We start from the raw sequence: 113,249 nt of genomic DNA on the forward strand, positions 1-113,249 counted from the left end.
CTTTGTCAAATATCAAGGGAAAATTTTAGTCGGTCAATTGCAGCAGCAGGGGGCATTACCTTCCTGCGTGGAGGTGAAGTAGATGTCTATTGATCTCTTAAAAACAATGATGGGTGCAGTTTTTCAGGACTTAGAAGTTTTGCAATCAAATTTAGCGAACGTAAACACACCGGATTATAAGAGACAAGAAATAGATTTTAGCCAAGTATTGCAAGAACTACAGATGAATGGCAATTTGACACAACCTCTGAGCAGTTTTGTAAAAACAGATGACACCTCCTCTTGGAAATTGGATGGAAACAATGTTGATCCTGATAAGGAAATAGTCAACATTACAGAAACAGCGCTTTGGTATCAGGGAATAACAGAGATGCTCAGTAGGCATTTTGCTACTGCCAGAGAAGTATTACAGATGTTGAGGTGATGAGTATGGCAGGATTTTCTTTACTACGTATACCAGGATCTGCTTTAACAGCGGAACGTTTTCGCATGGATGTTATTTCATCGAATCTAGCAAATATTGAGACAACACAAACGCCAGAAGGTGGCCCATACCACAGAAAAATTGTGAGCTTTGAAACCACATTGATGGGTGAAGGAGAAGGAGTCAGAGTTTCAGGTGTGACAGAAGATACAGGGGAACGGTTGGTGTATGACCCGTCTAACCCCAATGCAGATGCGCAGACAGGTATGGTGCGCTATCCAGATATAGATATGATTACAGAAATGACTGATCTTATTTCTGCTCAGCGCTCATTTGAGATGAATAGTAACGCAATAGCGATTGCTCGCCAAATATATACGAAGACTTTAGAAATAGGAAAGTAGGGTGATCTTGGTGAATCCGATAGGTGGTATAAGTCCAATAAATCCGATAGATGTCACGGGAGCGTCAAAAGTAGCAAAGCCAAGTGGTTTCTCAGAGTTGCTTGATCAATTGAGTGCCAAAGAGACCGAACAAGATGCATATAGACAATCGATAGCTGAAGGAAATATGGATAAGCTACAAGAAGCCATGGTCTCCGCTACAGAATTCCAAATAGGTGTCATGCTTGTAACGCAAGTAAGAAACCAATTAGTGAGCGCTTTCCAGGAATTTATGCGATTACCATTGTAATTATGGCGAGTCAGCATGAAGCTCGATAGTATTCCTGTTTTAAAAGATCTTGTAAATTTTTGGAACAAGCTCGAGAAGAACCAAAGACGAAACCTTATCATTATTCTTGTAGTAGCGTTGGTGGCAGTTGGAGCGATGGTCTACTTTTTGAATCGCCCCAGTTATGCGCTTCTTTTTAGCGACTTAGGGCCAGGACAAGCTGAATCCATCGTTTCTCAATTAGAAAGTGAGAATATTTCCTATAAGCTTTCTGGTGATGGCACGTCCATATACGTGCCGAAAGATAAAGTTACAACTTTAAGGTTGGAGTTCGCTTCTTCTGGTGTGGTTGGTGCAACTAAGCCAGGATATGAGTTATTTGATAATATTTCCAACATATTCATGACCCAAGAAGAACAGCAAATCATGTACCAAAGGGCACTGGAAGGGGAATTAGAGAAAACAATAATTGCTATGCCTGCCGTTAAAGATGTCAGTGTCCACTTGAGTTTGCCTCAACGCTCGTTGTGGACTGTTACATCAACGCAAACGGCGGAAGGCGCCGTTTATCTCACTCTAAAACCGGGTTATAGCATAAATGCAAACCAAGTTGAAGCGATACGTCAGCTTGTGGCTCATTCTGTGGAAGGGCTAAACCCTGAGAATGTAGTCATAGCAGAAGCCAGCACAGGCATTCTCACAAGTGAATCGGTAAATGGAAATACAGATAATGGCTATTTGGATGTGAAGAAACAGTTAGATGACCTTTACGCGTCAAAAATAAAATCGTTTCTCGGACAAACGTGGGGACAGGATAATGTGCTTATTAGTGCTAATGTAGATGTGGAAGTTAATAAACAAAACATACAATCTGAAACATGGGGTAATACAGCGACCAGGAGCATATCAGATACAGAAAGCTATAGTACTCAGTCAGCTGCGGGAGGTAATGTTGGAACGGCTACCAATGTCCCTGGTGCCATACCTTCTTACGTGTATACCAGCAGTGGAAATGGCCCATATAGCTATTCAAAACAGCAGCAAATAAACTATGAGATTTCTCGGACTGTTTCGCAAATCGTTCCTCAAGATGTCCAAATAAAGAATGTGAAAGTGGCTGCTATAGTAGATTCCAGTGTTTTCCAGGATTATGGTGTTACAGCCTCCACTGTTCAAGCTCTCATAGCCAGTGCTGCAGGGCTCGATCCTAACAGAGGCGATGAAGCTGTGGTCACGTCAATGCCTTTTGCTTCATTGGCACGGCAAAAAGAGAATCAGGCAGCTCAACAGCTGGCAGCTGCTGAGCAAAAAGCTCGTCTTTATACATATATAATGATTGGCATCATTCTTGTTTTACTTATAGGTATTATATTTGTCTTTTCTCGCAGGAGACGCCGCCAGAGGGTAATGGTACCAGCACCTATAAGTGTTGGCTCTGGTGGAGAGCTGGTCATGCCGCAAACGCGTACACCTGTTAGTTTGGAAAGGCCACTTACGCCAGAAGAAGAAAAAATAAAGGCGGCTATGGACGAGGTACAAAAAGCACTCGAAGAGCATCCCAATGACGTGGACGATGTCATCAGAATGTGGATGCAGGAGGAGTGGCACTAATATGGCGGAGAGAAAAAAAGTTTCAAAGGCCGCTATTCTCATGATTGCTCTGGGTAGGGATCTTGCTTCTCGTATAATGCGCCAGCTCAAAGAGGACGATGCGGAAAAGTTAGCACTGGAAATATCTACAGTCAATGAATTAGACGAACGGACAAAAGCGAACATACTTGAAGAGTTTGTCAATGTGTTAAAAGCCAAAGAATTTTTGGGTCAAGGCGGTATCGACTATGCAAAAGACCTACTTGAGAAAGCATTTGGCCAGCAAAAAGCAAAAGAGATTTTGGAACGGCTCATGGAAGCCGTTCAGGTTATGCCCTTCGAGTTCCTACGGAAACTGGATGGGCAGCAGATTGCAAACTTAATACAAAACGAACATCCTCAGACTATAGCGTTAGTTATGAACTACCTAAATGCAGATCAGGCAGCTATCGTTTTTACCTCACTTCCACCCAATTTGCAAGCAGAGGTTGCCTTCAGAATGGCAGTACTGGAACGTACATCTCCTGACATAATAGAAGCCATTGAAGAACAGTTCCGGCAACGTTTTGCAACTGTGGCGGTGCGCGGTGATGTTACGAAGGTGAACGGCATTGAAGCGCTTGTGAAAATACTCAATTCTCTGGATCAGCAGACACAGTCGAATGTCCTCAATTATTTAGATTCTCAGGATCCAGAGCTTGCCGAGGATGTACGTAAGAAAATGTTCACCTTTGATGATTTGGTACTCTTGGACGATAGAGCCATACAGCGTATTCTTAGAGAAGTTGATACAAAGGATTTGGCCCTGGCTCTCAAGGGTGCCTCGGAACAAGTTAAAGACAAGATATTTAAGAATATGTCTCAGCGGGCCAGAGAGATGCTTCAAGAAGAAATGGACTTCATGGGTCCTGTACGGTTGCGCCAGGTTGAAGAGGCTCAATCGAAAATTATCACCATAGTAAGACGTCTCGAGGAAGCGGGAGAAATTATAATCTTCAGAGGCGGTGAAGAAATTGTCTCGTAAGCTCTACAGTATAAAGCAGCCACAAGATGAAGAAAAGCTTGGTTTTAGAAAAGGCTACTTACGTGGGTACAAAGAGGGATTTGAACGTGGATACAGAGAAGGTTTAGAAAAAGGATTGGAAGCTCTCGACAATGTTAAAAAAGAGTGGCAAGAAGAACTAAACAAATATACTGCAGATGTTAGATTGCTGACTGAACAATTACAAGACGAACGTAAAGGGCTTGAAAAAGTTTATCAGGATGAGATAGAAGCCTATAAGCAGAGAGTAGAATCGGAACTTTCAGATGTGGTTTCCTTGGCTGCGCAGAATTATTTGAATAATGCACTTAGAGAAGATAAAACACTCATAAAAAACATTTTGGAAAAGTGTTTGGAGCGCTTTAGCGGAAATTATCCTATTACAGTTTACGTAAACCCTGAATTAGCAGAACAGGCAGAGAAATTCTTAAAGAATTCAGAACTTTTGTCCAAGCGCTTGCAGTCTGTACAAATCGTTAAAGACAGCCACTTGGATCTCGGCGCAGTACTGGATTCTGAAGAAGGAAGAGTTGATGCCAGAGTAGAAACGCTGGCGAAGAACTTAAAAGCATTAGTGGAGACATCTCTTCATGACAACCCCGAAGATGAATTATATAAAGGATAAAGTTGCTAACGCAAACTTTTTCGATATCTATGGTAAGGTTCTGAATGTTAGCGGGTTGAGTATAGAAGCGCTGACCCCAGCATCGTTTGTTGGTGAACTCTGCTCGGTGGAACGATTCGATGTAGACCCCATGCTTGCCGAGGTTGTTGGTTTTAGAGAAGGAAAAACGCTTTTAATGCCCATAGGCGATGTTCAGGGAATTGGGCCAAACAGTCTTATTAGAACCATGGGTAGACCTCTTTGGGTAAAAGTGAGCGATGCATTAATCGGTAGAGTAGTTAACGCCATAGGTGAGCCGTTAGACGATAAAGGGCCTATTTATGGAGAAAGGCGCAGCGTTTATCAAGATCCTCCTCATCCTCTTAAACGTAAGATTATCACAGAACCTTTGGAGACGCGAATAAAAGCTATAGATGGTCTTTTAACTGTGGGAAAAGGTCAAAGGGTTGGAATATTTGCGGGCTCTGGAGTGGGAAAGTCTACCCTGATGGGAATGCTTGCTCGAAACTCTTCTGCAGATGTCAATGTGGTTATATTAGTGGGAGAACGAGGCAGAGAGGTAAGAAAATTCATAGAACAGGATTTAACTGAAGAGGGTGCCAAAAAATCTGTAATTGTCGTTGCTACCAGTGATCAGCCTGCTTTGCTTCGGGTGAAGGCTGTGATGACAGGCATGACTATTGCAGAGTATTTCCGTGACGAAGGACTCGATGTCCTGGTAATGATGGATTCTGTTACACGCTTAGCCATGGCTCAAAGGGAAGTAGGTTTGTCCATAGGTGAGCCGCCTACTACCAGGGGTTATACGCCTTCAGTATTTGCGTTGCTTCCTAAAGTCTTGGAACGTGCTGGTACGTCTGAAAAAGGTAGCATAACTGCATTCATAACTGTCTTAGTTGAAGGCGACGACATGAACGAGCCTGTAGCAGACGCTGTGCGCTCTATTCTGGACGGTCACATCGTACTAACTAGAGCATTGGCTCATCAAACACACTATCCCGCTATTGACATTCTACAGTCCATAAGCAGGGTTATGGACGATGTGGTCAGTGAAAAGCACAAGAAATTAGCAAATAGGATGAGAGAACTACTTGCGGTTTATGGTGAAGCGGAAGACCTTATAAATATAGGAGCTTATCAGCATGGTAATAATCCAAAAATAGATGAAGCCTTGGATTTCATAGATCCTATAAATAAATTTCTCATTCAACAAGTGAGAGAAAGTTATTCATTAGAAGATACAGTTCGGATGATGGAGGAAATTCTTGGCCCTATCAGCTAAGAAAGCTGCTAGAATATTGCGTATTCGAGAGATAGAGGAAGACATTGCTAAGAACGACTTCTTCGTTGCTGTTTCTAATTACAAGAAGGCCACTGAATATGCCAAAGAAGTAGGGCACAGTTGGATGGATGCAAGGCAAGCCCAGGTCCCAAACCGTGTTTTGTCCTACGCTGCTTATTTCGAGGCACGAAAGAATGCTCAACAGCGAGTTCAGGGCAGTTATATGATGGTTTTAAAAAAACGTGAAATTCTCTTACAGAAGGCGATTTCGAGAAGAAGCGGTGAAAAACTGTTAGAATATGCAAAAGAAGAGGCTCAAACAAAGGAGTTCAAACAAGAACTTTCTTTGTTGGACGAAATAGGATCTCGTAAGAAAGGAGGTGAATCATGAACGTAGAACTCAGTGATTTTTTCTTTCTTTTCAACCAAGGTCCACCTTCAGTAAATTCTGTAAAGAATGGTAAATCTGCGGAGAAAAAGACTGACAAACGCCAAAATGGTCAAGAAGACGGGACTGTGGATTTTTCTATGCTGTTATCACTGATGGGTAATATGCTTATGCAAGGCGATAAAGCAAGTTCTCAAGTTAGCCAATTCGCTCATAACAACGATGACGTTTCCCAAAACGTGGGTGTTGAAAAAATCGCAGCTGATGTTCCGGTAGAAGATAATAGCAAAACTGGTGTTGTTGCTTTTGCGACAAATGTCATTCCGATGGCTACCTCGAACGCTTCAAATAACGTTGACATGACTGTACAGTCACAGGATACAAATGTGGTTCAAGATAAGAATGTTGTTAATGCACAGGAAGGTACTATAGAAGAGAACAGCGTTGCTAATGGGAATGCAAAATCATCTGTTGTACAAGAGGAATTGCCTTCGTTGAACTCACAAAGTAAAGAGAATAGTGTTTCCGTTGATATCCCCAAAAGTGCTCCGAATAATGTAGAAACAGACATAACAGATATTGGTGAAAAGCATTATCCCAACGGCATAATGGAAAACCAACCCCCGGTGTTACAAGATACATCAGATGCTAAGTCTTCTTCATCTTTCCCTGTTGATCTGAAAAATGATGCAGCAGCGGACGCTGATGTGAATACCATTAATTCTAATTCTGATCAAACTCGGGCAAAACCGGACATACAATACAATGTAGGTGCTATGCAGCAGCAAACAAGTAGCAAACTTAGTGAAATGCCTAATCAACAGAATGTGCAAGCAGAGGACTCTTTTGTGGCTAAGGATGTAAAATCAGCGGAAGCAAAAGACGCAAATAGTACTGAACAAGAAATGATAAAAGAATTTTTGCCACAGGAAAACGTTGCCGGCAAAGCAAGTGAGCCTGAGAAAGTGGAAGAGTATCCATCTGTAAGTAAAGAGCCATCTGGTGTTTTCAGTTCAACTAATGTTGTTCCCTCCAGCGATCACAAAGAAAACGATTTACAATCACAAAAAACTGTTGGAACTAACGAAGTAAGTAAGCGTAGTGCTGTAGAAGAAGTGCAAGATGAAAACGTTATAAAAAGCACTCAATCTCATGTTTCTACGACATACTTGCCATCTGAAAGGAAAACGCAAGACAGCAGCGAAGAGAAGACTAATGGTTCTGAAAAAGGTGTCCCCCAAAATGATCCTGATATCGCGATTGGTCATACAACAGAAAACCATACAGAGACGAAAACCATCGATAGTGTGTACCCAATTAATGTTGCTACAGAAGAACTGCGCCAAACTTCTGACGAACAGAATACAGGGAATCAGGAAGAAGCGATTTCTCAGAACATTTCAAGTATGGTGGATACCAAGCAGCAGTTTATAAAGAAAGATCATGAAAAAGCGGATACTAATCCTTATGCTAAGATAGCGGAAGAGCCTACTCAAGATGTCACTAAAACCATAAATACGGTGTTTGCAGATAGTAAACAACCGTTGGTAAATGCAAATGGAACCTTTACGGGAGATAAGAATGGTGTTTTTAGTGGGAGCGATGGTGGGCACAACGAAGCCATGAAGCAAAAGAATTCTTCTGACACAGTTTCAAATGCCAAAACGATCTCTGATAGTCCTCACATAACAAACGTACAGGCTCAAATATCTTCGGCTGTAAAAACAGATGAGCTATCTGTACCTACGGCTGCTAATCAAAAGCATGATGTTTCAAATCCTAACAGTTTTAACAACGATCGCAGTTCATTCTTGGAACAAAAGGCTTCAGTGGCACAAAATCTCTCGGAATTGCCAGTGAAATTTGGTATTGACGTGAGGCAGGGAGAATTGGCTTTAACGGTAATGGCTCAATCGCAGCAAGATATGAAGCATTTGAAGGAACATCAAGCTTTTATAAAGCAAAAACTTTCTTCTAAAGGCTATGACTTTGATTCAATAGAAGTGATTTCTCAAACAGATGCCGAGCGTGGGTATAAACTTTATGAGTACGATATAAAGGTATAGGAGGTGAGTTGTTTTGTATGTAACGCCTACGGGTGGAAGTTCAAATACATCAACAAATGGTACTAACGCTATTAATCAGGAAGATTTCATGAAGCTATTGCTTGCTGAATTGAAGGCGCAGGATCCATTGTCTCCTATGGACACTACAACTATGACTACACAGATTACATTGCTCAACGTGCTTCAGGAACTTATTGAGATTAAGTCATTGGTTCAGAGCTTGGTACCAGCTTCGTCAAATGGTGCAACTGGTCAATCTGGTGATACCTCTAACAATGGTGGGAACGGATCAAGCTCGGAGGGAGAAAACAGTGGATCTTAGGATAGGCCCTACAGGCAATGTCAATAAGGTTGGCATTGCTAACAATGCTGCGGCTAAAAGTTCAGCTGAATTTACCGAAGCTTTATTGGAAAGTTACGGTATCACTGTTTCCAAGCATGCTCAGGAACGCCTAAAAGCGCGTGAGGTTAGCTTGGACAGAGAGAAGGTCGACAAAATCGCCAATGGCATCGATGAACTGAGTAAGAAGGGTGTCAAGGAAGGCGTGGTTATTTTAAAAGACTTAGCCGTGGTAGTAGGGGTTGACTCGAAGACCATTGTTACGTTCAAGACGCCACCGTTTACAAAAGGTGGAGTATTTAGCCAAATAGATGGAGCAGTGATATTAGAGTGAATGGAGCCGGACCGCTTTGCGGGGGCTCCCAGAAGGCATCGATCGACAGAGATGCCGCTTAATTGGGAGGTGAATCATAAATGTTACGTAGTTTCTCAAACGGTATAGCTGGACTTAAGGTCCATCAGACAAGGATAGATGTGATATCCAACAACATCGCAAACGTAAACACAACTGCATACAAAGCTGCAAGAGCTACTTTTAGTGACGTTGTAGCCTTGACCTTAAAGGGTGCTCGCGCACCTTACGGTGGTCGTGGTGGTACAAACCCTTCTCAAGTAGGACTTGGCGTGGGGCTGTCTACTATAGACAACATAATGACTCAAGGTGCCACAAACAATACGAACCGAACTTCAGATTTAGCTATCCAGGGAGATGGATTTTTTGTGGTATCTGATGGCCAGAAAGATTGGTTCACTCGTGATGGCGCTTTCGATTTAGATTTGACAGGAAGGCTCATCCAGTTATCTACGGGATTAAAGGTTCAGGGATGGTCCATGATACCCACACAAAAGGTAAGGTTCGATGGCACACTTAGCAATGCAAGTACAGCCAGTGTACCTATTTCTCTTCGTGTATATGATAATGACGGAGTAGAGCATGTTTTTACAGCTATAGCTAATGCCTCGACGGCAAGCAACGCTGCTACAGTTAGGATATATGAAGGTACCGTTACCGCTTCTTCTAACGCCATTTATACGCAAAATTTAACGTTTGCTAACGGACGTGTCCAAGCGGGACAAACGGGCGTTCTCAACTGGAAAGATATGCCCATAAACTTGGATTTTACTTCTATGAAGTTGGAGAATGCTTCAGCAAGTGCTTTAAGCGCTGACGGTGTTGTGGAACCTGATACCAATAAAGTTGGTGATATTATTATCCCTCGGAGCCTTACCATTCCACCTTCTCCTACGGGTAATATTGAGTTTCAAGGTAACCTTAACGCCAATACGCCTACAAACAACAACATAACCTTTACCGTTAGTAACGTCATAGACAGTTTGGGCGTTACACATTCCATGCTTGTGAATGCTGTAAAGAATGCAAGTCCTAACGAATGGGCTATTACTGTCTCAACGGATGCTGGAAGTCCTAAGGTATTCACACTTAAATTCGACGAAAATGGAAGAATAAATGATGTAAGAGATGAAGCGAACAACAGTTTGGGTACCATGCCTGTTATAACGCTTGATGTTGGGGGTGGAGCTATGGCTCGTAACATCATGCTTAACTTCTCTTCCATTACGCAGTATGCGGCTGATTCAAAGGTTGTGGGCCTCGTAGATGGTAACACAAACGGTAAACTCTTGAACTGGTTTGTCACTGATGAAGGGAAGGTGATGGGCGAGTTTGATAATGGCCAAATAAAAGAGCTGGCTGAAATAGCATTGGGTAATTTCCAGAATCCTGCTGGATTAAGTCGTTCAGGTAATAACTTATGGGCAAGTACTGCCAACAGTGGTTTTAGAGGCTATGCTGAAGCTGGGACGATGGGTTCTCTCATCATGAGTGGTGCCTTGGAATCATCCAATGTTGATTTAGCCGAAGAGTTCACAAATCTGATTATCACTCAACGTGGGTTCCAAGCAAATACACGCGTCATTACAACATCAGATGAAGTTACACAGGATATAATAGGGTTAAAGAGGTAGAGATAAATGATTAAACTGACTTCGCCAAAGGATGAAGAGTTCTACCTTAACGAAGATCTGATAGAAAAGGCGGAAGAGCACGGTGAATTCACCGTGCTCTTCCTAATGAATGGTCATAAGTACCTATGTAAGGAAAGTATGAGCGAAATAATAAAATTGATTTCCCGATATAAAAACATGGAGAAAGATCAATGGACATAGGGGTAATCGGCGGCTTAGGCATCACAATGGGGTTGATTCTCCTTTCCATCATCGGCGATCTGCGGTCTTTCATAGACTTTAACAGTGTTTTGGTAACCATAGGTGGTTCCTTCGGTTCAACGCTAGTGGCTGTTGGTTTTGAACGCATGAAGAATTTACCTAAGTATCTAATGGCAGTGTTTAAGACAAAAAAATTCGATAAAGCAAACACGATAAAACTGTTGGTAGATTTATCCAATAAGGCACGACGTGAAGGATTGCTGGCATTGGAAGACTCCATAGAGGGGTTAGATGATCCTTTTGTAAAAAGAGGTTTGCAGCTGGTAGTGGATGGTGTTGAACCTGAATCGGTACAAAACATTTTGAATCTTGATATTGATGCCATGCAAAACCGACATGCCGATGGAAAAATGATCTTTGACGTATGGGCTGGTTTTGCTCCATCTTTTGGTATGCTGGGGACGATTATGGGTCTTGTACAAATGCTCAAGCGATTGGATGACCCTTCTACTATTGGACCAGCTATGGCACTTGCTCTTATTACTACGTTTTATGGCGCTGTTATGGCTTATGGAGTATTCCAGCCTATGGGTAACACGCTGCAGAGAAAGAGCGATATGGAAACAGACTATAGACAGATGATTGTTGAAGGCATTTTAGGTATCCAGAGCGGTGAAAATCCTCGGCTTTTGGAAGAACGTCTTGTGTCATTCTTGTCACCTGCGGAGCGTCAGCAATACGATAAGATGAAATCTCAGAGAGGCGAAGAGGTGGCTGAGGTTGCCTAAGAGAAAAGAGCGCGCAGGTCCTGGTGCTCCTTTGTGGTGTCTTTCCTATGGCGACTTGGTCACTAACATGCTTGTGTTTTTCGTCATGCTTTTTGCGTTTTCTACCATGAATGCGACAAAATTTCAACAGGCTTCATACTCTTTTGTCGTGGCTTTAGGCGGTGGTATGGGGGTTCTACCATCAAATCCGACTTTTAGTATTCCTATGCCTGTTCCAACAGATTTTATAATGCAAGGGCCCATGACTATTTCTCAACTTTATAGTAATTTGGGTGGTGTTAAAGAGCAAATTCAAAGTGAATATGGCAATACTTCAGTGGAAGTTGTACAGGGAAATTCGGAAATAAGAATTAGAATTTCAGGCGATTTATTGTTTATACCATGTTCTGCTGCTATTAGGCCGGAAACCAGTAATATTCTTTCATTATTGGCCCCACAACTTCAAAAAGCTCAAAAAAGTGGATATGAGATTTCAGTGGAAGGGCACGCTGCCTATACGTTGGCTACATGTCCGGGTTATGAAGATGATTTTGCTATTTCCAGTGATAGAGCATTGAATGTTCTGGAGCGATTAAAATCTCTCGGTTTAGACGATTCAAAAATGGTCTTGAGTGCTTTTGGTGATAATGCTCCAATAACAACGAAGAATACTCCTGAAGCGCAAGCCAAGAACAGGCGTGTGGAGATAGTGTTGAGGAGGTCTGAATGAGAAAAATCTTGGTTTATCTACTAATCGTTGTGCTCCTACTTGGTGGTGGTATGGCCCTTGGTGTTTATGTGCTTTCTCCTATTGTTAAGAATGTAGGAACAAATTCTGCTGCACAAAGTAAGCCTTCTCCGGTACTTCAAACATTAGGCAAATACACAACGAACCTTAGTGATCCCAAGTACATAATTCAAGTAAGTGTTAACTTAGAATTTTATGACAGTAAGACTTTGAGCGATGTTCAAAAGTCAGACCCCAGTTTCTTAGTCATTCAAGACGTTCTACTTAAATATTTCAAAACCCTTAAACCTGCAGATTTCTCCAGCGAGACTGGTATAGCTAACATTCAGAAGAATTTGGTGGATAGAATAAATAAACTTTACGGCAAAACGATTGTAACCAATGTTCTATTTGGTGCAGATACGGTAATAACGGTGATGCCCTAATGGCTGAAACGCTTTCCCAAGAAGAGATTGACACACTTCTTAGTGCTATTAAGGCTGGCGATACAGAGGTTGTCAAACCTAAGGATAAAAATGTAAGAAAATACGACTTTAGAAGACCTGATAAACTTTCTAAGGAACAGCTTAGAACTATTCAGATGTTGCACGAGAACTTTGCTAGAGGGGCAAGTACAGAGCTTGCAGGTTATCTTAGGGCTGCTATGACTATTTCCATCGTTTCTGTAGACCAAGTCACATACCAAGAATATATACGTTCGCTTTCTGATCCCACTTTCATTTACTTAGTTCCCATTATTGACATCACTAGTGTCATTTTTGAAATGTCTTTGGACTTTGTTTTCTCGCTCATCGATAAACTACTGGGTGGAACTGGAAAGCCTCTAAAAGAAGTTCGCGAGCTTACAACTGTAGAGTCAACACTAATGAACAGAGTAATGGACGTTTACGTAAGGCACTGGTTAGAAGCATGGAAACCTATCATAGAGTGGAATTTGGGTAAACCAAGTGTTGAATACTCACCGGGTTTTGTTCAAATAATGCCGGGAAGTGATGTCGTAGTGGTTGTCACCTATGAAGCAAAAATGGGTGATAGGACTACTATCGGTACCATCTGTGTGCCCTATATGGCTTTGGAAGGCTTTGTGCAAAATCTTACTGCTCACAGGTGGTTTGGGGTCAGCAAACCTACACCTGGAGATTGGAAAAACAATTTGATGGGTACACTGGAGGGTGTAAAAGTAGAGGTTTCCGTTGTCCTGGGTCAAACGTCAGCGCGCATAGGTGACATACTGAGTTGGAAAGCGGGAGACTTAATCCAACTTGATAGGCTAAGTGATGAACAGGTAGACCTAATGGTAGAGGGTGTTCCTTTTGCAAAGGGTATACCTGGTTTATACAAACGCAAGAAGGCGTTCCTTATTGTGGGTAGAACTGGTGAGGATACAGAAACAGAAGAGGAGGAACATTCAGAAAATGGCTGATTTTATAGGCAGTTTGAAACGTCTCTTATCCGAAGTAAGCAATAACGGTATCAAGCTTGGTAACTTTTATAGCATTAATGCGTTGAAAGCAGAAAGTGCTCAATTCATAAGTATAGATTTTTCTATAGATGACTATGGGGATAGCGTTTTGTTGATGGACGAAAACCTTGCCAAACAATTAGGGAACGAGATGCTGAAAATATTCCAGTTAACAGTTGAAAACCTAAACGATGAATTAGTCCTTAGTACCATTGGTGAAGCAGTAAACCAAAGCATGAACGGTGCCATTCAGGAAAGTGCCGATCAATTTGGAGGTCTACAGCCTATTACTGTAGGGCCGGCACAGGTATTGAATGCAGATAACTTATCTGAAAAAATCGCTGATAAATCCATGATTGAAATAGAAGGTGGAATGTGGCTCGCCGTTCCTCACGAATTAGCACAGACACTGCTTGAAGGCCACGTTCAGCAAAATGATAACGCCAGGCAGGTAGATGATGTTGTTCATTCGGCACGTGAACAATCAGATGATTCAGTTGACGCCAATGTTGAAGAAGTGACATTCCCAACGCTCAAGCCAGAAACACCTGCTCAAGCACTCCCAAGAAACTTAGATCTCTTGCTCGATGTTAAGGTTACTGTTTCTGTTGAACTCGGTAGAACGCATCTTAACATTAAGGAGATTTTAGGGCTGGGCTCTGGTTCTATCATAACGTTGGACAAACTGGCGGGAGAGCCAGTTGACATATTAGTTAATGGTAAGCCCATAGCAAAGGGTGAAGTCGTAGTTATTGATGAGGCGTTTGGTGTTAGAATTCTTGATATAATAGCACCCGGAGAGAGATTTAAAGCTGGAGAATAAAATGTCAGGAGGTTAAAATGGGCAAAAAGGTTTTGATTGTGGACGATGCAGCTTTTATGCGTATGATGATAAAGAATGTCTTGACACAGAATGGTTATGAAGTTGCAGGTGAAGCTGCAAACGGCCAGGAAGCGCTAGGCCTTTATGATAAGACAAAACCTGACTTGGTGACGCTGGACATAACGATGCCTGAAATGGATGGCATACAGACGTTAAAGGAATTGCTTAAGAGAGATTCATCAGCAAATGTCATTATGGTTACAGCCATGGGACAACAACAGCTTGTTATTGAGGCAATACAATTAGGCGCAAAGGACTTTGTGGTCAAGCCTTTTCAGCCCGACAGGCTTCTGGACGCGGTAAGAAAGGCTCTGGGTGATGAATAGCCTTTGGCAATGGGTACTTGTATTACTGTTTTTCGTCATAGTTGTTGGTGTTTTATGGTTTATCGGTAGATACAGCCGGAATTGGCTTGGTAATTTTCGCATTCCCAGTGAGGGAAAACGCTTAAAAGTTATCGATTCTGTGGCTTTAGATTTTAAAACCCATCTGTTCTTAGTTTCTGTTTCTGAGAGTGGTGAGTATTTAGTTGCTGATAATGGCAACTATGTACACATTTTGCCTGTACTTAAACCTACTGATGATAATCATCTTAAAAGTCAGGATAATGCTTCTGGTTTTGAACAAATATTGAACGATGTCGACAGCAAGTCCTCTAATTAGTATAAACCTGGGTTCTGGTGGTATTTCCATTGTTCAATTGATCGTTTTATTGACCGTTTTTACCCTTGCTCCGTCATTGCTTATGTTTTTTACGAGTTTTTTACGTATTCTGGTTGTATTTGGTTTTATGAGAAGTGCCATCGGTTTGCAGCAATTTCCACCTGCTCAGGTGTTCACTGCTCTGGCACTAATTCTAACGTTCATGATAATGGGTCCTGTATTCTCCCAAGTTTATCAAGAAGCGTGGGTACCTTACAGCCAAGGGCAACTTAACTTTCAGCAATTTGTAAATGCCGCTCAGAAGCCTGTTGCTGGTTGGATGCTCAAACAGGTGAAACCTGAAGAATTGCAGACAATGTCTGCAATATCAGGCACAGACCCCAAAAATCCGAATTTTACTACCTTGGCCAGCGCGTTTATGCTTAGCGAACTAAAAACTGCTTTTACTATGGGTCTGCTTCTGTATCTTCCATTTATAGCTTTGGATGTGGTAATAGCATCAGTTCTTATGTCGCTGGGTATGTTCATGATACCGCCAGCGATGATAAGTTTGCCTTTGAAAATACTCCTGTTTGTAGCGGCAAACGGTTGGGATACGGTGATTATGGGATTAGTGAGGAGTTTCCATTGATTGATTTTGTTTTCACATGGTTCCGTAATTCCATCATGCAAATTATTATCTTAGTCGGTCCGGTATTGTTAGTAGCGTTGGTTTTAGGTATTGTCATAAGCATTTTGCAAGTACTCACACAAATACATGATGCCTCCGTGGCATTCGTTCCTAAGTTTTTGGTGATCATGCTTATGGTTTTGTTTCTTGGTGGCACAGCTATCAATGTTATGACCAAGTTTTTTGTGAGTGTCGTTTCAGCATGGCAAACAATACCTTAGGTTACTGGCCCGTTTTTTTTCGGTTATTGGGTTTTATCGTAGCTACTCCTATTTTGCCCTCAAGGTTCTTTAATATGAGGACCAAAATAACATTTGTATCTGTAATGGCACTTGTGGCTATTCCAGACTTTATGTCTGTGTTTGCTATTCAGACATCGGTAGGTTGGGTCGAAATCTATGTTAGCGAACTCTGCTTGGGTTTAGTTCTTGGTGTCTTTAGTGGGATTGTTTATTGGGCATTGGTGTTCGCTGGTGATTTATGGGATATCATGTCAGGCTTTCAGATGATGACTGCCATAGATCCTTTTACTTCCGTACCTCAGCCTGTCATGACACAACTTTTCTCGTTAATGGCTGCTGCAACCTTTGTGATCACCGGTGTATTAGATAACTTTATCGTAGACATCATTATGAGTTACAAATTAGTTCCCGCTGGTAGCTTTCTACATTTGGCTCTGTCGGAACCTGTTTTATTCTTGACCAGGGCTTTTGCCTTGGGTTTAGCTGTATCAATTCCTATCATTGTTGTAATCTTGATATTGCAGTTTATAATGGGTGTAGTGTCAAAAGGTGCTTCTGGTTTTCCGATTTTTGTTGTTTGGGTTCCGTTGCAAACTGCTGTAGCACTTGTTTTGCTTTTTGTGATGCTTCCAGCTATACGCTTGTTCATGCACAATTGGACTAACTGGGCAGTGCAGTATTTTACGTCATTACTGACCGCGGGGTAGAGTAAGACTATGGCTGAAGGAGAAAGAACAGAACCACCGAGTCCAAGACGTTTGGAGAAGGCCATTCAGGAGGGCAATGTACCTCAGAGCCCTGAGCTAAGCGGTGCTGTAGGTACTTTAGTTTTCGTTGTTCTTTTGCGCATGTATTACCCTAATTTTATTGCAGCCTGGGACAGGATGTTTTTCTCTGTTTTGGATAGTGTTTCTCAAGATACATTGTTGCATGCTCTTGCATCGTCCTTGATGGGTGCCATTCCAGTAATGCTTGTACCACTCATTGGAGTTTTACTTACGACCATGGTAACCACAGGTTTGAGAACATACCCGAAACGTATGGCTCCGCGCTTGGATGGTCTTAACCCCATGCAGAATATTAAACGTATTTTTTCTTTGCAAGGTCTTGAGCAGTTGGGCATAGGACTTCTCAAAGTGATTTTGCTTTCTGTCGTAGCATACTTTCTTGTTAAGGATAAATTGGTGGGTGTCATGTCTGGCACAGAGGACCCTGTCCAGTTCTTGAACCTTTGTGCTGTTATTTCCACGGATATACTGCTTTACTTGGTAGCTGTTTACGTAGGAATAGGAGCACTGGATTACGTTTTTCAAAGAAGACGATGGTGGAACCAACTTAAGATGACAAAAGAAGAAGTAAAAGAAGAAATGAAAAGTATGGAAGGCGATCCTACTGTTAAATCAAGAATTCGTTCTAAAATGAGACAATATGCCATGAGAAGATCATTAAACGATGTAAAGAAGGCAACAGTGGTGGTTACAAACCCGACTGAGTATGCTGTTGCTCTACGTTATGAGAAGAACATGCCTGCTCCAGAAGTAGTTGCAAAGGGCGCTGGTTGGTTTGCACAACGTATAAAAGAAGAGGCTCGCAAGTATAATGTACCTATAGTGCCGAGACCAGAGCTTGCAAGAACGTTGTTTAGAAAAGTGGAGGTTGGCGATTACATTACGCCTGATCTTTACAAGGCTGTAGCGGCTGTTTTAGTTGAAGTCATGAAAAGGAAGAAAAAAGTATGAAAGGAATGTACACAATTGTTTTTGTTGTAGTAGGCATTTTCATGCTTATGATTCCGGTACCATCCGTGGTATTGGATGTTTTGTTTGCCATAAACTTAGTTTTCTCTTTACTTGTGTTGATGATCTCTCTATATACACGCTCAGCTACAGAATTTTCTTCTTTCCCCACACTTATGCTTTTTGCAGTGTTCTTCCATCTCATCTTGATCATAAGCAGTGCACGTGCCATATTGGTTAACGGTAATCCCGGTGCCTTAGCGACTGCCTTTGGAAAACTCATCATGGGTCAAGGGAACTGGGTTGTGGGTCTTGTTATTTTTGTTGTGTTACTTATCGTTCAGTACATGGTTATTACCAGTGGTCAACAGCGTATCTCAGAAGTTGCAGCACGTTTTACACTGGATGCTATGCCTGGTAGACAAATGGCCATTGACGCTGACCTTTCTGCAGGTTTCGTTACTCCAGAAGAAGCACGCAAGCAACGTGATAATTTAAGAAAGGAATCCGATTTCTTCGGAGCTATGGACGGTGCATCTCGTTTTGTTCGTGGCGAGACCATGGCATCTGCCTTAGCTGCTGTTGTGAATGCTTTAGGCGGAATGATAATGGGTATGCTCAGCGGACAGGCTGCTACAGATGCACTTTTGCATTATTTGGAAGTCGCTATAGGTGTTGCCTTACAAATAGCTATTTCGTCCTTGGCTTTGTCTTTGGCGGCAGCACTCTTGGTTGCTCGCGTTTCTTCTGAAGAACGGCTTGGCGATGAAATTACAGCTGAGCTGATGTCCTTTCCAAGCCTCATAAGGATTCTCGGTATCGTTCTCATCGTTGCTTCTCTTTTGCCTGGAGTCCCTAAATTGCTTCTCATTCCGTTAGGCATTTTGCTTATATGGGCGGGAAGAGCTCCTGCGGTTCCGGCACCGTCAGAATCTGCAGCCGTGGTAGAACCGAAGCGTTTATTTGAGCAGTTTTCAGAGCCCGATGCGATGATGAGTTTTATAGGAGTAGATGCAATTGAGTTGGAGTTCGGTTACGAATTGCTTCCACTTTTTGATACGACTAGCGGGCAAGACATTCTCGATAGTATTGCTCTTTTGAGAAAGAACCTTTCTGAAGAGTTCGGCTTTCCCATACCCGGGGTAAGAATTCATGATAATTTAAGCCTGAAACCGACACAGTATCGTATAAAACTAAGAGGGGTTACCATGGGAGAAGGCAATCTTGAAATGGGGTTACTGCTTGCCATGGGCGATCAAACGGATTTAGATAAAATCTCCGGTGTTGATACAAAAGAACCGGTTTTTGGTTTAGATGCTAAATGGGTCGCGCCTGGGGATAAGCTTAAAGCAGAAGCGGCCAATTTGACTGTTGTCGACTGTGGAACGATTCTTGTTACACATTTAGGTGAGGTACTCAGGAACAATTTATCCGATCTCATAACGCGGCAAAACGTGAAAGATATTTTGGACTACGTAAACCGTTCGCATCCTGCTGTTGTGGAGGAACTACAGCAGGTGGCTTCTCTTGGAGATCTGGAATTTGTCTTTAGGTACTTACTCCAGGAAAGATTGCCTGTGAGAGATGTGGTTAGAATTATGGAACTGATTACCGATTCGCTGCGTGTAAACAGAGATTTGAGAGAAGCAGCAGAGCAAGCACGTAAGGCGAGTGTACCTTATTTCTTAGAATCGGTGAGCGATAATGGAACAACCAAAATTGTGACTTTTAAACCCGATATTGAACGTTCTTTAATAGAAAGTTATCAGCCAGGAACAGAATTTGGTTTCGCTTTGTCGACAGAGAATTTACGCAGAATATTGGATGAAATAAAGAAAAACTGGGACCTGGCTCGTTCTTACACCGAGAATCCTATTCTGGTTACTCATCCCCGAATAAGACGCATTCTTTGGGAACTACTTAGTAGACAGGGTTTTAAAGACATAGTTGTTTTATCTTATAATGAAATAATGGATACCAAATACGTAGTGGTGGGAAGTGTTGGCGCTTAATGGAAGTAATCAAGGTAAATGATACGGATATACAAAGTGCCTTAGATATGATTAAGCGTCAGTACGGCACTGAAGCGATGATATTAGAAATACGAAAAAAACGCAGGTATGTGGTGGGTCCGTCGTACTATGAAATACTTGTGGGTATAGATCAAAATGAGGCGCCGTCAAAAGTTGACAGTATCGGTGCATTAGAAAAGGCGATAAAACGTTTAGACGAAGCTGTAACATCTTTGGGTGTAAAAGATAATGAATTGGAGCAATTATCGAGAGAATCTGGATTTTCAAAAGAATTTTTACTGAAGGCTCGAGCTATTCCTCATGATGATTGGAAATCAAGTATTCGCACATACTTAAGCGATAAACTACAATTTGTAAGACCAGAGAACGTGAAGTTCCGAAGTTTTCCAAGAGTGTTTGTTCTTCTTGGCCCCACGGGTGTTGGAAAAACGACAACGGCTGCCAAGCTTGCTGGTTATCTATTGATGGAAAAGAATGCGAATTCAGGCTTTATTACCATTGATACTGTTCGTCCTGGAGCTGTGGAGCAAATAAAACTTTATGGCAAGGCAATGAATATGCCTGTAGAAGTAATAAGACGCCCACATCAGATGGAAAAGGTGCTAACAAAATTTCCGGATGCTCATTACATCTTTGTAGACACCGTTGGCAGAAATCCACGTGAACTTGCTAAATTAACAGAGATGAAAATGTATTTAGACCAAATCGCTGATTGGGTACCAGTTCTCTGTTTGAATGCTGGCCTAAGGAAAGAGGAAATGCAAAAAGCTTTTGAGTACTTTGGGAAAATCTTTCATATGGAGTATTTCATTCTTACGAAAACCGATGAAGTAGAAAGTTTAAATAGCGCCGTTGAATTCTTGGCTGAAACCAATTTGAAGGTTCTCGCATTTACCGACGGCCAGAATGTTCCTGATGACCTTTTGTTCCCCTCGACTGAAGATGTCATGAACATGGTTGGATTAGCTTTATGAATAATGACAAGATGAACATATCTTCCAATGAAATGAAGAAAACGCGTGTAATTGCGGTTTCTTCTGGAAAGGGCGGAGTAGGCAAAACGTTAGTTGCGCTGGGATTGGGTATGGCGTTATCCAGTGCAAAAAAAGATGTGCTTTTGGTAGATGCTGATTTGGGTACTGCTAACCTTAACGTTGCCTTAGGTATACCTGTTGAATATAATCTTTGGGATGTGGTAAAAGGGCGCATCAACGTAGACGGAGCTATTGTTAATATAGAAGAACATTTAGACCTTTTGCCTGGTGTTAGCGGTATTTATGAAGCGACATTCTGGCGTATGCGTGATACGGAAAAGCTGTGGCGTGAGCTGGACCTCAGTTTGGCAAAATACAATTATGTAATCATTGATACTGGGTCTGGAATAGGAAACGGCGTAATACAGTTCGATATGGCGGCAGATGAAGTTGTGGTAGTCTTCACACCAGAAGCAACATCTATCACCGATGCCTATGCACTGGTGAAGACCCTTCATAAAGAAGGTTACGATGGAAACATATATGCTATTGAAAACATGGTTAAAAGACAACAATCGGATTTTGTGCTTGCATTGTCTTTGAAAACCATGGCCCAGCGTTTTCTTAGCAGGGATATAGAAATACTTGGAACTATTCCCTATGATGCAGAAATATCAAAAAAGGTTCGCTATCAGGAATTGGGAAAGTACTTGCATGAGGCTGATGATTTTATGTTCTATGTGCGATCTGTGGCAAAGAATTTGTTGAAAAATGGTGATGATATCGGTTCATATCGTCCTTCGTTCTGGACAAAGCTAAGAACACGTTTATCTAATATTTTAGGTGGTTAGGAGTTCCTTTATGGCTAGAGTGCTTATAGTAGAAGATTCAAGGTTTGTTAGGCAACTTGTTTGTGATATTCTGAAGAAAAATCTTAATGTCATATGTGACGAGGCATCAACAGTAAAAGAGGCAATTTCCAAAATCAAGTTTTATCCTTATGATGTAATTCTTCTCGATTATATCCTTCCAGATGGAACTGGAATGGACATACTTCATGAAGCAAAAAGTTCCATTCAAGGTAAGGTTATTCTGTTTTCGAGTTTGGCCGAAGAAGGAGCAGATATTACCGTCCAGGCACTGTCTGAGGGCGCTGCTGATTTCATTCTAAAGCCCGGCTGGGGTGGAATGTTAGCGGAACAGTTTTCTGCTGAACTTCTCAGTAAGGTTGGGACATTTTTAGAAGAACATGAATCGTCTAATGCTGTGAAAGAGCTCAAACAACCGCAGGTGAAAACGGATAGAACCGTCACCTCAACACCTCTAACAGCCAAACCCTTCGTTAAGTGCGGTGGTATCGCTAATGGCATTATTGTCGTGGGATCTTCTACCGGAGGTCCCCAAGCTTTGAGACGTTTTTTAGCGAAGTTCGAATGCATCAACGTACCCATGGTTATTGCACAGCATATGCCACCAGTTTTTACAAAAAGCTTAGCAGAACAGCTTAACCGCACCTGCCATATGACTGTTATAGAAGCTGTAGAAAGCACCCAATTGCAACCTAATAAGGTTTACATCGTTACTGGTGGTAAGCACGGTATTGTGAGCGATAACCAACTTGACATCATCGATGGCCCACCTGTGAACGGCGTTAAGCCTGCAGCGGATTTGTTGTTTGCTTCTGCGGGTGAGAGTTATAAAAGTCAGACCCTTGGGGTTGTACTGACGGGTATGGGCAAAGATGGTCTTGAAGGGAGCAAGATCATCAAGCAGATGGGTGGCAAAGTCATAGCGGAATCTGAAAACACTGCCGTGGTATGGGGTATGCCTGGAGAAATAGCAAAAAATGGATTGGCGGATGCAGTGGAAGATCTGGAGTTGCTTCCAGAGGTAGTGGAGCGTATCATTAGTACATGGAAATAGATGTCGAGCAGGTAATCGATAGGCTCAAAAAATCCAGAGATTTGGATTTGTCCGGGTATGCAAGAAGCACACTTACGAGAAGAATTACTTATTTTATGGGCTTAAAGAAAATCACAACAACTGCGGAGCTTGCTGATATTCTCGTAAAAAATGATGCCATGTTCCAAGATTTTCTCGATAAATTGACTATTAATGTTACAGAATTTTTCAGGGACCCTCCATTTTGGGATCGCCTCCTTGCACTTCTAAAAGCAGACCATAAAACACAGTTGAACATTTGGTCTGCGGGTTGCAGTATAGGGTGTGAGCCTTATACGTTAACCATGTTGCTAACCGAAAATAGATTGCCGTTTGCCCCCATACGAGCAACTGATATGGACAAAGGGGCTTTAGAAAAAGCTAAAAAGGGTGTTTATGGACCAAGCGAAATCAAGAATGTTCCAGCAGAGTACATGAAGTATTTTACCTTGCAAGATGGCCTTTATTTAATCGATCCTTCTATCAAGAAGAAAGTGCAGTTTGAACAGCATAATCTTTTACAGGATGAATTTCCTGCCTCTGAAATGGATTTAATATTGTGTAGAAATGTCGTTATTTATTTCGGGCACGATTATCTGTGGGCTAAGTTTTCGCAAGCACTTAAACCTGGTGGAATTTTATTTGTGGGCGCTTCCGAGATTATTTTTGATCCAAGTAAATATGGCCTATCTCTTGTTACCCATGGCTTTTATCGTAAACAATAAAAACATTTATAAAGTTCGAAGCCAATTCTGAAAATCCTATCTCTCTTTTTCCATCACTTATATGTAGAGCTCTTGACTGTATAAGGCTCTTGTCCATTAAAAATGCCAGCAGATCTGCAATGGTTTCCCTTTCATCAACTGGCACCTTTATAGGTTCTAACGAGTCCACCGTAACATTTACAAGAGTATAATCTATTTTCTTGTAGAGTATCCCTGGACCGATAATTTCGGGTCCCTTTAGTCGCACAAAACTTTGTTCCTTTATAGATAGCATGTTTTCCAATTCGCTCTTGGTAGCAGGTGAAAGTCTGTAATTACGGCCTTCCTCTGGATCGAGAACAGGCTGACCATTTTCATCGACCAATGACAAGTTTATTTTTTGCCGCATGGAACCTTCAACGATACAGTATAAGTCAATTTTTACCGTTCGTTCCGTGGTATGAAACGTTAACACATCTCCATCATGTAGAGGTGTTTCCCAATTACTTTTTGAGCCATTAACGTAAGGAACTACATCGTTTTGTTCATAAAGTATGATTTCTTGATTATCATTTCCTAAGAGGACGTTTATGGCCTTTGGTTTTCTACTTAAGAGTTGTTCTATGTTTAAGCCTGAACGTGCTAATGCCGATTGAACTGTCGGATGTTCCGTGTTGAGGAAAAAGATGGAACTACCATTCAAAGAAATACGGATTATATCTCTTTTTACGTCAAGGTATGCGAGTCCTAAAGCAACAGCCCACGTAGGTTTGCTAAGCTCTCCCTTGGCTTCCAATTTGGCCACATGAACCATTTCTGGGGAAATATCTAAGGCTTGTGCAAGAAACTCATCCAGTTTTGGTGTAAGAGAACCACCACCCACTAGTGCCACGGCAGAAGGCGATTTGTCATCGTTTGCTTTCAGTATTTGCTCTGCTAAGTTTACGGCTAAAGTGGACGCTGCTTCAGATATGGCATCGTTGACTTTAGCCACGTCTATGGAAATTTGTTTTCCGACAATATTTTTCACTTTTTTTGCGTTACTCGGCTTCACTTTTATCTTTTCTGCAACATCCAGCGGCACCATGAATTTTTGAGCTATATATTGTGTTATAAATTGTCCAGCCATATTTATGGATGCGAAATTATAAACACGCCCTTCTTTAAAAACTGTTATATCAGATGTGCCTGCTCCTATGTCCACCAAGGCTATATTGAAATATCTGAGTTCTTGTCTAACAGAAGCTTCTTTGCTCGCTACAGCTTCGCTGTATATGCTTATTATGTTCAGACCTGCCTCTTTTACTGTATTTATAAGCGAAAGAACAGTGTCTTTTCTAAAGAACTGTAAGACAACCTTGACTTTTAGCAGTTGCCCATGCCGGCCTATAGGGTTTTCTACGACCATGTCGTCCAATGTCCATTGAACTATGTCGTAGTCTGACAGTAAATATCCTTCCAGAGAAGCTTTTTCAGTTATTTCAGCAAGTAACGTTTCCACATCATGTTCCGTGACAAAGTCGGAGAAAACATGCTTTCGTCCTTCAACAGTTTTCACAACCATGCTTTTACCTGCTACCGCTATTAACGCTGGCAAATTCAAGTCGAAGTTGTATTTTTCCAGAAATGAGCGTAATTCCTTTGCTGCCATGGGTACGTTTTCCACTTGCCCATCTTTTAATATAGAAAACTGGTGTTGTTTTAACGCGTAATTTACAATATTGTTCTGCTCATCGACCTCTATAGCGGCAAACTTGTGTGTGCCAATGTCCAAGCATAAACGTTTCATCTGGAATTCGCTATCCTCGGAATCGGCGGCGGGTTTATATAAGGTACAAATTTTACTTCGCCGTCTTCAAATAAGAACGTAACGAAGGATAATTCACTTTTTACTAAATAAACGCTGGAACCGAATCTTATTTCCACATTGGGGTATACAGTGTCTCTTATGAATATCTTTGCTCTTTTGAGCGCTTCTTGCTTTTCTGTGAGCAGGGTTTTTACACGGTCATCGAGTATCTCTATTTCGGCTGCTAAACTTGCAAGTTTTTCCTCATACATCTTCAGCATCATAGGTGATTTTTTTGTCATATCGTCCAGCTCATTGTATTCTTTTCTCTTTTCCATGAGTGTTCTTGAAATGTACTCATATTCTTCAACAAGGGCCTGGGGCCCTGTTATTTGCAGTACAACACGTTCAGCTAAGTCATTGCCTACATTTGCAGAAACGATATTCCTTTCTGCGTTTATGGTAGAACCAGAGATACGTCCTTTTGAATGGGTAAGATACAAATCTGTACAGCTTACTTGGCTGAACAAAATACCACTTTCTACAACGACAATTGGCGCCTCCACTTTTGCTTTTATTATTTGCCTTGCCATGACAGAATTGCCTGCTTTTAACGTGGCCTTGTTATTACCTGCAACAATGCCATCGATTTTTATATTTTGTCCGGCTTCAAGGTAAGAACCTTCCACAACGCCGTGGACCTGTATGCTGCTTTTTGCAATGACTTTAAAACCCTCTCTAACGGTACCTGTGATTTGTACAGCATCTACCATTCCTTCTACGTTCCCCGTATGAAAGTCAATGTCTCCTGAGATTATCAGTTGAGACACAACATTTATACGGGTTCCTTCTTTCTGAGCTATGCCATCCGTCTTGGCAATAATTCTTAACCCATCCTCGCTAACTGAGGTGTTTTTTCCCGCCAGTTTTCTTAAATCTATGTCTCTACCATCTTTAGCGGGTAGAATGCGTCCTTTCACGGTAATGCCTGCTTTTCCTTTTTCTGCAGGGATTTTTTCTACGAGCACCGTTCCGGCAGATACGTAATCCCATTTTGAAACAAGTTCCTTAAAATCAACGTGTTGTTCTTGATCAGTTACCATGTTTATGGGTTTTTGATATGACCATTCTAATGAAGCATCCGTGCCGTCTATAGGAGGTTCTCCTTTAGCTATGAGCACTTTTTCAAAGGGTAACTTCAAAAGTGTTTCTATAACGCTTTCATCTTGTATGACTATACCCTTATCTTTTAGTATCTTCAAAATGTCTTGCTTTGTCATTTGGTAAGAACAAAAACCTGGTAGATAAGTGGCGTAAGCTTCCATTTCATCAGAGGATATTTCCAAAGCCAAATCAGGTGGAACCAATTCTTTGCTCACAGGTACCCAAGTACCTGCATTTTTTATGGCATCAATGATTAGATCCAGTTTTTCTACTGGTATTCGCATCTCTCTTAAGACGTTTAAAACCTTATTAGGGCTCGTCGCACTGTCTTCCACACATAACTCTATGCCGTTCTCTCCGCAACGAACAATTATGCCATCTTTCCTTATTTCGCTACTATCAATGTTTATGCTCAATGTTCTCGCCCCCCAGTCGTATTTCCGCTACTGAAAGCGGATGGCATCCTTCTTCGTTAAGAAGAGATAGGATTGATTCCTGCATGGAGAAACCGAAAGAAACAATATCAGAAGTTTTGACAGCGGCGCGCACGGTTACCTTTACACCACTTTGAGACAATTCTACAAAGACTGTTGGTTCTTCCACAACCCTTTTATCCTCCCTCAGCATCTGCAAAAGCTTCTCTTTAATAATAAGATATTTTTGCGGACAATCGATGTAGAAGGAAAAATTCCAAAGCCTATTTGCGCTTCTGGTGTTGTTAATGATGGGCCCTTCCACAAGCAACTTATTAGGTATGGTAATTTCGGTTCTTTCTAATGTTTCGATGTTTGTGGTAAGTACGTTTATGGCTTTCACAGAGCCTGAAAAGTTATTGATTGTGACCCAGTCACCGATATCAAATGGCTTCTGAGCTAATATCATCATTCCAGCGAATAGATTAGCCAATATGTTCTGTGTTGCTAATCCAACTACCAGACCTGTTATACTTACGCCTGCCAATATTGACGTGTAAGACATACCTGCAATTCTAAGTGCACCCAAAAAAGCTATGATTACCACAACATAATAAAAGAACGATAGCCAGAAACTAATGGTTATACCTGAAATGCTTGGATGTGCTTGTAATTTTACTTTCGAGCTTTTTATCAAAGCAACGGTGATGCGTTGAACCAATATAAAAAACAATATGGCTAAGAGTACGTAAAACCCTCTAGTCATAATGTTGTTTAAGAAGGATAATAGTTGACCATATAAATCGTCAAAACTACCCATGTTAACATTATATAAGTTATGGGAGGGAAGAGATTTGCTTTTATACGCTTGTTGGCTTTTTTTCTTACTTCTGTGCTATTGTGTTCTTGTGCGGCTCCACCTTCAAACAATCGAATAGCTATAGTAGGAGGTCCCGCTTATGCCATTGTCAGTGAAATTGCTTCCAAAGATGAAATTGTAAATGCCACGCCTTTAGCGGGAGATCCACATTTTTTGGAAGTAACAGCATCATTATCAAAGGCTCTTGAACAGTCTGTGGCTATTATTTCATTAGGAGCATCATCGGACAGGAAGATCGTTGAATCATTTCACAAGCCATTGTTGTTCCTATTGCCAGCAAATACTAAGGACCCTCATTTGTGGCTTTCTCCTAAGCGTGTCATAGAATGGGTTCCCTCTATTGAGTCATTCTTGGATGATTATTTTCCTGAAAACAAGAAAGAGCATAGCGCTAATGCAAAACGTTTCTTAACGCAATTGTATTCCTTCGATGCAGTGTTCCATACATTTTCAGGTTCATGTTTCATCACGCAGCACCCTGCTTTTGCCATTGTCCAAGAAGATTACTCGTGGAACATAGCAGGTACCTTAGAAATAGGAGAAGTTGAAATATCACCACGTAAATTAGCTGCTCTTTCCCGCGTTGTTGCGACACAACGTTCCTGCATCCTTCTTCTAAATCCTAATGAGGAGTCTAAGACGGCTGAGGTGTTAAAACAGCAGTTGAAGCTACCTTCTGTGTACTTTGATTTGATGGAATTGGCTACTGGCACATATACGTCTATAATGGAACAAAACATAAGTAAACTGATGGATGTTATTAAAAGATGAAAGTAAATGAACAGACACTGCTTTCCGTTGATAATCTGACTGTCGGTTATGACAAGCCTTTAATAAGTAGGATTTCCTTTCAAATAACCCGTGGGCAGTCTTTAGGCATTATAGGCCCAAACGGAGCCGGTAAAAGTACACTGGTTCGTACGATTCTTGGTATTCAAATGCCTTTGGAAGGTTCTGTAAGTTTTTTAGGTTCGGCTGTACGTGCACTTCGAGCAGATCAGAGGATTTTGCTTAGTTATGTTCCTCAACGTGCTGCAGTGGACTTGTCTTTTCCTGTAACACTTCGGGATGTGGTTTATATGTCGCTTTTGACCCAAATGCGCTCAGGTATGATGACAGTTGAAGAAGCCGATACACGAATACAATCGGTGTTATCACGCTTTGGATTTAATGACATGTACGTTCCCCTGAGAAAACTATCAGGAGGACAGCTACAAAGACTTCTTATAGCTAGAGCACTCGTTAATGAGCCTCTGCTTACTATCATGGATGAGCCGACTTCCAATTTAGATCCTGCTTTCACTGACGCGTTCTACAGCATATTGGATGAAGGAAAGAAGCATGGTAAAGCATTTATTATTGTTTCACATGACTTGGAAGGGGTTCGAAGAGTAGTAGATAAATGTCTGATTATTAACTTTGATAGCTGGGAGCTAAGAGATCATGCTTAGTTATACATTCATGCAAAGAGCATTGGTTGAGGTTTTGATGCTGTCGTTAGGACTTGGGCTACTCACCATATTGGTAAACTTACGCGATTTGGGTGTACTGGGTACAGGAATTGGACATGCTGCCTTTACTGGAGGGGTACTCGGTGCTATTTTTGGCATGCCTTGGTTGTGGATGGTAGCAACAGGTATGGTTGTAGCTTTGTTGTCTCAAAGAATAGAAGGGAAACGCGTTTCCAGCTCTAATTCAGTGATAGTCGCATTTACGTTTATATTAGCTTTAGGCTTGATTTTATCGTATTTTATTCCTGAGCAAGTTTCTACTGTTATGGGATTGCTCTTCGGTTCTATGGTTGGTGTAGATATTACAGATTTGGCTCTTACTGCCATAGGTACAGCGGCCATTGCTGTCTTTTTCTTTTCCCGATACTGGGACATACTCAGCACAACCTTTGACGAAGAATATGCTTCTGTTTCTGGAATAGCAGCGGGTTCTATCAGGCTCATCATTTCCGTACTACTGGCATTTTATATAACGGTGACCATAAGAGCAGTAGGCACACTTATGGTTGAAGCACTTTTGGTTTTACCGGGCGCTGTGTCACTGCAATTAACCGATTCTTATCATACGTCATGGAAAATATCTACCATTATTATCGGTTTGTCCGGTTTACTTGCATTAGCCTCTGCGTTCTTTTGGAACCTACCTGTATCGCCTTTGATGGTTTTGTTTCTTTCTGTATTATTTCTAATCTCTCGTTTTGTACACAGACATAATGTGTGATTGTTAAGCCTATTTGCCTATAAAAAACGTGAAAGGCGATATTAGCGATATAATTGTCACGTAACAATGGATGAGCGGAGGAAAAGGAGGCTTTGAATTGATCGAAGTTCAGAATCTTCAAAAACATTTCGGGAATGTTGAGGCGTTAAAAGGCGTATCTTTTAATTGCAAAAGTGGTCAGGTTACAGGACTTTTGGGTCCTAATGGCGCTGGCAAGACGACTACTATAAGGATTCTTAGTACAATTCTCAAACCTATAAGTGGGAGCGCCAAGGTGAACGGTTTTGACGTAGTGAAAGATGCTTCCAAAGTACGTTCTTCTCTTGGAGTGGTATTAGAGAACACGGGTTTATACCGTAGGCTCACTGGCGACGAAAACGTGCTCTATTTTGCAGACCTCGCTGGCGTGTCAAGACCGGAAGCGTACAAGAGAATGGAAGTGCTTTATAAATTGCTGGAAATTGATTACGGAAAAAGGCAAGCAGGGACTTATTCAAAAGGCATGGCTCAAAAGCTCAATTTGGTGCGTGCAGTTATTCATGATCCTCCTGTTCTCATATTAGATGAGCCTACTGCGGGCCTTGATGTTCCCAGCACATTGGCTGTCCGCACATTTGTGAAACAACAAAGGGACAGTGGTAAAACAGTTCTCTTTAGTACGCATTTGATGAATGAAGCGGAGCTTTTATGCGACTATGTTTACATCATTAATCTTGGCTCCATCGTGGCAGAAGGAAGCCCAGAAGAGCTAAAGCAACGTACGCAAAGCAATTCGCTGGAAGAGGCATTCATGAAGGTGGTGAAGCAATGAAATCCATTTTTGCTGTAATGAGGAAGGAAATAAAAGAAGCTTTCAGAGATCGCCGAACACTTATCATGAGTGTATTGTTACCAGCGGTACTTGTGCCTGCTATCGTGCTTGGAATATTCTATTTCGAAGGGCAATCGGTAAAGCAAGAGACAAAAAGTGGCTACACGGTAGCGTTTCAAGGTAGTGAAGAACTCCGTTCTTTCCTTGCCAATGCAAACTTAAAAGTGATCGATTCCAAAGACGTTAGCGACATGGTTCTGCAAAAGAAGGCTGACGTAGGTGTAGTTGAAGAACAAACAAGCTCTCATTCTCAGATTACAGTGGTTACATCCTTCGCTTCTGGAAGCAAAGGAGAAAACGCTGCAAGTTATGTTAATGGCATTCTACCGAGCTATCGTGAGCTTCGAATAAAGCAGTATCTTGCCACTAAAGGCATAAAAGATGATGTGTTTTCTTTAGTTGTCGTTCAAAGCAAGCAAGTAGGAGAACCCAATGCGTTCTTAAAGTTCATGTTAGCTTATATTGTATCTTTAGTCATGCTGAGCAGTGGTTTTGTAGGTAATGTTTATCTTGGCACAGATATCGGGGCCGGTGAAAAGGAAAGAGGAACACTTGAAAGTTTATTAGCTACGCCTGTTTCACGTTTTCACATTGCTATGGGTAAGTGGCTTGCTTTAGCTGTTTTGAACAGCATAGGTACATTGATAACTCTACTGTCGTTTACCTTTTCCTATACTTATGCATTGACGAATTTTGACTTGGGTTTAGGTGTGACTGCTGGTACGTCTGCCCTAAGCATCTGGGGGTCAGGCATATGGGCAATGGTTATAGGAGCCATATTACTTTCTTTAACAGGTGCCGCTTTGCAATTCATTATTTCTATTTACAGCAGGAATATGCGAGAAGCACAACTGTATCTGGGACAAATGGGTATGGTCATATTGCCTTTCATATTCGTTCTTATTCCTTCTCTTACTAATGCCACAGCAATGCCTACGTGGTTATATTTCGTCCCCATCGTTAATGCTTCGGCTGTTACATATAATGTCATTATTGGGAACGTCGTTTGGCCGCTTATAGGTATGGCGTTCTTGATAGATGTTGTGGTTGCTATAATTTTGGCGTTAGTCGTTAGCAAATTTATGAACAAAGAAAGCGTAATCTTGAGAATTTAATTCATCATGTTATAATTAGGTTAGCCTGCCGTGTGCGTAAATAGGGGCAGAAGTGCATCCAACAAGTGCGTCTTGGGAGCTCGAATTCCATCTCCCTTCCAGGAGGTGGAAGGGAAGCGCCCACCTGTGTGACAGGGACGCAGCTTTCTGGCCCTGTACGGCACGGCGGGTTTGTTTTAAGAGGGGAGGCATGTCATGACAAACTGGCAGGTGTTTTTCATCGCTTTTCCACTTTGGGTGTTTGCTGTAGGCATCATAGTATTCATGGTGCTAATATTAAGAGCTATTCAGAAGTATGGTGGCGAAATAAAAGATGCAGTGGGCGATTTACAGCAGGATGTTAAAAAGATCACTAATAGCGCTGCAACGGAAGTACCTGAAATTCTCAGGAATGTTACGGAAACTACAGACCAACTAAAAAACATGACTGGTGATTTGAAGCAGTTGACTGCTGTTTTGCCCTATGTGGTAAAGCCCAATTGGACAAATGTAGTCCTAAGAACGCTTCCTTCGGTTATATCTCTTGTGAGTAGGAATAAAGGCAAGGGAAAACAGGTAAAATAATGGAAAAGGGGGTGTCAAATAATGTTGTTAAAAGGTAGTAATGAAGAAGGCGCCGTTTTAAGAAAGGGCGCGGCAGTTGGAATCGGTTCCTTCCTTGGTGGTATGCTCCTCGGTGGATTGATTGGAGCCTTGGTAGGCGGTACGTTGGTACATATTGCTCATTTCAAGATGGAAAATGGATGCCCTTGGTGCGACGAAGACATGGAAGAGTCGTGTGAATGTGAAGAAGACGAAGAAGAGGAAAAATAGCGTGAAGAGTAACCATGTTTCTACCAAGAAGAAAGAACGAAAAGGAGGGAAAATTATGGATGATATGCGTGATGTAATCAGAGTAGCAAGTGTGTTCGCGGCTGGCATTCTTATAGGTGCCACCTGCGGTTTATTGATGGCGCCTATGTCCGGTGCAGAAATGCGTGGAGTAGTAAAGGAAAAAACATCTGATTTAAGAAAGAAAACTTTAGAGAAAGCTCAGGAGTTAAAGGATAAAGCTGCTGAGCTTACAAAAAAAGCCGAAGACATGATTAGTGAAGAAGCAATAGAAATTGAAGAAGATATGGAAGATGAATCTAAATAATAAGAAACTTCCAGTAAGGGTTTAAAGAGAGGCGCCACCTCAATTGGTGGCGCCTCTCTTTAATTAAAAAAGCCAAATTTCTTTTTGTTATTATCGTTTTCGTGTAACTTCTTTATTTCTTCCAAATACTTTCGCTCCTGTGGTGTAAGCTTGGACGGCATGTCCACTTTTATCGTTACATGCAAGTCGCCTCTATAACGACCATTCTTATCTGGTACCCCTTCATTTGCCAGTATGTACTCCTGATCTGGTTGAGTACCTGCCTCAAGTAATAGTTCTTTCTCTTCACCAGTAGCGGTATTTACTTTTACTTTGCCGCCTAAAATGGCATGATAATAAGGCACATGCACTTCCGTATACAGATGTGTTCCTTTCCTGCGCCAGCCTTGAGGAATAAGTACTTTAATAGTCACATTTATGTCGCCGCTTACGCCATCTTTTACAGCATTCCCTTGCCCTTTGAGTGTGATTACGTCGTTGTTGTCCACACCTGGGGGAATTTGCAGACCAAGTGTTCGTTGTTTTCTTACAACGCCCGCACCACGGCAGGTGGGACATGTTTCTTCAGGAACTTTTCCCGTACCATGGCAAACAGGACATTCGGTTTGGCTCACGAACACCCCGAAGGGTGTCGTTTGCCTATTTTCTATAACTCCCGTGCCGTGACATCGGTCACAAGTTTTGACTCGTCCGTCTTTTGCTCCCGTTCCATGGCAATCTTCACACAATTCGGCTCTTGAAAATTGCAAGGACTTCGTAGTTCCTGTGATCACATCTTTTAGGGAAAGAGTTACTTCTAAGTTGATATCAGAACCTTTGGGTTTTGCTTGAGTTGCTGTATTCCTATTGAATATAGTGGAGCCGAATGGAAAATCGGTGAAGAAATCACGGAAGATAGAGTCAAAGAAATCGAATCCTTGTCCAGGCCTGTAATAATCAGAACCAGAGCCGAAATTCACTCCGCCTTTTCTCATGGCGTCGTACTCTGCACGTTTTTTCGGGTCTGTGAGTACCTGATATGCTTCGTTGATTTCAGCCATACGCTTTGCTGCTTCTTCGTCACCCTTGTTCAAATCAGGGTGAAACTGTTTTACGAGTTCTCTATATTTTCTCTTTATATCATCAACCGAAGCATCCTCTGGCACGCCAAGAATTTCGTAATAATCCTTCATTAGTGGATATCTCCTTGAGGACCTTCTCCCTCTGTACCATCACCCGGGTTATTTGGACCAGGCTGTTGACCAGGGTTGCTCTGATATAAGTAAGAGCCTGCTTTTCCCATAGCAGTCAATACATCTTCCATTAATTGTTTTAGCTGATCCACAGGTTCATTATCGCGCAACGCTTTTTCCAAGTTATCTGTCTTTTCCGTTATCTCTTTTGTAATGTCCTCGGGGAGTTTCCCCTCATTCTCTTTTAAAAGTTTCCGTGCTTGAAAAACATAAGTGTCTGCTTGGTTGCGCGTTTCTATTTCGTCTTTTTTCTTCTTATCTTCCTCAGCATACATTTCTGCTTCTTTACGCATCCGTTCAATTTCATCTTCAGAAAGTCTTGTGCTGTTAGTAATTGTTATTTGTTGACTCTTCCCTGATGCCTTATCCTTTGCAGTGACGTTCAAAATACCGTTAGCATCGATGCTGAACGTTACTTCAATTTGTGGTATACCTCTAGGCGCTGGTGGTATGCCATCTAGGACAAACTCTCCCAGGGACAGGTTGTCTTGAGCTAATGGCCTTTCACCTTGGAGTACATGTACCTGAACGCTGGTCTGGTAATCGGTTGCTGTAGTGAATATCTCAGATTTCGTCACCGGTACTGGTGTATTCCTTGGGATAAGAACGGTCATAATACCGCCTACTGTTTCTACACCGAGAGAAAGGGGCGTTACATCAACCAACACGATGTCTTTTACTGTGCCTTCGATGATGCCAGCCTGTATGGCAGCTCCCATTGCTACCGCTTCCATGGGGTCTATACCTCGTTCCACCGGTTTATTCATGAACTGCTCCACGAAATCTCTCACGATGGGCATTCTGGTAGGACCACCAATTAATATGATTTTGTCTATGTCATTGGGTGTGAGTTGCGCATCTTTTAACGCCTGCTCAATAGGAGTTGCTGTTTTCTCTACTATCGGCCTGACAAGCTGTTCCAGTTTTGCTCTGGTCACTTTCATCTGAAGGTGAACAGGCTGTCCATCTTTCATGGCGATGAAGGGTAGGGAAATATCTGTTTCAAGAACAGAGGAAAGCTCGATTTTTGCTTTTTCTACAGCTTCATTCACCCTTATCATTGCCATTCGATCGCTGCGTAAATCTATACCACTTTCTCTTTGGAATTCTTCCAAAACGTAATCCATAAGGACTTTATCCATATCACGACCACCAAGTTGAGTATCACCACTTGTGGAAACAACTTGGAACACGCCGTGTCCAAAATCCATTATGGTGACATCCAACGTACCGCCACCAAAATCGTAAACCATAATTTTCATTTCTTGCTCAGCTTTATCAAGGCCGTATGCAAATGCTGCCGCTGTTGGTTCATTTATGAGCCTTACTACTTCCAGACCTGCTATAGCACCTGCATCTTTGGTTGCTTGCCTCTGGGCATCGTTAAAATACGCTGGTACGGTAATTACCGCCTGACTCACTGGTTCACCAAGGAACGCTTCAGCATCTTTTTTGATTTTTTGCAAAATAAACGCTGATATTTGTTCTGGTGTATATGTTTTTCCAAAACATTGTATCGTTTCTCGTGTTCCCATTTTTCTCTTTATACCAGTAATAGTACCTTCTGGGTTCATAGCCGCTTGCCTTCGCGCGGGTTCGCCTACCAGTATTTGTCCGTCTTTGGTAAAAGCCACTACTGATGGCACTGTTTTGCCGTACATGGTAGTTCCTTCCGCAGATGGAATGATAGTAGGTTTTCCGCCCAGCATAACTGCGGCACATGAGTTCGATGTTCCCAAGTCTATACCTATGATCTTGGCCATAATTGCACCTCCTGCATCTACTTAGTCCCTTTTCTTCTTTCTTATTTACCAACATGGGCTCTGTTTTATACATAATGAAAGTAAATACTAATGTGCTTAACATTTATTTAAGAATAAAATTCGGCTGTTCACGGTATTATACATAACGAAGAACGGAAGACATGATCTTCCAAAAGTAAGCCTCCCTGTGAGATGCTTACCCCTGGCATCTCACCCACCTCCTTTCCTCACCACACCTACAAAGGGCGGTTACCCCCACCGCCCTTTTTTTATTGATACGATTTATATTTTGTTAAGAGCAATTTCTCCGTTGACCATGACCATTTGAGGTTTGCCATCGACACTCAATGGGTCTCCATCCCACAGTACTAAATCCGCATCTTTGCCAGCATCTATGGAGCCGATTCTGTTATCGAGGCCCAATATTCTTGCAGCATTTATTGTTATGGCCTTTATACCTTCTTCGTAGGGTAAACCATATTTTACTGCAAGGCTTACAGCTAAAGGTAAGAACTGTATGGGAATAACCGGATGATCTGTCATAATAGCGAATAGTACTCCATGCTGGTACAACACAGCAGGTGTTTCAAAACTCTTGTTCATGAGTTCTACTTTACTTCTGTTTGTAAGATTGGGTCCCACGATACAGGGGAATTTTGACTCTGCTATCTGTTCTGGTATTAGGTGGCCTTCTGTACAATGATCAATGGTGATATTGATATCGAATTCTTTAGCAATTCTTATAGCTGTAAGTATGTCGTCTGCACGGTGTGCATGGATCTTCATCGGTATTTCCTTACGGAGGACCATACAGATGTGTTCCATCCCTAAGTCGTAATCTGGTTGCTTATCAGGTTCGGAAGCATAACGTTCTTTCTTTTCCATATAGGTTCGTGCTTTTATTAGCGCTTGTCTCATAAGGGATGCAGTGGCCATACGGGTTACAGGTGATTTTCTCATGTCTCTATAAACGCGCTTTGGGTTTTCTCCAGTAGCTGCTTTAAGTGCGACGGGGTCTTTTATGACCATTTTATCTATGGTGTCACCAAAAGTTTTATAAACACATGCTGTCCCACCTATGACATTGGCTGAACCAGGTGCTGCGCAAACAGTAGTGATACCACCCTCTAATGCATCTCTTACACCCTGTTCACGTGGGTTTATTCCATCAATGGCTCTTAAATAGGGTGTGACGGGTTCAACCCACTCATTATAATCTTCGCCTTCCCACCCGATGCCTTCTTCAGAAATGCCTACATGTGTATGAGCATCGACGAAACCAGGCATCAGTAGTAGTCCTTTGGCATCAACAATGTGAGCGCCGTCACTTTGAATAGGTCCGGCGGAAACTTGCACGATCTTGCCGTTCTCGACTAAAACGCTTCCGTTTTCAATGACGCCGTGGGAAACAGTGTAAACCTTTGCATTGGTAATGATTACTTTCACAATTACACCTCCCAAAAAGTATTTACATCTTAAATATTAGCATTCAGAACAATATAAAGATGATGGGAAATATGCTTACTACAGTAACTGCCATAATGAGTTTGTTGTATAGGGCTCCTGCTTTTGCTTGGAAGTAGTCTCTGGACAGAATTAGACATAAATGTGTTGGACTTGCCATGACGCCTGCAAAAGCAAAAACAAATGCTAAATTCAGCATGGCTACGCGATTGGAAGGTGTGGTTAGCCCCATGAGTAGAGGCAAAGCTGTACCTACTCCAGCTTGAGTAAGACCAGTTATTAATGATATGGCAAAGGGGAGAACAATAAAGAATATTATGTTAGGAAGGTGCATGGCTGCCAAACTGGATGCAACTGCTTTATCTCCGCCTGTAGCAGTGAGGACGGCAGCGAAGAAATAGACAGCCGGAATAACTGCTAACATTTTCCATTTTAATGCTTCCTTCGTAAGACTAATCATAGATGGTAGGTGCTTGTACTGACGCAGGTAAATGAACAGACATGCTAAAAGAATTGCTGTAGGAACGGTAAAATCAGATTTTATAAGAACCCCAGCGACGATTACAGCCAGTAATGGTCCCAAATCCAAAAGAATTTCTATCCAATTCGGTTTTTGAAATCTTATTGATGGCATAGAAAAACCAAATACTAATAACCAGCCAATGACAATCATGATTATGGGTATATACCAATTCAGTTGCGCCATGGAGCCAGGGCTAATCCCTATTAGCATTGCTGCCATGAGTGTACCAGGGTAAACAGGCAGTATGGGTTCCCATATATGCCTGAACCAAAAGTTTATAAAGGCTTTTTCTTGATCTGGTACATTGGAATGAGCAAGAGTTTCTGCCACCAATGGTGCAGAAAAACGTGCGCCTCCCGGTGATGGCAATAGACCCATTACCGCAGGCATAACAGCGCTTGTTAATCTATAATCTCCTAAAAGTTTTATGAAGTTTTGGGTGAGTCTTGTTAATGCACCACTTCTCCGCAAGAAGACTTCATATAGTGACATGAGATAGAGTGTGAGCAAGACGGCAATAGTTTTTTCTGCCAATAAACTTCCGAAGAATTGTTGCACAATTTGTGCAAAAGATAGGTGTCCCACAATTCCCAAAAAAACCGATGCAATCAAAAAAGCAGATACAAATCAAGTTTATCCAATAAAATTACGATGGCACCAAAAATGATCAGAAGCCACCATGTCAGATTCATCGTTCAATTATAAAATAATAATTACGTATTAACAAGAGCTTACCTAAATGTTAAGTATTAGGTGATCCAGGTGGCCTCTTAGATGTTTTGGTTTTTTCTATTTCTTCGAGGTGCAAACGCCTATTATAACAAGCGGTGGCAAAGCGTTCAAGAATGGCAGGGAAGTCGCTATCATCAAGAAGTTCCTTTAATTGCCCAGTTTTTAACTCTTGTGGTATTACATAGTAGGGTGGAGACGTAGGTTCGAATTTTATCTGCAGTGTAGGTTTTAACGTTATATCGGGCAATATCTTTTTCAAAAATTTTTGTGCTGTTTGGGAAAAAACATCTCCAACTTCTACCACTGTTTCTGTTTTTGCAAGTTTTTCTCTGAATTCAGCAGAAAGTTCTTTTTCGAACTGCACGTAGGACTTCATTTGATCACCCCTTTTGTGCATGATTAAACATATAATACCAAGAAATGGCCATGCTTATAAATCGTTTGGAATCGGGTAAAATAAAGACGGATGGAAGAAAGAACAAATCTAAGACAAACATTGGCTCAGACCATTTCTGATATTGGCAATCCTATGATCTGGGGGACGTTCTTGTTCGTTCTCCTTATGTGGGTAAAAGGGCTTGCTCTGGAACATATTCTTCTCGCTTTGGCGATATTTTTTGCCACTGTTGGTCTTGTTTCTGCTGTAACCTTTGCCATTGCTCGCAATCGGCAATTCATTCGGACAAAGGATTTGGTAGAGAGAGAGATTCGTTCACTGCCTTATGTCGCTTCTATGTTGGCTTATTTCTTGGCTGCGGCTATCTTTGGCAGACAAAACTGGGCGCCTAAATGGATCATTTTTATCACGTCGTCTATGGGTGTTGGTTTAGGCATATGTGGTGTAATAAATGCATTTTGGAAGATTTCTTTCCATACGTTTGCATCTTCCGCCATGGCAACGATGTTCTTCATGGTCAGTGCAAATTGGTGGAGTTTGATTTTCTTCGCGATTAGCTTAATCATAGGATGGTCTCGTGTAAAGATAAATGTTCACACACCTAAACAAGTAGGTGCGGGTTTCTTGCTTGGCATCGTGGTGCCGTTAATTACTAAGATGACATTTTTAGGAGGATATTTGTAGTGGAAATCAGAGTTATTCCTGATGAAATATTGCGTATGAAAACAAAGAAGATGAAGGATATCAGTGAGGCAGACAAGAAATTGTTTGAAGATATGTTCACACTGATGAAAGAAAATGAGGTCGAAGGAGTAGGTTTGGCAGCCCCTCAAGTCGGTGTGCCACGTCGTTTCGTCGTCATAGAGTTGGACGATTTTAGAGAAGTTTTGATCAATCCACAATGGGAGCCTATGGGGAAAGAAAAGGATGAAGATATAGAGGGTTGCTTATCAGTACCAGGCGTTTACGGACCCGTGGAGCGTTTCAAAAAAATAAGGGTATCGTTTACTGATGCGTTGGGAGAAAAGCGGACGCTGAAATTAGATGGGTTGTTAGCGCGTGTTGTCCAACATGAAACAGATCATCTGGATGGTATTCTTTTCATCGATAAAATAACCGATTGGGATAGAATAGAAGTGCTTCCACTGGCGCTTCGTTATCCTGGAGTAGTGGACCTTTTGAAGGAACACGAAAAATGAAAATTGCTTTTTTCTCTTCTGGTTCTTTTGGCCTCCCCATTTTGGAGCACCTTGTAAATGACGGCCATGATGTAACGTTGATCACGAAGAGTGATACTGTAGCTGGTAGAGGCTTGCATATCAAAGCTTGTCCACCTGCTTCTCTTGCTGAACAGCTCTGTGTACCAACGTACAAGGTAAATACGCTCAAAGGTGACTTTATCGAATGGTATAAAATGCAGGATTTCTACTTGTCTGTAGTTGTAGACTTCGGTTTCTTCATCCCAAAGAGCATTTTTTCTTTAGAGAGGCCAATCATGGTGAATATCCATCCTTCTCTTCTTCCTAAATATCGTGGTCCTAACCCCATTCGAAGAGCGCTCTGGAATGGTGACTCTGTGACTGGTGTTTCTTTGATAAAGGTTGCATCTAAGATGGATGAAGGTGACATCTACCTACAAGAACGCTTAAACATTGAACCTGAAGATGATTTCCTCTCTTTAACGAACAAACTGCAAAAATTATCTATGAAGCTTCTCGACCAGTTTATTAGCAAAATACAATTTGAGATCCCTTCTAGTGTGCCGCAAAGTGGTGAGGCTTCTTATGCCCCTAAATTTGACGCTGATGAAGAATGGATAAATTGGCACCGTTCTGCCTCGGCTATTTCAAATCAGGTAAGAGCTTTAGCTGATGTGGGTGCAAAGACTACTTATGATGGGAAGTTAATGAAGGTTTACCAAGCACGTGAAAATGCAGTGCCATTAGATAAAGTCCTTATCCCTGGGCACTTCCTTGTGTATGGCAAACAACTTTTTGTAGGCACTGGTAATGGTGTTCTTGAAATACTCTCTTTACAGTTAGAAGGTAGAAAAAAGCAGGAAACTTCATCATTTGTGGTAGGAATTAGACAAAAAGAAGGCGTTTTTGGTGATTAACCCGCTGGTTGTTCTTCCCCCCATATTATTGCTTGTATATTATCTGGGTATTGTGCTGTTTAACAGTGGTACATACAATAACCTATCGCGAAATGTGGTTCCCGTAAAGGAACGCCTCAGTGAGGTTTTTCCAAAACTTTTGCCTTGGGATTCTTTATTCCGTTTTAAAGTGAGACCAGACATCGTTTCACCTTATATGAACGTGGAAAATGATTTTGTCTATTTTCCAGAACGCATGCTCATGTACAACAATGCTTGGAATTTAAGTCTTATCGCAAGGAGCATAGGTGAGGCGTTGCAGGTTCGCAGCAGCTTTTGGCGTATTTATTACCGGATTAGACCGGTGTTACGATGGATTTTCCTCGTGGGCCTATTTGGAGCACTTATTTTTGGCTCAACGCGTGGGGCTTATTTCTTTGCAGTTTTTGGCCTCATCTTAGATTACGTTAGCTACAACCTTTCTACTGATGCTTTGAATAGAGCGCGTCTTGTACTGGTAAAATATTCACCAGAGGTGGCGGATGAGGTAAAACTGTTACCACCAAACTTTGTGTTCGAAGCGTTAGGGGAGCCTTACCGCGTGCTGAGATATATCGTTTTTCATTTGAGATGGAGGAATTTGTAGATTTATGATAGTAATTTATTTTTTATTATTAGTGTTTTTTCTATCATTTGTAGGATTCTTAATACTTCCCATTGGCTTTCTCGGTTTAGCTTTGACATCGCTTGTGGATGCTCCTATGCAACTTTACTATATGATTGCTCATCCTGAAGTAAGAAAAAACCATGCCTTAGAACATGCAACCATACATGTGCTGGAACAAGAGTTGCCTGTTAAACTATCGGGTATTAGTTACCCTAATGGATTCCTCGTTCAAGGTATAGGAGATCCATTCATCGTAGCTCAAGCTGCAGAAGTTGCTAAGCAAAGGCTTTTAAATGGAGAGCATAACTTGGCTGTACACCCACGCTGTGGTACAACATCTGTGGTTACCTCTTTAGTATTTGCCATATTGTTTATTGTTTTTTCAATTATTTTCGGTTTGTTTTCATGGATCAATTTAATTCTCTCGTTAATCTTAGCGAGTCTCCTTGGATCCGTCTTAAGCCCTATCGTGCAAAAGTACATTACTACTGATTGGCACGTGCAAGACATTGAACTACTGCAAGCAGAACCTATTATAAGAGGGTGGTCTTCTCAGGGAGTATTTGTGCACACCAAAAGGAGTGACGTAAAATGGTCCATAAGTTAACAGCAATTATATGCTTACTGTGTTTATTGATGGTTGTCCCCACATGGGCTGACAATGTCCAACGAGTACCGTCTGTGACAGGCTTAACGGTTAACCAAGCACTTGAGGAAATTGCTAAAGAAAAATATGCCGCTTCTGTGGAATATGAATATGCCACCGTTGCTCCGGGGGTTGTTATTGCTCAGACGCCTGATGGTGGTATATTGGCACCTTCTGGGCAAGAAGTCCGGCTCATTGTTTCAAAGGGGCTTAAATTGGTAGAATTGCCTAATTTGATAGGTTTATCTGGCGCAGATGCTATCGATAAGGTAAAGAGCTTGGGTCTTCGCATCGGTTCTATAACAGAGGTGCAAACAGGGGACCGGTTTGTTGTCAAAGACCAGGACCCTGCCGAAGGTTCTTTGACTGTAGAAGGAGATGTGGTCAACCTAACGGTGGGCATACCAAAACTGGTTCGTGTTCCAGCGCTTATCGGCCTGACATTAGAAAATGCACAAAACGCCATAACTTCAGCAGGACTGAAGGTGGGACAGATTACTCGAACCGCGACGTCTAATACTCAGGTTGAAATCGTGAAAGCGCAATCGCCACGGAGTGGTGTTTTTCGTTATGAGGGCACTGTTATTAATATAGAGGTGTGGTCGCCTAAATGATGGCTTTCTTTTTGGGCCGCGTACTTCGTAGGGAGCGCTATAACGTACTCCTTTCTTACGAAGGGAATACCTATACGGGGCTCGTAAAAAGAAAGGTCCTCAACGATGGTGGTATTTTTGTCAATGACCGTGTATGGTTTTTACCTGCCGATGGTAATACTGCTTCGGTTGAGCGTGTAGCTGGCAGGAAAAATGTTTTTTTGCGTCCTCCTGTGGCTAATATTGATTTGCTATTGTATGTTCATTCTTTCATCAGCCCAGCATGCGATATCAAGTATCTTGATCTTACTTTAGGTCTGGCGCGACAGAATAATGTGGATGCTGTTGTTTTATTTCATAAATCTGATCTTTACGCTGATGGTTTCCTGGAACCTTGGGAGCATTTATATCAACGTTTAGGCTATCGTGTTCTATCTACTTCAATCTATAAGGATCTATCGGAGTTAAAACGCATGATCCAAGGGAAAACAGTTCTTTTCACCGGGCAATCTGGAGTTGGCAAAAGTAGTTTAGTAAAGGCTCTTTGGGGTTACGAAAAGGCACGTGTTGCTGATGTGTCGCATGCTGGAAGGGGTAAACATACCACTACGTGGGTGGAACTTATGCACATGGATAATACGTGGTTTGTGGATGCTCCGGGTTTTGCTCTATTGGAGATGCCTGCCATGAGACCAAGGGATGTTCAACAGTTGTTCCCTGAAATAGAAGAAGCGTCTGCTGATTGCTATTATTCTGATTGCCTTCACCTTCATGAGCCACAATGTGCTGTAAAAAAGGCTGTGTCTTTAGGTCAAATATCACAATCTCGGTATGATTCGTATTGCTATTTTCTTACAAAACAGCAAGAGGAGGCAAAAAAATGAAAAAAATTATTCCGTCGCTTTTATCTGCGGATTTTTGGTGTCTCAAAGATCAGCTCTTGGAACTTAGGCAATTAGGGGTTGATACCTTACATGTGGATGTCATGGATGGGAATTTTGTTCCTAATATTTCTTTAGGTGTGCCGATAGTAGAAAGTTTAAGTAAGCATAGTGATTTTATACTCGATGTTCATTTAATGATTGCTAACCCTGAACAATATGTAATGGCCTTTAAAAAGGCGGGGGCCGACATTCTCACTGTTCATATAGAAGCTACCAACCACATTCACAGGTTAATGCAGCAAATAAGGGAAACCGGGTGCAAAGCTGGTGTAAGTTTGAATCCTGGAACGCCAGTGGAGTTTATAAAGCCTATTTTGCATTTGGCGGATGTGGTGTTGGTTATGAGTGTTAATCCTGGCTTCGGTGGCCAACAATTCTTGTCAGAAACGCTTGAAAAAATTGCTACGTTGCAAAACTGGAAACAAGCTTTTAATTATAACTATGTAGTGGAAGTAGATGGCGGAATTAACGTGGAAACAGCGAAAAGCGTTTTGGATGCGGGAGCCGAGTGGCTCGTTAGCGGAAGTGGCGTTTTTAAAGGTGATATCAGTCACAACATAGCTCAACTTAATGGAATTTTGCTAAAATAACATTAAGGAAGCCTCTGTTTTTAAAAGAGAGGGCCTTCTGGCTATAGAGCCAGGAAGGAGGCAACAGTATGCCAGAGGTGTTGATGGCGGGAACGATTAGTATATTTATATTGGTAATCGGTTTAATCTGGCTTCTTGTTTGGCTATTGCTTGCTTATATTTCCAAACAAAAGAGCACGCTTGGTGTTCTTGCTGCTTTTAGTGTAGTTTGGGCGGCATTGGGTTTTTGGCGGGCATTGAGATCAGACATGTTTAGTATGATCATCCTTTTTGTTGTACTCCTTATTACTTTGCCTTCTACGCTCAGAGTAGTTAACCAGTATCAGCGCGCAGTGTTGTTACGATTTGGAAGGCTAGCTTCTGTGTTGGAACCGGGGTTAAACGTTATTCTTCCCTGGGGCATCGATAGAACCATTTTTGTGGATATGCGTACTACTACCATTGATGTACCTAAACAAGACATAATAACGCGTGATAACGTTCCTGTATCCGTAGATGCGGTCGTCTATTTCAATGTTTTCGAGCCCAAGCTGGCTGTCTTGGAGGTTCAGGATTATCGTTCTGCCACAACGCTTTTAGCTCAAACCATGTTGAGGTCTGTACTTGGCTCTCATGAACTTGATGACATGCTTAGTCAACGCGAAAAACTGAATGAAGTTTTACAGGTCGATTTGGATAAGGCTACAGACCCTTGGGGGGTTCGTGTTACAGGAGTGGAGATTAAAGCTGTTGATTTGCCAGAGGATATGAAGCGTGCCATGGCAAAACAAGCAGAAGCGGAGCGTGAAAGACGAGCAAAGGTTATCGCTGCGGAAGGTGAGTATCAAGCATCTGAAAAACTCGCGCAAGCAGCAGAAGTCATCGGAGGTACCAGAGTCGGTGTTTTATTGAGAATGCTACAGACACTTTCCGAAATAGCGGTGGAAAAGAATAGTACGATCGTATTTCCTTTGCCCATGGAAATATTAAAATACTTCCAATCAAAAGGAGAGGAAGGCAATGAAACAAGTTCTTAAGGGAGTAATCGTTATTGGGTTGGTAATAGTCATTGTGTTCGGTGCCATTTATCTTATGGGCTACGGCAACAGTAGTGCAAATGTTACAACGCCGAGCCAGATGGATTGGGAACGCTATTTCCAGGATATTATGAAGCAGGTTACAGGTCCTGGAAAAGCAACGCCATATAGATACGCGCAGTAAGGAGGCAGCAAAAGTGGCAAGAGTGTATCTTGAACAAGTATGGAAGAAGTTTGGCAACGTAGAAGCTGTAAAAGATTTGACTTTAGAAGTGAACGACGGTGAATTTTTCGTATTACTTGGCCCCAGTGGATGTGGCAAAACAACCACGTTGAGAATGATTGCTGGTCTTGAAGATGTTACTAAAGGTACCATATTCATTGGCGACCGTGTTGTAAATGACGTGCATCCTAAGGACAGAGATATTGCCATGGTTTTCCAAAACTATGCCCTTTATCCACACATGTCTGTGTATGATAATATCAGCTTTGGGCTAAAACTACGTGGTTTGGCGAAGGATGATATAAAAGCGCGTGTAGATGAAGTAGCAAGCTGGCTGGGTTTATCAGAACTATTAAATCGCAGACCTAGAGAATTATCTGGTGGCCAACGTCAGCGTGTTGCTTTAGCCCGTGCTCTGGTGCGACAGCCGAAAGTATTCCTTATGGATGAACCACTGTCTAATTTGGATGCAAAATTGCGAACTCAGGCACGTGGTGAACTTCTGCGTTTGCATAAAGACTTTCCTACGACAACAATCTATGTTACCCATGATCAAGTAGAAGCAATGACACTGGGTGATCGTGTTGCGGTTATGATGGATGGCTCTCTGCAGCAGGTCGACAATCCGCAAATGCTCTATCTATATCCTTCTAACCAATTTGTCGCTGGTTTTGTTGGTACACCTCCGATGAATTTTGTCGAGGTATCCATATTAAATGAGAACGGTCAGGTATATTTGCAGCATGGTACAGTAAAGCTACCTGTCACAAATGATATGGCTGTAATGTTAAAAGAGTATTCCAAGGATAAGGCCATGTTGGGTATAAGACCTCAGGATGTGCATTTAGCTGATGAAACACGCGATATCGAAAATAACGACTGGATTCTGCACTGCGAGAGTGATGTGGCGGAGCGGTTGGGAACAGAAACGTATGTGCACTTTACTATTGACGATTTCGAACTTGTGGGAAGGGTTTCCGCTGTTAGAAGTGTAACTATGGGTGCGGCTTATGACGTTTATGTGGACCTATCGGGCGCTCACGTTTTTGACTCTCAAACGGGTGTCCGAGTGTGCAGCGGGACGTCTCCTGAGCGAATGGAATCACGATTAGGCTTGAAAGATACAACGCATGTTCAAGATTCTTCAGCGAATTAAGAGACAAGCATTGTTATAGTTGAGTTTGTCATGGAAAAAGGCGATAAAAAAACAAAACGCGTAAAATCGGCGGATGAAAAGCCACTTATTTTGGTCGCTGATGATGAACCTTCCATAAGAGAGTTAGTTCAAACCGTCTTAGAGCAGCAATCGCTGCGTGTAGTAACGGCTGCCGATGGGGAAAAGGCTTTAAGTATCTTGAACAGTCAATCAGTGGATTGTGCTGTGATTGATTTACGTATGCCAAAAGTTGACGGTCTTGGTGTTCTGGAACAATTGGTTCTTAAGAATGTTCCAACCATTGTCATCACTGCCTACGGCACCTCGGATGTAACCATAGAAGCCATGCGTAGAGGAGCCTATGATTTCATTACAAAGCCATTCGACATTGATGAATTGGCTGAAAAAGTAAAAAAGGCATTGGACTATTCACAAACCAGTGATGTACTTCCCATAAAGGCTACAGGAGAACCCTCTTCACTTATGGTAGGCATGTCTGCAGCTATGCAGGAAGTTTACAAACTCATAGGCCGAGTAGCGCCCACAGATGTTACCGTGCTCATTACGGGAGAGTCGGGAACTGGAAAAGAACTGGTAAGCAGAGCTATCCACTATAACTCCCCAAGGAATAAAGGACCATTTATTGTCGTTAATTGTGCTGCAATTCCTCAGGATTTGCTGGAAAGTGAGCTATTTGGTTATGAAAAAGGTGCTTTCACGGGAGCGGATGAAAGGAAAATTGGTAAATTTGAACTGGCCAATCATGGAACCATTCTGCTCGATGAAATAGGTGATATGACACCTATGTTGCAAGCGAAAATCTTGCGTGTTCTACAGGAGCATGTCATTGAACGGGTTGGAGGGACTAAGTCCATACCTGTTGACGTACGAGTACTCGCCGCTACGAACAAGGATTTATTAAGTATGGTAAAAACGGGCTTGTTCAGAGAAGATCTATACTTTAGACTTAACGTCGTGCAGATACAGCTTCCGCCTCTTCGAGAGCGTAAAGAGGATATCCCTTTGCTTGCTGACCATTTTATAAAGAAATATGCGGCCGAAACAGGAAAAGACGTTACTGGAGTAACGCCTGAAGTAATGGCAGCGCTTATGGCTTATGATTACCCCGGTAATGTAAGGGAATTAGAAAACGTTATTGCGCGCGCAGTCGCATTGTGTTCTGGTAAAGTGTTAACATCTGATTTACTTCCTTTGCATGTCCTGGAGCCTCAGCCAACGCTTCGCCCACTTAAAAGCACACTTTTAGAAGCTGAACGCAGGGCATTTAGACAAGCTGTGAGTTTAGTTGGCTTAGATGCTAAAAAGGTTGCCGATCTTCTGCAAATAGACGAAGCGCATGCTCAACAGCGCCTTAAGGAGTGGTTTTCCAATGTGGGCCCCAATTGATTTATTGGTATTTCTTGCTTCCTACGGGTTGGCGATTTTGACAAAGTTTGGTTATCCCGTACCTCCTTCTAACTTGGAATCCATTGTCATCGTATTGCCATGGGCAGCGGTTATTTTCCTGTTTCTCATGTATTACTTAGATGCTTATGCTACTTACACACGGTCTTTTGAAGATATAGCGTGGGCGACGGCCATATCCATCGCGGGGTCGAGTCTCGCAGCACTGGTGTTTTCTTTCTGGTTACGTGCCTTTGCTTTTCCGCGAAGCGTGGTGTTGTTTGCTCTTATCTATGAAACGATATTCTTTTTCCTTGTTACTTTTATAAAAGTCAGGCTCATACCTGAAGAACCTTTCTCCAGTGTTTTTGTTGAGGGCGTTAGTGAAAACGTGGCTGCTCTTCTTTCTTCACGTAAAGCAGACAGCGTAAAGGAAGCACAGGCAGTAGCTGTTGGGGGAGAGCAGATTGTAGAAAAGCTGAAAGAGGCTATACGTTATGGAAAGCCTGTCATCGTTGACCCCACCATAGAGCAAATGGCTCTCCTGAACGGCCTAATGGTTTCTTTTGATGACCACCCCTTTGTTTTGGTTCATTCATGGGTGTATGACCGCGTGCAAGTGGTAATGAAACGTGTATTTGACATTATCCTTGGATTATTGGGGAGCATCATCGTTATTTTGCTTTTGCCCTTTATTGGTTTGGCTATCTACATCAACAGTCCCGGACCCATTTTTTTTACACAAAAACGCCTTGGAAAAGGAGGCAAACCTTTTAGGGTAATAAAATTTCGTACAATGATTCCTGATGCCGAAAAATACACAGGGCCTGTTTTAGCAAGCGAAGATGACCCTCGTATCACCCGTGTGGGCAAGTTCTTGAGAAAAACGCGTTTAGACGAACTTCCACAGTTCTTTAACGTGATAATAGGCGATATGTCTATCGTGGGTCCTCGTCCCGAACGTCCTGAGTTTTATGAGAAAGCAGAAAATGAAATTGAGGATTTTCGTCTGCGGCTCATTGTAAAACCTGGTCTAACCGGCTATGCGCAGGTTTATGCCAGTTACAGCGTAGACTTTAGAGATAAGTTTTTCTTTGACTTGTTCTATATAACGAGTCCTAACGTGATTTCTACTGATATAAAAGTTTTATTGCTTACAGTAAAATCCGTTTTAAAAAGGGAAGGGACATAAACATAAAAAAAACAGGTGCCCTTTTTTGAGGGCACCTCTTAACATAAAATGTGTGATAAAACTAAGCGTGAAGCTCTTTTCCTGGCCTGAAGACGACAGTTTTCTTTGCTGGAATGTCGATTGGTTGACGCGTTTTTGGATTAACGCCTTTTCGTGCTTTTCTCTCGCGAAGAACAAACTTACCGAAGCCTACCAATACTACGGGCTCGCCACTCTTCACTGTCTCTGTTACGACATCCATAAAACCATTCAAGAACATTTCAGCATCTTTCTTTTTCAAACCTGTCCTCTCAGCCAGGGCATCTACTAATTCTGGTTTCGTCATATCATCCACCTCCTGATTTTTAGAGGGTTATGCACGACACCCTCTAAAGCTATTATATAACACTGTTTCCTGCATAGTCAATACATTTGGTAAATCCAACAGTATGAAATGGCAGTGGATAACTTAGTGAAACACAAGGTTCATCGCAAAACTAATCCAAATCCTCGTCTAATACAAAGATAGAGACGTCTAATGGTTCACTGTAGCGAGACCACTTTAGCCCCTTCGCCTTTGTATCGCGGTATATTTCTTGGGCATGGTCTAAATATGCATCTGTTCTATCTGCCATGGATACCAGTAAGGCTTCCAGCGTTTTGGGCTTTACAGGAGAGCCCCATTCTTTCTCTCCGTGATGGCTGAGTACTATGTGGAGTAAAGCTTGTTTAAGACCTTCATCTATGCCCAGTTCATCAGCAAACTGTGATAGCATGAGCGTACCATGAACCACATGACCCAGTAGCTTGCCGTTGTCAGTGTAGTCGCCACCGGGTATGCTCATTTCTTCTACTTTGCCGATGTCATGAAGTAGAGCACCCGTTACGGCCAGATCGCGATTTACCTCTGGGTAAAAAGAAGACAACTTGTCTACGATTTGTGCTACATGAACAGAATGCTCCAGAAGTCCTCCCACACGAGCGTGGTGTATACTCTTTGCTGCCGGTTTCTTAATAAATTCTGTCCATATTTTTTCAAGAAGGACGTACTCCAGAAGAAGTTTCATTTCTGCACTTTGCACACTGTCCACTAAGCTTCTGAGTTCCTCTTTGAGTTCTTCAGGATTACTTACGCTTGGATATAGGAGAGCCATTGTGGATTCATCTATTTCCGATAAATCCACCTTTTCTATTCCAGATAAGTAAATGGTTACATCTGAGTTGAATTCACCTACATTGCCGCTGCAACATACTACTTGACCGTTTTCTACACTGATCATCTGCCCGTCATTAAGTTCCATAAAACCCTTTACTGTTCCTTTCATGTCGGACAGTACTACGTTTACAAAATGAGAACCATCTTTCTTCTTGGAGCCATAACTCTTCTGTTGTAGTACAAATAAATCTCTTATGCTGGTCATTCCAGGTTGCAATTCCGTTGAGAAAATACGTTTCGTGTAATGCATACTAATGGCTCACTACAGTCTTGTATGTTACTCTGTCTGCCAGTTCCTCAAGTTGCTGTAATCTAAAAAATACTTCCCATAAACTTTCACCAGCCATTAGTAAACCGAAACCTGTAGTTACTAATGCTACTCCCACATCAAAGATATCTTTTATCTGTTCCATCATCTCATGGCGATCCACGGGGTTGGAATTGATTACTTGCAGCCCTTGAAACAGCATTTCTGGTTCGACGTTTTCAGCCATGGGAACTCGTCCTAATGCTAAATTGACCAAACTTACCGGGTAAGAATGTATGAGTGCATTGACATTGGTCCACTGTCTGTATATATCCAAATGAACGAGTATCTCTTCTGTGGGATTTCCTCTTACCACCGCTCCGTTGGGTTCTATTTCCACTAAGTCTTCATCTTTTATGAACGGGTCTTTCTTTCCTACTATCGCCAAGATGTTTCCATTGTCCAGCTTTACCGACACTGTAGTATGTCCATCGCTACCCAATATGCTTGTGTTAATGGCTCTTACTACAGTTTCCAGTTCTTCTTCCGTTTCCATCTTTACATCCTTCCTTTATGGTATTTCGTTTTTGTAATCGTCGTTTGTTTCACTTTTATACAGTTCATGTAGAAGTACCTGTATGCGGGCTTCTATAATATCCATGGCAACCATGTTTTTGCCACCTTCTGGCACGATGATGTCCGCAAAACGCTTAGTAGGCTCTACAAATTGTATGTGCATGGGCCGAACGGTGTCCAAATATTGATTTATTACAGAGTCCAACGTTCGACCACGTTTCTCTACATCACGTCTCAGCCTTCTTAGTATTCTTACATCTGCATCAGTGTCTACGTAAATCTTTATATCAAACAAATTCCTTATGCGCTCATCATAAAAAAGAAGTATACCTTCAACAATGATCACCGGTCTCGGATAAACCAGTTCGTAGTTTCCGGTCCTACCATAAAGCTCAAAAGAATATTCTGGGACTTTTATTGGTTGACCGTCTATGAGCGCTTTTAAATGCTCATAAAGTAAATCGAAATCGAAAGCGTTTGGATGGTCATAGTTGAGTTTACGTCGCTCTTCTAAAGGTAAATCAGGAAAATCTTTATAATAAGAATCCATAGAGAGCATACTTACTTGGTCGTTGGGGACCATGTCTCTTAATGTTCTAGCAACAGTGGTTTTCCCGGAACCTGTTCCTCCAGCTATGCCCAGTAGAAGGTACTTCTTTCGCACATTACAAATTATAGCAAAATCCATGAAGCTTTTTAGGTGCTATAAAATGTTAAACTATTGATAAAAAGGAGGCGGATATCCGTTGAGTATGGAAGATCTTATGCTAAATTGGAAAAACGGCCATTTAAGGGTCGATGAAACAACATCCCAGCAGATAGATGCATTTGCTAAGGATTACATGCGTTTCATGGTTGCGGCCAAGACGGAGCGGGAGAGTATAACGGAATCATTACGTATTGCGAAGGAAAATGGTTTTGTTGACATTGAAGAGATTAAAGAGTGGAAACCTGGGCAAAAAGTATACTACGTGAATCGTAAGAAGAGCGCAGTTTTTGCCATCCTTGGCCAGCGTCCTGCACTGGATGGCGTAAACATGGTAGCAGCTCACGCTGATGCTCCCAGGCTAGATCTTAAACCACGACCACTCAAGGAAGATGAGCAAATTGCAATATTGGAAACACATTATTACGGTGGCATAAAGAATTTTCATTGGGTTTCTACGCCACTTAGTCTTCACGGTGTTGTGGTAAAAAGTGATGGAACCGTTGTGCAGGTCAGTATTGGAGAAAAAGACGATGATCCCGTGCTTGTCATACCGGACATTTTGCCGCATTTAGGCAGAAAGATTCAAATGTCCAAGACCATGGATGAAGCTATACCCGGTGAATCACTGGATGTTGTCATCGGTTCCTTACCTATGAAAGGTGAAGAAAAAGAACCAGTAAAGAAGTACATTCTGCAATTGCTAAACGACACTTATGGTATTACTGAAGCAGATCTGCTATCGGCAGAGCTGGAGGTTGTCCCTGCATTGAAGCCTAAGGAAGTCGGTTTAGATAGGGCCCTTATTGGCGCTTATGCTCAGGATGATCGTGTTTGTGGTTACACAGCATTCCGCGCATTACTGGATATGACCTTTGTTCCAGAGAAGACTGCCATGGTCATTTTTGCTGACAAAGAAGAAGTAGGTTCCATGGGCAATACCGGTATGCAATCTGCATTTATCGATAATTTCTTCTCGAAACTCATCGCTTTGAGCAAACCATCATTTACTCCCTTGGACCTTTTTGAAGCATGGAATAAAACCAAGGTCCTGTCTGCCGATGTCACCGCGGCCGTCGATCCTATTTGGAAGAGTGTTCATGAAATGCAAAATGCGGCGCGCGTCCACTATGGCCCTGTTTTGACTAAGTACACTGGCAGTAGGGGTAAAGGTGGCGCGAATGACGCTCATGCGGAGTTCCTTGCTCAGGTGCGTGATGCCTTCGACAAAGAAAATGTCGTTTGGCAGATGGCTGAACTCGGAAAAGTAGATGAGGGCGGCGGCGGAACGGTAGCGTTGTTTATGGCTAATAGGGGTGCAGATGTCGTGGATATAGGTGTAGCTCTATGGGGCATGCATTCTCCATTTGAGATATCCAGCAAATTGGATGTTTACTATGCTTATAAGGCTGACGAAGCATTCTTCAAGCATGTGAAATAATAACTTAAGAAACACATTCATATAAAAAGCGCCCTTTTTTAGGGCGCTTTTTATTTAAAAATCTATGGTTTCACGCAGTGTTTTAACTGCGCTCGCTATATCTTTTTTTTGCCTTTCGTTGAACTTGCTTAAATAATCTTCTAAAGTGGCAAGGAAATGTTCTTTTACATCTTTTAGAGCTTTTTTGCCGGATTCGGTTATCTCTACCAGTACCAGCCTTCTGTCTCTATCTTCATCACGGAATCTGCGCACGAAACCTTTCTCAACTAATTTATCCATGTGAGGCGTAAGGCCACCCATTGTAACGACCAAAGCATCTGCTAATTCTGACATTTTACATGGGCCAATTTTTTGCAGTTCGTTCAAAATCTTTAGTTCACTCAGCCCCACTTGAAAATCTTGTTCCTGTGAGCATGCGTAAAAAAGTTTTTTGAACCGCCTCGGCAGTTGCATATAAAGATCAAACAAATTCTCAGCTAATTGCTCCATATACCTTAATTATATGCCCTTTCCAGTAATTATATTTTTTAAAGGACTATGACTCCTTCATCGAAACACTTTCTTGCAGGTGCAGGTGGAACTTCCAAAGGATAGCCCATGGCAACAACTACCACAGGCAAGAAACGTTTATCTATTCTTAAAGCATGTCTTACTTGTTCCTCATCAAAATTACCAACCCAGCAGGTGCCTATACCTTCTTGCCATGCTGCTAAGATGATATTCTCCATAGCTGCACTGACATCACAGATACCGTAAAGTGTTGTTCCTCTCTTCCCATAATAGCTTCTCATACTTTCTACATCAGTGCACCCAACGAGTACCAAAGGAGCCTGAGCTACATGGTCCTGACCAAAGCATGCATCGGATAGGTCTCGTTTCATCTGCTCCTTTGTAACCACAAATATGGTCCGCGCTTGCAAGTTTCCTGCAGATGGGGCCCATAAACCTGCTTCCAAAATACGCTTGATTACACTTTCATCGATAGGATCCGGTTTGAAATTTCTTATACTTCGTCGCTGTTTGATTAGTTCATATATGTCATCCATATAAATGAATTTTAGCACGATCCGTGCATGTATAGTAAATTCATTCTGTGGTTATTAAATTGTACAGGAGGTGAGTTTTGTGGAAAAGAAAAAAGTTTTGTTCATCATTTCATCAGGAGACAAGCAGGTCATTCTGCCAGCGCTTAACCTGGCTATGAATTCAAAAAAAGGTGGATTATATGATGATGTAAAAGTACACTTCTTTGGTATAAGTGAAAAAGTTGCGGCTGAAGATGAAGAAATTCAACAGAAAATCGCAGATCTTATAAAAGAGGGTATCAACCCCATGGCTTGTGTAAATCTCAGTAAGAAGTTTGATGTTTCTGTAAAATTGGATAGCATGGGTTTCGATCAAGTTCCTATCGGGCCTGAAATAGCTAAGTTAATCAATGATGGTTATGTCCCCATGGTCTTTTAAGTAAAAGGGCAGGTATTAACACGCATGATTGATATTGACGAGCTGGAGCAATTAGTTAAAACGCGCAGATCTATAAGGCAGTGGCAAGAAAAGGATGTGCCAGAGGAAGTGTTGAAGAAGGCACTGGAAATTGCCGTCAACGCTCCCAGTGGCATGAATTACCAAGGCTGGAAATTCATTGTTGTGAAGAACAAAGAGAAAATTGAAGAGATCGCGGATAGTGTTAAGAATAGAATTAGGATGTTTGCGCAATGGCCTGAAGCAGCTAAATACATAGATGACCCAGAAAAGATGGTTGAAAATGCAGGCTTTTTTAAAAAAGCCCCCGTACTCATCGCTGTATATTCGCAGATATATCCTTCTGGCCGCGATGGTGTCTATCTGGAGCGTATGAGCCATGATGAAGAAGCGAAAAAGATGAAATCATGGTTAGATTTAGCTAACCCAAGGATTCAATCGGCTGCTTCAGCTATCGCTTATCTATTGTTAGGTTTGCATGCTCAGGGGCTAGGCAGTGTTTGGATGACTGGCCCTATGCAGGCGAAGGGCGACATAGAACACATTTTGGGTGAATTTGAAGGTTATGATTTGGTTGCCCTTATAGCCACAGGTTATCCAGCAGAAACGCCTAAAGAAAAGAAGATGAGGCCCTTTGATGAACTGGTTCAGTTTGTTGAATAACGTTAGACGGCTGAATGTACTAAACTAAAGCGTATGCGTGTAAAGGTTATTGGTTACATAGGCGAAATGTTGTCTCTTCCATCCGAAGGGCAGGAAGTTCTGTTGGATGAACCGCTGTCTTTAGGAGAGTTGACCATTCGTTTGTGGAATGTGCCATTTTCTATGTTCACCGGTGCTAAAGTGGGCGATATGACCGTATCTGAGGAATATGAATTGAGCGGCGATGAAGAGGAAGTTATTCTTATTTCACCCGTCCATGGTGGTGGAACATCTGCATGAAAGCACGGGTGATTTTTGACAACTGCCGTGAAGGATCGCTAAACATGGCTTTAGATTACGTCATGCTACAGCATTTACAAGAGGAAGAACAAGTGATTTTGAGATTTTACACGTGGTGCCCTCCCACCGTTTCTGTAGGTTTGTTTCAGGAGTGGCACCACGATGTTTCATATCCTGTGGTTAGGAGACCTACTGGAGGAAAAGCTGTCTTGCATGATGGTGATTTGAGTTATGCTTTGGTGGCACCGTTGAACGGTTTTGGAAATAGCGTGCTGGAAACATATTATTTGGTATCCGAGGGTCTTATCGATGGGCTAGGACTGCTTGGTGTTTCAGCTGATTTCCTTCAGGCTCCACTTCCTGCTAAAGATGATCCCGACGGGTGTTTTATTCATGAATCTGGCCACGAAATTGGTATATGGGGGCGTAAAGTTATCGGCTCTGCGCAAGCGAGAAAACCCTGGGGTTTTTTACAGCATGGATCAATTTTAGTCGAGCCCATATATGAGCACATGTCAAACTTGTTTGGTGTGTCTGAAGAAGAAGTGCGAGAACATTGCATAGCTTTGAAAGATCTGTTACCAGATATTACTCCCGGAGTGCTTGCTAACGCTCTTAAGGAAGGTTTAGAACATGTGTTGGATGTTCATTTTAACGTTTCCGAAGTAACAACCGAAGAACTAAGACAGGCATCAACTATAAGTACAAAGTACACTTTATGCAGTTGAATTACAGCTCTCTTATAGATTTAACAAAAGACATTTCGGAGTCTCTTGAAGTGTTTCCGGGAGACCCACAGGTTTTTATAGATACGGTTTCCCTGCCCAGCGATAATTTTGTTTTAGAACGCTTATGTATGTCTACTCATGCAGGTACACACATAGACGCCCCTTTTCATGTAGTAGAAAAGGGTGCTCATGTGGATGAAATTCTCTTAAGAGACCTCCTTTTGCCTGCTCTCTTTTTTAATGTGGTTGGCCTTAATGAAGATGAACGTTTGTCTGCATTCCAGCGTAGCGCAGAGAATATAAACGGTAAAGCACTACTTATTAGAACAGGGCAGCGCGTATCCGCAAATATAACAGAAAAAGAAGCTGCACTCTTTATTTCTTTGAATGTAAAGGCTATCGGCGTTGATGCTATGAGTGTGGAGGAAAGTCACGATCTACCTGTGCATAAAGCGTTATTATCAAACGGTATTCTCATTGTCGAAGGATTGACGAATCTAAATTTGTTAAAAGAGAGCGTTGATTATTTCTTTGTTGTCGCGCCCATGAAACTAAAAGGATGTAGCGGTGCTCCCGTAAGAGCATTTGTTGTAACTTTATGAAATTTCCTGAACTTTTTCTTGGTACGGTTATAAGCCGCTACAAACGTTTTAAACTTTGCGTGGACATTGCTGGAGAGAAAGAGTGGGCATACTTGCCAAACCCAGGACGTTTGCGTGAGCTCATATATCCTGGTTCTCTTGTTTGGCTTAAGAAAGTAATGGATCCTGGAAGAAGCCTTAAATGGGAAGCTGTCCTTGGTTACGATGGCGTTCTGGTCTCTCTATATGCGGCTTTAGCCAACAAGTTGTTCCTACAGTATTTAGCATCTCTGGGTGCAGATTCGCAGTACACCATAAAAGGGGAAGTGCCCACTGCTACGTCACGCTTTGATTTCCTCATCGATGGTCAGTTTGTGGAGGTAAAATCAGTCACATTGGTTCAAGATGGTTTAGGCCTATTTCCGGATGCACCAACCAAGCGTGGGGTAAGGCATCTTAAAGAACTGGGAACACTGCGGAAAGGTGCTGTCGTTTTTGTCGTTCAGCGATGTGATGCAGAAGCTGTAACATTTAATAGTGCAATGGACATGGATTTCGCTCTGGCTATGAAATGGGCAAGAGATGAAGGTGTTCGGTTTAAAGCGATAAACTGTAAGGTTACGAAGGAGGATATTACACCATGGCAGGAAATTCCAGTACTCTTTCCTCAAGATTAAATGAAGCTGATTCGTTAACAGCCTTGATAAGGTCCGTTTATTCGGAAGCAAAACCGCTGGTTACAAAACGTGTGCAAGAATTTGAAGCATTTCCCAAACAGGATTTAGCCAAGCTCTTCTCTGAGCTTAGTTTCTGTGTCCTAACTGCCAATTGGAGCGCTCAAGGTGGTATAAAGACACAGAACGCAATCGGCAACGGTTTTATAAGCTTGCCATATGAAGAACTGGAAGAAAACCTTAGGAAAGTTGGCCATCGATTTGCTCCTCAAAGAGCAAGATTCATTGTGGAAAATCGGCAAAAAGCGGATATGCTTTTTGATATAATCCAATATCCAACTAAAGAAGCACGTTTCTATTTGGTGAAGAATTTCAAAGGTATAGGGTGGAAGGAAGCAAGTCATTTTCTGAGAAATATCGGCCTGCTGGACGTGGCTATTTTAGATAAGCATATCCTCAGACTTATGCATTACTATCATATGATCTCTGAATTGCCCAAAGGTTGGACGCAAAAACGATATGAAACCTATGAACAATTACTCGTTCCAATCTCCCAGGAAACTGATATGCCGTTGGGAGAGATGGATCTCTACTTGTGGTACGCCGTTAAAAATACTGTGGATAAATAAATGGGTTTTGGAGCTTATCTTATTCTGTTAAGAACGGTTGATACCGAGAGCCTTCTATCTGAAACAATGGTGTGAAAGGTCGTTCGAGAACGGTTTTGGTTACGCGCAGTACAAACAACGTATGATCTCCTGTTTCTACGTAGTCCGTTCTTTCCACTTCAAAATATGCCGGTATCCCTTTTATGTAAGCGGAGCCGTTTTCTGCTAAGCTTTTCTCTACACCCAACTTACCAAACTTGTCGACATTCTTACCCGAGCATTTACCAGTATCTTCCACAAGTTTTTGAAAATGCTCATCAATTAAGTTTATCGTCGCGTAAGGAAAATCTGTAAGCATTTTGTGTGTGAACCGCAGGGGTGATATAGAAACACCGATTAAGAAGGGATTTCTTGACAAAATTGTATGCCACCCAGCAGGCATCATATTAGCGTTTTCAAAGGGACCTGTCACTACTATAATGACTTGCCTTGGATGCAGTAAATGGTAATCAGCGCGTGATAAAAGAAGTTTGTTCATTGTTAAAAAACCTCCTTCGTTTTTTGGCCAATTCAGTAACCTTTAAATTATAATTAACTTATACACATTTAGGTGCACTGATAATTGTTTTGCTCATAAAAGGAGGTTGCTTCATGCAAGAAGAATTCAAGTATTGGGAGAAGATGAAGGATATCACCTTCGAGTTCATGGATATCATGCTGAATTACAGGCAGAGTGGACATCCAGGAGGAAGTCACTCAAAAACCCAGATGTTTCTTGCTCTCATGTTCGGTGGCAAGATGCGTTATGATATAAGGCGCCCTGAATACCGTTTCAGTGATAGATTCATACTTTCTGGTGGACACACAGTACCCATGGTAGACTCAGTCCTTGCCATGATCAGCGATGCATTCCGTGTTCGCTACAGCGATACAGGCGATAAACGCTTTTTCATAGATCCTGAAAAAATCGTCTTACCTGAGGATTTAATGACTTTTAGGCACCGTGATGGACTGCCCGGTCATGCTGAGTTTTCCGGCAAGACATTATTCCTGAAGTTCAACACAGGGCCATCAGCTCATGGCTTACCCGCTTCTGTAGGAGAAGCCCTTGCCTTAAAGAAGGCAGGTTTAGACGAATTTAAAGTGTTTGCCATTGAAGGAGAGGGAGCACTCACAGCAGGTGGGTCCCACGAAGCAAAGAATGGTGCTTGGGGTTATGGTTTGGGAAATCTTTATTGGCTCGTGGATTGGAACGATTTTGGTATAGACGATAGGCGAACATCGTCGGTTGTGTTCGGTGGGCCAGATGAGTGGTTTTCTTCTCATGGGTGGCGTGTTTTTGGCACCTTAGAAGGTCATGACTGGAATGAAGTTTGGAAAGTGTTTGTTGATGCTTTGGATCATCCTGATAGTTTACTTCCCACTGTCATGTATTTCAAAGACAGAAAAGGCTATGAATATGGTGTCTATGACAACAAATCCCATGGCACACCAATAAAGAAGAATGCGCCTTTATTCTGGGATGTTCGTAAGCGGTTTATGGAGAAATATGGAGTGGAATATGATGGTTACGGCAAACCTGCGCCCGATAATGCCGAAGATGAAATGAAACAGTTCCGCAATAACCTCGATATTGCAGCAAGTGTACTGCGTAACGATAGGGAACTGGTAGAGTATATCACAGATAGGTTGGTGGATATAGGAGAGAGTCTGCCTAAATCTGTTCCTACCTTCAAGCTTGATGGGAATCCTTATAAAGACCCTGCTCTCTATGACTATAAGCACTATCCTGAGGAGATGTATGCCAAACCAGGCGAAAAGGAGCCTAACAGAGCGGCTCTTATCAAATGGGGCAGTTACGTCAATGCTGTTATAGGCCGCAAGTATAACAGACCGGTTTTCATAGCTACATCAGCTGATTTGACCGAATCTACGAACCTGCATGGTTTTGGGCTCGGTTGGGAAGATAAACCGGGCTGGGGTTGGTATGATCGCTCCAGCAATGTAGATGGAGCCATTTTGCCTTCAGAGATAACAGAATTCATGAACTCTGGTGTAGCTGCTGGCATGGCTACTGTTAATCTTGCTGAAAATCCTTATGAAGACTTTAACGGTTATTGGGTCATCATGTCTACTTATGGATCCTTTGCCTACTTGAAATATGGTCCTATGAGGCTGCTAAGCCAGTTAGCTCAAGATTGTCCGTTGAAAGTAGGTAAGGTCATATGGGTTTTGGGACACTCAGGTCCAGAAACAGCGGAAGATTCACGCACGCATTTTGGTGTATTCTCTCCCGGCGTTTCTCAATTATTCCCCAAAGGGCAGGTGATCAACCTTTATCCTTGGGAATATAACGAGGTTCCTGTGGTGTTGGGTGAGGCCTTGAGTAAGGACGTTCCCATAATTGCTCTGCACTTAACAAGGCCAGCTATCAATATTCCTGATAGAAAAGCACTGGGCATTGCTCATTACTTTGACGCTGCTAAAGGTGCTTATCTGATAAACGATTTTGATCCTGCACGTCCCAAGCAGGGCACGGTAATCGTGCGAGGAACGAGTACTACGGCAAACTTGGTAAGCATTTTACCTCAGATAAAGGAAGCTTTTAACGTAAAGATCGTTGCCGCAATAAGCAGAGAATTATTTGATATGCAACCGCAGGAATATAAGATGCAGATATTACCGGCTTCTGATTGGGCTGACTCCATGGTTATAACTAACGAAGCGCTATCACTCATGCAACCTTGGATCTTTTCTAAAGTGACCGAAGAATATTCATTGTCCAGTGATTGGGATAATCGCTGGAGATCTGGCGGTTCTGTAGATGAAGTTTTAGAAGAAGCCCATTTGGATTCTCAGTCCATATTCAAAGGCATAGAACGGTTTGTTAAAGACAGAGAAAAAAGGTTAGCTCGCTTTAAAGAGCTGGGATGGTGAAATAGGATATGAAGATGGAACTTAGCTCTGCTGATGGAATCATTGTTGTGGATATTCAGCGTGATTTTTGTCCCGGAGGTGCACTTCCTGTGCCTGAAGGTGATGACATTGTCCCCTTGGTAAATGAACTCTTACATAAGGCGGAAAAATCAGGTTGTTTCATTGTTTATACAAGGGATTGGCATCCACAAAACCACATGTCTTTTAAGACATTTGGAGGTACGTGGCCAGAACACTGCGTTCAATGGACCGCCGGAGCTGAGTTCCATCCTTCTCTTTATCTATCTGATAAGGGCGTCATTATTAGTAAAGGTACAAACCCAGAGTTTGAAGCTTATAGCGGATTTCAAGGAACCGATTTAGATGCTACATTGAAGGCTAATGGTGTGCACAGGTTATTCATCGTGGGTTTAGCTACGGACTACTGTGTTAAAGAAACTGCTTTGGATTCATTACAAAGGGGCTATGATACTTACGTTGTCAAAGATGCCGTACGTGGAGTGAACGTTCATCCTAATGATTCGGAAAACGCTTTGAATGAAATGGAGCAAAATGGTGCAAAAATTATATTTTCTAAGGAGTTGCTGTATTAATGGCTTACATAGAAAGTCCGAAAAACCCAAAAATTAAGTTTGTAAAGAAGCTACTTACCAGCAAAAAAGAGCGTGATGCAAGAAACCAGTTCATTTTAGAAGGTGCAAAAGCCATAGAATCATACGCTCAGTCTGGTGGTGTTATTTCAGAAATCCTCTATTCTAAAGAAGCGAAAAATCTACCAAAAGTGAAGGGTCAGCTTACTGAATGCAGTTATGATGCTATAGAGTCTGTAAGTGACATAGCTGCTGACCAAGGTGTTGTTGCCATTGCCCAAAAGAGAGAATGGACACCGCAGCATGTTCTAAAAAGAGGACGCATCATTTTACTGGACCAGATACAAGATCCCGGAAATCTGGGGACTGCCATGCGCACCGCTGCTGCTTTTGAATATGGCGTTTTGCTAACGGCGGGTAGTGCCGACGTGTACAATCCAAAAGTTGTAAGGGCTTTAGCAGGAAATTTACTTTCTCCCTTTGCATACGTTTTGCCTGAAGATGCGCTGAGGTTGTGTGAAGATCGTTTTGTTGTAACAACATACAAATCTGAAGAAAAACCACAGTTTCAATGGGAGTTGCCGCTGGTTTTGATCCTTGGTAATGAAGGGCAAGGATTGAGCCCCATTTGGAAAAAAATCGCCAAGGCCAATGCGTGGATTCCTTCCAAAGTGGAATCCCTAAACGTCGCAGTAACCAGTGCCATATTGATGTGGGAGGGTTCCAAGATTGGACCTGCAAGAAATCGTTGACGTGCTGGCGGAAACGCATAAGAACGACTTGCACTTTGACTTGAATTTTGAGAATCCTTTCCAGTTACTTGTAGGAGCGCTTTTAGCTGCACAAGCCAGTGATGAATCAGTAAATGCAATAACCAAAGGTTTTTTCAAAACGTTTCCCACGCCTGAATCTGTAGCTACAGCCAGCGAGGAAACGCTGGAAAAGGCTATATATCCTGTGAATTTTTATAAGACCAAAGCAAGACGTCTTAAAGAATGTTGCAAGGCATTATCTACTGCGTTTCATGGAAAAGTTCCTGAAAGCCTCGATGATTTGGCGAGCCTTCCGGGTGTTGGCAAGAAAACAGCATCCATGGTTGTCCTGGGGGCTTACGGTAAGCCCGCAGTGGTAGTGGACAGGCATGTTTTGAGAGTACTCAATCGTCTGGGTTTTTCATACAAGAATGCTGACATGGCTGAAGAGGAAGTAAAAAAACTGCTATCGCCTTCTTACTGGGGTAAACTTTCGTTCGCCTTGATGAGGCATGGCAAGACTATTTGCTTGGCTAAGAAACCTCAGTGTAGCCAATGCCCGTTAAAAGATACTTGTCCCAGCAGCGAGGTCTAAAAATTCATGCCAATGGTCGACCTAATAACTACCATTGTTCTTATCTATTTTGCTGCCTCCGGATTCCTTAGCGGCGCCAGTGCGTTAGCCACTACACTTGCGTTTTTTATCACTGTTTACTTTAGAATTTTTATATCCAGTAGCATTGCAAAGTGGGTTTTTACTTTGCTGACACGTTTTGGTGTAACTGCCGATTATGTACAGTTGCTTTCAACAGTTTTAGCTTTTCTGTTTTTCTATCTTGTGGTAAGAATGCTCATTCGGTCTATTCTGCACATTGTTCTTCCGTCTTCGGGCATAGGGCGTATCCTTTATGCAGCAGGAAGTGCTCTTGTGAACGGTTTTGCTTACTTCTATCTGCTAAATAGTTTACTCAGTCAGTCCTCTCCGTTAAGTGTTTATCTCTTACCTTATTTTAAGAATACCTTTACTTTGCAGCTCTTACAGACCATATTCAGCCACACATTTGTAGTGTGAAACTTTTTGCATCTCTCCGCGTCTACATTACGGAGGTGATACAAAATGAAGAAAATTTATGGTTCATTAGTAGCGGTGGCATTAGTAGCCGCAGTAGTATTGGGAGCATGGCTCTTACCAGTAGGAGCTGCCAGCAGTGAGTCCAAGGATACACCTACGATTTCTGTGAACGGGACAGCGAAGATCGATGTCGTTCCTGATATCGGTACCATAGGCTTTGCTGTGGAATCAACTCAAAAGACAGCGTCAGAAGCATTAGCTGACGTAACAAAGACATCTAATGCGGTTATCAGTGCCCTAAAGCCGATTGTCCAGGATGAGAAAAATATCCAGACTGGCGGAGTAAACGTTTACCCTGTTTACGATTCTACCGACAAAGGTACGCAGTTTATAGGATATCGTGCCAATGTGCAAATATCAGTTAAGTCTTCTGTGGATACGTTATCAAAGATCATTGACGCAGCTTTTTCTGCTGGTGCCACAGGCATGAATGGGATTACTTATGAGTATTCAAAGACTGCTTCTGTCATGGACCAACTATTGAAAGATGCTATGGCGGATGCTCGCCATAAAGCTGAAGTGACATTGTCTGCTGAACATGCTACCCCTGGTACTTTAAACAGCGTAGAGGTTTTGGACAGTGGCATTCCCGTTTGGAATCAAATGAAACAAACGATGGCATCTGCAACGGGTGCTGACCAAACACTAGATGTAATGCCCGGTGTCCAAGAAATCAGTGTAAGCGTAGCAGTTTCCTACGTTATAAACCAGTAGGCACGTCCACCTTTTAAACCATATTCGGGGGGTTAGGCGTATGCGCAAATGCGCATACGCCTTTTTGTTTTAAAATAGTTCATATGGATTATTTTGGTGAGCTTTACTACCGATGTTTTAAGACTAAACTTGAAGAGCGGGCAGAAGAAGAGACCAGACGGGCTATTGAACTCATGGATAAACCGAAGACAGTGCTGGATGTAGGCTGCGGATGGGGCAGACATCTTCATTACCTGCTCAATTGGGGTATAGACGCTTGGGGTATAGAGCCAAATCCATTCTTTGTGGAAGTTTTTCGCGAACGCTACCCCATGTGGAAGGATAGAATTATTCAAACAACTTTGCAAGATGCCTATGTGTTTAAGCAGTTTGGCGCTGTTTTGAGTTTGTGGACGAGCATTGGTTGGGATGAAAGCGCCTCTGCAGAAGAGTCACTTTTCGATAAGTTCAGCCAGTTTTTGCTCCCTGGTGGCCAACTGCTCATTGACGTGGATAATCTTCAAGGTTGGCAAGCACACTTTTGTAAACGTTGGTGGGAACGCGTAGAGGGTGGTTATGTCCTCGACAAACACGACCTGCGAGGGAACATACTTACCACAAACAGGCTTTTTCTGCTTGGCGACAGCCAATACAATGTAAGAAGGCAGTTGAAACTGTATTCCCTTGATGAATTGCAGAATATGGCTGAGGACCACGAATTATTTCTCAAAATGGCATACAGAGATTTAACAGGTAATCCTTTTCAGAAAGAATCAGCCAGAATTGTCGCTGTTTTTGAAAAAATCAGCGCAGCGTGACTTCTCCCCAGTTTATGTTTATCCATTTTCCTCCAGCGGCAACTAGTAAGCTTCCATCATCGTTTATGTTGGATGCGATACCTTCCCAGGACTCATCCTTTGAAAGAATTTTTACTTGTTTGCCTAATAGTGCGAATCTGTTCTTGAATACTTGTACCACGGTTTTATAATCAACTTCTTGGTTGTAAATTTGCTCCATACGTTTTGCTAAATAAGTGAGTGGTTGTTCCAGTGCGACTTCTCTTTGCAGCTCTTCCTTTATGGAAGTGCCCGGGTATTCTTCTGGGAATTCGCTTTGATTAACGTTTAAACCAATGCCTACTATAATCCCCTGCAAGGTGTCTTGCCATATTCCTTCTGGTAGCACGCCGGCGACTTTTTTGCCGTTTATAAGCACATCATTGGGCCATTTTGCCTCCCAGCTTAGACCAAGTGATTCAAGGTATTCGCCAATAAAAACCGCGGCTGCCATGCCTACCAAAGGCGGATTTGCGTAATAGTTTCCTGGCAACGCAAAGCTTACAAGTAAATTCATTCCTGGCTCATCTTTCCATACTCTACCCATACGGCCACGTCCCATAGTCTGATGCTTAGCTACGAATGCAGCAGGCTCGCTTTTCCTATCAATAATATGGGTTCTTGCCAAATCATTTGTGGATTCCACCACATCAAACGTGTATATGTCCATACTGTTAAATCACCCCCTCTTGGCTATTATAACAGTGTTAAACTCAAAGTGGAGGTGACCACAGCATGATGGAATGGTCCTTGAGTGAGCTTTACCCTTCTTTTGATTCTCCGCAGTACCAGGAGGACATGAAGAAGTTAGAAACACAGATTAATGCGTTTAATGAATGGTCAGAAAAGGCACTGACGGATTACAACGACGCTTCCGCTAAGGCAGAAGAAGGTATTAAACAAACCATGGTAATTGCTGAACTTTATGATAAACTTGCCTCTTTTGCCCAACTTACCATGAGTGTGGAAGCACAAAATGAAGACGCTGCGAAAGCTGCAGATAAGGTCCACACGATTGTAGCCAGCATGGCACTGGGCGACACACGTTTTAAGAAATGGCTTGCCGGCATCACAAATTTGGATTCAGTTATAAATGAGTCCAGTCTTCTTAAAGAACATGAGTATTTTATAAAAGATGCTGTCCGTTACGCTAAACGATTGCTCAGTGAACAAGAAGAGCAATTGATAAGCCAGATGCAAACGACTGGCAGTTTGGCGTGGTCCCGTTTGCAGGGCAGTCTCACATCCAAACTTCTTGTGGATATAACAGTAGATGGTAAAGAACAAAAACTACCGCTGACTGTGGTCAGGAATATGGCGTTTCATGAGAATAGAAATGTGCGCCGTACAGCTTACGAAGCAGAACTCAGGGGCTATGAAAAAATCGATGAGGGTGTTGCGGCAAGCTTAAACGGTATAAAGGGCGAATTTTTGACCATATCCGAGAAACGTGGCTACCGTGACCCATTAGAAGCCACCTTAGAAACGATGAAGATGGATCGCAGTGTTTTCGACACGCTTATGGATGTTATGAAGGAAAGTCTTCCAATATTCCGCAGGTATTTGAAGATAAAAGCTCAACTGCTTGGGGATGGAGATGGACTCCCATGGTACGATCTATTTGCTCCCGTAGGTAAAAGTAATAGAACCTTCACCATTAATGACGCAAAAGACTATATCGTTTCTAACTTTGCCAAGTTTGCTCCTGAGCTATCTAACTTAGCTCGTCAGGCGTTCGAGGAAAAGTGGATTGACTACACTCCTCGTGAAGGCAAACGCGGTGGAGCCTTCTGTTCAGGCATACATCCCATTAAACAGTCGCGAATCATGGCAAATTTTGATGGCACCTTTGATGGTGTAACCTCATTGAGCCATGAGTTGGGGCACGCATTCCACAACTGGTGCCAACGGGATGAAAGCATCCTTAATGCTGATTCTCCCATGCCACTGGCGGAAACAGCTTCCACGTTCAATGAGACCATGATAGCTGAAATAGCTATGTCTGAAGCTGACAATGACGAAAAACTCTTCATACTTGAGAAGAGTTTAAGTGGAGATACCCAAGTTGTGGTGGATATTCTAAGCCGATTTTTATTTGAATCAGAAGTGTTCCAAAGAAGAAGTCAGGGCCCGCTTTCTGTCTCCGAGCTCAAAGAGATTATGGCGAATGCCCAAGAACAAGCTTACGGAGATGGTTTAAACTGGGATTATCTTCATCCTTATATGTGGGTTAATAAACCTCACTATTACTACGCAAATTTACATTTCTATAATTTCCCGTATGCTTTTGGTCAATTGTTTAGCAAGGCACTTTACGCCATGTATAAAGAGCAAGGTAAGGATTTCTTGCCCGCTTATGAGAATTTGCTTCGCAATACCGGAAAGCATGACATAAAAGATCTTGGTAGCCTCATCGGTGTAAACCTAACAGATAAGAAATTCTGGGAGAAATCCATCGCCCTCATAGAAGAGGAAGTTAATGAATTCGAACGTTTAGCAAACCAGTAAGTAGGAGCAAGTCCTATTAATAAAAGGGAGAAGACGGCGTCTTCTCCCTTTTTGCTTAAGTATTACAGCACTTATACCACTATTGAATTAGTGGGCCTACGAAGAGCCCCACTATACTTGACAATATCCATACAATTATTGCAGCCCCGAAGGATTTCAGGTAAATACCCGGCACTAAGCTTGCCATGAGCCAAATAATAAAGCCGTTTATAACTAAGCTGAACAAACCCAGTGTCAATATGTTAATAGGCAACGTGAGCAAAGTCAAAATTGGTTTTATGATGATCTGAGCCAAGCTAAGTACCAATGCCCCTAAAATCATAGCTGCCACACCAGAATATGTTATTCCGTGGTAAAACAAACTTACTATGGCCAGTACCACAAAATTTGCGATCCACTTTCCTAAAAATATCATTACATCACCTCCTTTAACGTGATACCATAAAAACGCAAGTTATATTAAAATGTTCCAAATGGTGTATGTAGTAGGTCATAAAAACCCTGATACCGATTCGATTGTTTCCGCGGTAGGTTATGCTGCGCTTCAGCCAGATGAGTATGTTCCTTTTAGAGCTGGAGAACCTAACGATGAAACGGTGGCTCTTTTTTCCTTAGCTAATCACGATTTGCCGCCGGTGTTAAATTCTCTGCATTTGACCGCCGAAGATATGGCCAAACAGGTTTCTGTTTTAGAAGAAGATGCTACGTTTTTGAACGTTGCTAAACGTTTGGAGAAGCAAAAAGTCGTGCCTATTTTAAAGGACGGTAAACTGCAAGGAATCGTTACGGAAAAAGACATTTTTCGCGTTATCCAAGAAGAGCTGTTCAATGAAAATATAATACTTTCTTTGCAGCCAGACGTTCTTCAGAAAACCGTTCCTGGAACGTTTCTTAGTACCCCTGGCGTAATTAAGGGTAAACCGCTTATTTTAGCCTCCTCTGCAGATACTGTTTCTCAGCGGATAAGCGCTGACCACATCGTTATAATGGGCGATAGGTGGGACTTGCTGCCTCTCATAATAGAAAGAAAAGTAGGCGGCCTTGTCTTCACCATGGGAATTACCCCTCCTGAGAAAGAACTTCATAAACTTTTAGATGCTGGCATTATCGTTTATTCTTCTTCATTGCATACGTACAACACAGTTAGGTTGCTTTTCATGGCTCTTTCTGCCAAAGAAGCCATGAATAATAGCCCTGTAAGCGTGTCTCCACAAGATGGCCTCCAGTATTTGAGACGGCTGTCCAATCTTTACCGCCATCGTTACTTCCCCATTGTGGAAGAAGATGGGTCATTTAAGGGACTCTTGGAACTCGCCGACTTGGCCAGTCCACCGAGAAAAAGGGTGGTTCTGGTTGATCATAACGAACACGGGCAAGCTGTGGATGGCGTTGAAGAAGCAGAGGTTGTTGCCATCATAGATCATCACCGGGTGGCTTCTTTTACTACCGATGAACCCATAAAGATTATCGTGGAACCTGTGGGTTCTACCTCTACGTTGGTTGCACGAGAGTATTTGCGCTCTGAGAAAATGCCTGCCCACGATGTATCCACGTTGCTCTTAGGTGGTATTATCAGCGATACATTGAATTTACAATCTGTTACCACGACGCCACTTGATGTGGATGTGGCTCAGTACTTAGAAGATAGAAGTGTTGTTTCTCGTGAAGAGCTTGCAGGCCAACTCTTTCAAGCACGTATCCAAGCTATTTTGAAAGATCCTTCTACGCTTACAAAGGATTTCAAACTGTTCACTTTTGGTAGCGTCAGGGTAGGGATAGCTCAAATAGAAGTTCCTGAAGGGATGTCACTGGTACAAAGTATGCGTAGTTACATAGACCACGTAATGGAGGAAAAAGTTCATCAAGAAAACTTAGATTTAGGGCTTTTCATGCTAACCGACATAACCAGGAAGGGTACTTTGCTCTTTGCTTTTGGAGATAGGCAAATTGCACAAACTGTATGGGCTCGTCCTTTTAAAGATGGATTCGAATATTTACCTCAGGTTGTGAGCCGAAAGAAACAGATAGTGCCAATTCTACAGAAAAATCTTGGTACTGGTAGATAGCAAATTGCTTTAGTAAACGGTCATACTTCTTAATCTTTTTATACGCTCTTCTGTAGAAGGATGAGTGGAGAATAGGTTAGTCATCCAATCGCCTTTCACGTTATTTACAATGAAAAGTTCCGCAAAAGCTGGATTTGTGCTTGAAGCGGCACGTTTGGGCACGCGCTTTCCATAAAGGTCTAATTTCTCCAGAGCACTGGCTAATGCTTCGGGATTTCTTGTAATCTGTGCACTTCCAGCATCTGCCATGAATTCTCTTTCTCTGCTCACGGCTAACCTTACCAATGTAGCGGCTAATGGAGCAAGGAATATGAGAAGCATGCCTATGAGCATTACGATGGCGTTTGAACCTCGGTCGTCTCTATCTCTGCCCATGCCACCCCAGAACATCATGCGCCATGAGATATTGGCTAAATAAGAAACCATGAGCGCTAAAGTCGCTGCCATACTTGTTAGTAGTATGTCTCTGTTCTTTACGTGGCTTAACTCGTGTCCTATCACACCCGATAGCTCTTCGCGATTCATCATCTGTAGAAGGCCCCGCGTAGCCACTACCACGGCATGGTTTGGGTCTCTACCTGTAGCAAATGCATTTGGTTCTTGGGTTTCCATGATGCCCACTTTAGGCATAGGCAAACCTGCAGCAATGCTAAGTTCTTCCACCACGTCAAAAAGTGTCTGAGCTTCCAACGATTCGTTCCTGTCTACCAAATGAGTCCCCGTAGAAGCAAGAACAATCTTATCTGAATACCAATAGCTGACCCAAATTTGCATAAGAGCCATGACTAACGCTATGGTGAGCCAAAGCGTCACATTGCCAAATAAATAACCAATGACCCAACCTAAAGCCAAGATTATGGCGCCAAACCATATCATAAGAAGAAATGTTTTTAATCTTATCGTTCTCATTGTGTCGCTAACGCTTATTGCCAACAATAATCACCTCTTCCTGACTATTATACCCGGCCGCTCACTGGATTAAACGATTTTTTAAATTCATTTTATCGTTTTACGTTTATAATAGTTCAAGAAATGACAATGGATAGAGAAAAACTTCTTACCCTCATACAAGAATCCTTTTATGAAGGTGGGTTACTGCTTGAAAATGGCGCTGTAAGAGCGGCTGCTAACCGTTTTTATACAGCAGCCATGTATGGTGTTATGTTGTTTTTGTCGAGCTCGGTACAAGCTGATGAAACCATTTGGCGTTTGGGCTCGCGTTATTTAAGGAAGAACTCTAAGATGTATAAGACATCATTAGAAATACGCAAACTGCGTGGCAATATCGAGTTTACACTGGATCATGAACCTTCACTGTCGGATGTGAAAAAACTTAGTAAGTTATGCCATGTTTTGACCACATGGTGCATAGAGCAGACAAAGGAACCTTTATGGAACGAGAAATCATACTACATGGAGTAAGGCATCACAATCTTAAAAACCTTTCTTTGAGCATTCCCCGAGAAAAGTATATTGTTGTTACGGGGATATCAGGCAGTGGCAAATCCACATTGGCTTTTGACGTATTATATGCAGAAGCCCATCGCCGCTTTATCGAATCACTTAGTGGCTATGCACGTATGTTTTTGGGGATAATGCAAAAACCTGAAGTGGACTACATAGAAGGGATACCTCCTGCCATTTCGGTGGAACAAAAAACTGCCTCTCATAATCCGCGTTCTATAGTGGGTACGGTAACAGAAATTTACGACTACCTACGACTACTTTTTGCTCATGTGGGTATACCTTACTGCCCGGAACATCATATTCCCATGCTTCCTGTGACGGTGGACGAGATCGTGGATAAAGTCCTCAGAGAATACGAGGGCCAGCACATTTACATACTATCGCCCATTATACGTGGTAAAAAGGGAGAGCAGAAGAAACTTGTAGAACAAGTAGCTAAAATGGGATACACAAAGCTTTTCATGGATGACATACTTTACGACGTGGACGAACCCATTGAGATAGACAAGAATCAGCGTCATACGCTGGAAGTGGTAACGGACAGGCTCACTGTGAAAGCGGAAAACCGATCCAGAATCGCTGACGGCGTGGAACAAGCATTCAAACTGGCCGAAGGCGTCGTAGCTATCATGACTGATCAGGGCAAAGAGTACTTCAGCCAACAAATGGCTTGTCCCATATGTGGCAGGACATTGCCAGAACTCTCCCCACGCCTTTTTTCTTTTAATTCGCCTTATGGCGCATGTCCTGAGTGTAACGGTTTAGGTTTTCAAACAAAGGCATCCGAGGACTTGGTGGTAGATCAAGATAGCCCACTTCTTGACGCGATCATACCTTATCGTGATAATGATTTTTATCAGCAGATGCTCATGGTATTGGCTCGCGAGCTTCATATTGATACGAAGAAGCCTTTCAAAGACCTACCTGCAGATGTCAAAGAAGGCATCCTAAGAAAAGGTTTTGGAAAGATTAGGCTTCCACTTCAAATGGAGAACGGCAGGGAGATAAATGTTACATTCAGACCTGTTTTACCAGAAATAGAAAGGCACATAAGTGAAACAGAAAGCGAAGATGTTTTTAACTGGTACTATCGTTATGTAGAAGAAGTGCCTTGCGATGCATGTGGTGGTTCCAGGCTCAGACCAGAAGCGCTCTGGGTTGAAGTGGATGGCAAGAACATTCACCAAGTTACCAGCATGGATTTTAAACATTTTCGCACGTGGCTTGAGAATCTGCACGTAACAGGTGCAAAAAGTACTGTAGCAGCCCCAATCATGCAAGAGCTCATGAAACGGGTCAACTTCGTAGTGGATATCGGCTTGGAATATATTCAGGTCAATCGCCGCATGGACACGCTTAGCGGCGGCGAGGCCCAAAGAGTAAGGCTTGCCTCCCAGTTAGGAAGTGGCCTTACCGGCGTCCTTTATGTTCTCGATGAACCTTCCATAGGGTTGCATTCACGAGATACGGATAGATTGGTTTCCATTCTTCGTTCTCTTAGAGACGAAGGGAACACTGTGGTTGTTGTAGAGCACGATAATGACATAATTGAATCAGCAGATCACATAATCGATTTGGGACCTTACGCAGGCAAAAGGGGAGGTGAAGTAGTTTTCCAGGGGACTCCTGACGAGCTTAAAAAAGCAGATACATTAACAGGTTTATATGTATCGGGAAAAAAGCAAATACAGATCTCCCAGAAGAGGCGACAGCCTCAGGGGTGGATAAAGCTTCAGGATGCATCACTGAACAATCTTAAGCACATCGATGTGCAATTTCCTTTGGGTTGCTTCACCGTAGTTTCAGGGGTATCCGGTTCCGGAAAATCTTCGCTGGTCATTGACACTCTTTACAAAGCACTGGAGAATTATCAGAGCAAACGCAAAGTTAGCAGTGTTCGTCTTAAGAACATGCAAATTGACGGTACCATAAAACACACTGTTCTGGTAGACCAGAGCCCCATAGGACGAACGCCGCGAAGCAATCCTGCCACATATACGGGTGTTTGGACACCCATCCGAGAACTGTTTGCGTCTATGAGAGAGAGCAAAGAGCGTGGATACAAGGCGAGCCGTTTCTCCTTTAATGTGCCAAGCAGCAGAGGTGGCGGCCGTTGTGAAGCGTGTAAAGGTGAGGGCCAGATTAAAGTAGAGATGGCACTGCTTCCTGATGTTTATGTGACTTGTGAAGTATGTGGAGGCAAGCGGTTTAACAAAGAGACTTTAGAAGTTAAGTACAAGGGTTTGAGCATAGCGGATGTTCTGGATTTGACAGTAGAAGAAGCGTTGGATGTATTTGCCAACATTCCATCTGTAAGGAAGGGTTTAGAAGTTCTTAATGCTGTGGGCTTGGGTTATATAGAGCTGGGGCAAGCAGCAACCACTTTGAGTGGCGGAGAAGCGCAACGGGTTAAGCTGGCAACTTACTTAAAGTCAAGAGCCACAGACCATGTATTTATATTGGATGAACCCACCACTGGTTTGCACAGTTACGATGTCGAAATGCTTCTAAAGGTCCTGCACAAGCTTGTTGATCAGGGCAATACAGTCATCGTCGTGGAACACAATCTTGATGTTATAGGTAATGCTGACTATATCATTGATTTAGGCCCTGAAGGTGGGGAAGAGGGCGGCAATATCGTTTTTAGCGGCACTCCCGAGCAGATTGTCAATGAACCGCGTTCTTATACGGGCATTTATCTTCGGCAGTATTGGGAAAAACTTCAGCCAAAATTGATTTTGTCGCGATGAAATACACAGGACGAGCGGTTTTAGTTACCGGTGGGTCGAGGGGCATTGGTGCTGCCATTGTACGACGTTTAGCACAGGAAGGTCTCAAAGTTGCTTTTTTCTACCACCAAAGTGTGGAAGACGCCATGAGTTTATTAAACTGGGGTGAACAAAGTGGTTTTTCCATTGTCCCCATTCAGGTTGATTTAAGTCAAGAGATGGATGTGCAAAGGGCATTACAGAATGCCAAAGTCAACGTGGGTCCCATTGATTACTTAGTAAACAACGCGGCTGTAGCGCGGTATGCACTTTTCAGTGATGAGACAAAAGAAGATATGGAACAAATCATTAGGACAAATTTTGAATCTGTTTTATGGGTCACTCAGGACGTGAGTAAAGGGATGGTCCTGAGGCAATTTGGTTCCATCGTAAACATTTCTTCAATTTGGGGGCTTTATGGAAGTTCCTGCGAGAGTGTTTATGCCGCGACAAAAGGTGCGCTGATAAGTTTTACGAAATCCATTGCCAAAGAGCTTGGCCCCAGTAATGTTAGAGTAAATTGTATTGCTCCGGGTGTCATTGATACAGACATGTTAGAGCCACTTTCTAAACAAGACATAGATCAATTGGTTCAACGCATTCCATTATGCAGGCTCGGACGCCCTGAAGAGGTTGCCTCTGCTGTGGCCTTTCTTCTTTCCGATGAAGCAAGTTACATAAGCGGTTCTGTTCTGGAAGTATCAGGAGCGTTTATCTCCTAATAGGCAATATCTTCGTCAAAGTCGGAAGCAGGCTCTTTCTTTGTTCCCACTGCCACTGCCAGTGACTCTTTGCCGACTTCCTTTAATACCACGTAAGGATTAACAAAACCCAGCTTCAACAGTAGAGGAAGGCTATCACGAGAAGATTGTTCCATCAGTGTTTTTTTGTATTTGTCTACCAACTGTTCTTCAAATGGTAATAAGACCTCTACTTTTCCATTTTCAGGAAGCAAATAATAAGCTTCTATGAGATAAGATTCTAATTTACTTGGGGTTGGTATAACGAACACTCTATCCAATGATGTGCTTTTTACACTTCTAAGCCGACGTAAGTGCGTTATGATAGTCCTATGCATAATATCCTTATCTTCCAACTCTGAATGCCATAGTTGCGGGTTGTTCGTCACTAACAGCAACCACCCATAAGTTCCCACTTCGTTGAGAAAACTTACTACCAAGCTATATGCATCACGCTCTGGGAGAGAGTCCACGGATATCAAAGCCACATTTTGATTTGGCTTTAAATCCAGCGTTTTAGGTATTAATCTATATTCCATAAGCTAAGGAGCATCTGAGCGTTTTTAAACGCTTTCCCTTGATAGTGATTGTTAAAGTATAGAAGATATCTGTTGCTGTTTGTCGCCTTTATGTCTTTCATTATTTCCTCCAATTCTTCCTGGCTGTACAAGTAGTTATAGCGCTCATAGGCTTCTTCATGTTGCCACCAATTTTCCTTGTTCCTTCCGTGAAATCGCATATACACGGTGTCATTGGGTATTACTTGCCTCAGAAAAGGTGAATCTTGAGAAACAGGTATAAAATTCCATTCCTTAGCCATGTGGCTTATGGTTTCATCTTTGAACCAGGAAGGGTGTCTCACTTCCACGGCTTTATCATATGGAATGTCTTCCATTACATCTTGTAAATAGTCAACATTTTCTGCTGTTTTGTGAAAAGAATACGGAAACTGAAGCAGAACAACCATTTGCCTTCCTTCCTCTGGTATGGTGTTAAACGCCTCCAGTACGTAGGGAAGGGATTCTTTATTGCCTTTATGGGTGATTTCCTGATACATTTTTACCGCGAACAAGAAATCCTTGTTCGTTCTTTGGCATAAGCTTTTCATGGTCTTTTTACTCGGAATGGCATAAAAACTGCTGTTTATTTCCACTGTATTGAAAAAGTGCACATAGTAATCAAACCACTGTGTTTTCTTAATTGTTTCTGGGTAAACGTAACCCATCCAATCTTTGTAAGAAAAGCCGCTTGTTCCTACTCTTAACTCCATATTTCTTGCCACTTCCTAAAGACAGTGAAGAGCCCAGCAACAAATGCTACCGAGAACGTTGACCACAGTATAAAGGCACTCACTGAACCTGGTGAAATAATGTATCTGCGAGCTCCGTACAGTCCCATCCATATGAGAACTACACCACTGCACATATAAAAAATAGACTCGCTATCCATGTCAGGGAATATTAGGGACAAAGGTATTATGGCAATGGCCGGCCCAACTAAGAAAAGAGGAGAAAACTTAAACAAGAACCCTCCCAATAATGTTGATATGATAAGAAGGCCAATGGTAACAGGTACCATCCTAAGATTGAAACGCCAGGATAAGAACAAAGCGCCTAATAAAAACCAATACCACCGCTGTGCCATATCCAATAGCCATTTTTGCCGTGCTACGGCGTTTATTTCTTGCATTGCTTCGCTAATCATTTCTTGCTCTTCGCTAAAGGCTTTTTCATAATCACCTTCGTAATAACTTATACCCGGTTTATAACTTTCGATATCGGTAAACTTACTGGTTCCAAACAAGGATGTGGAAATACCATCAGCAAGTACAAGTTTTTGTCTTAACAAGAAGAAATTTCTGTATGCTTTGAGTTCGTAGTTAAATGGGAGTACATCCCATGGCACTGTTCCTATGCCCGCAGGTGGATAAGGTATGCCCGCAAGATTAGAAACCAAAGGCATAATATCGTAGACATCCATTTTTACTTGTGTTTTTTGTGGAAGCTGCTGCTTAACGACTATCAAACCATACAGATTCAGCGCTCCGGAGTGCATCTCGATCACAATATCTCCTGGTTCCAGTTGAGAAACCTCACCGACAAAGGTAATCTTTAGGAAATTTCCCTGACCGAGATTTTGCAATAAACTTAAGTTCTTTGGAGCGTTTGCTATTTGCGTATAACCGTCCAGATGGCTGAGTGCATAGGTGTACACTGTGCTATCTGTGGTACGGAAATTGTTCAAACCTGCATTGCATCCCGTAAGAACGTTTATTATGGTTTGATCTTTATTCCAGATAATGGGTATACGTATATGAGATTCCAAATCGCTTTCTTGCTTGGCGCTATCCAATACTTTTGTGGCAAATATAAGCCTGGTTTCCTCTTGAGATTTTGGTGGGGAAAACAGTGGCATATCAGACAGTTTTACTGCCCATGTGTTACGCGGTAGCGTGTCGATAAGCGGAAATATCAACACAAATACGCAAATGGTAAAAACCATAATTATGTTCATCAGCTTATTCATCTTGATATTCCATCATCTACGTATCGGCAGCAGGGGGAAATGTAATAGTAAAAGTGGTTTTCCCATCAATTTGTCCTACTGCTATGGTTCCACCTTGTATTTCTGCAGCGCTTCTTACAATGGCCAAACCCAAGCCTGTGCCGGAAGTCTTTGTTGTGTAAAATGGCTCAAAGATTTTCCCCGTATCGTCAGATGATATGGGCTCGCCATCATTTGATATCCTTAAGACCAGATTTAGACCCTCCGTTTTTGCTTGAATATAAACGTTTTCTGCTCCGGCTTCAAATGCGTTGCCTACAATGTTTGTAACAATCTGGAGTAGATAATCTTCATCTAAGTACCATGTTAATTCTTCCGGTATATCCAAGAAGACATTCTCTTCGCCTTCCAAATGCTGTTCTAAAAATGAGCGTAAATGTATGGGCTTTTTATCTGGCGTTCTGGGGCGGGCGTAGACCAGCATATCTCTGACTAACTTTTCGACACGCTCTTGCTCTCTAAGGATCTTTTCAGCATATGTTTTATCTTCTGTCTTTCCATTTTTTATAATCATTTGCGAAAAGCCCCTTATGGCGGTAAGCGGGTTTCTAATCTCATGGGCAATTCCCGCAGAAAACCGTCCTAAAGCAGCCAAACGTTCTTGAAGGGCCATAGCTTCTCGCATGTTTATCACATCTGTGATATCTTCTGCTACTACGATGAGTTCTTCTTCAGAAACACGCAGTAATGTCAGTGAAATTGTTCGCTCATTGGCTTTAATGGTTTCCTGATAGTAATCAGCACTGTTACTTGAAATTCTTTCTATTAAATCAGGCAAGAGTTTTTCCATAATAGGGTTTTCCAATATGACCTGACCATCTTTTATAAGCGCTAACCCTACTGGGCTATTTTCCATAATGGCATTGAGCGCTTGTGTTTGCTCTTTTAACTGAGCAGCCAATTCGTTAGCAGTGCTGGCTATGAGCCCTATTTCGCCTTTGAATCTGCCTGTGGGTAGCGGGCTTTCTTTTAAAGAGGGTAGTTGCCTTACCAGATTTGTTATGTCTCTGTTGACACTTTCTATGACTAAGAATGCGAGCAGAACAGCTAACAGCAATATTCCGCCCACTGCTTCCAGAACGGTGTTCCGTGTTTTTGTAAAACTCGCCCTGAGGTCTTCTACACTTTCCCATATGCGTGCTGCACCTATCTGCTCGCCGTTCCAGGATATAGGGGCCGATATCTCTATGTTTTTCTTTGCCTCCGAACCTGGATTTTGCACTTCGGCTATGGGGCCTCCCAGAACAGATATGGAATAGGATAGGCCTAACGTAGGCATAGCATTTTGCAGTGCCTGATTATATGGCAATAGGGCGCTGTTAAGCCTTAGGCGAGCTTCTTCTTGGTACTCCGCATCGCCTTTAATGGCCATTGTTATTACAGAATCTTTGTCCTGTTGCGGAGCCACCGCTTCAAAGTTTTTCACCACCAAGTTCAAAACGCCTTGCAACTTTGTTTCACGTTCTTGCAAATAGATGTTCCACATGTTAGTAGAGAATAGCCATGTTATTAAAAAAACTGCTAACAAAAGTGGGACAATGGCGACGATCCAAAATCGCGATTTGAGGCTCATTAGGCGTTCATTTCACCAGTCTTTCTCTTTTTTCTTTTTGTTTGTAGTTAATCCATACGCCAATATATGTTTGAATGCCGATATTTTCATGGTTTATGTTATTATACGTCACAGGAGGTGATGCCAATGTGGATTTTAATCGTTGTTATAGTTTTGCTACTGATCATCGTTTGGATTTACAACCGTTTGGTACAACTGAAAAACCGCGTGCAGAATGCGTGGCATCAAATTGAAGTTCAGCTTCAAAGAAGGCACGACTTAATACCAAATCTGGTGGAGACAGTTAAAGGTTACGCCTCTCATGAAAAAGAAACATTCGAACGAGTAATTAATGCGAGGAATAAAGCTGTATCTGCAACGACACCAGGAGAAATGGGTAAAGCAGAAGGTGAGCTTACCCAGGCACTGGGACGTCTGTTTGCATTGGCTGAAAATTATCCTGAACTGAAAGCAAATGAGAATTTCCTTAGATTACAAGAAGAGCTTACCAGTACTGAGAATAAAATTGCCTATGCCAGGCAGGCCTATAACGATACGGTTATGATGTATAACCAAACAATACAGATGTTCCCTTACAACTTATTATCAGGCCCCATGGGTTATAAACCTGCTGAATACTATGAAGCAGAAGAGGAAGCAAATCAGGCACCCAAAGTTCAATTTTGATTCCGATTTTCACAGTAACAGGTTGAAGGAAGGCTTCCACAAAAAAGAGTGGAAGCCTTCCTTTTTTTTGTTTATGCTCTTCGTTTCAACGTAGCAGCTACGCTACATACTTTTTCTACCCAGTGAGGGTCTGATGCCCAGAGTTTTCCCATGGACTTTAATGTCCCATCCCTGTAGAACACGCCACCTGGTGAGGCATAATGCGTTTTTATGTAGTCCGCTACGAAAAAAACGCCCTCTTCATAACTGCTAAACACTTTGGCTCCAGAAGGATTTCTATCATATGCTTGAAAGCCGAATAGATTTTTTGTTCTCTTGCTGAGGGGAGATTTTCCCCATCCACTTTCCAATACAGCTACACTACTCAGCAAAACTGCATTAACTCCAGATACTGTTTCTGCACAAGCGAAAGTGGGCCCGAGTGTCTCCATGGGCGTTCCTTTTAAGGCTCGCTGGAATTGGAGCCAGCTAATACCGCTGCTGCTTATTATCTTTGTATCAGGTGTCAATTCCCACATTGGTTTTCACTGCCTCCTTAAGCAAGGTTATTTCTTCGGAAAGATCTTTTATAGCCATGAGCAGCTGGGTCAGAGTTTTGTTTATTTCTACGATGAAATACGCTGCCACTGCAATGGGAAATCCTAAACTACCGATAAGTTGAATTAAATCCACGATTCAAAGACACCTCCTCTCTTAGTGAAAAAGCAAGCGGTAGGAGAGAAGCCTTTAGGCTTCTCTCCTACCGCTTTGTCTGCTAAGGCAGCATATCAGTGGCGTTGCGCTCTACGTAGTTTGCATCCACCAACTGAGATGGTCTACCCAGTTTTTCGCTGAGGAGCACATTAGAAGCTATTATGGCGTTAGCTGCGTCTTGAATTTGCTGTGTCGTCAGATTCATTATTGGGTCAGGAATCCTTAGCACCATCGTTTTTCCCGTGTTCGTCTTAAAACTTAAGTTTAGTGTCACCATGTTTTATTCCTCCTTTCTTGCCCTGTTTAAGGCAGTACATTGCTTACTACCATGAGCTGTACGCCGTTGGTTACCCTGTTTGTTAGCGTGCCCATGGCATCTACCAAAGCCAATATGCTGCCAGTACTCGCTGCTGGGTCGATGTTGTTGAGAGACCATAGCCGTTTCTTTCCTTCTTGTGTCATCCACACAATTCTTAAGGTTCTTTTTACCTCTTCCATCTGTGCTTCACCTCCTGTTTTTGATGAGCATGGTAGTAGTATAGGTATACAATAGTATGCTATTCTATAGCTTATAGACCAAGCCATTATGTGATTAAACTGTGCTAAAAGGTGGAAAGGAGCAGCAATGATGAGGCTAAACAGTAAGACAATAAAGCAGAAGTGTCTTGAAAAAGGATGGAGCCTGTACAGGCTTGCCTTGGAGTCGGGTGTGGATCCTACACATCTCTATCGAATTATGAGCGGCAAAAGGGGAGCAGGGGCGAGCACTATTTATAAGCTATCAGTAGCTTTAGGATGCTCGCCCTTGGAAATCATTTACAATGACGATGATTAATTCAGTCTTACTTTGTAATTTATTCCTTCTACTTCCACATCGAACGCTTTCTTTTTCAAGGGAAGGTCTTTTGATGTGAACTCTGGCTGTATTTCTCCTTTAAAGAAACGAAGAGCAATTTCTGGAAATATGGTGTAAGTTAAGACGTCTTCTTCTTTTTTCATAAGGCCCATTTTCTTCAATTCTTCGCGTCGTTTATCAAGTTCTGGTTCTAACAAATCAGCCGGTCTTACGGTGACTATCTGTTCCTTCCATGACGGGCCGAACACTTTCTTTAAAACATCTTCGTCAATGGGTGCAGGTGGCTTCCCATACATGCCTTTGAGATAATCCTTGGATTCCTTGGGTACGATCTTGTATCGCTCGCCTCCTATTACATTTGCTACTGCTTGGCTGCCGACAATCTGACTCATGGGTGTTACCAGCGGTGGATAACCGAATTCATTCCAAACCACTGGTACTTCTTTAAGAATTTCAGGCAGTTTATCCAAAGCGTTCATGCTTCGGAGTTGGGAAAGCATGTTGCTCATCATACCTCCCGGAATTTTGTATTCCAAAACGCCGGGATCGGGGCGAAGAAGTGACTCTTCGTGTAAATGGCTGTATTTGTTCCAAATAACTTGTAGCTTTTCTCTTATTCGCATAAGTAATTTGAGATCATATCCAGTATCCCATTGCGTTCCTTGAAGTGCCGCTACCATGGATTCTGTGGGTGGCTGCGATACCCCATTGGCAAAAGGTGACATGGATGTATCCAGTATGTCTATCCCTGCATGCAGCGCTTCCATATAAGCCATTTCTGTCATACCACTGCCGCAATGTGAGTGCAATTCCAGTGGCAATGTAATGCCAGCAGCTTTTACGCCTTCAACGATTTCTCTGGCTCGTGTGGGTGATATAATGCCTGCCATGTCCTTAATTGCCAGAGAATCACAGCCCATATCAGCAAGTTTCTTAAAATTCTCTACATAATACTGTACGGTGTGAACGGGGCTTTCTGTGTAAGAAAGTGCACCCTGCGCATGTCCGCCATACTTCTTAACAGCCTTTATAGGAACTTCAAGGTTCCTAAGATCATTTAATGCATCGAAAATGCGAAAATTATCGATACCATCCTTCTTAGACAGTCTAACAAATTCGTAGACCACATCATCCGGGAAATTACGATAAGCAACTAAGTTCATAGCTCTGAGCAGCATTTGTAAAGGAGTTTTTGTAAACTTTTCTCTAAGAATAAGGAGCCTTTCCCAGGGGTCTTCGTTTAGGTAACGCATGGCGGCATCAAAAGTCGCGCCTCCCCAGACTTCTACAGAGAAAAATCCTACTTCATCCATCATTGGAGCTACTTCAAGCATATCTTCCGTTCGGAGTCTTGTGGCGAGGAGAGATTGATGACCATCTCTTAGCGTTTGGTCGTGCAGTTTTATTCCCATGTTTTCTCAACCTCCACAGTTAAAACACTATAAGTAGTTGTTTGTTAAAGCCACTTTCATAAATTCTATAGCATATACAATGGGTTTTCATGGTATAGTTACTTACGGTATGAAGAAGTTAGCTGCATTGATAATGCTCGTCATGATTTTGGGTGTGCCTTTTAGCATCGCAGGTGCTAAAATCGACCGTTTGGCCTTAACAGATTTTCCGCTCGCTGAAGACACGGCAACCAAGAATGTAACAGCAACAAACACCGTTTTACCTTACGAAAGTTTACTTAGTTCCGTACCTTACACAGGTTTTCAAGCACTGCGTTTGCGCAGTATGTACCTGCTGGGGCAATACGATGCATTGTGGAATGAATGTGAAAGTGGAGCCAATAACTCCTCTATTACCAGTGTAAGGTTCTACTGCTACGATGTGGCGTGGACTTACGATAGAGAAGTTGCGATACAGATAGGCTCAGCAAATCGGTTTTATTATTATGACCTCTATGTTTATTCTCAGAACCCAAGAAACTACTTAACAAGGGTTATGCTTACAGCATGGCGCAATGGTCAAGTTATGCGTCAAGCTGCAGCGTTAGCGCGGAGTCTTAATCTGCAGGATGTGGCAAACCTTTATAACCACACTACGCAAAGCGCTGCCTACTAAGTGGGAACTGCTGTTCATATTCTTTGTTGCGGTTTATAACACGGTATTTTCTTTACAACCGTGGAAAACTTTGCTTTTTTGGTGCTTCGTCCCTTTGGTTTATTGTTTTATTGTTTTTGCTATTGCTTGGTTGCCAGAAGAAATTGATCATCGTAAATTGACTCTTATCGCGTTTCTGCTCTTGGTTGTGAGTCTTGCCTGGACAGTTTATGAAGCTAAGGGCATTAATTTAAGTGGGTGGCGCACCTTTAGGCTCACTTTACCATTCTTTGTGAGTACCACCAGTGCTGCTTTTTTCATATATGTGTTTCTATACTCTTACAGCCAGCATGCTTTTTGGGCAGAGTTATTCAGTTTAATTTCGTTAATGCTTACACAGTCGCGCGGTCCGATATTAGGTTTAGCTATGGCCATACTTTATGGTGGCGTCAACATATACTGGTTTGTTGCTCTGACAGGTTTTATCATCTATGCCATTCCCTACACACTTCGGGAAGTTATCGGCCCCTATGCGTTCTACACGCAGCGTTTTCACATTTGGCGAGCGGCTTGGGACATGTTCATCATGAGGCCCTTTAGTGGAGTGGGTTTTGGCACTTTCCCGAAAGCATTAGAGATATATGGGCATCCATTTTTGCTCCAGGCGTTGCCTCTTAACCATGCACACGATTTGTTGCTTGAACTGCTAGCAGAAATAGGAATTGCTGGGCCAATAGTTTTTCTTATCTTGCTTTGGCACCTTTATACCATATTCCCCGATGGAAATACCCAGAAAGGGCATTTCCTCAGGATGTCCTTGGTTGCATATTTAGGACGCAACATTTTTGACGTAACTCCTTAAGTACTTGGCTGATGTTTCAGCCACTGCCAAGTTTAAATAAGCCTGCATCAGATTTACCGGAAGAACACCGATGAGCACATATGCAGGAACCATGTTGGCTGGGAGACCCCATAAGACAGGCGCTAAAAGCCAGTTGAAAGCTACCATAACGGTTGTCCTTATGGCAGGAACAACTATCCATTTTGATTTTGTATTTTTCATATAATGGTAAGGAATCAATGTGACCAATATGGACACGATTTTAAAGATCATGCCGATGGGGTTAGCACCAGTTAGATACCCTAAAAAGGCCCAAACTGTTAGTGCCATCAATGAATCTTCCAATGGAAACATCCAAACTCCCAAAAGTAAGAATGCTTCTCCTAAATCCAGTTTTAAAAACTCATAGTTAGGTACTGGATAAGGGATTTCCAATTTGAAAAACACAAACGCCAACGCTACAAAAATAGCTAAACGAGCTAATCGCTTCATTTGTTAACCCTCCTTGTTTATGCGGTGGAGGGCCGCAATCCAAGTGCCCATCTCCCGTCCGGACTATTCACCGTCGGTGCTGGAATTCCACCAGCTCCACCCTGGTTGCGGACCAAGGGTTGCGGACTATTTCCGCCGGTACCGGAATCTCACCGGTCCTCGAGGGCCACCGCCTTCGATTACTTACAAAAGAAATTGTACTACAAGAATGTTTCCTTTGATACCATTAAGAATATCATGGATGCTTTTACGTTGGAGCCAACTTTTCATAAAAGTTTCTTCGTTGCACAACCTGTCCATGGTTACAGATTCACTGTAGATTCTGTGCTTCTACCTCATCTAATAGAAGGCAAATACATAAGCGCTGTGGAATTGGGAGCAGGTTCTGGCATAATGGCCCTTCAGCTTTTTGCTCATGAAAAAGCGACGTTTTTTCATTTGATTGAGAACAATCCTTTCCAGTTTGAAGCACTTACATTGACATCCTCCATAAATAAGTTAGATAGATTTTTTAACTGTTACCCTGATGATGTAAAGGATGTGCGTACTAACGCAGATTTAGTTTACTTTAACCCCCCTTTCGGCAGAGGAAAGATGGGTAAAGGAGAAGATATTGAACCGTTTCTGACGTACCTTAGAAACAATCACTATCAGGAGGTCGCTTACATTGTGCCTTCCTATTTAGATCACGTTTTCTCTGATTTTCTGTCAGAAAGTATGCATTTACGTTTAGAAGTCCAGGTGTGTTACAGGCACAGTACTCGTGTGGTCAAACAGTGGTCCATGGAAAATATAAAGACATCGAGAAGATCTTTGGTTGTTCCATCGGCTGAAACAGACATGATGTACTGGGACTGTGTTTAGCTCTTTGTTTTGTTAAAATTACGGTATGCCATCCATATCCGTTTTTGCAAACCATAAGAACACTCTGAATAGTTCACGGTATGAAGCGTCATGATCTACTTAGTTGGAACACCCATAGGCAATTTAGAAGATATAACTTTTCGAGCTGTGCGCATACTTGAAGAATGCGATGTAGTAGCATGCGAAAGTAAAGAGCGGGCACTTAAACTCCTGGCTCATTTAGGCATAAAAAAACCGCTTGTGTATCTACGCGAAGCGTCACGTGAGACAGATGCACGTCATATAATCAGTCTCGATGCTGAAGGGAAAACCATTGCGGTCATAACCGACGCTGGCATGCCCGGTATTTCAGACCCAGGCGCTTATTTGGTTAAACAACTTAGCAAAGCGGGGGTACCGTATGGCGTCATTCCTGGCCCTTCGGCAGTGGATGTAGCGGTTGCCATGTCTGGTTTAGATGAACCTTGGGCTTTTCTTGGCTTTTTACCGCTAAAAGAGGGGAAACGTCGCAAACTTTTGGAACGCTTCCTTCCCCTAAATATCGGACTTATCATTTTTGAAGGGCCGCATCGTGTAGAAAAACTTCTTACGCTTCTGGCCCATATGTGTCCTCAAAGGAAAGTTGCTTTGATGCGTGAACTTACAAAGGTGTACGAGCAAGTAGTGGTGGGATTCCCACAAGACATATCCCTTGACACATATAAAGGTGAGTTTGTGTTTGTAATTTACCCAGAGGAGCAGTAAACAATGAACCATACTGCTATTGTTATTCTTTGTGGTGATATTAGCCGCCGTATGAGCGTTTGTAAGGCCCAACTTACCGTGAATGGAAAACGCCTTTATGAAATCGTAAGACAGAATCTTTCTCCGCTACAAATACCTACTTTTATTGCTTCAAAGATTGACCTACATTGTGACAACTTGGTAATGGATTTTTTCGTCGAGGACACGCCACTTTCTGGTATCTTAACAGCGATGACGGAACTTCATTTTGAAGAATATGTATTTGTGCCTGTAGATATGCCTTTACTTACATCAGATATGATTGGTCCAATTTTGGAACGATCCAATAGGGATGTATCAGCGTTTTATACAGTTAACGGTTTCCTTCAGCCTTTTCCGGCATTTCTGAAAAGTGATGCAACACATCTCATTCGGAAATGCTTCTTAAACCACTGCTACAGGCTCACAGATGTTTTTTCTCATTTGCCTTCGACCCTTATACCATTTGAAGGGAACTTAGATTATTTCTTAAACATAAACACATGGGAAGATTGGCATGCTTTTAGATCGTTATGCGTTAATAGGTTTGAATAATGGCAAAAATGCATAATCCATACCCTGCGTGGGTATATAGACATACGGAAAGAGAAAAACAAAAAACGACGCAAGGAGGTGGTTAAGATATGTTGAGCAGAAGATGGATTGATCCTTTCGAAGAAATGAGAAGCATGATGGAAGAGATGGATAGAATGATGGAAGAAATGTGGGGCGGCTCTGAGGCTGGAAAGCCGCAAAAAAGAGGCTTTGGCAGAAGCCTAAGACCACCTGTTGAAGTTACCGAAGATGAGCAGAACGTTTATGTACGTGCTGCAGTGCCTGGTGTTCCTAAGGATAAGCTTGAAATAACGGTGGAAGATGATAGGGTCTATTTGAAGGGTGAAGTGCAGGAACAAAAGAAAGAGGAAAAAGAAGGCACTGTCTACAGTGAGATGCGTTATGGCGCCTTTGAGCGTACCATTGCGCTGCCATCGGAAGTGAAGGCTGACGAAGCAAAGGCAGAATACCACGATGGTATTGTGGAGCTTACGCTTCCAAAGAAAGCTGTTGGGTCTAAAGGTGTCAAAATAAGACTCGAATAACGCTTGGACTATCACTCTTGCTTAAACAAAGAAGGCAGACCTTTAGGTCTGCCTTCTTTGTTATCTTACCTTTATAGAAAAATGCGAACATTCCTATTGTTCACGTGATAAAATGAACCTTATAACACTTTTGGCAAAATTGCTTTGAGGCCCATTGGTGGCCTCAGTGTTATCAGGCTCGGGCTCACCATGATGGGCGGCAAAGAGCATAAGGTTGGAGGCACTATTTTTTGACATTTGTGGCAAAGTTGACAAAATGTTTGAGCTGGGTTTGGCGCAGATTTCTCGATTTACTGAACATACCACTCTGGCTTATGGCCAAGTTGGTTCCAAAAAGCGATCGTGTGTGGGTATTTGGTGCTTGGGCAGGAGATAATTTTAGCGACAATCCAAAATGGCTTCTAAATTATGTCAGAAGAGAATTACCTCGAATAAGGCCTATATGGCTTACACGGCAGAGGAAGCTTGCCAAACTAATAAATGATATGGGTATTGAATGCTATTATGCTTATTCATTTAAGGGGTATTACTGGAGTGCTAAGGCCAAAGTAGGCATTGTATGTGTGGGTTTATCGGATATAAACCGATATATAACACCGCCCATACTGGTAAACACATGGCATGGTACTCCCATAAAGAAAGTCTTGGAAGATTTTTCAGGTTCGAAGTTAGCAAAAACTTCTCTGCAACGACTTTCTCCATTTTCTGAAGACCCACATCGTTATGCTTTGGTGACCACCGGTTCTGAACCGGAAGCTGAAGTAATGAAGCGTTCATTTGGCGAAAAAGCTGTTGCGGTAACAGGCCATCCGCGGAATGATGCCCTGATCAACAACGATATCAAAGCGTCTGGTTTCATAACGCAGCAAGAATCACATAAAAAAATATTGTATCCGCCTACCCATCGCATGGAAGGAAGAGACAAGATATTTACAGAATTGGTTTTCCAGTTCATGTCTTTACAGACATTGCTCGATGACATGGATGCTTTTCTTTTAATCAAACTTCACTATTACCACAGAGATGAAGCTAGGGAACTGTCAAGCCAGGTTACGGCTGATAGTCGAGTAAAAATTTTACTTGATGAGCAGACGCATGGTGATGTTTATCCTTTACTTGCTCAAACAGATATCTTGATCACGGATTATTCAAGTGTGTACGTAGATTTCTTGCTGACAGAAAAACCTATCATCTTTTACTGCTTTGATTTAACAGATTACACTCAAAGGGAAAGGGGCTTTAATTTTAACTATCTTGAAGTTACTCCTGGCCCTAAGTGTTTTTCCTTTGATGAAGTCTCTTATTGGGTCAGTACTTTTCTCCAGGATGAAACGCCATATTTAGAGGACAGAAGGCGCTTGAAAAACACCTTTCATAAATGGCAAGACGGCCAGAATAGTAGGCGTGTAACAAGCAAAATTTTAGAGACGCTGGAGGCATTGTAATGAAAGGAGTAATACTGGCAGGAGGCAGTGGGACAAGGTTGTATCCTACGACGCAGGTTATAAACAAGCACTTTGTACCCATCTATGACAAGCCCATGATCTATTACCCCATGTCTGTTATGATGATGCTAAAGATAAGAGATGTGGCATTGGTAGTAAACCCACAAGATAAAGCAGGTTTTGAGCGTTTGTTTGGACATGGAGAGAAGCTTGGTATGCACATAGAATACCTTGTGCAGCAGAAACCCAATGGGCTTGCAGAAGGATTAGTATTGGCAGAAGATTTTATAGGAGAAGACAGCATTTGCTATATGCTGGGGGATAACATCTTTTTTGGTCATGATTTGCCGAACGTACTAGGAAAGGCGAAGGCAGAAGTAGAAGTGAATGGTGGGGCATACGTGTTTGCTTATCCGGTGAAAGACCCGGAGCGTTTTGGTATAGTAGCGTTTAACGATAGAGGGGAAGTGCAGTCCATAGAGGAGAAGCCTAAGGAACCGAAGTCCAATTGGGCAGTGGTGGGATTGTACTTTTACGACAAGCATGCTGTAAAGGTAGCAAAAGGAGTAAAGCCTTCAGAGAGGGGAGAGGTAGAGATAACCTCAGTGAACGAAGCGTACTTAAAGGGAGGGAAGCTCAAAGTAGGGTTGTTAGGGAGAGGGTTTGCGTGGTTTGATGCAGGGACCTATGATAGTTTCATAGAGACGAGCGAGTTTGTAGCGACATTAGAGAAGCGAACAGGACTAATGATAAGTTGTCTTGAAGAGATAGCATACAAGAATGGGTGGATAAGCATAAAGGAATTAATGGAGATAGCGGAGGAGCTAAAGAACACAGACTACGGAGAATACCTGAAAGAAGTGATAGAAGATGCCCTTTGATATGAAACCTCTGAGCATAGATGGCGTTGTACTGGTTAAACCAAAAGTATTTGCAGATGAGCGCGGCTTTTTTATGGAACTAAGCAAAAACACGGATTTGCAGCGCTTTGGTATAGATACAAATTTTGTCCAAGACAACCTCTCTTATTCTCACAGAGGTGTTGTCAGAGGACTGCATTATCAAAAGAGACCTAAAACGCAAGGAAAGTTAGTCACTTGCATGGTTGGCTCCATATTTGATGTAGCCGTGGATATAAGAGTCGACAGCCCCACTTTTGGTAAATGGGTTAGTGTGGAATTGAATAGCGATAATCATCACATGCTGTGGATACCTGAGGGGTTCGCTCACGGTTTTCTTGTGCTGTCCAACGAGGCATTGGTCATGTACAAAGTGAGCGGTTCAGAGTACGCGCCAGAGTGTGATGCAGGCATAAGGTGGAACGACCCTACTATAAACATCTATTGGCCTGTAAAGAATGAAGACATGGTGATCATGTCTGACAAAGATAGAAAACTGCCAACACTTTTAGAACGTAAAGAAATGGGGGAATTGTTATGAGAATGCTGGTAAGCGGTGGAGCAGGATTTATCGGTTCTGCATTTGTGAGGCAAGCAGTAGGAAAAGGTCACAATGTAGCAGTGGTGGACAAGCTTACTTACGCAGGAGACTTAACCAGACTTGAAGAAGTAATGGACGATATAACTTTTTATAAGGCAGATATAACCAATAAAGAGTTCATAGAGCATATCTTTAACAAAGAAAAGCCAGAAGTTGTAGTGCATTTTGCAGCAGAAAGCCATGTAGATAGAAGTCTGATGGATCCATATCCTTTCATAAACAGTAATGTCATGGGAACACAGGTGTTATTGGATGTGAGCAGAACAAAAGGCATTGATTTGTTCATGAACATGTCCACAGACGAAGTGTATGGAGATTTAGGCAAAGATGGGACATTTACCGAAGAGAGTCCGCTAAAGCCAAACAGCCCATACTCTGTGTCCAAGGCATCAGCGGATATGCTTGGCAGGGCATACTATAGATCGTTTGGTTTGCCGGTAGTAACCGTGAGGGCATCAAACAACTATGGACCGTGGCAGTATCCAGAAAAGTTCATACCAGTAATCATTTTAAAGGCTATGAATGGGGAGAAGATACCGATATATGGAGATGGCACTAACATAAGGGAATGGCTTTACGTAGAAGATTGTGCAAGCGGAATAATGGCAGTAATAGAGAAAGGCAAAGCCGGGGAGATTTATAACATAGGGAGCAAAGAAGAAAGACCCAATATTGAAGTAGCAAAGGCAGTGCTAACCATATTAGGGAAAGATAAAGATCTAATGGAGTTTGTAAAAGATAGGCCGGGACATGATTTCAGATATTCACTGGATGCAAGCAAAGTGAAAGCAGAAGTAGGGTGGACGGCAAAGACATCGTTTGAAGAGGGGATAAAGAAGACAGTAGATTGGTACGTTAGCCACATGAATTGGGTAGAGGAGAAGAAAGCATACTTAAGTGAATACTGGAAGAGAGCGTATGCAGAATAGATGAAATACCTCATTATAGGGAAAAGTGGCCAGCTTACAAAAGCATTTCAACAGCTTTTAGCAGAAAAAGAAGAACCATTTATTGCCTTGTCGCATGAAGAGGCGGATGTATCCAATTATGCCCAATTAAAAAATGTCTTCGAACAGTACAAGCCCGATTTTGTACTTAACTGCTCTGCGTACAACAATGTTGATAAAGCCGAGATGGAGTACGAAGAAGCATTCAAGATAAACAGCATTGGTCCTTATAACCTTGCTCTATTAAGCCAAGAGTATGGCGCCTTTTTGGTGCATTATTCCACCGATTATGTATTTGATGGAACAAAAACAGAAGGACTTTATACCGAGGAGGATAAGCCAAATCCACTGAACAAATACGGTTTGAGCAAGCGAGTAGGAGAACGTCTTAGTTTGGAACTTTGCACTAATAAAAGTATGCTTCTATTTAGAACAAGCTGGGTTTTTGGTGAGGGGACGCAGAACTTTATTCACAAGGTGCTGGGATGGGTGAAAAATGAGGACGTGCTCAAAATAAGCGCAGATGAAGTGTCAGTCCCCACGTGTTCAACAAGAATCGCTCTGGTTACTTATGAAGCTATTAGGCAGGGCGTGAGTGGTTTGTACCATCTGGTATCGTCCGGCTATGCTTCGCGCTACGAATGGGCAAAAGCCATTCTAAACGTTTATGGAATAAACCGCGTGGTTATACCTGTGCCAGCGGATACCTTTGAGCTTCCGGCAAAAAGACCTTCGTTCTCGGCTATGAGCAATGAGAAGATAAACCACTTGTTGAATTTAGACATTCCTAATTGGATGGAAGAACTTTCAACCTTTGCCAGGAGTAAGAATGGGTAGGAATGTTGATGTTCTCATGGCTACTTATAATGGTGAGCCGTTTCTCAGAGAACAGCTCCATTCCATTTTATGGCAGGATTTTACAGATTTTAGATTAGTTATTCATGATGACGGTTCTACCGATGCCACTCTGAATGAGATTAACAAAGCTGTACAGAAGCATGCACATAGCATTACATTACTAAATGACGGTGTGGTTTTAAGAAGCGCGAAGAAGAACTTTGAGCACCTACTTTCTTCAAGCGATGCAGATTACATTTTTCTCGCAGATCAAGACGATGTGTGGTTTCCCACAAAGTTAAGCTCTATGATGGAGACATTGCTGGGTGTTGAGAAAACAGTCGGTAGCGATGTTCCTATCTTGGTTTTTAGCGACTTAACGCCCATCGATAGTTTGGGCTACCCAAGGTCTTCCTCCATGTTTAAGCTGGAAAATGTTGATCCTTCTTTAACGTCTTTAGAGCTATTGCTTAGCAGAAACATCATCCCTGGCTGCAGTATGGTTTTTAATAGAGCAGCACTGACGTTTGCTTTGCCTTTTCCTCAAGAAGCTATTATGCACGATTGGTGGATAGCCTTAACCACTGCAGCCACAGGAAAAATCGTTTACTTACCCAAGGTTCTTGTTCTTTATCGTCAGCATGCACATAACACTATTGGGGTTAAAGACCACAGTTTGAAAAGCAGTGCCATGAGAATGCTTCGCGCTCCATCAAGGATGGTGACCCATTTTCGCAATTTGGGCAGTATTACTATCGCTCAGTCTGAAGCATTACTTCGCAGATTAAACGAGCGCAAAGGTGATAAAGAATGGCCCGGGATTCGTGTAGTGGAGCAGTATCTTGAATACAGGCATGCACATATGACAAAAAAGTTACGCTACTTGAAGATATTTTCACGAGATCGTTTTGAAATTGCGAGGTTTTTACTGTGGAAATGAAGAACTACATAAAATTTGCGAGGTTTAGCTTTATTGCATTATTTACACTCATGTTTGCTTTGCCCAGTGCATCTTTTACCTATGTAAAGTATGTTCTGTTCGGTTGTCTTGCGGTGAGTTGTTTATTAATTTTGATAAAAGAACACCGAGAAATTCACTTGCCGCGTGATGTATTGTGGTCAGTTAGCCTCATCTCGTTGGCGGTGCTTATTTCTCTTATAACTGCCGCATGGCACCATACACTTAGCGCTGATACGCTGTTTGAGTTACGCAGTTTTGTACTCATCGTTTGTGAAATCTTGGCTGGTATATTGCTTTTTAGCATCGGTGCTCTAAGATGGCAGGATTTAGCAAAGTTGTTCGTTGTATCGTTGTCCATTTACGGTCTTATAAAACTTTTGTTCTTGGTTTTTGTGTATTTCAACCCTGCGCAAGGCACAGAGCTAAAAAGGTTTGTCTTCCCAGATGCATTTATGGGAGGCTATGTCTTACTGAATGGTTTTTATCGGCTCGTCGCTGTCAACGATTACTACTTACCTATTGCGTACGTAGTTTGTGACTTAGCCAACTTTAAACGTAGCGGCAAGATAGTGGCTCGGATATGTATATTGACCGTAATATTTTTGAGTTTCTCAAGGTTTTTGTGGTTAGAGACGGTTGTTCTGATTTTGGTGGACATGTTGTTTCACCAGGAGAAGGTTCTTTCATGGAAAAATGTTGCCTTTGTTGCACTGGGTTTTGTTGTCTTACTTACAGCGGCACAGCTTTTAGGTGCAGACATCATTGGTACGCTCCGAAGCCGTTTTTTTGTAGAAGGTGGTGTTTCGCTGAACTATAAGTTCAGTCAGATTGCAGCACTCTTGGGTGAGTTTGTTAAACATCCCGTTTTAGGAAAGGGCTTGGGGTCTTCCGCACAGAACTTTCCCAAAGGTTGGGCTATTAATACTGGCGTAGAAACGCATATCATCGGTTACTCTTATGAAGTTTTCCTACTCGTTATCTTGATGCAGTTTGGACTTGTAGGAAGCGCTTTGCTATTCAGTGGGGTTTATATGCCATTCTTCAGCGCTCGTATAACGAACAGGTTTGTTCTGCTATCGATCATTTGCGTAACAGCTTTCTTTGCATCTGGTTTTACAAACCCTGTAATTATTAATGCCCCTACTGGTTTGTTTCTTTCTATGTGGTACATGTTTCGTTACGAAAAAGGGTGATGATAATGAAGAAGATTTCTATTGTTGGCATTGTGGGGCTGCCACCCAATTACGGTGGGTTTGAATCCTTTGCCGACCATCTGGTAAAAAAACTTGGCAGTAAGATGAAGTTTCGTGTCTACTGCAGTAATAAAAGTTACAAAGAAAAACAAAAAGAGTATTTTGGAGCGGAGTTGAAGTATATACCGCTAAACGCTAATGGCTGGCAAAGTGTGTTCTATGATGGGTTTTGCATGCTTGATGCTATTTTCCATTCCGATATAGTTTTTGTGCTCGGTGTGTCTGGTGCTGTTTTCATGCCACTTGCCAGATTCCTATGTGACATCACAGGCAAACGGTTGGTGGTCCATATGGATGGCTTGGAATGGAAACGCGCTAAGTGGGGGCGCATGGCTCGGTCGTTTCTCCTTTTTAGCGAAGGTTTGGCAGCAAGGTTCTCACATGTGCTCGTAACGGACAACGAAGCAGTAGCAGATTATGCAGAGAAGCGTTACCATAAACGCCCTGTGGTTATTGAGTATGGAGCTGATGATGTTTTAGAAAAAGTGTTGATGGACAGCGATAAACAAAAACCCTTGAACCTTTTTGAAAACTATGCCGTGGCTGTATCTCGTGCAGAACCAGAGAACCACGTGGATATGATTTTGGAGGCATTCAAGGAAATTCCTGATGTGAATTTGGTTTATGTTAGTAACTGGAACCATAGCCGTTGGAGTAGAGAGCTGAAAGAACGTTACAAGAATGTTCCAAACATAAAAATGATTGGACCTGTTTATGACCAAAAAGTTCTTAACCGCATACGATCTCACGCCTCGTTTTATGTGCACGGGCATAGTGTAGGTGGAACCAACCCGTCCTTAGTTGAAGCCATGTGGCTCGGTCTTCCCGTAGTTGCTTACGATGTGCCGTTTAATCGGACGGTTACGGAAAACGCAGCTTTTTATTTTAGCAATGTTGAAGAGTTGGTGCAGGTAGTAAAAGCTTTGAATGAAGAAAAGCTCCGCGAAAATGCTGCTAAGATGCTTAAAATAGCAGAAAAACGCTATTCGTGGGATAAGATATTCGCGCAGTATGAGAAATTGTTCTTGCGTGACATAAAGAATGCACAGGCAAAAACACCCCTCGGACCATCACCCAAATAGGGTGCTTTTGCCTAAAATGCTCCCGTGCTATTTGGACAACATGATGTGCACATTCTGCACATCTTCTTTATTCAAAATCCACGAGCTGAGCCCATCTATATAGGTTGCCGTACCTCTTAGGAATATCGTTTGTAATTTGTAGTTTGAGTATTTTTCTGCATTCCTCGCTAAAGAAAGCAATTCACCGGATGAGTAGTTGGTGACTACTACGTCTGGATCTTCCAATATAAAATTAGCCACAGTTAAATAGGCCTTCTTGGCTTTTATTTGCTTATACAAAGCGCTTATAAAAGCTTGTTGACGTTGTACTCGCTCTACATCGCTTTTTCTCGCTCTTACATATTGCAATGCCTGTGCTCCATTAAGTGTTACCTTACCCACGGGCAAGGGTGGGTCTACATTGTATTTTTCATTAAAACCTGGTTCTATTGTTACAGTGATGCCTCCGAGCACGTCAATTAGTTTTGTAAACCCGGCGAAATCTAAAACAACAACTCTATCTATCTTTATATCGAATAACTGTTCTACTGTTTGCTGGGAAAGTGCTGCTCCACCTACTTCAAAAGCACGATTTATGTTAGTTGTCATGTAGCCTGGAATCTGCACCCTTGAATCTCTCGGTATAGAAACTTCTACAATGCGATTCTTACACGGTTGCAGCGAATAGATCATCATCGTGTCTGATCTTGGCCTACGGTTGTATGGCTCACCTGTATCTATGCCCAGCACCAAAATATTTGTTGATCGCGTATTGCAAACCGCCGCAGGAATTTTATCACTTGAAGCTGTATGTGTTGATGTGGCAGTAGAAGTGGTTTTCTCAGGTTGGTTTTCTTCTGCCGTAGCTGTATCGGTTTCAGGTTCTGCTTTGGGTATAACGTATGCTTCTTCCGCTTCTTTTAAGCCATGTTCATAGGAAGTATACCTGACACAAACATAGCCTGCCAGCACAACGGCCACAGCCAAAATAACCAGTAAAATAATTCTTTTCGTATTATTCTTTTTCATATGCAAACTATTATTCTGAGTTTAGCACTCTCGTGTTAATTTTTGTTAAAGACAGTAATACCTAATGATTAATATACTGTTTTATTTTGTTCAGTGCTTGTTTTGTAGTAGATATTGCATTTTCTTCGTGAAGCGCAAATAAACTGCCGAAATACACCAGTGCTGCTACAACAATGAGCAGGATTAAGTGCAAGCCTTCATAGGGCATAAAATGTTGCCATAGCAGTATTACAGCCATCATTATCAGCCCGGAAACTGTGCTTTTCCATAGTTTCCCGATGATATATATGAGGCTTATATGATGCCTACGCATCCATGAAGAATAGAGCCACAAACAAAGAATTGTCCACGATATGGCTGTACCCAATGCAAACCCAGCTGCATACATTTTTAGATGTATGCCAAACAGATAATTGAGCGATGCATTCAGTAGTATACCGACAATGTCTCTTTTTAGTGGCGTTATATTGTCTTTTTCGGACAGAAACACCGTATTAAGTAAGCTTTGCAAAGCAGAGAAAGGAACACCTATGGCGTAATATAGCAAGGCCGAGGCTGTCAACGTTGCGGCTGCCAGATCGAAGGCTCCGCGCATGTAAACAATTTTTACAATGGGCAAGGCAAGGACAGCAAGACCTATACAACAGGGTAGAACAATTAACCATATGAGCTGTGTCCCTCGGGAAACTTGTTCTGCCTGTGACTTCCAATCTTGGTTCGCTGAAGAAGAAGATATGCCAGGGTAAAGCACGCTTATTATAGGTGTGGAAAACAATGTTATGGGCAGATTATAAAGAAGTGCGGCATAGTTCAGAGCGGATATATTACCTACGGGCAAGAATGATGCCATCAGTTGATCCACCAGCGTGAAAGATATAACAACCACTTGTCCAGCCAAGACAGGGAGTAAGAATCTCAAATAATCAGAAACGTAACTATTCCATAAACCTTCACCTTTCATATGGGCCTTATATGGTATGGCTAAGTAATATGCTATGGCAAAGGTCACAAAGCCAGTGGTTAATGCTGACAAAGAAAGTGTTGTCGCATTAGCCCCGTGAAGGAATCCTGCCAATGCAAGCACTAAAACGCCTGCCGCCGATGCAAAGATGTTTATGCCTATCTGAGGCAGAAAGTTTTCAAAAATCTGTAGCAGAGATATTTGCATAGATGAAAGTACCTGAAACAAAAACACCAATGCAGTGAACCTTATAAAGTACATTGTTAAGGAAAGACGCTGAGGGTCTTTATAAAAACCGGGTGCTAACAATGCTATGAACGGTTGAGGGACAATCATCATTAGCGCTACAAACACCACCAAGATTGTAACGAGCCACCTGTAAATGCTGGCATATGCTTTCCAAAATGCATCTTCGCCTTCCTGGTTTCTTAGATGAATAAGATAAGGCAGAAGCGAACTGTTGATGGCTCCAAAAAATGCTGTGCCTATCCTGGTGGGTATAGCTTGGCTCACATTGAAGGCATCTTTTATCACGCCAGCTCCAAAGTAGTATGCAGTTAGCATTTCCCTAAGGAAACCAAATACCTTTGACCACATTGTGGAAATTGAGAGCGCTAATACGGATTCTTTTCTACTCAAATTTAGTTTCTTTGCCACGGTCTAATTGTAAACCAACCTTTCTAGTAGGTTCTGTTCTGAGTTCTATTAATCTATTCTTCTGCTTACCTTGTTGAGTTGCGTTATTGTACAAAACAAAAGAGTCGTCAGACGAGCAAGGAAACTATTTCGCCTTATACTTTAAGCTCATTAGTTTTCTAAGCTTTAAGGTAGAAATCGTAAATTTCTTCCATCATAGGCAATACGTTTTTTAAATCATATGCTTGGACTAATTCTTTGCTTCTCGATCCCAATTTCTTTCTTAGCTGTGGTGATCTCAACAATGTTTCGAGTGCTTTTGTTGTACCCTCAATATCATCCAACTCAACCAAAAGACCATTCTCTCTGTTAATAACTAAATCTCTATTTCCTCTAACGTTGGTGGCGATTATCGGCAATCCAACAGCCATCGCCTCCATAATTGCTCTTGTCAGTCCCTCGTGTTTTGAAGTAAGGACAAATATATCCGAAGCGGCTAGCAATTCTGGGATGTCTTTCCTGAAGCCTAAAAACTGGACTTTATCTTGCAGTCCTAGCTGTCTGACCCTTGTCTTGAGTTTTTCTTCACTTTCACCGTTGCCAACTATTAGGTAATGAAAATTCTTTTCCTTGAGTATAGCGAGAGCCTCTAGTACTTGTTCATGGTTTTTCCTAGGAATCAATTCTGCTATTGTAATAATAACTATTTCATCTGCACCTACTCCTAAACTTTGACGAAGTTTTACGGTATCAACTAAACCAGCTTTTTCTCGGATGGCATTAATGTCAACCCCTACGCCAGGCACATAAAAAACTTTTCCATTGTTGTATAACTTAAACTTTTTTGCTGCTAAGTAATCCTCCTGATTTATGGTTATGAGTCCGTCCGTCCAATGGGCAGCTATTTTTTCCATGTTGTAATAGAGTAACCAGTTTCTTAAAGGTGCACCTTTGTAGAAATGAAAGCCGTGGGCCGTATAAAGCACAGGGTGAGTGTTTGTTCGCTGACAAGCCAAACGTGTAACAAAAGCTGCCACTGGCGTATGCACGTGGACAAGTGAAAAAGGCACTTCTCTTAATAGTTTTTCCATCTGAAAAAGTGACGTAAAAACTTTCGGCGAGTAAGGACTCCTGGTAAAGTCAACGTTATGCTTGACTACACCAATATCATCAAATTCTTGCTGCCTGTTTGCAAGTTTGGTTGCCACATGCACTTCGTAGCCCTTATTCTGCAAAAGTTCCATAAAGGGTATGTGGAAGTTTAACAGATGACTTTCTACAGTAGCAACAAAAAGGACGCGGCCCTTGTATTTTTGCGGTGTGTTTTCCATAACTTACTCCATCACCATACTACTATATAAAAGTTCAATTACCATAAGTCTTTCGTAACGCACTGATCTCCTTTATGTTACGATTTTACCATGAAGATTGTAATTAATGGAGGTGTGACATTAACCAGTGAAATTCAGTGTAGTGATACCGACATATAAACGTCCTGACGATTTACGAAAGTGTATAAGTTCTATATTGAATCAGTCTCTTCTGCCGGAAGAAGTTTTGATAATTGACGATGATGATTTAGGTAATGGGCTGATATCTGAGTTAGAGGAAAATTGTTTTAATAAAACTGTGAAAATGATTTACAACAAAAAAGACCTTTACAACGAACAAAGAGGTTCTAGTGCATCGAGAAACAAGGGTCTACAGCTTGCTAATAACGACATTGTCTTCATTTTCGATGACGATATTGAACTTTACGAAGGTTTTTTTGAGCACATAATGAAGATTTGGGAAACTAATAATGAAACAAACTTGGTGGGTGTTGGCGGTGTTATTGTTAATAACCGCAAAAAAGGAACATTTGAGAAATTATTTAATAAAGTCTTCTTATTGGATTCCAGAATCTCTTGGGATGTGAATGATTTGGGCTTTCAGGTGTGGAATGACTGGGTTAAGGATACAACAAAAGGTTATTACGCACACGGGGGTGTCTGTTCGTACAACAAACGTTTAGCGAAGGAGCTTGGGTTGTTTAAGACGTTCAGTGGCGGTCGAACTGCCTTGGAAGATGTGGAGTTCTGCCTCAGAGCTAAAAAAAATGGTTGTTATCTCATGGTAGAACCTAAATCACGTGCCTTTCATCATCAGAGTAAGGCTGGCCGTGAAAATGAGAAAGAAACTGGCTACAAAGAAGGGTATAATCGTGTTCTCATCTATTTCGCGCACTGCCACAAGAATTCTTGCACGTACCTGAAGTTCCGTTGGGCAAGTTTCGGTTGGGTGCTTAGGCAGCTATTGGTGGGGCATTACTGGAAAGCTGTGGCGATTCGTCGGGGAACTAGAGATGCGTTGAAGGAAATTTTCTTGGCAGATAATGACTATGGACGAGGTAGTATTCAAGGGAAGTGACTTAATTGCTTGAGGAATTCTCTTGGTTTGTTAGAGCCTTAGACATTAGGGAGGCATTGTAATGAAAGGAGTAATACTGGCAGGAGGCAGTGGAACAAGGTTGTATCCTACGACGCAGGTTATAAACAAGCACTTTGTACCCATCTATGACAAGCCCATGATCTATTACCCCATGTCTGTTATGATGATGCTAAAGATAAGAGATGTGGCATTGGTAGTAAACCCTCAAGATAAAGCAGGTTTTGAGCGCTTGTTTGGACATGGAGAGAAGCTTGGTATGCACATAGAATACCTTGTGCAGCAGAAACCCAATGGGCTTGCAGAAGGATTAGTATTGGCAGAAGATTTCATAGGAGAAGACAGCATTTGCTATATGCTGGGGGATAACATCTTTTTTGGTCATGATTTGCCGAACGTACTAGGAAAGGCGAAGGCAGAAGTAGAAGGAAATGGTGGGGCATACGTGTTTGCTTATCCGGTGAAAGACCCGGAGCGTTTTGGTATAGTAGCGTTTAACGATAGAGGGGAAGTGCAGTCCATAGAGGAGAAGCCTAAGGAACCGAAGTCCAATTGGGCAGTAGTAGGATTGTACTTTTACGACAAGCATGCTGTAAAGGTAGCAAAAGGAGTAAAGCCTTCGGAGAGGGGAGAGGTAGAGATAACCTCAGTGAACGAAGCGTACTTAAGGGGAGGGAAGCTCAAAGTAGGGTTGTTAGGGAGAGGATTTGCGTGGTTTGACGCAGGGACCTATGATAGTTTCATAGAGACGAGCGAGTTTGTAGCGACATTAGAGAAGCGAACAGGACTAATGATAAGTTGTCTTGAAGAGATAGCATACAAGAATGGGTGGATAAGCATAAAGGAATTAATGGAGATAGCGGAGGAGCTAAAGAACACAGACTATGGAGAATACCTGAAAGAAGTGATAGAAGATGCCCTTTGATATGAAACCTCTGAGCATAGATGGCGTTGTTATGAATACATGGAGGCAAGCAGTAGGAAAAGGTCACAATGTAGCAGCGGTAGGCAAGCTCACTTGCGCAGGAGACTTGACCGGACTTGGGGAAGTAATGGACGATATAACTTTTTATAAGGCGGACATAACCAATAAAGAGTTCATAGAGCATATATTTAACAAAGAAAAGCCAGAAGTTATAGTTCATTTTTCAGCAGAAAACTAGTTAGACAGGAGCTTGATGTATGAATGATCGAGTTGATATAGTGATGGCAACATATAATGGTATGCCTTACATTCGTGAGCAGTTGCAGTCCATACTTTGGCAGGATTACTCAGAGTTTAGATTACTTGTTCACGATGATGGGTCTAACGATGGCACCGTAGAAGAGATAAGAAAAGCAGCAGAGTGTTATCCAGATAAAGTTGTTTTCATTGAGGATGGTATCACATTCAAGGATGCTAAGAAGAATTTTGAACACGTCCTGAAGATGACTGAAGCTGATTACATTTTTCTTGCAGACCAAGATGACGTTTGGTTACCTTCTAAAGTGTCTGTTATGGTAAAGGAGATATGTGAATTAGAGTACACGCATGGCAAAACTACTCCTGTACTTGTCTTCTCAGATTATGCTTTGATTGATGAAGCTGGGTACTCGTTATCACCTTCTATTAAAGCTCTATGGAAAATAGACCCGAGTAGTAGGAAGGCAACATCCTTAGAACTATTGCTTAGTAGAAGTATTGCACCGGGTTGCGCCACGGCTTTCAACAAATCTCTACTACAACTTTGCCTTCCTATCCCTAAAGAAGCCATAATGCATGACATATGGTTGCTCCTTATGGCTAGCGCGGTAGGGGTCGTAAAGTATGTACCTTTTGTTTTTACTCTTTATAGGCAGCATGGCAAAAACACGATAGGAGTGAAAGATCAAAAACTTATACACAAGTTGGCAAGGATTCTAAAGTCTCCTGCTCAATCGATTGGTAAATTTGCTGCTGCAGGACCGGGAAAAGTTGGACAGGCTAAGGCTTTATTAACAAGGCTGGAAGAGCTTCACCTTGGGAATTCGAAATCTGCAAGAGCCATCACTGATTATATAGAATATCGTACCGGAAATATCGGATACAAGCTGATACATTTTCCGAAATATGCGGTGGATAGTTTCACGTGGGAATTAGCGCGCTTTTTGCTTTGGAAGGGGAAATAGTAGGCATGGAGTTAATTTTTGAGACTTTGCTAAGATATAAGCCATAGTGTATAAAGGAGAATATTAGGCTGGGCAAGTTAACTACTGAAGTTTAGAAGATTAATAGGTATCATTCCAAATTGTTCGGCAGGTAAGTATTCATCGTTTTATAGATTACGTAGTTAGGCAGATGCACGATAATGATGCGTACATTACTTTGGATAAAAGATGTTCATTGCAGCAGCGTGGGGTGAACAAACGTGTTGAGTGTTCGCTGAACGTTGGAGCGGCCTTCTGCTATATGTACGAAATGTTAAAGTTAGAGTCATTGTTCTAAAACCTCAGGGCAAAGGCTTGGCAAAAAATAGAAAATTGGGAAGCTTTTTAGACAAATAGTTATCAGTTCTGTGAGATTCAATTTGATCTCAAGTGGTATTAAGAGAGTGTCTAGCTCAAAAAATTCCTTCATAGACTATGTCGATTTCAAATACTGTCTTAGAATCAATGAGAAATGGTTAAATGTGGTGGATCAAAAACTTGGCGATTTCAAAACACGTTATTCTTTGCCGCGACGAACCACTTTGCCATTCGCAGGCATTATGTAACAACAAATAGAGTTGCAGTTGTGGAAAGAGTATTTCTCTCTGGACCTCAATACAGCATATATGACATGTCATGCTGTGCTGAAAAGTTAAATAGGGCAACACTTTCTGAGAATAACAAAGTAGGAAAACTCATGAATGATTATTGACTCTATTTTGGTGATATTTGAGAACCTTCAAGGAATTTAATTTTTAACCTAGAGTACAAAAGGCGATGGCTAAGCCTATAGTAAAAGAATTAACCATCAACAGCTTCAGCATACAATACCGTTTCATCTCGCGCAGGCGGGCATACTGTCCGTTCGAGAATAATCAGCTCTTATGTGAATTTGCGAACGAGTTACACTTATTAACCAAGTAATAGTTCTAAAACTTAAGGTATTCAGCTTGCTTTTAAATGCCATTCGGTATTTGAATTAAGATGTTTTTCTACAATAAAAGGACTTATAAAAGCTATAGCGTGCTGAAGCTATTCAATAACAGCCAATACATCTTGATTTCAGATGTTCTTACTGGTTTAGAATATTAAGGATGGACAAGACGATTCTTGTGCTGGATGCTTTTATTAAACAGGATATAAAGTTGCAATTGTAAAGTGTAGGAATCGTTCTTCAACTTATATGAAATGCCTTTGCATTTTGGTGTATCATTTCACAAGAAAGAACTAGATGTTATTTGTGGTCCTGATATTCATGAGACAATAGATTTTCATATTGTAGGCTTATAGGAGGGATGATGTTTGACAATAAGTTTACTTGATCTAAAGGCTCAGTACGAACAAATACGAACTGAAGTACAAGGAGCAATTAATACTGTTCTCGAATCTACTAAATTCATTTTAGGCCCTAATGAAATATATTTTGAAGAGGAAATAGCAAAATATTTAGGGGTAAAACATGCTGTTGGTGTTGGCAATGGTACGGATGCTTTAGTTATTGCTCTTGATTCTCTGGGTATAGGGTTGGGTGATGAGGTAATCACGGTGCCTTACACGTTCTTCGCATCTGCTGAATGTATTTCTCGTGTAGGTGCAAAACCTGTTTTTGTGGATGTTGATCCTACAACACTTACCATGGACCCAGAGAAACTTGAAAGTGCAATAACTGCTAAGACAAAAGCCATAATTCCGGTTCACATATTTGGCAGAGCGGCAAATATAAGGAGAATAACCGCTATTGCTCAAGAACATCATTTGTTTGTGGTGGAAGATGCCTGCCAATCCATGGGTGCTGACGCTGACGGCAAAAAACTTGGTACCTTTGGGGATATAGGAGTGTTCTCATTCTTTCCGACCAAGAACTTGGGTGCTTACGGCGATGGAGGCCTAATTGTAACGAACGATGACACTTTAGCGGAGCGTATGCAAATGCTCCGGGCGCATGGAAGCAAAGTAAAATATCACAATGAAATGATCGGTTATAATAGCAGGCTGGATGAAATTCAAGCAGCTATACTTAGAGTCAAGCTGACACATTTAGATGACTGGAATCAAAAAAGACAAGATATAGCACGGAAGTACAACCAACTTCTTGATGGGCTCCCGATCCAATTGCCAGATATTGGTCTTGAGAATCAACATATTTTCCACCTTTATACCATACTCACAGATAAGCGTGACGAACTAAAGGAGTTTCTAGAGAAGAAGGGGATAGAGACGGGTATCTATTACCCACTACCTCTTCATCTCCAACCAGCGTATAGCGAGCTCGGATTTACGGTAGGAGACTTTCCTGTATCTGAGGCGGCTTGTAAAAGGAACTTATCTTTGCCTATGTATCCAGAGCTTACCGATGAGCAAATTGACTATGTTGCAAATTCCGTGAGGTCATTTTTTAAGGAGGAGTTAATGCCATGAACAAGTATCAACCGGGTCACGTTGATAATGAGTTAGCTGATGATTTAATTCAGAAAATAGAGCAGAAAACGGCGAAAGTTGGAGTAGTTGGTCTTGGGTATGTAGGCTTGCCTCTTGCTGTGGATAAGGCAGTTGCCGGATACCAAGTTCTGGGTTTTGATGTGCAGGAAAAAAGGGTGGCTATGGTGAACAGTGGCATAAATTATATCGGGGACGTAGTCGATACAGAGTTGCGCGATATGGTGAGTGCCGGCAAGTTGAGAGCTACCACTGACTACGATGAGATAAAAAACCTTGATGTGGTTACTGTCTGCGTGCCCACACCTTTGGATAAAAACAAACAACCAGATCTAACATTTGTTAGAAGCTCTGCGCAAGAAGTGGCAAAGCGCTTACACAAAGGTATGCTCATAGTTTTGGAGAGTACCACTTATCCAGGCACAACTGAGGAAGAACTGAAGCCCATATTTGAGGCGACTGGTTTGAAATGTGGATCAGATTTCTTCCTCGCGTTCTCTCCTGAAAGAGTTGATCCGGGGAATAAACAGTACAATGTGAAAAATACTCCAAAAGTAGTAGGTGGTGTTACGCCGACATGCACAAAGGTGGCTGCAGCTCTTTATAGCAATGTGCTTCAAAGTGATGTCTTTGAAGTATCAAGCCCCCGTGTGGCAGAACTTGAGAAGCTCTATGAGAATACTTTCAGAAATGTGAATATAGCACTTGCTAATGAATTAGCGTTGATGTGTGATCGCATGGGAATCAATGTATGGGAAGTGATTGATGCCGCAAGCACAAAGCCTTACGGTTTTATGCCATTCTATCCGGGTCCTGGATTGGGTGGTCATTGTATTCCTATAGATCCACTTTATCTTTCATGGAAAGCAAAAGAATACGATTATTACACAAAAATGATAGAAACATCTGCAGAAATAAATGATGGTATGCCGGAGTACATAGTTGATAGAACATACCGTATTCTGAACAGGTTTAAGAAATCCATCAACGGTTCCAGAATTTTGCTACTTGGTGTGGCTTATAAAAAGGATATTGATGATATAAGGGAATCACCTGCATTAAGAGTAATTGCTCTTCTTGAAAAAGAAGGGGCCAATGTTGTTTACAATGACCCCTACATACCAGTTTGCTCTATTAACGGGAAAGAATACCGTTCTGAAGAAGTAACTGAGGACTTACTTGAAAGCGTAGACTTGATCATTATCACAACTGACCATTCTATTTATGACTATGATTCTATTGTAGAGAATGCTCCTTTTGTGTTCGACACCCGAAATGCAACAAGGCACATTGCGCAAAATCGTGACAAGATAGAAGTACTGTAGGTTAAGTGAGGGATAAAGAAAATGTCGGATAAATTAAGGTTTGCGCTTATCGGGTGTGGGAGAGTTGCCCCAAAACATATTGAGGCATTAGCTAACAATATTGAAAAAGCTGAGTTAGTTGCGCTCTGCGATTTAGAAGAAAGCAAAGCTCTGAGCCTTAAGGAGAAGTATGAATCATTGCTGCAAACAAAGGGAGCGCATGTTCCTCAGATTCGTGTATACACTGATTACCGCGAATTGTTATCAGGCAATGAAGGTATCAACGTGGTTAGCATCGCCACATACAGTGGTACCCATGCGCGCATTGCTTGTGATGCTATGCAGGCGAGCAAGCATGTCATTGTTGAGAAACCCATGGCTCTTTCTACAATGGATGCCCAGATGATGATAGACGTGGCTAAAAACACAGGTAAAAAGTTAACTGTGTGCCACCAAAACAGATTCAACCCACCCGTTAAAAAGCTTCGTGAAGCTTTGGAACAAGGGCGTTTTGGGAAGCTTGTTCATGGGGTTGCCGTCATACGCTGGAACAGAAACGATGAGTATTATAAACAGGCTAACTGGCGTGGGACATGGCAGCAAGATGGCGGTGTACTTATGAATCAAGGTATACACGATATCGACCTATTGCAGTGGATGATGGGGCCTGTGGACCATATATATGCCGAGGCTGACACATTTCTTAGGCCCATAGAAGCGGAAGACATGGGCGCAGCACTGCTCAGGTTCAAGAATGGCGCCATAGGTATCATTGAAGGTTCTGCATGTATTTACCCTAAAAACTTGGAAGAAACTTTGAGCATTTTTGGAGAAAAAGGCACTGTTAGAATCGGTGGGGTGGCACTAAACAAGATACTTGATTGGAAATTTGCAGATGGTTTAGATGATGAAGAACAAGTGAAGCAGTTGGTAAATTATGAGGACCCTGAAAGTGTTTATGGGCATGGCCATACCCCACTCTATGCAGATTTTATTGACGCTGTTTTGACGAATAGAGATCCTTACATCTTACCTGAAGAAGGGAAAAAGGCAGTAGAAGTTGTGCTTGGTATCTACAAATCCCGTAAGCTTGGGACAGCTGTGGGTTTCCCCATAGGCGATTTTTCCACCGTCGATATGGTAGAAAAGAGGTAGCTTTTATGAGATATATATCTCCGAACGCTAAAATAGGAACAAACGCAAAAATAAGTGAATTTTCCGTGATTGAGGACGATGTTGTTATAGGTGACAACTGTACTATTGGCTACTACGTCATCATTCACCGAGGTTCTATTATCGGAGATAATGTTCGCATTGACGACCACGCTGTTATTGGGAAACAGCCCATGAGAGCTGCTACGAGCATATTCAAAGAAAAGGGAGAAAAAGAAGAACCTCCTTGTAGTATTGGTGACAACTGTATCATCGGAACTTCCGCTATTATCTATGCAGGAGCACAAATTGGAGCTGTTTGCTTAATTGCAGATCTTTCCACGGTGCGTGAAGATGTTACGATTGGCGATTATACAATTATAGGGCGTGGGGTAGCCATCGAAAATGGTTGCAGAATAGGTTCTAAATGCAAAATTGAAACCAATGCTTATATAACCGCGCTCTCAGACGTGGATGACGAGGTGTTTATTGCTCCATGTGTTGCTACTTCCAATGATAACTCTGCGGGCAGAGATGCCGATCGTTTCACTAAGATGAAGGGTTTAGTTGCAAAACGAAAAGCACGCATTGGCGTGAATGCGACAATACTTCCTGGCAAAGTCGTGGGAGAAGATGCGTTCGTAGGTGCTGGTGCGGTAGTCACCAGGGATGTGCCTGCTGGTACCATAGTTACTGGCAATCCAGCTAAGCCAAAAAGTGTTTGAGCGGGCTAGAACAGCTGAAAGTTGTTTCGCTTGTTGGTGCAAGGCCACAGATAATTAAGGAAGCGGTGGTGCAAGAACAGTTGGAAAAGAGTGGCACGCAAGAAATACTAGTGCACTCCGGGCAATATTATGGCTATGATATGTCGTACGTTTTCTTTAAGGTTTTGAAGATGAAACAGCCTGATTACACATTGGGGTTGGGTCTGGTACTCACGGACAAATAACTGGCAAGGTTTAAGATGGTATTTCTTCAAATGTCATCTTGATAATCACGCTGCATGTATATTCTGCTTAAGGAGATATTGACACTACAGTGGTTGGAGTTAGGCCAAAGACAGCTACGGTGTACGTAGGAACATGCAAACATCATAAGGCACATCTGGTTTCTGAACAAGCGAACAAAGAAGTTACTAATGATGTTTCATGTTTTCTGTTTGTTCCGCCTCAATGTGCCGTTGAAAACCTTGCATAACGTAAAAGCTAACTAAGAATATACCTTTGCTATTTTCTTAAGAGTATATAAAAAACTGTTGTTGCCTTTCAAGGTGAGATGTTAGAATGATTAACGTAAAAAGTTTTTATATAAACCATATTGTTTGGACAAGGAAGGAGTTCTATGTATGTTTGTTCAACGAAATGAGTTTGAGGTTGAATCATTTAGAAATGCGAATATTCTAGTTACAGGCGGGGCAGGATTTGTCGGCTCTAATCTTGTGAGAAGGCTCGTAGAACTTGGAGCTAATGTAACTGTTTTAGATAACTTTTTTACTGGCTTTAAGGAAAATCTTACACAATTACCTGTCCAAATAATAGATGGCGATGTTGAAGATGGAGAGTTAGTGAAACGTCTTGTTCAGACAAGCGAATACGTTTTTCACCTTGCTGTCAGGAATATTATCGTCTCTACCAAGGAACCGATGAAGGATTTCTTGACCAATGTCGGAGGAACGTTAAACGTACTTCAGGCTTGCTTAGCAGAGAAAGAACACATTAAAAGATTGGTATATACCTCTTCAGTTTCGATATACGGAAACGCTAAATACTTGCCAATAAACGAGGACGATCCAAAAACCATTTTAAATCCATATGCTGCAAGTAAACTCTCCGCTGAAAACTACTGTATGGCCTATTTTGAAACATATGAGGTTCCTGTTTCTATAGTAAGATACTCAAATGTTTACGGACCAAATCAGAGACCTGAAAATCCATATTGCGGGGTGATATCAAAATTCATAGCTAGTGCTTTCTCCAATTCACCACTTACAGTTTATGGTGATGGTGAGCAAACAAGAGATTTTACTTTTGTGGACGATGCAGTTGATGCGACCGTTAGAGCAGCAATTGTTAGCCCTGGCTTGGTTTTCAATGTGGGATCAGGTGTAGAGACGAGCATCAACTCGTTAGCCTCAACAGTAATTTCCATTATTGGAAGTAAATCTTCCGTTCAATACGTTGATAAGCGTGACATAGATGATGTGAGGCGTCGGGTACTTAATATCGATTTGGCGAGGCGCGTTTTAAGATGGAGCCCATCCACATCGCTAATACCAGGGTTAAAAAAGACCATAGAATGGTTTGAAAGCAAGAAAGATGAACAGCAATAAACCTTTGGTCAGCTGTATCGTAGTAAACAAAAACTATGGAAGATTCTTGGCAGATGCTATAAATAGCATGCTGGCTCAAAATTATCCGAAAGATTGTCTGGAAATCTTAGTTGTCGATTACGGGTCAACTGATTCCTCAAAGGAAATTATTGAAAGTTTTGGTAGTTCAATAAGGAAGCTATATATTGACTCCACTTTTTTGGGTGCTATAAATACTGCAATCAAGAAAGCTCAGGGTAAATACATATCATTTATAGGCGCAGATGATATGTGGTTGCCCGACAAAATAGTTAAGCAAGTAGACATATTGGAAGCCAATCCAAACATTGGATTAGTTTATTCAGATATGATTGTCATTTCTGAAGATAAAAGGGTTCTCGCTCCTTCTTTCTGGAAATTGTACAGTATTAAACCGCTCAAGGGTAAAGTTATTTACGATTTGGCTCTTGGAAATTTCGTATCCGGTGGTACTATTATGGTCAGGTCGGATTTGACAGATTTATATTACCCTATACCAGAAAATGTGGGCTTTGATAGGAGCGAAGATTGGTGGATTGCTTTAAATATTGCTGGCCATTATGACCTAGAATATATTGATGAACCACTTACTTTATACAGAGTCCATGGGCAAAACATGGCTATTGGTATGGATGTTAAAAAAACTTCACTTGATAGCAAAATCGATGTTTTATCGTCTGAAGTGTTAGCTATTCACAAAATACTTGAAATATTGAGACGTGACGCCGAATGCCCACAAGAGCTGTTGAATAGAATGCAAAACAGGCTAGCTCAAAAGGAAACAGAATTAAGACTCGCACAAAGCGCAAAACGTAGTTTTACAGAGTTTCTAATGCAGTCGATACACGACCTATTTTCTAATCCCTTATCTATAAAGGCTTCTTTAAGGGTTTGGGGATTAACATTGTTCCCACATACATTTAATACACTTAGAACAATTAAGAACAAAAAGCTAAGCCAGTAAACTAAAATTGCCACTTATCAATAATTGATATTGACATAGTGATATATGCAGTGTTTGCTCACCACTCGAAGATTTCGTCGTCTTTGAAAAACAAAGCTATTTCACGTTCGGCTGCTTCTATGGAATCGGAGCAGTGAACGGTATTCATGGGCATGCAAAGACCATAACGGCCACGTATGCTGCCGGGGGCAGCCTCTAACGGGTCAGTGGCTCCTGCCATCTGTCGCGCTATGGCTATGGCGTTGTCGCCAGACCATACTGTTATGAATATGGGGCCGCTGGACATGTAGTTCACCAAACGCTCGAAGAAGTCTTTGCCTTTGTGTTCAGCATAGAATTCTTCCCAAAACTCGCTGGGATACCAGCCTAGTTTGGCTGCGACCATTTTCATGCCGCGGTCTTGAAAAAGAGCCGTTATTTCACCGATAAGATTTCTGCGAACAGCATCTGGTTTATAAATAATTAATGTTTTTTCTGCCATAAATACATTATATCATCTGTGTTTTTTGCAAACAGAACACCATTATTGCAGTGTTAATATATGGCTATAAACGGACGTTGGGAGGGGCCATGACAAATCAGGAAGTGGCTAATTTACTTAGGCAAATTGCAAGGATACTGGAGATAAAAGGGGAAAGCACTTTTAAAATAAGAGCTTATGATGAAGCAGCTACGAGGATAGAGAACCTTTCTGACCCAATAGAACAAATTTGGAGAGAAGGTAAGCTCAAAGATATACCGGGAGTTGGTGAGAGTATAGCATCAAAGATAGAAGAGTATCTAAAGACAGGCAAGAGTTCATATTTAGAAGAAATATCCAGTGACATACCTGAAAGTCTGTTTGCGCTTATGGATGTCCCAGGAATTGGTCCTAAGCTTTCTTGGCGTTTATACCAAGAAGCAGGGATAACTAGCATTGAAGAGCTTGAAGAAGCGTTAAAAACGCACAGACTCCAGGGCATGCGCGGGTTTGGAGCAAAAATGGAAAAAAAGTTACTTGACGGAATACAGATGTATAGACAGCTTAGTGGTAGAATACCGCTTTATTTGGCGCTTCCCATTATTCACAATGTCATTTCTTATCTAAAAAGTAATGCGTCATTTGTAGATATAGCACCTGCTGGGAGTTTAAGGCGAGGCAGGGCAGATATAGGGGATTGCGATGTGTTAGTTGCAACTGACAATCCTATTCCTGTTATGGACGCTTTTGTCAAAATGCCCGGCGTTACTCAGGTTTTGGCTAAAGGTGATACAAAAACATCGGTTTTTACAGGAGGTTTGCAAGTAGATTTAAGAGCGGTACCTGTAGATTCGTGGGGTGCTGCTCTTCAGTATTTTACGGGCTCTAAAGCGCACAATATTAAGCTCAGAGAGCTTGCCATAAAGAAGGGCTATAAGCTCAACGAATACGGTTTATTCAAGATGGATAACGACGAAAAAATTGCCGGGCGAACAGAAGAAGAGATATATAACGCTTTGGGTCTTCCGTGGATTCCCCCTACAATGAGGGAAGATAGAGGAGAGATAGAACGTGCCATGAGCGGGAAACTGCCCACTTTGGTACAACAGAAAGATATAAAAGGTGACACTCATGTGCATAGCACGTTTTCTGATGGGTCTAATTCAATTGAAGAAATGGCACGAAAAGCAAAAGAACTTGGTTATGAATGGTTGGTAATGAGTGACCATGCTACTGGTATAGGTGTGGTAAATGGTTTAACGCCGGAAATACTGCCCGATTACATAAACGCCATAAGAGAAGCAGAAAAAAAAGTGGGCATAAAGATATTCGTGGGCATGGAAGGGAATATAAAAGCCGATGGCACGTTTTTGTTTACCGATGAGCGCTTGGATGTACTTATCGCGGCTATACACAGTGCATTGAATCAGGAAAAGGAAAAAATCCTCGGCCGCTATGAAAAGGCATTTAGTGATGCAAAACCAAACATCGTTGCGCATCCTACGGGCAGAATACTGGGTAGACGAGAAGGCATGGATGTTACCTCAAATGAGGTGAT

General features: G+C 42.0%; 132 protein-coding genes, 1 other RNA gene and 1 riboswitch (2 of these 134 only partly in view). Of the genes, 101 read left to right on the forward strand and 32 right to left on the reverse strand.

The genetic code is table 11. The features are described 5' to 3' along the window. The 30 genes from D890_RS0100920 to D890_RS0101065 all read left to right on the forward strand — a co-directional run. A protein-coding gene (locus D890_RS0100920) for a hypothetical protein (protein ID WP_018962653.1) crosses the window boundary here: on the forward strand, positions 1-82 show its 3' end. Its footprint begins 413 nt before the window's first position; the window shows 82 of its 495 coding nt (coding positions 414-495); its start codon lies beyond the left edge, outside the window; the stop codon is at positions 80-82. Then, the gene (flgB, locus tag D890_RS0100925; RefSeq protein WP_018962654.1) at positions 83-424 is read left to right on the forward strand and encodes a flagellar basal body rod protein FlgB; all 342 of its coding nucleotides are present in this window, start codon (positions 83-85) and stop codon (positions 422-424) included. Between the two features lie 5 nt (positions 425-429). Continuing rightward, positions 430-828 (forward strand): flagellar basal body rod protein FlgC, encoded by a 399-nt coding sequence (flgC, locus tag D890_RS0100930; protein ID WP_018962655.1) that lies wholly within the window; start codon positions 430-432, stop codon positions 826-828. Between the two features lies 1 nt (position 829). Next, positions 830-1,117 (forward strand): flagellar hook-basal body complex protein FliE, encoded by a 288-nt coding sequence (gene fliE, locus D890_RS0100935; protein WP_245533114.1) that lies wholly within the window; start codon positions 830-832, stop codon positions 1,115-1,117. Positions 1,118-1,132: 15 nt separating this feature from the next. Then, a complete protein-coding gene (gene fliF / locus D890_RS0100940) occupies positions 1,133-2,707 on the forward strand; it encodes a flagellar basal-body MS-ring/collar protein FliF (protein WP_018962657.1) in 1,575 nt (524 codons plus the stop codon). Between the two features lies 1 nt (position 2,708). Further along, positions 2,709-3,710: a flagellar motor switch protein FliG gene (gene fliG / locus D890_RS0100945; protein WP_018962658.1), complete on the forward strand. Its 1,002-nt coding sequence runs from the start codon at positions 2,709-2,711 to the stop codon at positions 3,708-3,710. Beyond that, positions 3,691-4,353 carry a FliH/SctL family protein gene (locus tag D890_RS0100950; protein WP_156802634.1) on the forward strand — a complete coding sequence of 221 codons (663 nt, stop codon included), beginning with the start codon at positions 3,691-3,693 and terminating at the stop codon, positions 4,351-4,353. The genes fliG and D890_RS0100950 overlap by 20 nt, the downstream gene beginning before the upstream one ends. Then, positions 4,319-5,635, forward strand: a complete 1,317-nt coding sequence (fliI, locus tag D890_RS0100955; RefSeq protein ID WP_026291270.1) for a flagellar protein export ATPase FliI — start codon at positions 4,319-4,321, stop codon at positions 5,633-5,635. The genes D890_RS0100950 and fliI overlap by 35 nt, the downstream gene beginning before the upstream one ends. Beyond that, the gene (locus D890_RS0100960) at positions 5,619-6,026 is read left to right on the forward strand and encodes a flagellar export protein FliJ (protein ID WP_018962661.1); all 408 of its coding nucleotides are present in this window, start codon (positions 5,619-5,621) and stop codon (positions 6,024-6,026) included. Before fliI ends, D890_RS0100960 begins: the two co-directional genes overlap by 17 nt. Continuing rightward, entirely contained in the window at positions 6,023-8,089 is a 2,067-nt protein-coding gene (locus tag D890_RS0100965) for a hypothetical protein (RefSeq protein WP_018962662.1), read from the forward strand. The genes D890_RS0100960 and D890_RS0100965 overlap by 4 nt, the downstream gene beginning before the upstream one ends. 13 nt (positions 8,090-8,102) lie before the next feature. Further along, complete coding sequence (locus D890_RS0100970; protein ID WP_018962663.1) at positions 8,103-8,411, forward strand: flagellar hook capping FlgD N-terminal domain-containing protein; 309 nt, start codon at positions 8,103-8,105, stop codon at positions 8,409-8,411. Next, positions 8,401-8,763: a hypothetical protein gene (locus D890_RS0100975; protein WP_018962664.1), complete on the forward strand. Its 363-nt coding sequence runs from the start codon at positions 8,401-8,403 to the stop codon at positions 8,761-8,763. Before D890_RS0100970 ends, D890_RS0100975 begins: the two co-directional genes overlap by 11 nt. A gap of 80 nt (positions 8,764-8,843) precedes the next feature. Continuing rightward, positions 8,844-10,415, forward strand: a complete 1,572-nt coding sequence (locus D890_RS0100980; RefSeq protein ID WP_018962665.1) for a flagellar hook protein FlgE — start codon at positions 8,844-8,846, stop codon at positions 10,413-10,415. Between the two features lie 6 nt (positions 10,416-10,421). Next, positions 10,422-10,616 carry a flagellar FlbD family protein gene (locus D890_RS0100985; RefSeq protein WP_018962666.1) on the forward strand — a complete coding sequence of 65 codons (195 nt, stop codon included), beginning with the start codon at positions 10,422-10,424 and terminating at the stop codon, positions 10,614-10,616. Beyond that, positions 10,607-11,404, forward strand: a complete 798-nt coding sequence (locus D890_RS0100990) for a motility protein A (RefSeq protein WP_018962667.1) — start codon at positions 10,607-10,609, stop codon at positions 11,402-11,404. The genes D890_RS0100985 and D890_RS0100990 overlap by 10 nt, the downstream gene beginning before the upstream one ends. Continuing rightward, on the forward strand, positions 11,397-12,113 hold the full coding sequence (locus D890_RS0100995) for an OmpA/MotB family protein (protein ID WP_018962668.1): 717 nt from the start codon (positions 11,397-11,399) through the stop codon (positions 12,111-12,113). The genes D890_RS0100990 and D890_RS0100995 overlap by 8 nt, the downstream gene beginning before the upstream one ends. Further along, on the forward strand, positions 12,110-12,556 hold the full coding sequence (locus D890_RS0101000) for a flagellar basal body-associated FliL family protein (protein WP_018962669.1): 447 nt from the start codon (positions 12,110-12,112) through the stop codon (positions 12,554-12,556). The genes D890_RS0100995 and D890_RS0101000 overlap by 4 nt, the downstream gene beginning before the upstream one ends. Next, entirely contained in the window at positions 12,556-13,554 is a 999-nt protein-coding gene (gene fliM, locus D890_RS0101005; RefSeq protein WP_018962670.1) for a flagellar motor switch protein FliM, read from the forward strand. The genes D890_RS0101000 and fliM overlap by 1 nt, the downstream gene beginning before the upstream one ends. Then, on the forward strand, positions 13,547-14,416 hold the full coding sequence (gene fliN, locus D890_RS0101010; protein ID WP_018962671.1) for a flagellar motor switch protein FliN: 870 nt from the start codon (positions 13,547-13,549) through the stop codon (positions 14,414-14,416). Before fliM ends, fliN begins: the two co-directional genes overlap by 8 nt. A gap of 17 nt (positions 14,417-14,433) precedes the next feature. Beyond that, on the forward strand, positions 14,434-14,802 hold the full coding sequence (locus D890_RS0101015) for a response regulator (RefSeq protein ID WP_018962672.1): 369 nt from the start codon (positions 14,434-14,436) through the stop codon (positions 14,800-14,802). Beyond that, positions 14,795-15,139 (forward strand): flagellar biosynthetic protein FliO, encoded by a 345-nt coding sequence (locus D890_RS07750; RefSeq protein ID WP_018962673.1) that lies wholly within the window; start codon positions 14,795-14,797, stop codon positions 15,137-15,139. The genes D890_RS0101015 and D890_RS07750 overlap by 8 nt, the downstream gene beginning before the upstream one ends. Beyond that, positions 15,114-15,770 carry a flagellar type III secretion system pore protein FliP gene (locus D890_RS0101025; RefSeq protein WP_026291271.1) on the forward strand — a complete coding sequence of 219 codons (657 nt, stop codon included), beginning with the start codon at positions 15,114-15,116 and terminating at the stop codon, positions 15,768-15,770. The genes D890_RS07750 and D890_RS0101025 overlap by 26 nt, the downstream gene beginning before the upstream one ends. Continuing rightward, positions 15,767-16,030: a flagellar biosynthetic protein FliQ gene (locus D890_RS0101030; RefSeq protein WP_018962675.1), complete on the forward strand. Its 264-nt coding sequence runs from the start codon at positions 15,767-15,769 to the stop codon at positions 16,028-16,030. Before D890_RS0101025 ends, D890_RS0101030 begins: the two co-directional genes overlap by 4 nt. Then, a complete protein-coding gene (locus D890_RS0101035) occupies positions 16,012-16,758 on the forward strand; it encodes a flagellar biosynthetic protein FliR (protein WP_018962676.1) in 747 nt (248 codons plus the stop codon). The genes D890_RS0101030 and D890_RS0101035 overlap by 19 nt, the downstream gene beginning before the upstream one ends. A 9-nt stretch (positions 16,759-16,767) precedes the next feature. Beyond that, a complete protein-coding gene (locus D890_RS0101040; RefSeq protein ID WP_018962677.1) occupies positions 16,768-17,790 on the forward strand; it encodes an EscU/YscU/HrcU family type III secretion system export apparatus switch protein in 1,023 nt (340 codons plus the stop codon). Beyond that, entirely contained in the window at positions 17,787-19,799 is a 2,013-nt protein-coding gene (locus tag D890_RS0101045) for a flagellar biosynthesis protein FlhA (protein ID WP_018962678.1), read from the forward strand. The genes D890_RS0101040 and D890_RS0101045 overlap by 4 nt, the downstream gene beginning before the upstream one ends. Next, positions 19,799-20,794, forward strand: coding sequence for a flagellar biosynthesis protein FlhF (locus tag D890_RS0101050; protein WP_018962679.1), 996 nt, complete (start codon positions 19,799-19,801; stop codon positions 20,792-20,794). Before D890_RS0101045 ends, D890_RS0101050 begins: the two co-directional genes overlap by 1 nt. Then, on the forward strand, positions 20,791-21,645 hold the full coding sequence (locus tag D890_RS0101055) for an AAA family ATPase (RefSeq protein WP_018962680.1): 855 nt from the start codon (positions 20,791-20,793) through the stop codon (positions 21,643-21,645). Before D890_RS0101050 ends, D890_RS0101055 begins: the two co-directional genes overlap by 4 nt. A 10-nt stretch (positions 21,646-21,655) precedes the next feature. Then, the gene (cheB, locus tag D890_RS0101060) at positions 21,656-22,717 is read left to right on the forward strand and encodes a chemotaxis-specific protein-glutamate methyltransferase CheB (RefSeq protein WP_018962681.1); all 1,062 of its coding nucleotides are present in this window, start codon (positions 21,656-21,658) and stop codon (positions 22,715-22,717) included. Then, positions 22,708-23,460: a CheR family methyltransferase gene (locus tag D890_RS0101065; protein WP_018962682.1), complete on the forward strand. Its 753-nt coding sequence runs from the start codon at positions 22,708-22,710 to the stop codon at positions 23,458-23,460. The genes cheB and D890_RS0101065 overlap by 10 nt, the downstream gene beginning before the upstream one ends. Here the strand turns inward: D890_RS0101065 and D890_RS0101070 are convergent. The 3 genes from D890_RS0101070 to D890_RS0101080 are packed head-to-tail and all read right to left on the reverse strand — an operon-like array spanning position 23,432 to position 27,625. Next, entirely contained in the window at positions 23,432-25,228 is a 1,797-nt protein-coding gene (locus D890_RS0101070; RefSeq protein WP_018962683.1) for a cell division FtsA domain-containing protein, read from the reverse strand. The genes D890_RS0101065 and D890_RS0101070 overlap by 29 nt on opposite strands. Then, a complete protein-coding gene (locus tag D890_RS0101075; RefSeq protein WP_018962684.1) occupies positions 25,225-26,808 on the reverse strand; it encodes a flagellar assembly protein A in 1,584 nt (527 codons plus the stop codon). The genes D890_RS0101070 and D890_RS0101075 overlap by 4 nt, the downstream gene beginning before the upstream one ends. Then, positions 26,792-27,625, reverse strand: a complete 834-nt coding sequence (locus D890_RS0101080; protein WP_156802635.1) for a mechanosensitive ion channel family protein — start codon at positions 27,623-27,625, stop codon at positions 26,792-26,794. The genes D890_RS0101075 and D890_RS0101080 overlap by 17 nt, the downstream gene beginning before the upstream one ends. Positions 27,626-27,643: 18 nt before the next feature. Between D890_RS0101080 and D890_RS0101085 the strand changes: the two genes are divergently transcribed. The 9 genes from D890_RS0101085 to D890_RS0101120 all read left to right on the forward strand — a co-directional run bounded on the left by D890_RS0101085 (position 27,644) and on the right by D890_RS0101120 (position 33,041). Next, positions 27,644-28,456 carry a metal ABC transporter substrate-binding protein gene (locus D890_RS0101085; protein WP_156802636.1) on the forward strand — a complete coding sequence of 271 codons (813 nt, stop codon included), beginning with the start codon at positions 27,644-27,646 and terminating at the stop codon, positions 28,454-28,456. After that, entirely contained in the window at positions 28,453-29,136 is a 684-nt protein-coding gene (locus D890_RS0101090; RefSeq protein WP_018962687.1) for a metal ABC transporter ATP-binding protein, read from the forward strand. Before D890_RS0101085 ends, D890_RS0101090 begins: the two co-directional genes overlap by 4 nt. Further along, entirely contained in the window at positions 29,129-29,917 is a 789-nt protein-coding gene (locus D890_RS0101095) for a metal ABC transporter permease (protein WP_018962688.1), read from the forward strand. The genes D890_RS0101090 and D890_RS0101095 overlap by 8 nt, the downstream gene beginning before the upstream one ends. A 97-nt stretch (positions 29,918-30,014) precedes the next feature. Continuing rightward, positions 30,015-30,728 carry an ABC transporter ATP-binding protein gene (locus tag D890_RS0101100; RefSeq protein ID WP_018962689.1) on the forward strand — a complete coding sequence of 238 codons (714 nt, stop codon included), beginning with the start codon at positions 30,015-30,017 and terminating at the stop codon, positions 30,726-30,728. Beyond that, positions 30,725-31,903 (forward strand): ABC transporter permease subunit, encoded by a 1,179-nt coding sequence (locus D890_RS0101105; RefSeq protein ID WP_018962690.1) that lies wholly within the window; start codon positions 30,725-30,727, stop codon positions 31,901-31,903. Before D890_RS0101100 ends, D890_RS0101105 begins: the two co-directional genes overlap by 4 nt. A gap of 19 nt (positions 31,904-31,922) precedes the next feature. After that, a non-coding RNA gene (gene ssrS, locus D890_RS07810) (6S RNA) lies at positions 31,923-32,079 on the forward strand. A 19-nt stretch (positions 32,080-32,098) separates the two neighbouring features. Then, positions 32,099-32,467: a hypothetical protein gene (locus D890_RS0101110; protein WP_018962691.1), complete on the forward strand. Its 369-nt coding sequence runs from the start codon at positions 32,099-32,101 to the stop codon at positions 32,465-32,467. A 21-nt stretch (positions 32,468-32,488) separates the two neighbouring features. Next, the gene (locus tag D890_RS0101115) at positions 32,489-32,716 is read left to right on the forward strand and encodes a hypothetical protein (RefSeq protein WP_018962692.1); all 228 of its coding nucleotides are present in this window, start codon (positions 32,489-32,491) and stop codon (positions 32,714-32,716) included. A 55-nt stretch (positions 32,717-32,771) separates the two neighbouring features. Then, the gene (locus tag D890_RS0101120; protein WP_051073668.1) at positions 32,772-33,041 is read left to right on the forward strand and encodes a YtxH domain-containing protein; all 270 of its coding nucleotides are present in this window, start codon (positions 32,772-32,774) and stop codon (positions 33,039-33,041) included. Positions 33,042-33,100: 59 nt separating this feature from the next. On the opposite strand, the gene D890_RS0101125 is transcribed toward D890_RS0101120, so the two are convergent. The 5 genes from D890_RS0101125 to D890_RS0101145 form a co-directional block, all read right to left on the reverse strand. Then, complete coding sequence (locus tag D890_RS0101125; protein WP_018962694.1) at positions 33,101-34,213, reverse strand: DnaJ C-terminal domain-containing protein; 1,113 nt, start codon at positions 34,211-34,213, stop codon at positions 33,101-33,103. After that, a complete protein-coding gene (gene dnaK, locus D890_RS0101130) occupies positions 34,213-36,036 on the reverse strand; it encodes a molecular chaperone DnaK (protein ID WP_018962695.1) in 1,824 nt (607 codons plus the stop codon). Before dnaK ends, D890_RS0101125 begins: the two co-directional genes overlap by 1 nt. 282 nt (positions 36,037-36,318) lie before the next feature. Continuing rightward, positions 36,319-37,482 (reverse strand): amidohydrolase, encoded by a 1,164-nt coding sequence (locus tag D890_RS0101135; RefSeq protein ID WP_018962696.1) that lies wholly within the window; start codon positions 37,480-37,482, stop codon positions 36,319-36,321. A gap of 43 nt (positions 37,483-37,525) precedes the next feature. Further along, complete coding sequence (locus tag D890_RS0101140; protein WP_156802637.1) at positions 37,526-38,635, reverse strand: DUF401 family protein; 1,110 nt, start codon at positions 38,633-38,635, stop codon at positions 37,526-37,528. A 130-nt stretch (positions 38,636-38,765) separates the two neighbouring features. Beyond that, positions 38,766-39,131: a hypothetical protein gene (locus D890_RS0101145; RefSeq protein WP_018962698.1), complete on the reverse strand. Its 366-nt coding sequence runs from the start codon at positions 39,129-39,131 to the stop codon at positions 38,766-38,768. A 90-nt stretch (positions 39,132-39,221) separates the two neighbouring features. Here D890_RS0101145 and D890_RS0101150 point away from each other — a divergent pair, with 90 nt between their 5' ends. The 13 genes from D890_RS0101150 to D890_RS0101210 all read left to right on the forward strand — a co-directional run bounded on the left by D890_RS0101150 (position 39,222) and on the right by D890_RS0101210 (position 49,678). Then, a complete protein-coding gene (locus D890_RS0101150) occupies positions 39,222-39,836 on the forward strand; it encodes a phosphatase PAP2 family protein (RefSeq protein WP_018962699.1) in 615 nt (204 codons plus the stop codon). Then, the gene (gene def, locus D890_RS07475) at positions 39,836-40,351 is read left to right on the forward strand and encodes a peptide deformylase (RefSeq protein ID WP_018962700.1); all 516 of its coding nucleotides are present in this window, start codon (positions 39,836-39,838) and stop codon (positions 40,349-40,351) included. Before D890_RS0101150 ends, def begins: the two co-directional genes overlap by 1 nt. Continuing rightward, positions 40,348-41,268, forward strand: coding sequence for a methionyl-tRNA formyltransferase (locus tag D890_RS0101160; protein ID WP_018962701.1), 921 nt, complete (start codon positions 40,348-40,350; stop codon positions 41,266-41,268). The genes def and D890_RS0101160 overlap by 4 nt, the downstream gene beginning before the upstream one ends. Further along, the gene (locus tag D890_RS0101165) at positions 41,261-41,893 is read left to right on the forward strand and encodes a hypothetical protein (RefSeq protein WP_018962702.1); all 633 of its coding nucleotides are present in this window, start codon (positions 41,261-41,263) and stop codon (positions 41,891-41,893) included. Before D890_RS0101160 ends, D890_RS0101165 begins: the two co-directional genes overlap by 8 nt. A gap of 4 nt (positions 41,894-41,897) precedes the next feature. Further along, positions 41,898-42,521: a DUF6391 domain-containing protein gene (locus D890_RS0101170; protein WP_018962703.1), complete on the forward strand. Its 624-nt coding sequence runs from the start codon at positions 41,898-41,900 to the stop codon at positions 42,519-42,521. After that, entirely contained in the window at positions 42,506-43,174 is a 669-nt protein-coding gene (locus tag D890_RS0101175; protein ID WP_018962704.1) for a PASTA domain-containing protein, read from the forward strand. The genes D890_RS0101170 and D890_RS0101175 overlap by 16 nt, the downstream gene beginning before the upstream one ends. After that, positions 43,171-44,037 carry a ribosome small subunit-dependent GTPase A gene (rsgA, locus tag D890_RS0101180; protein ID WP_018962705.1) on the forward strand — a complete coding sequence of 289 codons (867 nt, stop codon included), beginning with the start codon at positions 43,171-43,173 and terminating at the stop codon, positions 44,035-44,037. The genes D890_RS0101175 and rsgA overlap by 4 nt, the downstream gene beginning before the upstream one ends. After that, positions 44,034-44,687, forward strand: coding sequence for a ribulose-phosphate 3-epimerase (gene rpe / locus D890_RS0101185; protein WP_018962706.1), 654 nt, complete (start codon positions 44,034-44,036; stop codon positions 44,685-44,687). The genes rsgA and rpe overlap by 4 nt, the downstream gene beginning before the upstream one ends. 68 nt (positions 44,688-44,755) lie before the next feature. Next, on the forward strand, positions 44,756-45,703 hold the full coding sequence (locus tag D890_RS0101190; protein ID WP_018962707.1) for a slipin family protein: 948 nt from the start codon (positions 44,756-44,758) through the stop codon (positions 45,701-45,703). Then, the gene (locus D890_RS0101195; RefSeq protein WP_018962708.1) at positions 45,687-45,887 is read left to right on the forward strand and encodes a hypothetical protein; all 201 of its coding nucleotides are present in this window, start codon (positions 45,687-45,689) and stop codon (positions 45,885-45,887) included. The genes D890_RS0101190 and D890_RS0101195 overlap by 17 nt, the downstream gene beginning before the upstream one ends. A gap of 13 nt (positions 45,888-45,900) precedes the next feature. Then, positions 45,901-47,082: an ABC transporter ATP-binding protein gene (locus D890_RS0101200; RefSeq protein WP_018962709.1), complete on the forward strand. Its 1,182-nt coding sequence runs from the start codon at positions 45,901-45,903 to the stop codon at positions 47,080-47,082. A 30-nt stretch (positions 47,083-47,112) separates the two neighbouring features. Beyond that, entirely contained in the window at positions 47,113-48,489 is a 1,377-nt protein-coding gene (locus D890_RS0101205) for a sigma-54-dependent transcriptional regulator (RefSeq protein ID WP_018962710.1), read from the forward strand. Further along, positions 48,473-49,678, forward strand: coding sequence for a sugar transferase (locus D890_RS0101210; protein WP_018962711.1), 1,206 nt, complete (start codon positions 48,473-48,475; stop codon positions 49,676-49,678). Before D890_RS0101205 ends, D890_RS0101210 begins: the two co-directional genes overlap by 17 nt. A gap of 61 nt (positions 49,679-49,739) precedes the next feature. Here D890_RS0101210 and D890_RS0101215 read toward each other — a convergent pair whose 3' ends face one another. From D890_RS0101215 to udk, 4 genes are all read right to left on the reverse strand, one after another. Then, positions 49,740-50,003 (reverse strand): HU family DNA-binding protein, encoded by a 264-nt coding sequence (locus tag D890_RS0101215; protein WP_018962712.1) that lies wholly within the window; start codon positions 50,001-50,003, stop codon positions 49,740-49,742. Positions 50,004-50,154: 151 nt separating this feature from the next. Then, positions 50,155-51,123 carry a 3'-5' exoribonuclease YhaM family protein gene (locus D890_RS0101220; protein WP_018962713.1) on the reverse strand — a complete coding sequence of 323 codons (969 nt, stop codon included), beginning with the start codon at positions 51,121-51,123 and terminating at the stop codon, positions 50,155-50,157. Between the two features lies 1 nt (position 51,124). Beyond that, positions 51,125-51,676: a class II aldolase/adducin family protein gene (locus tag D890_RS0101225; RefSeq protein WP_018962714.1), complete on the reverse strand. Its 552-nt coding sequence runs from the start codon at positions 51,674-51,676 to the stop codon at positions 51,125-51,127. Between the two features lie 15 nt (positions 51,677-51,691). Further along, a complete protein-coding gene (udk, locus tag D890_RS0101230) occupies positions 51,692-52,384 on the reverse strand; it encodes a uridine kinase (protein WP_018962715.1) in 693 nt (230 codons plus the stop codon). Positions 52,385-52,448: 64 nt separating this feature from the next. Between udk and D890_RS0101235 the strand changes: the two genes are divergently transcribed. Continuing rightward, positions 52,449-53,843 carry an aminopeptidase gene (locus tag D890_RS0101235; protein ID WP_040363515.1) on the forward strand — a complete coding sequence of 465 codons (1,395 nt, stop codon included), beginning with the start codon at positions 52,449-52,451 and terminating at the stop codon, positions 53,841-53,843. 54 nt (positions 53,844-53,897) lie between these two features. Here the strand turns inward: D890_RS0101235 and D890_RS0101240 are convergent, their stop codons facing one another. Both D890_RS0101240 and D890_RS0101245 read right to left on the reverse strand, forming a co-directional pair. After that, positions 53,898-54,332, reverse strand: a complete 435-nt coding sequence (locus D890_RS0101240; RefSeq protein WP_018962717.1) for a MarR family winged helix-turn-helix transcriptional regulator — start codon at positions 54,330-54,332, stop codon at positions 53,898-53,900. Between the two features lie 38 nt (positions 54,333-54,370). Further along, the gene (locus D890_RS0101245) at positions 54,371-54,889 is read right to left on the reverse strand and encodes a nitroreductase family protein (RefSeq protein WP_040363516.1); all 519 of its coding nucleotides are present in this window, start codon (positions 54,887-54,889) and stop codon (positions 54,371-54,373) included. Between the two features lie 79 nt (positions 54,890-54,968). On the opposite strand from D890_RS0101245, the gene D890_RS0101250 reads away from it, so the two are divergent. Genes D890_RS0101250 through D890_RS0101280 form a run of 7 tightly spaced genes read left to right on the forward strand, consistent with a single transcriptional unit; the run spans position 54,969 to position 58,879 of the window. Then, positions 54,969-55,307 carry a hypothetical protein gene (locus tag D890_RS0101250; protein ID WP_018962719.1) on the forward strand — a complete coding sequence of 113 codons (339 nt, stop codon included), beginning with the start codon at positions 54,969-54,971 and terminating at the stop codon, positions 55,305-55,307. A gap of 24 nt (positions 55,308-55,331) precedes the next feature. Further along, a complete protein-coding gene (locus D890_RS0101255; protein ID WP_018962720.1) occupies positions 55,332-55,988 on the forward strand; it encodes a nitroreductase family protein in 657 nt (218 codons plus the stop codon). A 33-nt stretch (positions 55,989-56,021) separates the two neighbouring features. Then, positions 56,022-56,267: a hypothetical protein gene (locus D890_RS0101260; RefSeq protein WP_018962721.1), complete on the forward strand. Its 246-nt coding sequence runs from the start codon at positions 56,022-56,024 to the stop codon at positions 56,265-56,267. Further along, entirely contained in the window at positions 56,264-56,995 is a 732-nt protein-coding gene (locus D890_RS0101265; protein WP_018962722.1) for a lipoate--protein ligase family protein, read from the forward strand. The genes D890_RS0101260 and D890_RS0101265 overlap by 4 nt, the downstream gene beginning before the upstream one ends. After that, complete coding sequence (locus tag D890_RS0101270; protein ID WP_018962723.1) at positions 56,986-57,597, forward strand: cyclase family protein; 612 nt, start codon at positions 56,986-56,988, stop codon at positions 57,595-57,597. Before D890_RS0101265 ends, D890_RS0101270 begins: the two co-directional genes overlap by 10 nt. Continuing rightward, complete coding sequence (sfsA, locus tag D890_RS0101275) at positions 57,594-58,253, forward strand: DNA/RNA nuclease SfsA (protein ID WP_018962724.1); 660 nt, start codon at positions 57,594-57,596, stop codon at positions 58,251-58,253. The genes D890_RS0101270 and sfsA overlap by 4 nt, the downstream gene beginning before the upstream one ends. Continuing rightward, a complete protein-coding gene (locus D890_RS0101280) occupies positions 58,217-58,879 on the forward strand; it encodes an N-glycosylase/DNA lyase (protein ID WP_018962725.1) in 663 nt (220 codons plus the stop codon). The genes sfsA and D890_RS0101280 overlap by 37 nt, the downstream gene beginning before the upstream one ends. A 19-nt stretch (positions 58,880-58,898) precedes the next feature. Here D890_RS0101280 and D890_RS0101285 read toward each other — a convergent pair whose 3' ends face one another. Continuing rightward, the gene (locus tag D890_RS0101285) at positions 58,899-59,396 is read right to left on the reverse strand and encodes a flavin reductase family protein (RefSeq protein WP_018962726.1); all 498 of its coding nucleotides are present in this window, start codon (positions 59,394-59,396) and stop codon (positions 58,899-58,901) included. Positions 59,397-59,509: 113 nt separating this feature from the next. Here D890_RS0101285 and D890_RS0101290 point away from each other — a divergent pair, with 113 nt between their 5' ends. The 7 genes from D890_RS0101290 to D890_RS0101320 all read left to right on the forward strand — a co-directional run bounded on the left by D890_RS0101290 (position 59,510) and on the right by D890_RS0101320 (position 65,780). Then, positions 59,510-61,795 carry a transketolase gene (locus tag D890_RS0101290; RefSeq protein WP_018962727.1) on the forward strand — a complete coding sequence of 762 codons (2,286 nt, stop codon included), beginning with the start codon at positions 59,510-59,512 and terminating at the stop codon, positions 61,793-61,795. A gap of 8 nt (positions 61,796-61,803) precedes the next feature. Further along, positions 61,804-62,388: an isochorismatase family protein gene (locus tag D890_RS0101295; protein WP_018962728.1), complete on the forward strand. Its 585-nt coding sequence runs from the start codon at positions 61,804-61,806 to the stop codon at positions 62,386-62,388. After that, positions 62,388-63,137 (forward strand): TrmH family RNA methyltransferase, encoded by a 750-nt coding sequence (locus D890_RS0101300; protein WP_018962729.1) that lies wholly within the window; start codon positions 62,388-62,390, stop codon positions 63,135-63,137. The genes D890_RS0101295 and D890_RS0101300 overlap by 1 nt, the downstream gene beginning before the upstream one ends. Further along, complete coding sequence (locus D890_RS0101305; protein WP_018962730.1) at positions 63,115-63,732, forward strand: endonuclease III domain-containing protein; 618 nt, start codon at positions 63,115-63,117, stop codon at positions 63,730-63,732. Before D890_RS0101300 ends, D890_RS0101305 begins: the two co-directional genes overlap by 23 nt. Before the next feature lie 6 nt (positions 63,733-63,738). After that, positions 63,739-64,209: a hypothetical protein gene (locus D890_RS0101310; protein WP_018962731.1), complete on the forward strand. Its 471-nt coding sequence runs from the start codon at positions 63,739-63,741 to the stop codon at positions 64,207-64,209. 45 nt (positions 64,210-64,254) lie between these two features. Beyond that, a complete protein-coding gene (locus tag D890_RS0101315) occupies positions 64,255-64,983 on the forward strand; it encodes an SIMPL domain-containing protein (RefSeq protein WP_018962732.1) in 729 nt (242 codons plus the stop codon). 83 nt (positions 64,984-65,066) lie between these two features. Further along, the gene (locus D890_RS0101320) at positions 65,067-65,780 is read left to right on the forward strand and encodes a class I SAM-dependent methyltransferase (RefSeq protein ID WP_018962733.1); all 714 of its coding nucleotides are present in this window, start codon (positions 65,067-65,069) and stop codon (positions 65,778-65,780) included. Here D890_RS0101320 and D890_RS0101325 read toward each other — a convergent pair. Beyond that, positions 65,767-66,468 (reverse strand): biotin--[acetyl-CoA-carboxylase] ligase, encoded by a 702-nt coding sequence (locus tag D890_RS0101325; protein WP_018962734.1) that lies wholly within the window; start codon positions 66,466-66,468, stop codon positions 65,767-65,769. The genes D890_RS0101320 and D890_RS0101325 overlap by 14 nt on opposite strands. A gap of 65 nt (positions 66,469-66,533) precedes the next feature. On the opposite strand from D890_RS0101325, the gene D890_RS0101330 reads away from it, so the two are divergent. After that, positions 66,534-68,306: a M3 family oligoendopeptidase gene (locus D890_RS0101330; protein WP_018962735.1), complete on the forward strand. Its 1,773-nt coding sequence runs from the start codon at positions 66,534-66,536 to the stop codon at positions 68,304-68,306. Positions 68,307-68,385: 79 nt separating this feature from the next. On the opposite strand, the gene D890_RS0101335 is transcribed toward D890_RS0101330, so the two are convergent. After that, positions 68,386-68,721, reverse strand: a complete 336-nt coding sequence (locus D890_RS0101335) for a phage holin family protein (protein WP_018962736.1) — start codon at positions 68,719-68,721, stop codon at positions 68,386-68,388. A gap of 58 nt (positions 68,722-68,779) precedes the next feature. Here D890_RS0101335 and D890_RS0101340 point away from each other — a divergent pair, with 58 nt between their 5' ends. Beyond that, positions 68,780-70,372, forward strand: coding sequence for a putative manganese-dependent inorganic diphosphatase (locus tag D890_RS0101340; RefSeq protein ID WP_245533115.1), 1,593 nt, complete (start codon positions 68,780-68,782; stop codon positions 70,370-70,372). 9 nt (positions 70,373-70,381) lie between these two features. On the opposite strand, the gene D890_RS0101345 is transcribed toward D890_RS0101340, so the two are convergent. After that, positions 70,382-71,305 (reverse strand): zinc metalloprotease HtpX, encoded by a 924-nt coding sequence (locus D890_RS0101345; protein WP_018962738.1) that lies wholly within the window; start codon positions 71,303-71,305, stop codon positions 70,382-70,384. A gap of 99 nt (positions 71,306-71,404) precedes the next feature. Here D890_RS0101345 and D890_RS0101350 point away from each other — a divergent pair, with 99 nt between their 5' ends. Genes D890_RS0101350 through ymfI form a run of 3 tightly spaced genes read left to right on the forward strand, consistent with a single transcriptional unit; the run spans position 71,405 to position 75,329 of the window. Then, a complete protein-coding gene (locus D890_RS0101350) occupies positions 71,405-71,794 on the forward strand; it encodes a hypothetical protein (protein WP_018962739.1) in 390 nt (129 codons plus the stop codon). After that, on the forward strand, positions 71,764-74,589 hold the full coding sequence (gene uvrA, locus D890_RS0101355) for an excinuclease ABC subunit UvrA (RefSeq protein WP_018962740.1): 2,826 nt from the start codon (positions 71,764-71,766) through the stop codon (positions 74,587-74,589). The genes D890_RS0101350 and uvrA overlap by 31 nt, the downstream gene beginning before the upstream one ends. Beyond that, on the forward strand, positions 74,586-75,329 hold the full coding sequence (gene ymfI, locus D890_RS0101360) for an elongation factor P 5-aminopentanone reductase (protein WP_018962741.1): 744 nt from the start codon (positions 74,586-74,588) through the stop codon (positions 75,327-75,329). Before uvrA ends, ymfI begins: the two co-directional genes overlap by 4 nt. Here the strand turns inward: ymfI and D890_RS0101365 are convergent. Genes D890_RS0101365 through D890_RS0101380 form a run of 4 tightly spaced genes read right to left on the reverse strand, consistent with a single transcriptional unit; the run spans position 75,326 to position 79,485 of the window. Beyond that, positions 75,326-75,886, reverse strand: coding sequence for a hypothetical protein (locus tag D890_RS0101365; protein WP_018962742.1), 561 nt, complete (start codon positions 75,884-75,886; stop codon positions 75,326-75,328). The genes ymfI and D890_RS0101365 overlap by 4 nt on opposite strands. Beyond that, entirely contained in the window at positions 75,871-76,617 is a 747-nt protein-coding gene (locus D890_RS0101370) for a DUF72 domain-containing protein (RefSeq protein ID WP_018962743.1), read from the reverse strand. The genes D890_RS0101365 and D890_RS0101370 overlap by 16 nt, the downstream gene beginning before the upstream one ends. Beyond that, on the reverse strand, positions 76,608-77,861 hold the full coding sequence (locus D890_RS0101375; protein ID WP_156802640.1) for a hypothetical protein: 1,254 nt from the start codon (positions 77,859-77,861) through the stop codon (positions 76,608-76,610). Before D890_RS0101375 ends, D890_RS0101370 begins: the two co-directional genes overlap by 10 nt. A 28-nt stretch (positions 77,862-77,889) precedes the next feature. Continuing rightward, entirely contained in the window at positions 77,890-79,485 is a 1,596-nt protein-coding gene (locus tag D890_RS0101380; RefSeq protein ID WP_083916919.1) for a sensor histidine kinase, read from the reverse strand. 126 nt (positions 79,486-79,611) lie between these two features. On the opposite strand from D890_RS0101380, the gene D890_RS0101385 reads away from it, so the two are divergent. Beyond that, entirely contained in the window at positions 79,612-80,151 is a 540-nt protein-coding gene (locus D890_RS0101385; protein WP_018962746.1) for a LemA family protein, read from the forward strand. A 71-nt stretch (positions 80,152-80,222) separates the two neighbouring features. On the opposite strand, the gene D890_RS0101390 is transcribed toward D890_RS0101385, so the two are convergent. From D890_RS0101390 to D890_RS0101405, 4 genes are all read right to left on the reverse strand, one after another. Then, positions 80,223-80,669 (reverse strand): glucosaminidase domain-containing protein, encoded by a 447-nt coding sequence (locus D890_RS0101390; protein WP_018962747.1) that lies wholly within the window; start codon positions 80,667-80,669, stop codon positions 80,223-80,225. Continuing rightward, positions 80,650-80,823 (reverse strand): YvrJ family protein, encoded by a 174-nt coding sequence (locus tag D890_RS07815; protein WP_018962748.1) that lies wholly within the window; start codon positions 80,821-80,823, stop codon positions 80,650-80,652. Before D890_RS07815 ends, D890_RS0101390 begins: the two co-directional genes overlap by 20 nt. A gap of 82 nt (positions 80,824-80,905) precedes the next feature. Further along, a complete protein-coding gene (locus D890_RS0101400) occupies positions 80,906-81,121 on the reverse strand; it encodes a DUF2922 domain-containing protein (protein ID WP_018962749.1) in 216 nt (71 codons plus the stop codon). 26 nt (positions 81,122-81,147) lie between these two features. Beyond that, positions 81,148-81,342, reverse strand: coding sequence for a hypothetical protein (locus tag D890_RS0101405; RefSeq protein WP_018962750.1), 195 nt, complete (start codon positions 81,340-81,342; stop codon positions 81,148-81,150). Positions 81,343-81,469: 127 nt separating this feature from the next. Here D890_RS0101405 and D890_RS0101410 point away from each other — a divergent pair, with 127 nt between their 5' ends. Then, positions 81,470-81,679: a helix-turn-helix domain-containing protein gene (locus D890_RS0101410; protein WP_083916920.1), complete on the forward strand. Its 210-nt coding sequence runs from the start codon at positions 81,470-81,472 to the stop codon at positions 81,677-81,679. Here D890_RS0101410 and D890_RS0101415 read toward each other — a convergent pair. After that, positions 81,676-83,112: a pyruvate carboxylase subunit B gene (locus D890_RS0101415; protein WP_018962752.1), complete on the reverse strand. Its 1,437-nt coding sequence runs from the start codon at positions 83,110-83,112 to the stop codon at positions 81,676-81,678. The two genes, D890_RS0101410 and D890_RS0101415, sit on opposite strands and share 4 nt — an antisense overlap. A gap of 109 nt (positions 83,113-83,221) precedes the next feature. Here D890_RS0101415 and D890_RS0101420 point away from each other — a divergent pair, with 109 nt between their 5' ends. Further along, on the forward strand, positions 83,222-83,767 hold the full coding sequence (locus D890_RS0101420; RefSeq protein WP_156802641.1) for a hypothetical protein: 546 nt from the start codon (positions 83,222-83,224) through the stop codon (positions 83,765-83,767). Next, on the forward strand, positions 83,721-84,608 hold the full coding sequence (locus D890_RS0101425; protein WP_018962754.1) for an O-antigen ligase family protein: 888 nt from the start codon (positions 83,721-83,723) through the stop codon (positions 84,606-84,608). Before D890_RS0101420 ends, D890_RS0101425 begins: the two co-directional genes overlap by 47 nt. On the opposite strand, the gene D890_RS0101430 is transcribed toward D890_RS0101425, so the two are convergent. Further along, entirely contained in the window at positions 84,576-85,079 is a 504-nt protein-coding gene (locus tag D890_RS0101430; RefSeq protein ID WP_018962755.1) for an ECF transporter S component, read from the reverse strand. The genes D890_RS0101425 and D890_RS0101430 overlap by 33 nt on opposite strands. 42 nt (positions 85,080-85,121) lie before the next feature. Beyond that, positions 85,122-85,250: riboswitch (FMN riboswitch) on the reverse strand. A gap of 66 nt (positions 85,251-85,316) precedes the next feature. Here D890_RS0101430 and D890_RS0101435 point away from each other — a divergent pair. The 12 genes from D890_RS0101435 to D890_RS07485 all read left to right on the forward strand — a co-directional run bounded on the left by D890_RS0101435 (position 85,317) and on the right by D890_RS07485 (position 95,830). Next, entirely contained in the window at positions 85,317-85,943 is a 627-nt protein-coding gene (locus D890_RS0101435) for a methyltransferase (protein WP_156802642.1), read from the forward strand. A 90-nt stretch (positions 85,944-86,033) separates the two neighbouring features. Beyond that, positions 86,034-86,687, forward strand: coding sequence for a 16S rRNA (cytidine(1402)-2'-O)-methyltransferase (gene rsmI, locus D890_RS0101440; protein WP_018962757.1), 654 nt, complete (start codon positions 86,034-86,036; stop codon positions 86,685-86,687). 3 nt (positions 86,688-86,690) lie between these two features. Next, positions 86,691-87,260: a molybdenum cofactor guanylyltransferase gene (gene mobA, locus D890_RS0101445; protein ID WP_018962758.1), complete on the forward strand. Its 570-nt coding sequence runs from the start codon at positions 86,691-86,693 to the stop codon at positions 87,258-87,260. An 89-nt stretch (positions 87,261-87,349) separates the two neighbouring features. After that, positions 87,350-87,805, forward strand: coding sequence for an Hsp20/alpha crystallin family protein (locus tag D890_RS0101450; RefSeq protein WP_018962759.1), 456 nt, complete (start codon positions 87,350-87,352; stop codon positions 87,803-87,805). A 239-nt stretch (positions 87,806-88,044) separates the two neighbouring features. Continuing rightward, positions 88,045-89,250, forward strand: coding sequence for a CDP-glycerol glycerophosphotransferase family protein (locus D890_RS0101455; protein ID WP_245533166.1), 1,206 nt, complete (start codon positions 88,045-88,047; stop codon positions 89,248-89,250). Further along, positions 89,250-90,131, forward strand: a complete 882-nt coding sequence (gene rfbA / locus D890_RS0101460; protein WP_018962761.1) for a glucose-1-phosphate thymidylyltransferase RfbA — start codon at positions 89,250-89,252, stop codon at positions 90,129-90,131. The genes D890_RS0101455 and rfbA (D890_RS0101460) overlap by 1 nt, the downstream gene beginning before the upstream one ends. Further along, positions 90,121-90,690, forward strand: coding sequence for a dTDP-4-dehydrorhamnose 3,5-epimerase (gene rfbC, locus D890_RS0101465; RefSeq protein ID WP_018962762.1), 570 nt, complete (start codon positions 90,121-90,123; stop codon positions 90,688-90,690). Before rfbA (D890_RS0101460) ends, rfbC begins: the two co-directional genes overlap by 11 nt. Further along, complete coding sequence (gene rfbB / locus D890_RS0101470) at positions 90,687-91,679, forward strand: dTDP-glucose 4,6-dehydratase (protein ID WP_018962763.1); 993 nt, start codon at positions 90,687-90,689, stop codon at positions 91,677-91,679. Before rfbC ends, rfbB begins: the two co-directional genes overlap by 4 nt. After that, positions 91,680-92,534, forward strand: a complete 855-nt coding sequence (rfbD, locus tag D890_RS0101475) for a dTDP-4-dehydrorhamnose reductase (protein ID WP_018962764.1) — start codon at positions 91,680-91,682, stop codon at positions 92,532-92,534. Further along, positions 92,527-93,474, forward strand: a complete 948-nt coding sequence (locus D890_RS07480; RefSeq protein ID WP_018962765.1) for a glycosyltransferase family 2 protein — start codon at positions 92,527-92,529, stop codon at positions 93,472-93,474. Before rfbD ends, D890_RS07480 begins: the two co-directional genes overlap by 8 nt. Beyond that, a complete protein-coding gene (locus D890_RS0101485; RefSeq protein WP_156802643.1) occupies positions 93,471-94,688 on the forward strand; it encodes an O-antigen ligase family protein in 1,218 nt (405 codons plus the stop codon). The genes D890_RS07480 and D890_RS0101485 overlap by 4 nt, the downstream gene beginning before the upstream one ends. A gap of 5 nt (positions 94,689-94,693) precedes the next feature. Further along, the gene (locus D890_RS07485) at positions 94,694-95,830 is read left to right on the forward strand and encodes a DUF1972 domain-containing protein (RefSeq protein WP_018962767.1); all 1,137 of its coding nucleotides are present in this window, start codon (positions 94,694-94,696) and stop codon (positions 95,828-95,830) included. Positions 95,831-95,857: 27 nt separating this feature from the next. Here D890_RS07485 and D890_RS0101495 read toward each other — a convergent pair whose 3' ends face one another. The 3 genes from D890_RS0101495 to D890_RS0101505 form a co-directional block, all read right to left on the reverse strand. Next, positions 95,858-96,838 (reverse strand): LCP family protein, encoded by a 981-nt coding sequence (locus D890_RS0101495; protein ID WP_018962768.1) that lies wholly within the window; start codon positions 96,836-96,838, stop codon positions 95,858-95,860. Positions 96,839-96,899: 61 nt separating this feature from the next. Next, positions 96,900-98,456, reverse strand: a complete 1,557-nt coding sequence (murJ, locus tag D890_RS0101500; protein WP_156802644.1) for a murein biosynthesis integral membrane protein MurJ — start codon at positions 98,454-98,456, stop codon at positions 96,900-96,902. A 158-nt stretch (positions 98,457-98,614) separates the two neighbouring features. Next, entirely contained in the window at positions 98,615-99,766 is a 1,152-nt protein-coding gene (locus D890_RS0101505; RefSeq protein WP_018962770.1) for a glycosyltransferase family 4 protein, read from the reverse strand. A gap of 127 nt (positions 99,767-99,893) precedes the next feature. On the opposite strand from D890_RS0101505, the gene D890_RS0101510 reads away from it, so the two are divergent. The 12 genes from D890_RS0101510 to D890_RS0101560 all read left to right on the forward strand — a co-directional run bounded on the left by D890_RS0101510 (position 99,894) and on the right by D890_RS0101560 (position 111,231). After that, on the forward strand, positions 99,894-100,844 hold the full coding sequence (locus tag D890_RS0101510; RefSeq protein WP_018962771.1) for a glycosyltransferase family 2 protein: 951 nt from the start codon (positions 99,894-99,896) through the stop codon (positions 100,842-100,844). Positions 100,845-100,905: 61 nt separating this feature from the next. Continuing rightward, positions 100,906-101,787 carry a glucose-1-phosphate thymidylyltransferase RfbA gene (gene rfbA, locus D890_RS0101515; RefSeq protein ID WP_018962772.1) on the forward strand — a complete coding sequence of 294 codons (882 nt, stop codon included), beginning with the start codon at positions 100,906-100,908 and terminating at the stop codon, positions 101,785-101,787. A 1-nt stretch (position 101,788) separates the two neighbouring features. Then, positions 101,789-102,025 carry an NAD-dependent epimerase/dehydratase family protein gene (locus D890_RS0101520; protein WP_245533117.1) on the forward strand — a complete coding sequence of 79 codons (237 nt, stop codon included), beginning with the start codon at positions 101,789-101,791 and terminating at the stop codon, positions 102,023-102,025. Positions 102,026-102,044: 19 nt separating this feature from the next. Then, on the forward strand, positions 102,045-103,010 hold the full coding sequence (locus D890_RS07490) for a glycosyltransferase family 2 protein (RefSeq protein WP_018962774.1): 966 nt from the start codon (positions 102,045-102,047) through the stop codon (positions 103,008-103,010). Between the two features lie 490 nt (positions 103,011-103,500). Continuing rightward, positions 103,501-103,740: a hypothetical protein gene (locus D890_RS07935; RefSeq protein WP_156802645.1), complete on the forward strand. Its 240-nt coding sequence runs from the start codon at positions 103,501-103,503 to the stop codon at positions 103,738-103,740. Between the two features lie 590 nt (positions 103,741-104,330). After that, positions 104,331-105,446 carry a DegT/DnrJ/EryC1/StrS family aminotransferase gene (locus D890_RS0101530; protein WP_018962775.1) on the forward strand — a complete coding sequence of 372 codons (1,116 nt, stop codon included), beginning with the start codon at positions 104,331-104,333 and terminating at the stop codon, positions 105,444-105,446. Next, positions 105,443-106,789, forward strand: a complete 1,347-nt coding sequence (locus D890_RS0101535; RefSeq protein WP_018962776.1) for a nucleotide sugar dehydrogenase — start codon at positions 105,443-105,445, stop codon at positions 106,787-106,789. The genes D890_RS0101530 and D890_RS0101535 overlap by 4 nt, the downstream gene beginning before the upstream one ends. A gap of 21 nt (positions 106,790-106,810) precedes the next feature. Further along, entirely contained in the window at positions 106,811-107,923 is a 1,113-nt protein-coding gene (locus tag D890_RS0101540; RefSeq protein ID WP_018962777.1) for a Gfo/Idh/MocA family protein, read from the forward strand. Between the two features lie 5 nt (positions 107,924-107,928). After that, on the forward strand, positions 107,929-108,645 hold the full coding sequence (locus D890_RS0101545) for an N-acetyltransferase (RefSeq protein ID WP_018962778.1): 717 nt from the start codon (positions 107,929-107,931) through the stop codon (positions 108,643-108,645). After that, positions 108,642-108,869 carry a hypothetical protein gene (locus D890_RS0101550; protein ID WP_026291274.1) on the forward strand — a complete coding sequence of 76 codons (228 nt, stop codon included), beginning with the start codon at positions 108,642-108,644 and terminating at the stop codon, positions 108,867-108,869. The genes D890_RS0101545 and D890_RS0101550 overlap by 4 nt, the downstream gene beginning before the upstream one ends. Positions 108,870-109,265: 396 nt before the next feature. Continuing rightward, complete coding sequence (locus D890_RS0101555) at positions 109,266-110,249, forward strand: NAD-dependent epimerase/dehydratase family protein (RefSeq protein ID WP_018962779.1); 984 nt, start codon at positions 109,266-109,268, stop codon at positions 110,247-110,249. Next, positions 110,221-111,231 carry a glycosyltransferase gene (locus D890_RS0101560; protein WP_156802646.1) on the forward strand — a complete coding sequence of 337 codons (1,011 nt, stop codon included), beginning with the start codon at positions 110,221-110,223 and terminating at the stop codon, positions 111,229-111,231. The genes D890_RS0101555 and D890_RS0101560 overlap by 29 nt, the downstream gene beginning before the upstream one ends. Before the next feature lie 58 nt (positions 111,232-111,289). Here D890_RS0101560 and ndk read toward each other — a convergent pair whose 3' ends face one another. Next, positions 111,290-111,712 carry a nucleoside-diphosphate kinase gene (gene ndk / locus D890_RS0101565; protein WP_018962781.1) on the reverse strand — a complete coding sequence of 141 codons (423 nt, stop codon included), beginning with the start codon at positions 111,710-111,712 and terminating at the stop codon, positions 111,290-111,292. Positions 111,713-111,801: 89 nt separating this feature from the next. On the opposite strand from ndk, the gene polX reads away from it, so the two are divergent. Next, positions 111,802-113,249 carry the 5' portion of a DNA polymerase/3'-5' exonuclease PolX gene (gene polX / locus D890_RS0101570; protein WP_018962782.1) on the forward strand. The gene runs 268 nt beyond the window's last position, so the window shows 1,448 of its 1,716 coding nt (coding positions 1-1,448); it begins with the start codon at positions 111,802-111,804; its stop codon lies beyond the right edge, outside the window.

It is taken from the genome of Coprothermobacter platensis DSM 11748 (genome assembly GCF_000378005.1).
Classification (GTDB): domain Bacteria; phylum Coprothermobacterota; class Coprothermobacteria; order Coprothermobacterales; family Coprothermobacteraceae; genus Coprothermobacter; species Coprothermobacter platensis.

Coding starts and splice junctions, on each gene's coding strand:
- D890_RS0101210 (WP_018962711.1), top strand. CDS start 48,473: ATGTGGGCCCCAATTGATTTATTGGTATTTCTTGCTTCCTACGGGTTG.
- D890_RS0101170 (WP_018962703.1), top strand. CDS start 41,898: ATGATAGTAATTTATTTTTTATTATTAGTGTTTTTTCTATCATTTGTA.
- D890_RS0101090 (WP_018962687.1), top strand. CDS start 28,453: ATGAAAGTAAATGAACAGACACTGCTTTCCGTTGATAATCTGACTGTC.
- D890_RS0100965 (WP_018962662.1), top strand. CDS start 6,023: ATGAACGTAGAACTCAGTGATTTTTTCTTTCTTTTCAACCAAGGTCCA.
- D890_RS0101040 (WP_018962677.1), top strand. CDS start 16,768: ATGGCTGAAGGAGAAAGAACAGAACCACCGAGTCCAAGACGTTTGGAG.
- D890_RS0101330 (WP_018962735.1), top strand. CDS start 66,534: ATGATGGAATGGTCCTTGAGTGAGCTTTACCCTTCTTTTGATTCTCCG.
- D890_RS0101070 (WP_018962683.1), bottom strand. CDS start 25,228: ATGAAACGTTTATGCTTGGACATTGGCACACACAAGTTTGCCGCTATA.
- D890_RS0101375 (WP_156802640.1), bottom strand. CDS start 77,861: ATGAACATAATTATGGTTTTTACCATTTGCGTATTTGTGTTGATATTT.
- D890_RS0101315 (WP_018962732.1), top strand. CDS start 64,255: ATGAAGAAAATTTATGGTTCATTAGTAGCGGTGGCATTAGTAGCCGCA.
- D890_RS0101555 (WP_018962779.1), top strand. CDS start 109,266: ATGTTTGTTCAACGAAATGAGTTTGAGGTTGAATCATTTAGAAATGCG.
- D890_RS0101225 (WP_018962714.1), bottom strand. CDS start 51,676: ATGGAAACGGAAGAAGAACTGGAAACTGTAGTAAGAGCCATTAACACA.
- D890_RS0101125 (WP_018962694.1), bottom strand. CDS start 34,213: ATGAAGGATTATTACGAAATTCTTGGCGTGCCAGAGGATGCTTCGGTT.
- D890_RS0101235 (WP_040363515.1), top strand. CDS start 52,449: ATGGAAGATCTTATGCTAAATTGGAAAAACGGCCATTTAAGGGTCGAT.
- D890_RS0101540 (WP_018962777.1), top strand. CDS start 106,811: ATGTCGGATAAATTAAGGTTTGCGCTTATCGGGTGTGGGAGAGTTGCC.
- D890_RS0101285 (WP_018962726.1), bottom strand. CDS start 59,396: ATGAACAAACTTCTTTTATCACGCGCTGATTACCATTTACTGCATCCA.
- rfbD (WP_018962764.1), top strand. CDS start 91,680: ATGAAATACCTCATTATAGGGAAAAGTGGCCAGCTTACAAAAGCATTT.
- D890_RS0101080 (WP_156802635.1), bottom strand. CDS start 27,625: ATGGGTAGTTTTGACGATTTATATGGTCAACTATTATCCTTCTTAAAC.
- D890_RS0101300 (WP_018962729.1), top strand. CDS start 62,388: ATGGCTTACATAGAAAGTCCGAAAAACCCAAAAATTAAGTTTGTAAAG.
- D890_RS0101410 (WP_083916920.1), top strand. CDS start 81,470: ATGATGAGGCTAAACAGTAAGACAATAAAGCAGAAGTGTCTTGAAAAA.
- D890_RS0101325 (WP_018962734.1), bottom strand. CDS start 66,468: ATGGACATATACACGTTTGATGTGGTGGAATCCACAAATGATTTGGCA.
- rsgA (WP_018962705.1), top strand. CDS start 43,171: ATGATGGCTTTCTTTTTGGGCCGCGTACTTCGTAGGGAGCGCTATAAC.
- D890_RS0101380 (WP_083916919.1), bottom strand. CDS start 79,485: ATGAGCCTCAAATCGCGATTTTGGATCGTCGCCATTGTCCCACTTTTG.
- D890_RS0101535 (WP_018962776.1), top strand. CDS start 105,443: ATGAACAAGTATCAACCGGGTCACGTTGATAATGAGTTAGCTGATGAT.
- D890_RS0101205 (WP_018962710.1), top strand. CDS start 47,113: ATGGAAAAAGGCGATAAAAAAACAAAACGCGTAAAATCGGCGGATGAA.
- D890_RS07485 (WP_018962767.1), top strand. CDS start 94,694: ATGAAGAAGATTTCTATTGTTGGCATTGTGGGGCTGCCACCCAATTAC.
- D890_RS0101045 (WP_018962678.1), top strand. CDS start 17,787: ATGAAAGGAATGTACACAATTGTTTTTGTTGTAGTAGGCATTTTCATG.
- D890_RS0101545 (WP_018962778.1), top strand. CDS start 107,929: ATGAGATATATATCTCCGAACGCTAAAATAGGAACAAACGCAAAAATA.
- D890_RS0101415 (WP_018962752.1), bottom strand. CDS start 83,112: ATGGGAATAAAACTGCACGACCAAACGCTAAGAGATGGTCATCAATCT.
- D890_RS0101215 (WP_018962712.1), bottom strand. CDS start 50,003: ATGACGAAACCAGAATTAGTAGATGCCCTGGCTGAGAGGACAGGTTTG.
- D890_RS0101265 (WP_018962722.1), top strand. CDS start 56,264: ATGAAAGCACGGGTGATTTTTGACAACTGCCGTGAAGGATCGCTAAAC.
- D890_RS0101290 (WP_018962727.1), top strand. CDS start 59,510: ATGCAAGAAGAATTCAAGTATTGGGAGAAGATGAAGGATATCACCTTC.
- fliF (WP_018962657.1), top strand. CDS start 1,133: ATGAAGCTCGATAGTATTCCTGTTTTAAAAGATCTTGTAAATTTTTGG.
- D890_RS0101280 (WP_018962725.1), top strand. CDS start 58,217: ATGGCAGGAAATTCCAGTACTCTTTCCTCAAGATTAAATGAAGCTGAT.
- cheB (WP_018962681.1), top strand. CDS start 21,656: ATGGCTAGAGTGCTTATAGTAGAAGATTCAAGGTTTGTTAGGCAACTT.
- rfbB (WP_018962763.1), top strand. CDS start 90,687: ATGAGAATGCTGGTAAGCGGTGGAGCAGGATTTATCGGTTCTGCATTT.
- D890_RS0101485 (WP_156802643.1), top strand. CDS start 93,471: ATGAAGAACTACATAAAATTTGCGAGGTTTAGCTTTATTGCATTATTT.
- D890_RS0101270 (WP_018962723.1), top strand. CDS start 56,986: ATGCAGTTGAATTACAGCTCTCTTATAGATTTAACAAAAGACATTTCG.
- D890_RS0101065 (WP_018962682.1), top strand. CDS start 22,708: ATGGAAATAGATGTCGAGCAGGTAATCGATAGGCTCAAAAAATCCAGA.
- rfbA (WP_018962761.1), top strand. CDS start 89,250: ATGAAAGGAGTAATACTGGCAGGAGGCAGTGGGACAAGGTTGTATCCT.
- dnaK (WP_018962695.1), bottom strand. CDS start 36,036: ATGGCCAAGATCATAGGTATAGACTTGGGAACATCGAACTCATGTGCC.
- ymfI (WP_018962741.1), top strand. CDS start 74,586: ATGAAATACACAGGACGAGCGGTTTTAGTTACCGGTGGGTCGAGGGGC.
- D890_RS0101000 (WP_018962669.1), top strand. CDS start 12,110: ATGAGAAAAATCTTGGTTTATCTACTAATCGTTGTGCTCCTACTTGGT.
- sfsA (WP_018962724.1), top strand. CDS start 57,594: ATGAAATTTCCTGAACTTTTTCTTGGTACGGTTATAAGCCGCTACAAA.
- D890_RS0101260 (WP_018962721.1), top strand. CDS start 56,022: ATGCGTGTAAAGGTTATTGGTTACATAGGCGAAATGTTGTCTCTTCCA.
- D890_RS0101195 (WP_018962708.1), top strand. CDS start 45,687: ATGAAACAAGTTCTTAAGGGAGTAATCGTTATTGGGTTGGTAATAGTC.
- D890_RS0101400 (WP_018962749.1), bottom strand. CDS start 81,121: ATGGTGACACTAAACTTAAGTTTTAAGACGAACACGGGAAAAACGATG.
- fliM (WP_018962670.1), top strand. CDS start 12,556: ATGGCTGAAACGCTTTCCCAAGAAGAGATTGACACACTTCTTAGTGCT.
- flgC (WP_018962655.1), top strand. CDS start 430: ATGGCAGGATTTTCTTTACTACGTATACCAGGATCTGCTTTAACAGCG.
- D890_RS0101115 (WP_018962692.1), top strand. CDS start 32,489: ATGTTGTTAAAAGGTAGTAATGAAGAAGGCGCCGTTTTAAGAAAGGGC.
- D890_RS0100985 (WP_018962666.1), top strand. CDS start 10,422: ATGATTAAACTGACTTCGCCAAAGGATGAAGAGTTCTACCTTAACGAA.
- D890_RS0101390 (WP_018962747.1), bottom strand. CDS start 80,669: ATGTGGGAATTGACACCTGATACAAAGATAATAAGCAGCAGCGGTATT.
- D890_RS0101435 (WP_156802642.1), top strand. CDS start 85,317: ATGGATGCTTTTACGTTGGAGCCAACTTTTCATAAAAGTTTCTTCGTT.
- D890_RS0101255 (WP_018962720.1), top strand. CDS start 55,332: ATGATTGATATTGACGAGCTGGAGCAATTAGTTAAAACGCGCAGATCT.
- mobA (WP_018962758.1), top strand. CDS start 86,691: ATGAACCATACTGCTATTGTTATTCTTTGTGGTGATATTAGCCGCCGT.
- D890_RS0101430 (WP_018962755.1), bottom strand. CDS start 85,079: ATGAAGCGATTAGCTCGTTTAGCTATTTTTGTAGCGTTGGCGTTTGTG.
- D890_RS0101240 (WP_018962717.1), bottom strand. CDS start 54,332: ATGGAGCAATTAGCTGAGAATTTGTTTGATCTTTATATGCAACTGCCG.
- D890_RS0101025 (WP_026291271.1), top strand. CDS start 15,114: ATGTCGACAGCAAGTCCTCTAATTAGTATAAACCTGGGTTCTGGTGGT.
- D890_RS0101420 (WP_156802641.1), top strand. CDS start 83,222: ATGAAGAAGTTAGCTGCATTGATAATGCTCGTCATGATTTTGGGTGTG.
- D890_RS0101190 (WP_018962707.1), top strand. CDS start 44,756: ATGCCAGAGGTGTTGATGGCGGGAACGATTAGTATATTTATATTGGTA.
- D890_RS07480 (WP_018962765.1), top strand. CDS start 92,527: ATGGGTAGGAATGTTGATGTTCTCATGGCTACTTATAATGGTGAGCCG.
- D890_RS0101110 (WP_018962691.1), top strand. CDS start 32,099: ATGACAAACTGGCAGGTGTTTTTCATCGCTTTTCCACTTTGGGTGTTT.
- D890_RS0101495 (WP_018962768.1), bottom strand. CDS start 96,838: ATGAAAAAGAATAATACGAAAAGAATTATTTTACTGGTTATTTTGGCT.
- ndk (WP_018962781.1), bottom strand. CDS start 111,712: ATGGCAGAAAAAACATTAATTATTTATAAACCAGATGCTGTTCGCAGA.
- D890_RS0101150 (WP_018962699.1), top strand. CDS start 39,222: ATGGAAGAAAGAACAAATCTAAGACAAACATTGGCTCAGACCATTTCT.
- D890_RS0101105 (WP_018962690.1), top strand. CDS start 30,725: ATGAAATCCATTTTTGCTGTAATGAGGAAGGAAATAAAAGAAGCTTTC.
- D890_RS0101505 (WP_018962770.1), bottom strand. CDS start 99,766: ATGGAAAACACACCGCAAAAATACAAGGGCCGCGTCCTTTTTGTTGCT.
- fliN (WP_018962671.1), top strand. CDS start 13,547: ATGGCTGATTTTATAGGCAGTTTGAAACGTCTCTTATCCGAAGTAAGC.
- udk (WP_018962715.1), bottom strand. CDS start 52,384: ATGGATTTTGCTATAATTTGTAATGTGCGAAAGAAGTACCTTCTACTG.
- D890_RS0101365 (WP_018962742.1), bottom strand. CDS start 75,886: ATGGAATATAGATTAATACCTAAAACGCTGGATTTAAAGCCAAATCAA.
- D890_RS0101425 (WP_018962754.1), top strand. CDS start 83,721: ATGTGGCAAACCTTTATAACCACACTACGCAAAGCGCTGCCTACTAAG.
- D890_RS0101450 (WP_018962759.1), top strand. CDS start 87,350: ATGTTGAGCAGAAGATGGATTGATCCTTTCGAAGAAATGAGAAGCATG.
- D890_RS0101340 (WP_245533115.1), top strand. CDS start 68,780: ATGGTGTATGTAGTAGGTCATAAAAACCCTGATACCGATTCGATTGTT.
- D890_RS0101245 (WP_040363516.1), bottom strand. CDS start 54,889: ATGGATGACATATATGAACTAATCAAACAGCGACGAAGTATAAGAAAT.
- D890_RS0101220 (WP_018962713.1), bottom strand. CDS start 51,123: ATGCATTACACGAAACGTATTTTCTCAACGGAATTGCAACCTGGAATG.
- D890_RS0101175 (WP_018962704.1), top strand. CDS start 42,506: ATGGTCCATAAGTTAACAGCAATTATATGCTTACTGTGTTTATTGATG.
- D890_RS0101120 (WP_051073668.1), top strand. CDS start 32,772: ATGGATGATATGCGTGATGTAATCAGAGTAGCAAGTGTGTTCGCGGCT.
- D890_RS0101370 (WP_018962743.1), bottom strand. CDS start 76,617: ATGGAGTTAAGAGTAGGAACAAGCGGCTTTTCTTACAAAGATTGGATG.
- rfbC (WP_018962762.1), top strand. CDS start 90,121: ATGCCCTTTGATATGAAACCTCTGAGCATAGATGGCGTTGTACTGGTT.
- D890_RS07935 (WP_156802645.1), top strand. CDS start 103,501: ATGGTTAAATGTGGTGGATCAAAAACTTGGCGATTTCAAAACACGTTA.
- D890_RS0101320 (WP_018962733.1), top strand. CDS start 65,067: ATGGATTATTTTGGTGAGCTTTACTACCGATGTTTTAAGACTAAACTT.
- uvrA (WP_018962740.1), top strand. CDS start 71,764: ATGGAACGAGAAATCATACTACATGGAGTAAGGCATCACAATCTTAAA.
- D890_RS0101350 (WP_018962739.1), top strand. CDS start 71,405: ATGACAATGGATAGAGAAAAACTTCTTACCCTCATACAAGAATCCTTT.
- D890_RS0101405 (WP_018962750.1), bottom strand. CDS start 81,342: ATGGAAGAGGTAAAAAGAACCTTAAGAATTGTGTGGATGACACAAGAA.
- D890_RS0100980 (WP_018962665.1), top strand. CDS start 8,844: ATGTTACGTAGTTTCTCAAACGGTATAGCTGGACTTAAGGTCCATCAG.
- rpe (WP_018962706.1), top strand. CDS start 44,034: ATGAAAAAAATTATTCCGTCGCTTTTATCTGCGGATTTTTGGTGTCTC.
- D890_RS0101520 (WP_245533117.1), top strand. CDS start 101,789: ATGAAACCTCTGAGCATAGATGGCGTTGTTATGAATACATGGAGGCAA.
- D890_RS0101035 (WP_018962676.1), top strand. CDS start 16,012: ATGGCAAACAATACCTTAGGTTACTGGCCCGTTTTTTTTCGGTTATTG.
- D890_RS0101015 (WP_018962672.1), top strand. CDS start 14,434: ATGGGCAAAAAGGTTTTGATTGTGGACGATGCAGCTTTTATGCGTATG.
- D890_RS0101310 (WP_018962731.1), top strand. CDS start 63,739: ATGCCAATGGTCGACCTAATAACTACCATTGTTCTTATCTATTTTGCT.
- D890_RS0101095 (WP_018962688.1), top strand. CDS start 29,129: ATGCTTAGTTATACATTCATGCAAAGAGCATTGGTTGAGGTTTTGATG.
- D890_RS0101295 (WP_018962728.1), top strand. CDS start 61,804: ATGAAGATGGAACTTAGCTCTGCTGATGGAATCATTGTTGTGGATATT.
- flgB (WP_018962654.1), top strand. CDS start 83: ATGTCTATTGATCTCTTAAAAACAATGATGGGTGCAGTTTTTCAGGAC.
- D890_RS0101335 (WP_018962736.1), bottom strand. CDS start 68,721: ATGATATTTTTAGGAAAGTGGATCGCAAATTTTGTGGTACTGGCCATA.
- D890_RS07750 (WP_018962673.1), top strand. CDS start 14,795: ATGAATAGCCTTTGGCAATGGGTACTTGTATTACTGTTTTTCGTCATA.
- fliG (WP_018962658.1), top strand. CDS start 2,709: ATGGCGGAGAGAAAAAAAGTTTCAAAGGCCGCTATTCTCATGATTGCT.
- rfbA (WP_018962772.1), top strand. CDS start 100,906: ATGAAAGGAGTAATACTGGCAGGAGGCAGTGGAACAAGGTTGTATCCT.
- fliI (WP_026291270.1), top strand. CDS start 4,319: ATGACAACCCCGAAGATGAATTATATAAAGGATAAAGTTGCTAACGCA.
- rsmI (WP_018962757.1), top strand. CDS start 86,034: ATGATCTACTTAGTTGGAACACCCATAGGCAATTTAGAAGATATAACT.
- D890_RS0101385 (WP_018962746.1), top strand. CDS start 79,612: ATGTGGATTTTAATCGTTGTTATAGTTTTGCTACTGATCATCGTTTGG.
- D890_RS0101160 (WP_018962701.1), top strand. CDS start 40,348: ATGAAAATTGCTTTTTTCTCTTCTGGTTCTTTTGGCCTCCCCATTTTG.
- D890_RS07490 (WP_018962774.1), top strand. CDS start 102,045: ATGAATGATCGAGTTGATATAGTGATGGCAACATATAATGGTATGCCT.
- D890_RS0101145 (WP_018962698.1), bottom strand. CDS start 39,131: ATGAAGTCCTACGTGCAGTTCGAAAAAGAACTTTCTGCTGAATTCAGA.
- D890_RS0101050 (WP_018962679.1), top strand. CDS start 19,799: ATGGAAGTAATCAAGGTAAATGATACGGATATACAAAGTGCCTTAGAT.
- D890_RS0101085 (WP_156802636.1), top strand. CDS start 27,644: ATGGGAGGGAAGAGATTTGCTTTTATACGCTTGTTGGCTTTTTTTCTT.
- D890_RS0101055 (WP_018962680.1), top strand. CDS start 20,791: ATGAATAATGACAAGATGAACATATCTTCCAATGAAATGAAGAAAACG.
- D890_RS0100990 (WP_018962667.1), top strand. CDS start 10,607: ATGGACATAGGGGTAATCGGCGGCTTAGGCATCACAATGGGGTTGATT.